The sequence below is a fragment of the Duganella sp. Leaf61 genome (assembly GCF_001421905.1).
In the GTDB taxonomy this organism is placed as follows: Bacteria; Pseudomonadota; Gammaproteobacteria; order Burkholderiales; family Burkholderiaceae_D; genus Rugamonas; species Rugamonas zoogloeoides.
The window spans coordinates 112,062-225,333 of record NZ_LMLM01000031.1 but is presented as its reverse complement, the minus strand read 5'-3'; the positions used below and the strand labels follow the sequence as shown (position 1 = coordinate 225,333).

Here is a 113,272-nt window from a genome sequence, read left to right as displayed (position 1 = left end):
TGCGCAGTTCGGCACTGAGGGTATTGCGCCAGTCGTTGAAATCGCCGGCGATGATCACCGGTTCGCCATCGGGCGCCGACGCGCGCACGGCAGAAATCAAGGCCTGGGTCTGGCGCCGGCGCCCGGCCTCGAACAAGCCCAGGTGCACGACGTAGCAGTGGACGATGCCGTGCGGGGTATTGAGTACGCAATGCAGGATGCCGCGCTGCTCGTAGGCGTGGTCGGACACATCGTGATTGGCCATATTGGCGATCGGGAAGGCACTGAGCAGCGCGTTGCCGTGGTGGCCGTGGTCGTACACCGCGTTCATGCCGTAAGCCGCGTGCAGGTGGCGCGATTCGCCGGCAAAGTATTCGTGCTGCGACGCGGCGGGCCAGTGCTTGGTGCCGAGGTGCTCGGCGCCATACTTGGCGGCCTTCAGGTCATGCTTGCCCTGCACCTCCTGCAGAAACACCACGTCGGCGTCGAACATGCCGATAGCCTGCTTGAGCGCCAGAACACGCGGCTCGGCCCGGATCGAGGACACCCCTTTATGGATGTTATATGTGGCAACACGGATTTTCATGGAAACATTGTAACCCTGAGTCCGCGAAGCTGTACGTTCGCCGCCGCACATACGAATTTTCCGGCAAACAAGGGTACCGCCTGGTTATGCTGCTGCCACTTCCGGCAACAACTCCGGGTGATTGTTCAGAAGCTTCAGCAGTTTGACGGTGGCCAGTGGCGGCCTGGTTTTGCCGAGCTCATAGCGCGAAAATGCATTGACCGCACCGCCGAAAATCTCGCCCGCCTGGCGCTGGTCGAGATTGAGTTTCTTGCGCACGCTGACGATGAATTGCGGATCGACCGCTGCAGCGTTGACTTGCTTGTTAAAGGCCAGCATCAGGTCCATCGTGCGACGGGACTCTTGCGGTCCCAGGACAGATTCGTCGCAGCTGGAACAAAAGTCCCCTTCCACCTGGGGCAGGATCGTGGTTTCGCCCTTGTACGTATAAGGCACGTCGCGCACATCGTGCGCCAGTGCGGACGCACCGCAGTTTTCGCATTTCATCGCTATAACTCCTTGAACGAGACAATCAATACGCCGATTTGTATCATCAATTTAAGATAGACAGGGTCTCCGGCCAGCGTCCTCGTATGGTCGACATCCATCCAGTGCCCCGGATTGTTGATCGACTCCATGGTCTTGTAAAACCGGCCTCGGGCTGGCAGATCCACCACGACGTCAATCAGCCCCAGAGCGACGGCGCCAACACGCGCCACGTGAGTCGTGCGGAAATGTCCCCGTTTTATCAGCGCAATCATGCGCGAGAGGTCGTGCGTCGGAATGCTGTAGCTGGTCATGGCGGTTGTCCCAAGCTGAATCGAAGATTAACCCAGTTGGTTAATTTAATGAACCAGGTTAATGCAGATTAGCTTGGGTGCACAGCCGAGGACTGCGATAGATCAATCGAACAGAGCTACTCCAAGTGTCGTGGCAGCAGCAGGATCGCCTCCGCATTCGAAGACGAAAAACACTTGTCGGCCGCCTCCAGGTAGGGCAGCCAGGCGTGGTTGATGTGCTCGCGTGGCGACAGCGTGATCGGCGTGTCGCGCGGGACTTCAACGCTGAAGATGTGCTCGGTGTTTTCGACCACGCCGGGCGCGTAGCGGTGGCGCCATTCGGGGTAGATGGTGTAGATGTTCGACAGTTGCCAGTCGCGCAGCACGATGCGTTCGCCGTCGGCCACGATGCCGGTCTCCTCGAACAACTCGCGCGCAGCGGCCTCGATGAACGGCTCGCCAAGCACGTCGATCGAGCCGGTGACAGATTGCCAGAAACCGGGACGGTCGGCGCGCTCAATGAGCAGTACTTGCAGGTCGGCGGTGTGAATGACCACCAGTACGGATTCGGGGATCTTGTAGCCGGCTGGTTTATTTTCTGTCATGAAGTTCAAGTAATCGATGAATGCAACGATGTAAGCTGTCCGATTGCAGCCGCGCGGCATCGTGGTTCCAGTTTAGCCGCACAAAGCGGGCGACTTCGGAAGAATACAACGGGCCCTCCATCGCTGTATAGCCCGTTCGCGGCACCAGTGCTTCCCTGATCACTCTCGACCGTGAACTACGGGCTAGGTTGACCAGCGCCTGCTTCGGATCGGCCAGCGCTTCGACATCGCGTGGAATTTTTACCAACGGCACGTCGAGGAAGCGGGCAACACCTTTTCTGTCCGCAAGTATCCATGACTCGATCTCGCGCACGGCGACGCGAAACAGGTGCGTGGCTGCCCGTTGCGGCAACCAGTCGTGCACCACCGCTGGTGGACAGCTTTTGCCAGTATCCATGAAATCAACCAGGGTCAGTAGCCCGTGCACGCCGGCGGCCCGGTCAAACGACCCAATTCTCTGCTGGATGTAGTTCCAGCCTTTTTTACCGTAGGTGACGCCTGACTCGTGGCCGCAATCTTGCAGCAGTCGCTGGGCGACGGCTTCGTCAACATAGCCTTCGACCAGCAGGTTGAAATACATTACAGCTCCACTGCCAGCTGTGCCATACGCGGCGGTGCCGATTTGGGCAACATGACTTCGGCTACCGACATGCCCTCGCGCATCAGCTGCCGATCGTAATCGTCTGCACTTGCCACGATGCTGCCGCCTTTGACGGGAACCAGTCGCAAGACTTCCTCAGCTGCGATGCCACCGTCGCGTAACAAGTCTTCAGAGTGAGTGCTGATCAAAATTTGCCGCTGAATCCGCTTCTGCCGGTTCATCTGACCCAAGATTTGCGCCAGCTGCGCAACGACGTCGTGGTGCAACGCACTTTCGGGCTCCTCCAGCAGAAGAGGACCTTCGCCATCAAACATCCCCCATAGCAAAGCCACTATGCGCAAGGTGCCGTCGGACAAATCGCGCTCGTCGTGTACCGTGTGCCGGCGCCAATCGCTATAAGCGACGTTTAAATGCGGATTACCCGCTTCGTCGGCAACAATGTCCAGCTTGCTGAGTTGCGGTAGTGCGATCTGCAAAACCCGCTCGATTTTCTTTAACCGCGCAATGCGTGTGCGTTCCGCTGTCTGCCACATTCGGGGCAGGAAACCGGAGCCGGGCAAATGGTCGTGCACGAGCAGTGGCGACGAGATGGTTTTAAAAAATTGTGCACACGGCCCGAACTGATCGTGAACGTTCAGACCTTCGAGCAGGGTTTGATAGGTTGGTCCCGAAGTCGCTAAGCCGCCCTCTTGGCTGATCGTCTCGCCCAAGCCAGACAGCATCTCCTGCACCACGCAGCCGCGCATAGCGCTGTCGTGGTTGAGTACTAGCCGGTATGTCCAGGTTTCGCTGTCGTCGGTTACTGCGATGGCAGTCTCGATGTCGGCATCCGGCGAGGCAGCAAAATTGCGCAACATATGGACTCCTCTGCGCGCGGCCACAGCCGCCTGCAAACCATCATGCGCGACATCGCGCAGAAAACGCAAGGCATCGAGCAAATTGGTCTTGCCCGAGGCGTTAGGACCGATGAGAAAAGCGCGCGGTGGCAGATCGACATCGGCCGTCCGAAAATTGCGCCAGTTGCGAAGCATGAGATGTTCGATCCGCATCGCCAGCTCCTCCAAATCGATAGGACTTTCGACAGGATAGACCAAGCGGCACCCGCTGTCAGCCGCCGTTTCAATGGCGCGAAATAAGAAAAAGGCGCTACGAGAGCGCCTTTTTCGTTCAACTATTCGCTAAAGCGAACACAGCTAAAATCAGCTAGCGACCTTCGGCTCAGCCGCGCGCAGGCGGATGTGCAGTTCCTTGAGTTGCTTCTCGTCGACTTCCGACGGTGCCTGGGTCAGCAGATCCTGGGCGCGCTGGGTTTTCGGGAAGGCGATCACGTCGCGGATCGAATCGGACTTGGTCATCAGCGTGACGATACGGTCCAGGCCGAAGGCCAGGCCGCCGTGCGGTGGCGCGCCGTATTGCAGTGCGTCGAGCAGGAAGCCGAACTTCAGACGGGCTTCGTCAGCATCGATTTTCAGCGCGCGGAAGACTTTCGACTGCACTTCTTCGCGGTGGATACGGATCGAACCGCCGCCCAGTTCCCAGCCGTTCAGGACCATGTCGTAGGCCTTGGCGATGCAGGCGCCCGGGTTGGTTTCCAGCCAGTCTTCGTGGCCGTCTTTTGGCGCGGTGAATGGGTGGTGGGTGGCGGTCCAGCGGTCCGATTCTTCGTCGTATTCGAACATCGGGAAATCGATCACCCACAGCGGCGACCAGACGTCGTCGAACAGGCCGGCGTTCTTGCCGAATTCCGAGTGGCCGATTTTCACGCGCAGCGCGCCGATGGCGTCGTTGACGACCTTGGCCTTGTCGGCGCCGAAGAAGATCAGGTCGCCGTCTTGCGCACCGGTCAGTTCCAGGATCTTGGCCAGGGTTTCGTCGTCGATGCTCTTGACGATCGGCGACTGCAGACCTTCGCGGCCCTTGGCTTTTTCGTTGACCTTGATGTACGCCAGGCCACGCGCGCCATAGATGGCGACGAACTGGGTGTACGCGTCGATTTCCGAACGCGGCATCGAACCGCCTTGCGGCACGCGCATGCCGACCACGCGGCCGTTAGGCAGGTTGGCGGCGCTGTTGAAGATCTTGAATTCGACGTTTTTAACCACGTCGGTCAGTTCGGTGAATTCCAGTTTGACGCGCATGTCCGGCTTGTCCGAACCGTATTTGCCCATCGCTTCGGAGAAGTTCATCACCGGGAACGGATTAGGCAGTTCAACGCCCATGGTGTTGGTGAACACCTTGCGGATCATGTCCTCGAACAGGTCGCGGATTTCCTGCTCGGTCAGGAACGAGGTTTCGCAATCGATCTGGGTGAATTCCGGCTGGCGGTCGGCGCGCAGGTCTTCGTCGCGGAAGCACTTGGTGATCTGGTAGTAACGGTCGAAGTTGGCGACCATCAGCAACTGTTTGAACAGTTGCGGCGACTGCGGCAGCGCGAAGAAGCTGCCGGCGTTAACACGCGATGGCACCAGGTAGTCGCGTGCGCCTTCAGGCGTGGACTTGGTCAGCATCGGGGTTTCGATGTCGATGAAGCCCAGTTCGTCCAGGTACTTGCGCACTTCCATCGTTACCTTGTAACGCAGACGCAGGTTGTTTTGCATTTGCGGGCGACGCAGGTCCAGCACGCGGTGGGTCAGGCGGGTGGTTTCCGACAGGTTGTCGTCGTCGAGCTGGAACGGCACGGCCACGGACGGGTTCAGCACTTCCAGTTGCGAGCAAACGACTTCGATCTTGCCCGATTTCAGGTTGTTGTTGACGGTGCCGGCCAGGCGGTCCTTGACCACGCCGGTCACGCGCAGGCAGAACTCGTTACGTACGGCTTCGGCGGCCTTGAACACTTCGGCTTGCTCCGGATTACAGACGATCTGCACCAGGCCTTCGCGGTCGCGCAGGTCGATGAAGATCACGCCGCCGTGGTCGCGGCGACGGTGTACCCAGCCGCACAGGCTGACGGTTTGGCCAAGCAGCGCTTCAGTGGTGAGGCCGCAGTAGTGAGTACGCATTGAGGACATGATTATTTCTCGGTTCAGGTTAAATTACTCAGAGAGTTCGGCTGTATTGTTTACTTGGTGATGCGGTCCGGCAGGGCGATGGCTTGCGGAACATCTTCCGGCGCCACCACGCCCATCGAGACGATGTATTTCAGGGCAGCATCGACGGTCATGTCGAGCTCGACCACGTCCTTGCGCGCCATCATCAGGAAAAATCCCGATGTCGGGTTCGGCGTGGTGGGCACGTACACGCTCACGTAGTCGCCCACCAGGTGGTTTTTCACGTCGCCACCGGGCGTGCCGGTGAGGAAAGCGATGGTGTAAGAATTCTGGTGCGGATACGGAATCATCACCGCCTTGCGGAACGCGTTGCCGGACGACGACAGCAAGGTATCGGATACCTGCTTGACGCTCGAATACAGCGAGTTCACCAGCGGGATACGCTTGAGCAGCTTTTCCCACACGCGCAATACGTAGTTGCCGACCAGGTTGTTAGTCAGCAGGCCGGTCAGGAAAATGATCACCACGGTGAGCAAGGTGCCCAGGCCCGGGATGTTGAAGCCGAACAGCGTGCGCGGCTGCCAGCGCTCGGGCACGAACAGCAGCGACTGGTCCATGGTGCTGATCACCAGGTTCAGCACCCAGGCTGTAATCGCCAGCGGCACCAGGATCAGCAGGCCAGTAATGAAATATTTACGCATCGGTTGCTCTGCTCATCAGATCAATCCCCTTTGGTGGTGCTGGATGGCGCAGCAGCCGCCGGTGCTGCAGCAGGCGCCTCCGACTTGGCCGGCGCCGACGAGGCGATCGCGCCCGACGGGCTGGACACGCCGGTGGCCGGCGGGGTGCCGCCACGGAAATCGGTAACATACCAACCCGAGCCCTTCAGCTGGAAGCCGGCGGCGGTCAGTTGTTTCTTGAACGAGTCCTTGCCACATTCTGGGCAAACAGTCAGCTGCGGGTCGGAAATCTTCTGCAAGACATCCTTGGCAAAACCACATGCCTCGCAGCGGTAAGCGTAGATCGGCATCTATTACTCCGCAAAAATCATCAAAACCCTGAATTATAAAGCCTTTTGGGCGCCCTATTCCTGTTTCCTGTGCCCAAGGCCAGTCGGCGGCGCATAGTTAATCGCTTTCATTGAAAAAAGCTATTCGCCAGCGGTTTAAATTCATGGTCTAATCCACCCTTATGCGCTGATTTCCCAATCCCTGAATCATTGCGCGCCTTGCCGTCCAGTCGTCGACGCTGACATCTCCTGATTGGGAAATACATGAAAAAGTACGTCTTTGCCGGCCTGTTGGCCACTACCCTGTTCTCTCCTGCCTTTGCACAGAGCAAGTTCGTTGCAGAGTCCCCCAGCGAACCGTTGCACCGCCGTTCGATCGTCTTGTGCGCACTGGCGCTGGTCGCGGTGCATGCCTGCGCCAGTCGCCGTAAGCTGCCCGGCAAGCGTTCGATGCTCAACGCCGGCGCCACACCATCCAGCGCTCCCTGCCTGCAAACACAGCGATAGAATCACTGACAGCCTCGTCCACTTCGCAGGCGAAATCGGCCTGCAACAGCGCATCCAGCGCAGTGCGGCCAATGCCGAATGGCGGACCTTTCGGGCGGTCGTCAAAAAAGAAGTACCCAGCCAGCAGTGCCCCCGCCGGTAACAACTGCGCCCAGCGCGCGGCCACTTGCGGCCACATGGCCGGCGGCATCGCACACAAAAAAGCCTGCTCGTAAATCAGTTGCAGTGGCTGTAGTGGCTGCCACGTGAAAAAGTCTGCCTGCACCACGTGTTGTCCATGGCTGCCTGCCACCACCTTGGCGGCAGCGACGGCGGCCGGCGAGAAATCGATGGCGGTGGCGTTCCAGCCGGCGTCGCGCAGCAGTACCAGCTCGTGGCCGGCGCCGCAGCCGGGAATCACCGTGGCCATCGGAGCGTTGGCAACAACAAAATCGCGCAGCGCTTGCGGTGCGGCGCCCCGGTCCCAGGGCGTGAAGCGGCGCTCGAAGCGCTCATCCCAGAACGCCGGTGACAGGGGATCGCGCTGGGCAAAGTCCGTCATGCTGATTGCAGCACCTTATTGCGGCATGAAATGGGGCCAGAACTCGTACGACACCAGCGCCAGCACCACCAGGGTGACGGTCCAGGCTGCGCCACTGAGCAGGCGGTTGGTGCGCTGCTGTTCATGGATCAGCACCTTGAGCAGCTCGGTATTGTCGCCGGGACGCTCGCCCTGCTGTTCCAGCGCCCGGTGCAGCAGGCGCGGCAGTTGCGGGAAGATCTGGGCATAGCGCGGCGCCTCGGCCTTGAGCTTCTGATACAGGCCCTGCCAGCCGACTTGCTCGGCCATCCAGTTTTCCAGGTACGGCTTGGCGGTTTTCCACAGGTCGAGGTCGGGGTCGAGCTGGCGGCCGAGCCCCTCGATATTGAGCAGCGTCTTTTGCAGCAGCACCAGTTGCGGCTGCACTTCCACGTTGAAGCGGCGCGACGTCTGAAACAGGCGCAGCAGGATCTGGCCGAACGAGATATCTTTCAGCGGGCGGTCGAAGATTGGCTCGCAGCAGGCGCGCACGGCCGCTTCGAGCTCGTCGACGCGGGTTTCCCTGGGCGCCCAGCCCGATTCGATGTGCGCCTCGGCAACGCGCTTGTAGTCGCGGCGGAAGAAGGCCAGGAAGTTTTGCGACAGATAATCCTTGTCGTAGTCGGTCAGCGTGCCGACGATGCCGAAGTCGAGCGCGATGTAGCGGCCGAACGTTTCCGGCTCAATCGACACCAGGATGTTACCGGGGTGCATATCGGCATGGAAGAAACCGTCGCGGAACACCTGGGTGAAGAAAATCTCCACGCCGTCGCTCGACAGCTTTTTCAGGTCCACGCCGGCAGCGGCCAGGCGGTCGATCTGCGAGACCGGGATGCCGTGCATGCGCTCCATCACGATCACATTGCTCGAGCAATAGTCCCAGTGCATTTCCGGCACCAGCAGCAGGTTGGAATCGGCGAAGTTGCGGCGCAGCTGGCTGGCGTTGGCGGCCTCGCGCATCAGGTCCAGCTCGTCATGCAGGTATTTGTCGAACTCGGCCACCACCTCTTTCGGTTTCAGGCGCTTGCTGTCGGCCCACAGCCGGCTGGCCAGGTCGGCGGCGATCTGCATCAGCGCCACGTCCTCGTCGATGGTCTTTTTCATGCCCGGGCGCAGCACCTTGACTGCAACCTGCTTGCCATCCTTGAGCGTCGCAAAGTGTACCTGGGCAATCGAGGCCGACGCCACCGGCGTGCGCTCGAACGAGGCGAACAACTGGTCGGGGTGGGCGCCGAGCGACTTGTGGATTTGCGCAATGGCGATATCGGAATCGAACGGCGGCACCCGGTCTTGCAGGCGCGCCAGTTCGACGGCGATATCGGGGGGAATCAGGTCGCTGCGGGTGGAGAGCACCTGGCCGAACTTGATGAAGATCGGTCCCAGGTCTTCCAGCGCCAGGCGCAGGCGCACGCCGCGCGGGGAAGACAGGTCGCGCCAGAAAATCACGGTGTCGATGAACCGCGCCGTGCGCGGCACCTTGAAGCCGGAAATCGCTATTTCGTCGAGGCCGTACTTGATCGCCACCCGCATGATCTTCAGGAAGCGGAGTAATTTCAAAATCATTGGGTTCCCAGTTTCTGTTCCAGTTTGGCCAGGCGCTTGGCAGCGCGCTCGACGTCGTCGCGCAGGCGCGTGACGTCGGCCGATAATTCTTCCACCGCGTGCGGGCGCACCAGCAGTTGTTTTTCGTCGAGCAGGTACTCGGCGACGTTTTCAGCCAGTTTCTGGTGGCCGTTTTTCACCGCCTTGAGCGCGTCGCGCGCCCCTGCCGCCAGGCGGTTGGCCGCCAGCGGCCCCACCAGCTTTTCCAGGTCCACCTCGGCCTCCCAGCGCAGCGACTGGCTCAGGCTCGACAGCGCATTGGCAAACTCGGCATCCCCCTCGATGCGCACATAGGAAAATGCCCGCGCGCGGTCCTGCACGATCAGCGGCAGGTCGGTGGGTTTCACGCGGATGGTCACGCTGGCCACTGCTTCGGCCGGGGCCGCTTCGAGCAGGCCGTCGGTGGTCACGCGCAGGCGCAGGCTTGCCACGCCGGCGTCGATGGCGGCCACCTTGCCGGCATGGCGCTGCAACTCGCGGCGCGCCCACGGCTCCTGGGCTAGCAGGTGATTGATCACGGCGCTGGCGGGCACGGCGGCAGAAAGAACACTGGGATTGGGGATCGTCATTCGGTACGCTATCAAAACAGGGCCACAAAACAAAACCGCCCATCTACGGGCGGTTTTGATCTTACCATTTTGCGGGGAAACCCACGGTTCAGGCCACCTGTTGAATACCTGCCAGCAGCCAGCCGGCCGAACCCGACACGGGCTTGCTGAGGTTCCACACTTCGTTGAGCGGCTCGGCCAGTGCATCGCGGGCCGGCTTGACCATGCCCGTGAAACGTACACTGGCCAGGTAGTCGGTGGCGGTGGTTTCAATGCCCAGCAGTTCGGCTTCGAGGCTGACCACGTCGGTGTAGTCGGCCTGGGTGCGCTCTGACAGCTGCAAACGCATTTCGGCAAACACTTCCGGCGTGGTGAATTCGCGGATATCGTTGGTATCGCCCTTGTCCCAGGCTGCTTGCAGGCGGATGAAGTTGCCTTTTGCGACACGCAGGAACGACGCTTCGTCGAAGTCCGCCGGCACGCCCCATTTCTGGTGAGCAGGCACGGCAGCCGGCTGGTACTGGTAGTTCTGTCCGGATGACAGGCCCGAACCGATTTCCGGCGTGGTGTTGCCGCTATTGAATTGCGCAGGCTGCTGGGCTGGCGTGAACGGCTTGACGTTGTCGTTATAGCCACTGTTACCGCCATTGCCGCTGAAGCCGCCACCGTTACCGCCAAACGCCGAAGGCGCCGGTTGCGGCTGCGATTTACGGCGGATCATGCGCACGATGAAGAATACCGCGCCGGCCAGCAGAGCCAGCATCAGGATGGTACCGATGGCGCTACCCAGCGCGCCACTCAAGCCCAGGTGCGAGAACAGTGCGCCCAGGCCCAGGCCCAGCAGCGCGCCGCCCAGGATACCTTTCCATGGGCTGGCCGGTTTTGGCGGTGTGGCGGCGTTAGGCGTGGCGGCAGGCGCCTGGCGCTGCGCACCTTGCGGAGCCTGCTGAGGAGCTGCGGCCGGCGGCATGCGCTGGACATTTTGCGACTGGCGACCGATCGAACGGCCACCGCCGGCAGGGCGGGCGATGGCTTCGGACACCATCGAGAAGACGGAGACGGCCAGCACGGCGGTCATCAGGAATTTTTTAACAGTCATGGTCTCTACCCTACAAAGTAATTGCTCGTTGCGGGGACCCGGAGCCTGTTGTGGTGCGCGTCGTTTTGTGCGCGACGCGCGGGCGGCCCGGTGTCCTTCGAGCCGCCAGCTTACCTGCAAAGGGGCTGGACAGGCTTAGTTACAGCTTAATGCCGGTGTGCAACGCGGCCACGCCGGCCGTCAGGTTGTAATACTTGACGCTCTCCAGGCCCGCCGTTTCCATCATGGTCTTCAGGGTTTCCTGGTCGGGATGCATGCGGATCGATTCGGCCAGGTAGCGATAGCTTTCGGCATCGCCGGCGATCTTCTGGCCCATCCAAGGCAGCACCTTGAACGAATACAGGTCGTACGGCTTTTGCAGCGGCTCGATCACTTTCGAGAATTCCAGCACCAGCAACTTGCCGCCCGGTTTCAGCACGCGGCGCATTTCCGCCAGCGCCTGGTCCTTGTGCGTCATGTTGCGCAGGCCAAAGGCCACGCTCACGCGGTCGAAATAGTTATCGGGGAACGGCAGCTTCTCCGCATCGCACAACAAGGTGGGGGTCAGCAGGCCGCGGTTCAAGAGGCGATCGCGCCCCACGCGCAGCATCGATTCATTGATGTCGGTGAGCCAGACTTCGCCGGTGGGGCCGGCCTGTCTGGCAAACGCCTTGGCCAGGTCGCCCGTGCCGCCGGCGATATCGAGGCATTTGAAGCCCGGACGTACGCCGGCGTTGGCGATCGTGAAGATCTTCCAGATACGATGCAGGCCACCGGACATGACGTCGTTCATGATGTCGTACTTGGCGGCGACAGAATGGAAAACCTTGGCGACTTCGCGGACTTTGTCGTCTTCCGCGACGGTTTTGTAACCGAAGTGAGTGGTATTGGTCATGGTGGCAGGCCTGTTAGTTTGCCTGCATTATACAAGGTAGGCAAACTTGTGAGCGCTGGGGAAACGTGGCAAACTTGGCAACCACCACCTGACCGGATGCTCCCGGATAAATCACCATGAAAACAATCATTGCCGCCCTGCTGCTGTGCGCATCGGGCGCCGCGTTTGCCAATTCCGCCTGCGACAAGCCAAAAAGCGATTTCGATGGCCTCTACTGCTTGAACAAGGTCTACCAGGAAGCGGACAAGGAACTCAACACCAATTACCAGGCCTTGAGCCCCAAGCTCGATGCCGAGGGCAAGAAAGCATTGAAGAGCGGCCAACTGGCCTGGATCCAGGAACGCAACGACAACTGCTCGCGCCGCGAAGCCCGGGGGTTCTTCGTCAACCTCCAGTGCGCGACCGACACCACCATCAAGCGCTCGCAGTTCCTGCAGGACCGGGTGCGCGAGTGCAACAGCTCGGGGTGCCAGAACAGCAAGCTGAAAGAGTAGTCACGTTCTTCTGATCATCGCGCCGGCAAATGCCGCCACTCCAGCCCCAGCGCAGCGCGCTTGGGGAAGCCTTGCCACAGGCCGGGGTCGGGCTTGATGGTGCCGTCGGCGGCCTGTGGCGGCAGGTCGAGGTAGCCTTGCAGCGGCTGCTGCTTGAGCTGGACGCCGAGGAAGGCGGTGACGAAATGCTGGTTGATGTTGTTGATGCGGCGGCTGTCCCACACCGGCTCGGCGTACGACTGGAAGTCGTCGGGATTGCTCCACATGGCCGGTGACGGCGGGTTCGGTGCGCTGTTGTGGCGCCCGCCCACGTAGGTCAGCAGGTAGCGGTCAGCGTTCACTGTGCCTTCGAACAGGCGCTTCACGCCATCCTGGTAGCCGGCCACGTCGTCCTGGTCGCCGCTGATGAACAGTACCGGCGTGCGTACGCCGGCCAGGCCGTCGGCATCCCATACCTTGTGCGCGCCGCCCCATGGCGCGAATGCCACCACCGCCTTGATGCGGGCATCGCGCTGCTGCGCATATTGGGTATTGCCCTGCTGGTTGACGGCCAGCTTGCCGCCAGGGACGAACGCCACCGCCGCCGCGCTCACGCCCGCCCCCACCGTGTTCAGGGCGCCGTAACCGCCCATCGAGTAGCCGACCAGCGCGGTGCGATCCACGTCCACCAGGCCGGCCAGGAAGTTGCCGCTGCCCGGCTTGGCCCACGCGGCGACGGTGTCGAGCACGAACAGGTCATCAAACCGGCGGTTGAGCAGGGTACTGGCAAAGCCGGCCTTGTCGGCGCGGGTCGATTCGGGATGGTCGATGGCGACCACCACGTAGCCTTTCGAGGCCAGGTTCTCGGTCAGGTAGCTCATTTGCAGACGTGAGCCGGGGTAGCCGTGGGAGACGATCACCAGTGGATAGCTTGTGCCCTGGACGGGCGCAGCATCACGCGCTGCGCGGCCATTGAACTGGAACGGCGTGTTGGGGCGCTTGGGATCGTTGGGGCCGGAGCCCAGGACATCGGTATAAACGGTATGCTCGACCTGACCGTTGGCCAGGGCGGCCGGGTACCAGACTTCGAGCGTGAGCTTGCGCGTGGTGCGCGGGTTCGGCGCCTGTTCGGTCACGCGCAGCACGTCGAGCTGGTCGCGGTGTTCGGCCACCAGCGTGCGCACGCCCACCTTGGCCGGGCCGCGCGCGGCCAGTTCCGGCGCATCGGGCCGGGCATCGCCGAAGTACTCCTGGGCGTGCGGAGCGCCCATCATCATCAACAACGCTACCGCCACTACCCTGCTCACTGCCTTCATCAATACTCCTGTAATCCCAAGTGGTCGCGCAAGGTTGTGCCCGTGTACGCGGTGCGGAACAAGCCGCGCCGCTGCAGCTCCTGCACCACCAGCGCCAGAAAATCATCAAGGCCGCCCGGCAAAGCCGGCGCCATGAAGTTGAAACCGTCTGCCGCCCCGCCCTCGAACCAGGCTTCGATCTGGTCGGCCACCGTCTGCGCCGTGCCGATCACGGTGAAGTGACCGCGTCCGCCGGCGATGCGTTCGTACAACTGGCGGATCGACAGGTTCTCGCCCTGGGCCAGGTTGGTCAGCAACTGCTGGCGGCTGCGCTGGCCGTCCTGGGTTTCCGGCAGATCGGGCAGCGGGCCGTCGAGCGGATAGCCGGACAGGTCGAAATTGCCGATCATGCGGCCCAGCAGCGCCAGTCCCGCCTTCGGCTCGATCAAGCTTTGCAGCTCACCGAACTTGTCGTCCGCCTCCGCTTGCGATGCGCCCACCACCGCGAACAGGCCGGGCATGATCTTGAGCGCATCGGGATGCCGGCCCTTGTCCGCCACGCGGCGCTTGATGTCGCGGTAAAAATCCTGTGCGCCTGCCAGCGTAGGCTGAGCGGTGAACACTACTTCGGCGGTGGCCGCCGCCAGGTCCCGGCCCGCTTCCGAGCCGCCCGCCTGCACCACCACGGGCCGGCCCTGCGGGCTGCGCGTGACGTTCAGGGGGCCGGCCACCGCGAAGTGCTCGCCGCGATGATCGAGCTTGCGGATGCGGGATGGATCGGCCAGCACGCCGCCCGCCTTGTCGTTGACCAGCGCGCCCTCCTGCCAACTATCCCACAGTCCTGTGACAACCTGATGAAATTCGCGGGCGCGCGCATAGCGCTCGGCGTGGGCCACGTGCTGGTCGCGGCCGAAGTTGGCCGCCTCCGCCGCGTTGTCGGACGTGACCAGGTTCCACCCTGCCCGGCCGTCCGACAGCTGGTCGAGCGAGGCGAACTGGCGCGCCACCGTGTACGGCTCGTTGTACGTCGTGGTGGCGGTGCCGATCAGGCCTATCCTCTCGGTCGATGCGGCCAGCGCCGACAGCAAGGTCAATGGTTCGAGCGACGGGATGTTGCCGGTCAGCGCCAGGCTGTCGGCAAAGAACACTGCGTCCAGGCACGCCGCTTCGGCGTTACGCACCTGCTGGCGGAACACCTTGAACGGATTGCTTTCCAGGTCCGTTTGCGGGTGACGCCACGCGGCCACGTGGTGGCCATGGCGCATCATGAAGGCGGCGATGCTCAGTTGTCGGCGGGTGGCTGGTGCAGTCATCAGAACTCCTTGCGCGCGGTCAGGCCGAAGTAGCGTTCGTCGTCGCGCGGCACGGCGCGGGTGACGTAGCCGGTGGACGTGACCAGGTTGGTGGCGTACGACTTGTTGGCCAGGTTTTTGCCGACCAGCGCGATGCGCCAACCCGCCACCGGAGACGACAGCGCGATGCTCGCGTTGACGATGCCATAGGCGCCCTGGATTGCATCGGGCGACTGGAACAGGTCGAACTGGGTCTTCGACTGGTAGGCGTAATCGGCCGAGAAGTGGGCGAACAGGCCGTTTTGCAGCGCCAGCGCGTAATTGGCGCGGGTGAACGCCTTCCACTTCGGCGAGAACGGCAGCGGCTGGCCATTGAGGTTGCACGACGCGGTGGCCGCCGGCGGGCAGTTGAAACTGTCGATCCTGGCGTCGGTGTAGGCCAGCGCGCCGGACAGCGTGAATGCGCGCGTGGGGCGGGCGGTGACATCGAGTTCCACGCCACGGGTGGAGACCTTGCCGGCGTTGATCAGGCGCGTGATCACGGTGCCGCCCACGGTGTCGAAGAAATTGGCCTGGTAGTTGTCATACCTGGTGTGGAACACGGCCAGGTTGGCGGTCAGGCGGCGGTCGAGGGCGCTGGTTTTCAGACCCAGTTCGAACGAGTCGGAGGTCTCGGGCTTCAACGCCAGCGTGTCGCGCGCCAGCATGTTGAAGAACACGTTGTAGGCCGGGCCCTTGTAGCCGCGCGAGTAGGTGGCATAGGTGTTGACGTTGTTCGAGACATCGTGTTGCAAACCCAGGCGGCCCGAGTAGCCGTCCTCGCTGGTCGAGCCGCTGTTTTGCACGCCGGGCTGCACGCCGGGGAAGGCGGCCGTGGACGTCGAGGTGCGCACGTGGTCGTACGACAGTTCATCGCGGGTGGCGCGCGCGCCGACGATGGCGCGCCAGTCGGCGGCAAAGTTGATCGTGCTCTCGCCGAACAGCGAGTAGCTGTCGTTCTTGACGCCATAGTCGGCGCGGCCGGCATTGAACACATTGGTGGTAACCAGGCGCTGGTAGGTTTCGCGGTCCTTGCCGTGCAGGTAGTAGGCGCCCACCACGTAATCGACGAACTGGTCTTTGGGCGACGCCAGGCGCAGTTCCTGCGACACCTGGCGGAAGTCCACCGTGCCGATATCGCGCGTGGCCGGATACGCGGCCGTGATGCGCGACGCTTCGGCAGCGTTGCCGATGGCCGAGGTGCTGGTGTACTGGGCGTTGTCCCAGTCGCGCACCGCCGTGATCGAGGTCAGCGTGTGGCCGCCCAGGCGCCAGTCCACTTGCGCGGACAGGCCACGGTTGGTGTCGCGGATGTCGCTCGGGATGTCGGTGAAGACCTGGCGGTTTTCCGCACTGGCCACCACCGGTGCGATGCCCGCCACGAACGGGGCGCTGGTGGCAGCGGTTCCGGTGAGCTTGTACGGCGTGAAAGTGGGCGACGCGTTGGAGCGCAGGTAGTCGGCAATCAGCACGATATCGACATCTTTATTGGGCGTGATATCGACGCGGGCGCGGGCGCCCTTGCGGTCGTACCCATTCACTTTGCCACCGCCGGCGTGGATGTTGTCGACATTGCCGTCGTAGTCGGCATACAGCGCGGTGAACGAACCGCGCACCACGCCCGGCTGGATCGCACCCGAGACGCCGGCGCGCACGCGCTTCTCGTTGCCTTCGTACCAGGATGCATCGACGTAACCGCTGGCCTGCTCGCCCGGCTTGCGGCCGATGACGTTCAACACGCCCGACGACGCATTCTTGCCGAACAGCGTGCCTTGCGGACCGCGCAGGATTTCGATGCGGTCGATATCGAGCAGGTCGAGCGTGGCCTGGCCCGGGCGCGCGAACACCACGCCATCGACCACGGTGGACACAGTGGGTTCCACGCCGGGCGACGTCGAGATGGTACCGATACCGCGCACGAAAATGGTGGAGTCCTTGTTGCCGCCCTGCTGGCGGAAGGTGGCGCTCGGCACTTCCTGGATGATGGTGTCGATGCTGTTGCGGTTGGACTGGGCCAGTTGCTCGCCGTCGATCACCGACACGGCCACCGGTACCGATTGCAGCGACGCGCTGCGGCGCGTGGCGCTCACCGTCACGGTGGGAATCGATGCGGTTTCGCTGCGGTCAGCTATCGGCGCGGCATCCTCCGCAGGGGTTGCCCATGCGCTGCTGACCAGCAAAGCGCCCGTCGCCAACACGCCGATTTTTTTAGTCTTGTTCTTCATTGCAGAGTCCTTGATTGAGAAGCGCGCCTTGCGCCATATGCATAAATTGACTTTTGATCGGTGAAGAACCAACTTAGCGAGGCAGCTGCTGTTTGCTACACTTTGGCTACACTTCGATGGTACCGATACCCTTTTTTTAGTGTCGTGGCATGCAGTTTTGAAGTCAAAGAATTAAAAAAATCATCGATATGTCTTTTTGGAATATGCCTTTATGAGCGCCATCCATGACTGAACCTGCAGCACCAAGAAAGCGCCGCGGCTCCGGCCGCGCCACCATTCACGACGTGGCGCGGCTGGCCGAAGTGGGCTCGATCACGGCCTCGCGCTACTTCAGCGAACCGACCCGCGTGGGCGCCAAGCTCAGTGCGCGCATCGCCGCCGCCGTCAAGCAGCTCGGCTATGTGCCCAACCTGGTGGCCGGCGGCCTGGCTTCGTCGCACGGACGCATGGTGGGCATGGTGATCCCGAATATCTCGGGGCCGATCTTTGCCAACACCATCCAGAGTTTCAGCGACACCCTCACCCGCCACGGCTACCAGCTGCTGCTGGCGTCGAGCTATTTTTCGGCCAAGCAGGAAGAGAGCGCGGTGCGCACCTTCCTGGGCTGGAAGCCGGCAGCGCTGGTGGTCACGGGCCGCTTCCACAACCGCGCCACCGACAAGCTGCTGGCCACCGCCGGCGTACCGGTGGTGGAAACCTGGGACTACCAGCCGCGCCGCCAGCATATCCAGGTGGGCTATTCGAACCACGCAGTGGGCGAACAGGCCGCACGCTACCTGTATGCCAAGGGTTATCGCCGCATCGCCTTCGTGCAAAACAGCGTGGCCGGCGACTTGAGCGCGGTCGATCGCAGCGACGGCTACGCGGCGGTGATGCGCGAGCATGGCCTGGAACCGGTGATCTACGTGCCCACCATGGAAGCGCCGTTCGACGCCGGCAAGCAGGCCATCGAAGCGCTGGCGCTGGCGCCGGCTAAAAAGAGCCGTGCGGTGGAAGCAATCATTTTCGCCAACGACAACCTGGCTGCCGGCGCGCTGCTGGCCGGCCAGCGCGCCGGCCTTGCCATCCCCGGCAAATGCGCGATCGTCGGCTTCGGCGACTATGCGTTTTCGTCGCTGCTGCTGCCGAGCCTGACCACGATACGGCCGCCGGCGCGCGAGATCGGCGAGATCGCCGCACTGCGCATCCTCGAACAACTGGGCGTGCTGCCCGCGTCCCATGCCGATTCGCGCTTGAATCTGCTGGCCTGTGAACTGATAGAGCGCGAAAGCGCATGAGGAACAACATGAAGAAATGGACCGTTGCGATAGTTGCGGTAGCAGCCCTGCCCCTGGCTGCCCAGGGTGCCGAAATAAAAATCGGCTTTCAAAAGGGCAGCGGCCTGCTCAGCATGATCAAGGCGCAAGGCTCGATGGAGAAGGCCCTGGTGGGCCACCAGATCAAGTGGATCGAGTTCCCGGCCGGGCCGCAAATGCTCGAAGCGCTCAACGCCGGCAGCATCGATTTCGGCAGCACCGGCGCACCGCCGCCCGTGTTTGCGCAAGCCGGCGGCGTCGATCTGCTGTACGTGGGCGCCGAGCCGGCGCCCGTCAACAGCGAGGCGATTTTCGTGCCCAAGGATTCGCCGCTGCGCAGCGTGGCTGCGCTCAAAGGCAAGCGGGTGGCATTTCAAAAGGGTTCCGGCTCGCACTTCCTGCTGGCCTCGGCATTGAACAAGGCCGGCTTGAAGATCGCCGATATCGTGCCCGTGTACCTGTCGCCGTCGGACGCGCGCGCGGCCTTCGTTTCGGGCAGCATCGATGCGTGGGTGGTCTGGGATCCGTATTTCGCCTCCGCGCAAAAGGCTTACCAGGTGCGGGTGCTGGCCGACTACACCGGCCTGCCGCTGGCCAACGGCTTTTATCTCGCCTCGCGGCGCTTCGCGCAGCAGTCGCCGCAACTGGTGGGCACCTTGCTGGAACAGGTGTCGGCGTCGGGCAAATTGGCCAATGCGCATCCGCAGGAAACCGGCGCCAGCCTGGCGCAGCTGACCGGCCTGCCGGCCGATATAGTGGCCACGTGGCTGGCGCGCTCGCGCTTTGGCGCCACGCCGGTCACGCCCGAAATCGTTGCCAACCAGCAGCGCGTGGCGGACCTGTTTTATGAGCAGAAACTGATCCCCAAGCAAGTCAATATTGCCAGCCGCGTGTGGGCCTGGCAACCGAGGGCTGGCGTGCGGCCCGATTGATGTAGCCGAAACTATCTGATGAGTTCGGTGCTACGCTCGTCAATGCCGCCGGTTGCGCGGCATGCCAGAGCGAGGGCGACTCCATGCTCCAAAAGGTCTACATCGACACGTCAGTGATCCGCTTCCTGACCGCTCCGTTAAGCCGTGATCCGTTCGTGCGCGGATGCCAGAAACTCACGCGGCAGTGGTGGGACCGCCGCGACCCATTGATGACCTACATCTCCGACGCTGTGCTCGACGAGATCAAGGCTGGCGATCCCAGGCGGATCGCCGCGCGGATGGCCATCGCGGAAAAGCTCATCTATTTCCGCCCCGATCCGGAGGTGCCGATCTTCGCTGAACTTTTGATATTGGGCGGCGGTCTAAACGCCAAGGCCAGAATCCCGGCGCAACATATCGCCAGCGCGGCGTTCCACGATATGGATGTCCTGTTGTCGTGGAACTGTGTCGACATCATCAATGCACGCAACTGTGCGGTGCTCCGCAAGCTGATGATGTTGAAAGACCTCGAACTGCCGGAGCTGGTCACACCGTTCGCGCTGATGGAGAACAGTTATGAAGATCTACAATATTGAGATGCCGCCCGACTTCACTTTCCCCGACCTCGACAGCGACACCAGGGCAGAAATCGATGCCTTGCACGCCGCCATGCTGCGCGATAAAGCCGAGGCCGACGCGCTGGTCGAGCGGCGGCGCGCCGAAGGCTATGCCATCCCCACCCACGAGGAAACCATAGCCCGCATGCGCTGCGACAACCGGCCGCTGCGCCCGCCCGCCCTCAATGTCGCCGCGCTGCGCGAACTGCCTCCACGCATGCAAGCGATTTTTGCCTACCTATACCGGCACGATATTACCTATTAACTTTTGCAACCGCAGCTACCGCTCCCGCAACCACCACCCTGCTTGGCAGCCGACGGCCCGGTCAGCGAGATACCGCTGTCGCGGCCACTGTTGCCGTCGAAGCCGGACGCGTGCAGGCGATCCATATAGGTTGCCCACAACGCATCCTGCTCGTTGCCGAGCTTGTACAGGTAATCCCAGGTAAAGATGCCGGTGTTGTGGCCGTCCGAAAAGGTCGGCTGTACCGCGTAGTTGCCCACTGGTTCCACGCCAGCGATACCCACGTCGCGCTTGCCGGTTTGCAGCACTTCCTGGCCGGGGCCGTGGCCCATCACCTCGGCCGACGGCGAGTACACGCGCAGCAGCTCGAAAGGAATCGAGAATTTGGCGCCGTCGTCAAAAGCGATGTCGAGTACCTTCGACAGGTTGTGAACGGTCAGTTCGGTGGGATTCCTGGTCATGATGATGCTTTCAGATTTTCAACAATAGCCGCGTGCAGGGCCGGCAACAAGGCGCGCCGCGTCGCCAATACCTCGGGCGTCGACGCGCGTGCTGCCGGCGCCCAGGTGGGGTTCGGGAAATGCGCGTCGTCGCGGTAGCGCGGGATCACGTGCCAATGCACGTGCGGCGTCATATTACCAAAGCTGGCCAGGTTGATCTTTTCCGGCGCCATGATGGCGCGCTGGGCCGCTTCCACCGCCCACACCACGTCCATCACGCGCGTGCGTTCGAGCGGCGTCAGGTCGGTCATTTCCTTGACGTGGGCGTTCCACACCACGCGCGTAAAGCCCGGGTATTCAGCCTCATCGACGGCCACCACCGACAGCTGGTGATCGGCCCAGACCAGGGCCGCGCCTGGCGCCTCAAGCAACTTGCACAGATCGCAGGCCATTACACCAGCACCCGTTCGATGCCGCCGTCGTTGGCGCGCTTGACGTAGTCGGGCATCCAATTCTCGCCCAGCAGGTGCTTGGCGATCTCGACCACGATGTAGTCGGCCGTGGTGCCGGCGTCGTCGCTGTAGCGCGATACGCCACCGAGGCACGACGGGCAGGACGTCAGAATCTTGACTTCGCCATCGAAACCGTCGGCGCGCAGCTTCTCGGCGCCCTTGATCATTTCCTCTTCCTTGCGGAAGCGCACTTGCGTGGAAATGTCGGGACGCGACACCTGCAAGGTGCCCGAGTCGCCGCAGCAACGGTCGTTCTTCTCGATCTTGACGTTATCGACCGTGGTGATCAGCGCGTTGATGGTCTTGCCCGACTCTTGCAGCTTCATCGGGTTGTGGCATGGCTCGTGGTACATATAACGGGTGCCGTTGACGCCTTCAAGCTTGACCTTTTTCTCCAGCAGGTACTCGTGGATGTCCATGATGCGGCAGCCGGGGAATATCTTGTCGAACTCGTACGTGGCCAGCTGGTCGTAGCAGGTGCCGCACGAGACCAGCACGGTCTTGATGTCGAGGTAATTGAGCGTGTTGGCCATGCGGTGGAACAGCACACGGTTGTCCGTCATCATCTTCTCGGCTTTGTCGAACTCGCCGTTGCCGCGTTGCGGATAGCCGCAGCACAGGTAGCCTGGCGGCAAGACCGTCTGCACGCCCACTTCCCACAACATCGCCTGCGTGGCCAGGCCCACCTGCGAGAACAGGCGCTCCGAACCGCAGCCGGGGAAGTAGAACACCGCTTCCGTATCGGCATTGGTGGTCTTGGGGTTGCGGATGATCGGGATGACTTTATCGTCTTCGATATCGAGCAGCGCCCGCGCCGATTTCTTCGGCAGGTTGCCCGGCATCTTCTTGTTGATGAAGTGGATCACCTGCTCGCGCACTTTCGGCTTGCCCACGGTCGGTGGCGGCGCCTTGGTCTGCTTCCTGGCGAATTTCTTCAGCACGTCGTGACCGAGGCGCTGGGCCTTGAACCCCCAGTTGGACATCACCTGGCGCGTGGCGTTGATGGTGGTCGGATCGCTGGCGTTGAGGAAGAACATGGTGGCGGCCAGGGCCGGCTTGAAGCTCTTCTTCTCCATCTTGCGCAGCAGGTTGCGCATATTCATCGACACGTCGCCGAAGTCGATATTGACCGGGCATGGCGTCACGCACTTGTGACAGACGGTGCAATGGTCGGCCACGTCTTCGAACTCTTCCCAGTGCTTGATCGAAATACCGCGCCGGGTTTGCTCTTCGTACAGGAACGCTTCGATCAGCGACGAGGTCGCCAGGATCTTGTCGCGCGGCGAGTACAGCAAATTCGCACGCGGCACGTGGGTCGAGCACACCGGTTTGCACTTGCCGCAGCGCAGGCAGTCCTTGACGCTGTTGGCAATCGCGCCGATATCGCTTTGCTGCATGATCAGCGATTCGTGGCCCATCAGGCCGAACGATGGCGTGTACGCGTTGGACAGGTCCGCTTCCATGCCGGGCAGGTTCAGCAGCTTGCCCTTGTTGAAGCGGCCTTCCGGATCGACGCGCATCTTGTAGTCGCGGAACGGGCCGATTTCGTCCTCGGTCAGGAACTCGAGCTTGGTGATGCCGATGCCGTGCTCGCCCGAGATCACGCCGTTGAGCGAACGGGCCAGGACCATGATGCGCGCCACGGCCTGGTGCGCCAGTTGCAGCATCTCGTAGTGGTCGGAGTTGACCGGCAAATTGGTGTGGACGTTGCCATCGCCGGCGTGCATGTGCAGCGCCACGAACACGCGACCGCGCAGCACGCGCTTGTGGATCGCGGTCGCTTCATCGAGGATCAGCTTGTAGGCGGCGCCGTTGAAGATCTGGCGCAGCTGGGCGCGGATTTCCTGCTTCCACGTCACGCGGATGGTGCGGTCCTGGACGATGTCGAACAGGGTGGCGTCCGGCTGGGTTTTCAGGCGTTCTTCGAACACCGGCAGCAGGCGCTCCATGCCGTGGGTGGCCAGCGCATCGGTGATGCCGGCCAGTGGCAGGTCGAGATTGGCCAGCAGGTAGGTCCAGCGCGCGTGCACTTGCGTGAGCAAGGCGTCGGTTTGCTCGGCGCGGTCACCGAGCATTTCGGCGTCGCCCACCGCATCTTCGGCATCGTCGCTCTTGCCGATCGGCAGGTTGCCGGCGGCGAAGAAGGTCTGCAGTTCATCGACCAGTTGCAGCTTGTTCTTGATCGACAGTTCGATGTTGATGCGCTCGATGCCGTCGGTGTACTCGCCCATGCGGTTGAGCGGAATCACCACGTCTTCGTTGATCTTGAAGGCGTTGGTGTGCTTGGCAATCGCGGCCGTACGGGCGCGGTCGAGCCAGAATTTCTTGCGCGCTTCGGGGCTGACAGCAACAAAACCTTCACCGACGCGGGTATTGGCCAGGCGCACGACTTCCGAAGCGGCAATCGCCACCGCGTTTTCATCGTCGCCGACGATGTCGCCGAACAGCGCCATTTTTGGTAGCACGCCGCGCTTGGACTTGGTGGCGTAGCCAACTGCGCGCAGGTAGCGCTCGTCCAGGTGCTCGAGGCCCGCTAGGCGCAGGGTTTTGAATTGTTCGCCGGTGGCCGGCAGGCCGTCGAGGTAGTCCTTGATTTCGACGATCGACGGAATCGCATCGCGGGCCTGGCCGAAGAACTCCAGGCAGACCGTGCGCGCGAACTTCGGCATCTTGTGCAGGATCCAGCGGCCCGACGTGATCAGGCCATCGGTACCCTCTTTCTGGATGCCGGGCAGGCCCGACAGGAACTTGTCGGTAACGTCCTTGCCCAGGCCTTCCTTGCGGAATTTACGGCCTTCGATTTCCAGGATCTCGGTCTTGAACGGCGCGCCCTTGGCTTCGCCCAGGCGGTTCGGATGGGTCCACTCGAGCTGGAAACGGGCCAGCGGCGTATCGTGGATTTTCGACAGGTTGTGGTCGAGCCGCGTGACCTCCAGCCAGTCACCGTTCGGATCGACCATGCGCCACGAGGCCAGGTTGTCGAGCGCGGTGCCCCACAACACGGCCTTCTTGCCGCCCGCGTTCATGGCGATATTGCCGCCGATGCACGACGCGTGCGCCGAGGTCGGATCGACCGCGAACACGAAACCTGCCTTCTCGGCCGCTTCCGACACTTTATTGGTGATCACGCCGGCGCCGGTGTAAATCGTGGCGTATTCCTTGTCCAGGCCCGGCAGCACCTTCATTTCCACCGCGCCCATGTTGAGCAGTTTCTCGGTGTTGATGACGGCGGACATCGGCGTCAGGGGAATTGCGCCGCCGGTATAACCGGTGCCGCCGCCGCGCGGGATGATGGTCAGCCCCAGTTCGATACAGCCCTTGACCAGGCCGGCCATTTCATCTTCGGTATCGGGCGTCAACACCACGAACGGGTACTCGACGCGCCAGTCGGTGGCGTCGGTCACGTGCGAGATGCGCTTCATGCCGTCGAAGCAGACGTTGTGCTTTTCGGTGTAGCGACCCAGCACCTTGGTGGTGCGCTTGCGCAGGTCGTACACTTGCTTGAATTCTTCGCCAAAGTCGGCCACGGCCTTGCTGGCCGCGCGCAGCAGCTTGACCACGTTGTCGCTGCGCTGGCGCGCGTGCGCATCGTTCTCTGCGCCGTCGTCTTCAACGGTCATGCGCCGTTTATCGACCTCGGCCAAACGATGGTGCAAGGCGTCGATCAGTTCCTGGCGGCGCTTGGGGTTGTCCAGCATGTCGTCCTGCAGGTACGGATTGCGCCGCACGGCCCAGATATCGCCAAGGACTTCGTACAGCATGCGCGCCGAGCGGCCGGTCTGGCGGGCGCCGCGCAGTGCATCCAGCAAACTCCACGATTCCTCGCCCAGCAGCCGGATGACGATCTCGCGATCGGAAAACGACGTGTAGTTATAAGGGATTTCGCGCAGGCGCGTGGCCTCCGGACCGTGGGGCGTTTCCGCCAGTAATGCTTGGATTTGTGCAGGGGCATTCATTGTGCGATTGGACTAGTCTACTGAACCCGGGACTGCCATTTTAGCGTATTGCGGTGCACCACGCGGGAACAGCCTTGGTTTACCAAGGGACACTCACCGCGCAATCAATCCGATATTTCTACGTAAAAACCGCCGTTTATTGGCAATAAAATTCAACTTTGCAATTTAGTCAGAATTTAATTCAGCATCCAGGCTCTGCGGCAATAGGATCGGTTGCACCGTTTTAGCCCAGCAACTGTCCAACCCGGTGCCAGAAGCCGTCCGGCACATACAACAGCAGCGTGGTCATGGTCAGATACCGCAGGCACTTGCCCACCGCCATGTAGGCCAGGCTGGGCCAGAATGGCAGTTTGAGCCAGCCGCCCAATGTGCACAGCGGATCGCCAACCACCGGCAGCCAAGCCAGCAACATGGTCTTGGCGCCGTAGCGCTCGAGCCAGTGGAACCAGCGGCTTTTGCGCTCCTTGGCGAAGGTCTGCTTGGCCTGGTAACCCATCCAGTAATCGACCGCACCGCCCAGGGTATTGCCCACGGTGGCCACGGCAATCGCGCTCCAGAACAGTTCGGGATTGGCCTTGATCACCGCAAACACGGCCGGCTCCGACCCCAGCGGCACCAGCGTGGCCGAAATGAAACTGATGATGAACACCGACGTCAGGCCCACTTCCGGCGCAGCGATCACGTTCAGCAGCCAGGCGATTGCAGATTCGATCATCGGTTTCTTTGAGGTCTGATAAGGGTGTCCATTATAATGATCCGCACACCGCACGATTGAACAGTTCGGTCCATGCCCATCCGCGCGGACCTGCGCCCCTGCTCCACCCGGTCACCCGCCGGATAGTTAGCATCGACCACTGCGGGGCTACCCAGGTAGCCTCACCGCTTTTTCTCTTGTTTGCAGACCATGACTATCGACTATCTGAAGAAAGTACTGACCGCGCGCGTTTACGACGTTGCCCAGGAAACCCCGCTGGAACTGGCGCCGACCTTGTCGCAGCGCTATGACAACCGCATTTATTTCAAGCGCGAGGACATGCAGAGCGTGTTCAGCTTCAAGATTCGTGGCGCCTACAACAAGATGGCCCACCTGAGCGAAGCGCAGCGCAAGCGCGGCGTGATTTGCGCCTCGGCCGGCAACCACGCCCAGGGCGTGGCGCTGTCCGCCGCCAAGCTCGGCTGCCGGGCGCTGATCGTCATGCCCACCACCACCCCGCAAGTGAAAATCGACGCGGTCAAGGCGCGCGGCGGTTCCGACGTGGAAGTGGTGCTGCACGGCGAGTCGTACACCGACGCCTACAACCACGCCCTCACGCTCGAGAAAGAACAGAAGCTGACCTTCGTGCACCCGTTCGACGATCCGGACGTGATCGCCGGCCAGGGCACGATCGGCATGGAAATCCTGCGCCAGCACTCGGGCCCGATCCACGCGATTTTCGTGGCCATCGGCGGCGGCGGCCTGATCTCGGGCGTGGCCGCGTACGTCAAGGCGATCCGCCCCGACATCAAGATCATCGGCGTGCAGACCATGGATTCGGACGCGATGGCGCGCAGCATCAAGGCTGGCGAACGCATCACGCTCGCCGACGTGGGCCTGTTCTCGGACGGCACCGCCGTGCGCCTGGTGGGTGAAGAAACCTTCCGCCTCACGCAGCAGTACGTCGATGACATCATCATCGTCGATACCGACGCCATCAGCGCCGCCATCAAGGACGTGTTTACCGACACCCGCAGCATCCTGGAGCCGGCCGGCGCACTGGCGATTGCCGGCGCCAAGGCCTACGTGGAACGCGCGGCGCTGTCGAAAAATCCGGTCAAGAACGAAACCCTGATCACGATCGCCTGCGGCGCCAACATGAACTTCGACCGCCTGCGTTTTGTCGCCGAACGGGCCGAACTGGGCGAAGCGCGCGAAGCGCTGTTTGCCGTCACCCTGCCCGAGCAGCGCGGCAGCTTCAAGCGCTTCTGCGCGCTGGTCGGTCCGCGCAATGTCACCGAGTTCAACTACCGCATCAGCGACAAGGACGAAGCGCACGTATTCGTCGGCGTACAGATTGCCGACCGCGGCGAATCGAGCGCGCTGGCGCGCACGTTCGAGACGAACGACTTCCGCACCCTGGACCTCACGCATGACGAACTGGCCAAGGCCCACGTGCGCCACCTGGTGGGCGGCAAGAGCGCGCTGGCCAACAGCGAGCTGCTGTACCGCTTCGAGTTCCCCGAGCGCCCGGGCGCGCTGATGCGCTTCCTGAACAGCATGGCGCCAAACTGGAATATCTCGCTGTGCCACTACCGCAGCCAGGGCGGCGACGTCGGCCGCATCCTGATCGGCTTGCAGGTGCCGCCGGGCGAGATGGACCAGTTCGGCCAGTTCCTGACCACGCTCGGTTACCGCTACTGGGATGAGACGGCCAATCCGGTGTACAAGCTGTTCCTGGGCTGATTGATGCGGCTGCAAGATGGCATGGATTACGCTACCATGCCGTCTTGACCGCTACGAAGCCTGCCATGACCAATACCGTCGACTTGTCCCCGCTGGGAAAAACCTCCGCCTACCGCACCGATTACGCGCCGGAACTGCTGTTCCCGATCCCGCGCCAGGGCAAGCGCGACGAGCTGGGCTTGTCCGGCACACTACCCTTTTTCGGCGTCGATATCTGGAACGCCTACGAAATCTCGTGGCTCAACAGCCGTGGCAAACCGCAGGTGGCAATTGCCCGCATCACGGTGCCGGCCGATTCGCCCAACATCATCGAATCGAAGTCGTTCAAGCTCTACCTGAACTCGTTCAACCAGACGCGCCTGGACAGCGTCGATGCGCTGCAGGCGCTTCTGCAACAGGATTTATCGAAGGCTGTGGGCGCATCCATCCACATCGTGCTGACCCAGCCCAACGGTTTCGACAAGGTCGCCATGGGCGAGCTGGACGGCCTGCTGCTCGACCGCCTCGACATCGAGATCGACCACTACAGCCCGGCCCCGGAACTGCTGAAGGCGGCGCTGGACGAGGAGCCGGTCGAGGAAAAATTCGTGTCGCACCTGCTCAAGTCGAATTGCCTGGTCACCGGCCAGCCGGACTGGGCCAGTGTGCAAATCCACTACAGCGGTCCGCAAATCGACCAGGAAAGCTTGCTGAAATACCTGATCGGCTTCCGTGAGCACAACGAATTCCACGAGCAATGCGTCGAACGCATCTTTGTCGATATCCTGCGCCAGTGCGCGCCGCAGCAACTGGCCGTCTATGCCCGCTACACGCGGCGCGGCGGCCTGGACATCAACCCGTGGCGCAGCAACTTCAGCACCGGCCGCAATCCGCCCAACCTGCGCGGCGCCCGGCAATAAATATTTACCACGGCAGGCAAGCCGCACCGCCTCGCTGCGATGGTAGCTTCTGCATAAATCAGGCGTATGATGACGGGTCGGCCCGAGGTTTCGGTCCGTTGATTGAAATACAACTCGGACGCGAGCGATTTCATGTTACACGGCGCACAAACAAGCCTATAATTCGGGCCGTGCGCCGCAACACTATTGTCGTCATATGAACAACCTGAGCAAAATTCTCTCTCTCGAAAACGTCTTGCTGGACTTGGAAGTGTCCAGCAAAAAACGTGCTTTTGAGCAAGCTGGCCTGATTTTCGAAAACAACTGCGGCATCGCCCGCTCGACCGTGTCGGACAATCTGTTCGCGCGCGAACGGCTGGGCTCCACCGGTCTCGGCCACGGCGTGGCCGTGCCGCACGGGCGCATCAAGGGCATGAAAAGCCTGAAGTCGCCGCTGGCTGCGTTTGTCCGCCTGTCCGAGCCGATTCCGTTCGAGTCGCCCGATGGCAAGCCGGTCAACCTGTTGTTTTTCCTCTTGATCCCCGATCACGTGACCCAGCAACACCTGGAAATCCTGTCCGAGATCGCGGAAATGTTTTCCGATGATGCGTTCCGCACCGCGCTGACCGAGGATCCCGATCCGAAATCGGTGCACTCGCGCATCATCAACTGGCTGCCCAGTCTGCAAGCTGCGGGTTGATCCGCCGCCAGCAACTTGCAGTACACTAGGCTCTCCCTCTTTCGATTCGGACCACGATGCCCATGCTGCAAACCCCGCTGACGATACAACGCCTGTACGACGACAATCGCGAAAGTTTGCAGCTCGGCTGGTTTGCCGGCTTTCCCGGCGGCGAGCGCCTGATTTCCGGCGATGTCGCTTCGGCCGCCGACCAGGTGGGCCACCTGAACATGATCCACCCGGGCCGCATCCAGGTCTTCGGCCACCAGGAAATCAATTATTACCAGCGCCTGAAGTCGCTCACGCGCGCCCATCTGATAGGCGAACTGATCGGCGGTAATCCGCCGGCGCTGATCGTCGCGCAAGGGCTGGAAACGCCGCCCGACATCCTCGCCATTTGCGACGAAAAAAATATCCCGCTGTTCTCCACGCCACTGCCGGCCGCGCAGGTGATCGACTTCCTGCGCGTGTATCTGTCGAAGAAACTGGCGCAGCGCATCATCATGCACGGCGTGTTCATGGACGTGCTGGGCGTGGGCGTGCTGATCACCGGCGACTCGGGCCTCGGCAAAAGCGAACTGGGCCTGGAGCTGATTTCTCGTTCGCACGGCCTGGTGGCCGACGATGCCGTGGAATTTTCGCGCATCGCCCCCAATATGATCGAAGGCCGCTGCCCGGCACTGCTGCAAAACCTGCTGGAAGTACGCGGCCTGGGCCTGCTCGACATCAAGGCCATTTTTGGCGAGACCGCCGTGCGGCGCAAGATGCGCCTGAAACTGATCGTGCACCTGGTCAAGCGCGGCGGCCAGGAAGAGGAAGTCGAACGGCTGCCGTTCCAGTTCCCCACCGAAGACGTGCTGGGCCTGCCGATCCGCAAGGTCGTGATTCCCGTGGCGGCCGGCCGCAACATCGCCGTGCTGCTGGAAGCGGCCGTGCGCAACACTATTTTGCAACTGCGCGGGATCGACACCCTGCAAGAGTTCATGGAGCGGCAACGCCTCGCCATGAGCGGAGACTGAGTTATGCGTATCGTCCTCATCACCGGGATTTCCGGTTCCGGCAAATCGGTGGCCCTCAATGTCCTGGAAGATCTCGGCTACTACTGCGTCGACAATCTGCCCCCGGCCCTGCTGCCGCACCTGGTCTCCACGCTGGTGGGTGAAGGCTTGCGCTCGCTGGCGGTGGCGGTCGATGCGCGCAGCGCCGAATCGCTGGCCACGCTGCCCGCCGATGTGGCGCACCTGCGCGAGGAAGGCCACGACGTGCGCGTGATGTTCCTCACTGCCAATACCCACTCGCTGGTGGCGCGTTTTTCCGAAACCCGGCGCAGCCACCCGCTGTCGCACGAACTGCGCCCGGGCCAAAACCCCGCCGCACGCCGCACCCTGATCGAATGCATCCTGGAAGAACGCGAACGGCTGTCGGCCATCGAGCAGCTGGGCCACGTGGTCGATACGTCCGAGCTCAGCGCCAACAAGCTGCGCGCCTGGGTCAAAGACCTGGTCGAGCTCGAGCACGCGCCGCTGACCCTGTTCTTCGAATCGTTCGCCTTCAAGCTGGGCGTGCCGATGGATGCCGATTTCGTGTTCGACGTGCGGGCGCTGCCCAACCCGTATTACGACCTGTCGCTGCGCCCGCTGACCGGGCGCGACGCACCGGTGATCGAATTCCTCGACGCCCAGCCCAGCGCCGGCGACATGCTGGAAGACATCCGCGCCTTCGTGGAAAAATGGCTGCCGTCGTTCAAGACCGACAACCGCAGCTACCTGACCGTGGCCCTGGGCTGCACCGGCGGCCAGCACCGCTCGGTCTATATCGCCGAAAAACTGGCCGCCTACTTCCACGCCAGCGAGCGCGTGGTGATACGGCATCGCGAGCAGTAATTCATGTCAGCGGTCTTGATCAAGGCCGCCGACCCCGCGCACATTGCGGCGGCGCGCGAGGTCGTGCGGCGGGCCCGGGCGCATGCTGTCAGGCAGCGCCGTGAAAATGGCGCAGCGGATGCGCGTGGTCCGGCCACGCGGGTGCCAAAATCTGCCTGACCATGTCATCGGTCACATCGGCCAGCGCCGGTGGCGTCCAGCGCGGGGCGTGGTCCTTGTCGATCACCAGCGCGCGGATGCCTTCGATGACCTGGCCGTTTTCCAGTGTGCGGCGCACCGCCGCGCGTTCCATGCGCAGGCAGTCGGCCATGCTCATTGCCGCCCCCTGTTGCTGCAAGGCGTGCGCCACGCACATCATCAGCGGTGAGCGCGTGGCCATGAGCGCCAGCGTCGCCCTGGCAAACTCACTGTCGTCGTTTTGCAACGACGCGACGATGGCCGGCACCGATCCCGCACCAAAATGACGGTCGATGGCGGCACGGTCGCGCTCAAGTGAACCTGGCCCGGCAGCGGCCTTGAACGGGGCTGCAAAGGCCGCAATCGCCGCCGGCAGGCCAGCACCGCCACCTGCACTCAAAACCGCTCCCAGCGCCGTTAAATCGGCCGCCGGCACGTAATGGTCGGCCAGTCCCGCATACAGCGCATCGGCTGCACGGATGTTGGCGCCGGTAATGCCCAGGTACAGTCCCAGCCGGCCCGGCAAGCGGGACAGGAAATAGCTGGCACCGACGTCCGGGAACAGGCCGATATTGGTCTCCGGCATTGCCATCTTCGTGCGATCGGTGACGATGCGTGTGCGGCTGTGCGGACCGGCCTGCGCCACGCCCATGCCGCCGCCCATCACCACGCCGTCCATCACCGCAATATACGGTTTCGGGTAATGGTGGACCAGGTGGTTGAGCGCGTATTCCTCGGTGAAGAAATCCTCGACCAGCGCACTGCCCTGCTGCGGCGTAGCGCGGCCCAGGTCGTGGAAGAAGCGGATGTCGCCACCGGCGCAAAACGCCTTGTCGCTGCTGCTGCGCACGACCACCGCCTGCACGGCGTCGTCGTCGCGCCAGGCCAGCAAGGTGTGCGTGATGGCGCGTACCATGTCGAGCGACAGCGAGTTGAGCGCGCGCGGACGATCGAGCGTGATGACGCCGGTGCCGTCACTGACGGCAGTTAATACATGTTCGCTCATGGCTGTCCTGTGGATTTGTTCGACGACGCTAAATGTTCCAGCGGGTTGGGCAAGGTTAAATCGCCGCCCAGGCGGGCCTGGAATTTTGCAGCGGCTGCCGGCGGGTGCCCCATGTGGCGCGCGTAGATCACGGCAAACGGCAGGTCGTTCACTTCTTCCTGCTTGAAGCCGGTGGCCTGCTGCATGGCCGCCGGATCGCGCGCAGCGGCCAGCGTAAACGTCACCAGCCGGTCCAGCGTCGACGACTGCAGGTTGAGGATGGACGCCATCATGGTCAGCGGCGCGGCAGCGAATGCGTGGTAGTGCAGTGCCTTGGCGCCGCGCGCCATCTCGGCCGGCAGCGCGCCGTCGGGTGCCACCTGGGCCATGGCGTTGTCGAACACGCCGTGGCCCCATGTTAATAAGCGCTGGTCGTGGGTGACGGCGCCGACGGCAGTCACGGCCAGCCCTTCCCAATAATAATGGTTGTTGCGCTTGCCCTTGCGGGTGTCGGCGTGGACCAGTGTGGCGTCGGCCAGCGTGGACAGCCACGCCTCGATCGCTTTCTTTTGCGCGGGCGTGGCAGCTGCCTGCACGCGCGCATAGCTGAGCGCCAGTCCGCCCAGGGTCCACTTGCGCACGAAATACGCCTGCTCGCTCGACATCTTGCCCAGCATGGCCTGCTGGCCAGCCCAGCTGTCCAGCCAGTTCAAGGCGCAGGCGGCGTCTTGCGGCTTGCCGTTGGCCTGGTAGCGGCTGGCGTTGCGGGCGACACCAGACAAGAATTGTTCAACCGGCTCGGTGCTGGCGATGTTTTTGGCGCGCCGCGCCGGGTCGATCACGGAATGGTTGGCGTCGTTGTAGTAGCTGTTGGCGTCGATGTCGATGACGGCGGCCGGCGCCGGCTGGCAGGGGGCGGCGACGGCGGGAGCAGCGGAGGCGGAAAGGAGAACGGTATAAACCAGATAAACAATTTTCATGTAGCTCCAAAAACAAGAAAGGGCGCTCGTTCAGCGCCCTTAGTTGGTGTGTCGCGCCGTTGTTAAAGGGCGGCGGCAGCTGGTTCGAAGTTATCCGGGAGATGCTTGATCGCATCGTGGCCGTGCTGTTGGACTTTGCCTTTGTACTTCATGACCTGGCGGTCCAGCTTGTCGATCAGGGTGTCGATCGCAGCGTACAGGTCTTGCGACAGGCTTTCCACGTAGACCGTTTTACCGGACAGGCGCAGATTGATTTCAGCCTTTTGGCGCTTGGTTTTCTCTTTAAGGTTATCTACGGTCAGAATGACAGCAATATCAATCACTTGATCAAAGTGCCGTGTCACGCGTTCGAGCTTGCTTTGCACGTATTCACGAATGGCGGCGGTCACTTCGAGATGATGTCCACTGATGGTGAGATTCATACACACTCCTAAAGATAAATGTCGCTGACGGTTAGTGCTTTACCCATTGTTGCTGAGTAAGCAGGAACCAGTGCACTACAAAGACTTGCGGAGACTGACTGGAGGGATTTTGAGGGCTTCGCGATATTTGGCAACAGTGCGTCGCGCAATCACCATGCCCTGTTCTCCCAGCATGTCCGCAATCTTACTGTCGGATAAAGGATTTTTAGGGTCTTCAGCTCCTGTCAGTTGCACGATCAGTGCCCGTATCGCCGTCGAACTGGCTTCACCTCCCGCTTCGGTGGCGACGTGGCTACCAAAAAAATATTTCAGCTCAAACATGCCGTGCGGAGTCAGCATGTATTTCTGAGTTGTTACCCGAGAAATGGTGCTCTCGTGTAAACCCAGTGTATCAGCAATTTCGCGAAGCACAAGGGGGCGCATGGCAACCGCGCCGTGCGAGAAAAAGTTCTTTTGTCGTTCTACTATCGCTTGTGCCACCCGCAGGATGGTGTCGAACCGCTGGCGCATATTCTTGATCAGCCACTTCGCCTCCTGCAGCTGCGCGCCCATGGCGCCCTCACCTTTGCCCTGCTTGAGCAGGTTGGCATACATGGCGTTCACACGCAGGCGCGGCATGACGTCGTTGTTCAGGCTGACCTGCCAGCCGGTGCGCGATTTTTTCACGATCACGTCCGGCACCACGTAATCGGAGACGTCGGATGCGAACGCCGCACCGGGGTGCGGATTGCACTGGCGGATCACGGTCTGCGCTTCGCGCAGGTCTTCGTCGTCGCACAGCAGCGCTTTTTTCAGCTTGTTGAAATCGCGCTGGGCAAACCAGGTCAGGTGCTTTTCGACGATGGCCACGGCCATCCGTCGCGTCACCATTGGAATGCCGGGCAAGCGCTTGATTTGCAGCGCCAGGCACTCGGCCGCATTGCGCGCCCCCACGCCGGCAGGGTCGAAACTTTGCAGCAGCGACAACGCCGTTTGCAGCTCGTCGAGTTCGACTTCCAGTTCCTCGGGCAGGCGCGCATGGATCTCGTCGAGCGCTTCTTCGAGGTAGCCGTTTTCGTCCAGCGCATCGATGATCAGTTCGACCAGCGCGCGGTCGCGCAGCTCGAGCACGGTCACCCGCATCTGCTCCATCAGGTGCTCGCGCAGGGTGCAGTGGTGCGCTTCGATTTGCGGACGCGCGTCTTCGTCGTCGGGCGCCTTGCTGCGGCCGGCGTCGCTCCAGTCCATGTCCGCTTCGGCGGTGGTACTTTCGGTATCGGCAGCAGGACCGTCGTAGGCGTCGGCCTCGCCGGCGGGCGCCGCTTCCTGCGGACCCGATTCGGACGGTGCTTCGCCGGACGGCGCCTGCTGGCTGATGGCGCCGTCGGACAACAGCCGCAGAGAATGGTCGAGCGGATCGTCGAGCCGCTCGAGCAAGGGATTGTCGGTCAGGAGTTGTTCGAGTTCCTGGTGCAGCTCCAGCGTGGAGAGCTGCAGCAAGCGGATCGATTGCTGCAGTTGGGGCGTCAGCGCGAGATGCTGCGAGGTCCGCAGTTGCAACGACTGTTTCATGGATTACATTCGGAAGTGTTCACCCAGGTAGACGCGGCGCACCGACTCGTCGGCGATGATGTCGTCCGGACGGCCCGACGCCAGCACCGAGCCCTGGTTGATGATATATGCGCGGTCGCAGATGCCCAGCGTCTCGCGCACATTGTGATCGGTAATGAGGACGCCGATTTGTCGCTCCTTGAGAAAGCGCACGATGCGCTGGATCTCGATCACGGCAATCGGGTCGACCCCGGCGAATGGTTCGTCGAGCAGCACGAAGCGCGGGTTGGTGGCCAGCGCACGGGCGATCTCCACCCGGCGGCGTTCGCCGCCGGAGAGCGAGAGCGCGGGGTTGTCGCGCAGCTTCTCGATTTGCAAATCGGCCAGCAGGGTATTGAGCCGTTCAGTAATGTCAGCCTTGGATAAAGGCTTGCCGTCCACTTTTTGAATTTCGAGGACAGCGCGAATATTTTCTTCCACCGTCAGCTTGCGGAACACCGACGCTTCCTGCGGCAGGTACGACAGGCCGAGCGAGGCGCGGCGGTGGATCGGCAGTGACGAGACGTCGACGCCGCCGATATCGATGGTGCCGGCGTCGGACGGTACCAGGCCGACGATCATGTAAAACGACGTGGTCTTGCCGGCGCCGTTGGGGCCGAGCAAACCCACCACTTCGCCGCAATCGACTTGCAGCGAGACGTCGTGCACGACCTGGCGCTTGCCATAGCTTTTTTGCAGGCCGCGAACGATCAGGGTGCTACCGCAACTAGGCTCCATGTCATTTCCCCGCAGGCTGGGTGGCAGGCACCGGCTGCGCCGGCGCGATCGGCGGGCGCTTGGACGACGGCTGGATCACCATGGTGCCGCGGCCGGCGCCCGGTTTGCTCTCGCCGCTGCTGCTGTTCTTGACCGCGAACACTTCGCGGCGGCTGTCGTAAGAGATGAACTCGCCATCGACCTGGCTGGTGACCTTGCCCGACTCGAGCTGCTTGATGCGGCCCTTGGAAATCAGCTTGACCAGCTCGGTCTTGTCGTCGTATTCGATGCGGTCGGCCTGGCCTTCCACCCATTTGTCGGTGTCGCCGTCAAGCTTCTGGCGAAACGTTGCCTGCACGCCGGGCGTGCCGGTGAGCACCACGAACTGGTAGCCCTCGGGATCTTGCGTGACCACCGCCTTGGGCGAGGTCATGCGGATGGTGCCGCGCGTGAGGATGACGTTGCCGGTGAAGGTCTTGATCTGCTTGACGTCGTCGGAGTCGGCCTGGTCGAACGACACTTCGATCGGCTTGTTGGAGTCGGCTTTTTCGGCGTGCGCCGGGATGGCCAGTGCTGCCAGCAGCAGTGCCGCCGACCAGAAGGTTTGCTTGGTGATTGCTCTCATAATCTTCCTTTAGCGTGCCGCATGCGGCGGCACGGTGATCTTGCCGCGTCCACCCAGTTGGGTTTGCAGCGTTGCATTGTTGGCGGTCATGCCCACGCCCGTGGCCACCGTCTTGCCCAGGTGCAGTTCGACCGGTGCGACGGTTTCCATCCGTTGTTCGTCCGGGAACACGGTGAGCGTGGACGTGGTCAGGCTCATGGCCTGGCTCTTGCCACTGGCCGGGCGCACCACGCTGACGTTGCCGTCGAGCTTGACGCGCGAGTTGTCCTGATCGACGCGGGCGGTGTCGCCGCGCACCGTCATCGGCGGATGCTCGGCCGACAAGGTGTTGATATAGGGCTTGATGATGTCGGACGCCTCTTCCGCCGGCAGGTGGGTGAGCTTGTCGCCGGAAATGATATAAGCCGGCTTGCCGTCCTTGGTCATGCGCACCACGCTGAACCGGTCGATGATGTAATCGGGCTCGTTGCGGAACTTGTCCTGCGCCGTATCCTGGTTCGATTCGTTAATCAACTGCACCATCCAGCCGGTACCGACGGCCACGAATACGCCGATCACGACCATCCAGGTGAGCGACCAGCGGTGGGCGGTTCTTTTACGTACGTTAGGCATCAGATCACCTTGGCGCGTGTGAGGTCGTGGATGTGCAGCGCACCGACCAGCTTGCCATCGGCATCGGCCACCAGCACCTGGTTGATGCGGAACTGTTCCATGATTGCGACCGCATCGACCGCCAGCTGTTCCGGCGCGATGCTGCGCGGGTTGGCGTGCATGACGTCGCGGATCAGGACCTGGGTGAAGTCCTGCACCTTGTCGATCATGCGGCGCAGGTCGCCGTCGGTAAACACGCCGATCGGCTGGTCGTCGGCATCGACCACGGCAGTCATGCCCATGCCCTTTTTGGTCATTTCCAGCAGCGCGTCGGTGAGCTTGACGTCGGCGCGCACCTTCGGTACATCGGCGCCGCTGCGCATGACGTCGCGCACGTGCGTCAGCAGGCGCCGACCCAGCGCGCCGCCCGGGTGCGACCGGGCGAAATCTTCTTCCCTGAAACCGCGCAGATCGAGCAAGGCCACTGCCAGCGCGTCGCCCAGCGCCAGCGTGACGGTGGTGGACGTGGTGGGCGCCAGGTTCATCGGGCACGCCTCCTTGGCCACCGCAACATTGAGGTGGACATCGGCGATGCTGGCCAGGCTGGAGCCCGGCTTGCCGGTAATGGCAATGACCTTGCTGCCCATGCGCTTGACCACCGGCAGGATGGTCATCAGCTCGGTACTTTCACCCGAGTACGAAATGGCAATGAAAGCGTCGTCAGCGGTGACCATGCCGAGGTCGCCGTGCGCAGCCTCGGCCGGGTGCACGAACATGGCGGGGGTGCCAGTGGAGGCGAACGTGGCCGCCATCTTGCGGGCGATGTGACCGGACTTGCCGATACCGGATACCACCACCCTACCCTTGCAATTAAACAACAGTTCAATCGCTTTGACGACGGTATCGTCGTCACCCAGGCGCAGCTCCAGCGCAGTAATGGCGGCGGCCTCGTTTTGCAACGTTTCACGGGCGAGCCGCAGCGCATGCGCCGCCATTTTTGCGTCAAAAGCTTTCAGCATTGTTTTTTCATGGGTTACACTCATACCCAAGTATAGCCGAATTAAGAAAGCAAAAAACTTGCCAGTCGAAACAATGCGCCTGTGTGGTGCGCAACCACTGAATAAAAAACTGACGGCTACGGCAACATGACGTTTTCCCCGCTCGAACTGACCCTGGTCTTGTTAGGCAGCGCCGTGCTGGGCGTGGTGGCCTTCCGCATGATGCATCTGCCGCCCATGCTCGGCTACCTGGCCGTCGGCATCCTGATCGGCCCCCACGCGCTCGGCTGGGCCATGGAGAGCGAAGCTACCCACGGCCTGGCCGAGTTCGGCGTGGTATTCCTGATGTTCTCGATCGGGCTCGAATTCTCGCTGCCCAAGCTGCTGGCGATGCGCGGCATCGTGTTCGGCCTCGGGCTGGCGCAGGTGGCGTTTACCATCATCGCCACCCTGCTGTTCGGCTGGCTCATCGCCAGCCAGCTACCCGCCCATTTACAGATCAGCTGGCAAGGCGCGTTTGCGCTCGGTGGCGCGCTGGCCATGTCGTCCACCGCCATCGTGGTCAAGATGCTGACCGAGCGGCTCGAGCTCGAGAGCGAGCATGGCCGCAAGATCATCGGCATCCTGCTGTTCCAGGATCTGGCCGTGGTGCCGCTGCTGATCATGATCCCGTCGCTGGGCCAGCGTCCCGATGCGCTGGCGGAAACCCTGGCCTGGGCGGGCGTAAAGGCCGTGATCGTATTGACCTTGCTGCTGTTCGTCGGCCACCGCCTGATGCGCGGCTGGTTCACCATCGTGGTCAAGCGCCGCTCGCAGGAGCTGTTCATGCTCAACCTGCTCCTGATCACGCTGGGCGCCGCGTGGATTACCGAACAGGCCGGGCTGTCCCTGGCGCTCGGGGCGTTTGTCGCCGGCATGCTGATTTCCGAAACCGAGTACAAGCACCAGGTGGAAGAAGACATCAAGCCGTTCCGCGACGTGCTGCTGGGACTGTTCTTCATCACGGTGGGCATGCTGCTCAACGTGCGCATGGTGATCGACAACTGGTGGCTGGTGCTGATCCTGCTGATCGCGCCGGTACTGGTGAAGTTTGCCCTGATCGCCGCGCTGGCCAAGCTGTTCGGCTCGAGCGATGGCGTGTCGATCCGCACCGGCCTGGCGCTGGCGCAGGCCGGCGAATTCGGCTTCGTGCTGCTCAACCTGGCCAGCGGCAACAAGCTGATCGATCCCTTCATCACCCAGGTGGTGCTGGCGTCGATGGTGCTGTCGATGCTGGTGGCGCCGCTGATCATCGCCAAGTCCGACCAGATCGTCATGAAGCTGGCCAGCAACGACTGGATGATGCAGTCGCTGGCGCTGACCAAGATCGCCAGCCGCACCATGTCCACCAACAAGCACGTGATCCTGGCCGGGTTCGGCCGCAGCGGCCAGAGCCTGGCCACCCTGCTGTCCGAAGAAAAAATCGACTACCACGCGCTCGACCTCGATCCCGAGCGGGTACAGGTGGCGCAGGCGGCCGGCCTGCAAGTGTCGTACGGCGACGCCGCGCGGCGCGAAAGCCTGGTCGCGGCCGGCATCTACCGCGCCAGCGCGGTGGTGATCACCTACGCCAGCACGCCGTCGGCCTTGAAGGTGCTGCACCAGGTACATTTGCTGGCGCCGAATTTGCCGGTACTGGTGCGTTCGCACGACGACACCGACCTCGACGCCCTGAAAGCGGCCGGCGCGGCCGAAGTGGTGCCGGAACTGATGGAAGGCAGCCTGATGCTGGCCTCGCACACCTTGGTGATGCTCGGCGTACCGCTGCGCAAGGTCGTGCACCGCGTGCAGGCCGCGCGCGAGGCCCGTTACGCGTCGCTGCGCGGCTTCTTCCACGGCTTTTCGGATGTCGGCGAAGACGCCGACCTCGACCGCCTGCACCCGGTCACCCTGGCCGACAACACGCCCAGTGTGGGCAAGCAGCTGGGCCAGTGCCTGCTGGCCGACAGCGGCGCCGTGGTTGCCAGCCTGCGTCGCGGCAAGCAGGTCATCGACTTCGGTCCCGACACCGTGCTGGCAGCCGGCGACGTGGTCGTGCTGCGCGGCGCGGCCGACGCCGTGGCGCGCGCCGAGAATTTGCTGCTGCGCTGATCCGGCGCGGCAGTTGGACCAACTTAGCAAGGCAGTCATGTCCGCAGGTTTTACCCAGCAAGAAATCGATACCGTCTATCGCGTCATCCAGGAGCGGCGCGACGTGCGCCACTTCGTCCCCGGCGCGGTGGACGAAGCGGTGATCGCGCGCCTGCTGCACGCGGCGCACCAGGCGCCCAGCGTGGGCTATATGCAGCCGTGGCGCTTCATCCGCATCGCCAGCGCGTCCGTGCGCAGCGCCATCATCGAGCTGGTGGAGGCCGAACGGCTCAACACGGCCGCAGCGCTGGGCGAGCGCGGCGCCGAGTTCATGCGGCTAAAGGTGGAAGGCATCCGCGAGTGCGGCGCGCTGTTTGTCGTCGCCCTGGCCGACGGCCGCGAAGCGCACGTGTTCGGCCGCCGCACGCTGCCCGAAATGGACCTGGCGTCGGTGGCCTGCGCGATCCAGAACATGTGGCTCGCTTCGCGCGCCGAGGGACTGGGCATGGGCTGGGTATCGCTGTTCGACCCGGAACAACTGGCGCAACTGCTGGCGATGCCCGACGGCGCGCGGCCGGTGGCCGTGCTGTGCCTGGGGCACGTGGAACAATTCTATCCACGGCCGATGCTGGAGATGGAGGGGTGGGATACGCGCCGTGAGCTGGCGCAGTTAGTCGCGGTGGATCGCTGGTCCAACACTGCCGGGTAACAAGCTTGTAGAGGACTAGGCCGCCGGTGCGGTGCTGACTACGCGGTTGCGCCCGGCTTCTTTGGCGGCGTACAGGCGCAGGTCGGCGGCGGCAACCCAGGCGCGGGCAATGGCGACCGGGTCGCCTTCGGCGTCGCCCGGGTGCAGTGAGGCCACGCCAATCGACACCGTGACCGACACTTGCAGCTCGGGCGTAAGGGCGATCATGGTGGCAGCCACGCCAGCGCGGATGCGCTCGGCAACGAAGGCGGCGCTGTCGAGCGGCGCATCGATCAGCAGCACCACGAATTCCTCGCCGCCGAAACGCGCCAGCGCATCCGAGGCGCGCAGCTCGTTCTTGATGCGGCTGGCCACCTCGCGCAGCACTTCGTCGCCGCCGCCGTGGCCCACGGTGTCGTTGACGCGCTTGAAGTGATCGACGTCGATGTACATGAACGAGATCGGATACGCCTGGCGCCGGGCGCGGGCGATTTCTTCCAGCAGGCGCCGGTCGATGTAGCGGCGGTTGTAGACGCCGGTGAGCGAATCGGTCAGCCCGATGTACTTGAGCATCTCGTTGCTGATGACGTTTTCCAGGCAGATCGCGACGATCGACGCCATGTGCTCGACGAAATCGGTGCCCAGGCTGGGCGTGAACCGGGTGGGGTCGCGGCTGGCCAGGTTGAGGCTGCCGATGATGCGCTTGTTGCGCAGCAGCGGCACCAGCGCCAGACTTTGCAGTCCCACTGTCGCGTTGGGAAAGGCGGCGCCGTGACGGTGCGCATCGAACATGCCCAGCAGCGGCTTGGGCGGCGGCGAGGTCGCGGTGCGCTCGGACAAGTCGAAACCGAGCGCGTCAAGCTGCTCCACGAAAATCAGGTCGGGAAAATCTTCGAACACCACGTCGAGCTTGAGCATGACGGTGCGGATATCTTCCCCCTCGTCCAGCAGCGTGAGGGTAACCGCGTCGAGCTCGGAAATGACCGGCAACACGCTGAGGATGGTGCCGACCAGGTCGGGGAAGTTGCCGGCGCTGACAATGTCCAGGTCGAACGCCTGGTGGCGCGTCATGATCGAGTGATTGCGTTCAGCCTGCTCCAGCAGATAGGCCATGCGGGCGCGGAGAGCCTGGTTTTCGGCGGCCAGTTTGTTGACCAGTTCAGCGTCGTGCGCTGCGTGGTCCGTATCCGTGCTCGGCGCCAACTTGCCGGTTGCAGTCTGCGTCATAAATAATTCCTTGCTCTTCACCCAATATCTGGTCTTGCATAACCTTACGCCAAGTTATGCCGCTTGGGAATGCCCCACTGGCCGGAAGTGCATTAAAACGCCAGCGCAACCTCGATTTCCTGGCCAACCCGCACGATACGGCCATCACCGACGGTAACGATGGCGTTCATACCGAAACACAACGCACCATCGAGTTCGGGTTTCGCGCGGTAGCTTTGCAGGATTTCCAGCGGATCGGGACCGAACTCGCCGGTGGCCTGGTCCACCGATGGCATCGGGCAGCGCGGGCACGGCTTGACCGGTTTTAATTCGACCTCGCCGATCTGGAAGGTGTCGGTGTAGTCCTCCTCGAACGCTTCGATGCCGGCGATCACCACGTTCGGCCGAAAGCGGTTCATCGGCAGCGCGGCGCGGCCGGCGCCGCGCAGTTTGTCGTTGAGGTCGTCCAGCGAGCCCTGGCCGATGACCAGGATCGGGAAACCGTCGGAAAACAGCGTGGTGGCGGCAACGTCGCCAGTCCACTTCTGGCTGACCACCCGCACGGCGTCGGCGTGAAACCGTACCAGCCGGCAAGGCACGCCCAGCGCTGCACTGAACCAGGTGGCGGTAGCGTCGTCGCAGTCATAGGCGCGCAAGCTGTCATCCCAGATGTGCACGCGGCGCGTGGGCGCCGACTGCGCATCGGGCCGCGCCAGCGCCAATTCCAGCGCCGGCATGCCGGGGAAGGCCAGCGCCAGCGTGTCAGCGTGCAAGGTGGGGGTGATCAGCGCCATGCGCGGGAAATCACGCTGGGTCATGTAGCCGCCGTTGGCATCGACCACCATCCATTCGCGGTCAAGGACTTTTTCATCGGCAGTGCCCAGGCCGGCCGTGGTCAGCAACGCTTGCGGCAGCGACAGGCCGGCGCAGGATTTGATCGGGTAGAGGATGAGTTCGGACAGGATGCTATCCCGGTAGGGAGGAGGCAGCGGATTGCGATGCCTCGGTAGCGGGGGCAAGGCGCGAGGAAGAAGCATGGCGGGCCATGCGATGACGAGCAACGCTGGCCCCGCTGCCGAGGCGCGCAAGCAGCGCCTCATTCCCTACCGGGATAGGTTCTTAGTATATTGATTTACAACGGGGCGCGTGGCAGCGCCCCCGGGGTATTACTCTTCCGTGGCTGGCGCCTTGGAAGCCTTCGGCGCCCGTGGTGCCTTGGGCGCCCGTGGTTGCTTCGGCGCCTTGGCAGCCGGAGTTGCGTTGCCGGCTGCTGCTTCGGCAGCTGCTTCGGCTGCAATTGCGGCCGGTTGGGCAACCGTTGCTGCGGCGCCAGGCGCGCGGTCGGCGGCCGGCTTGGCTTTCGGCTTGGCCTTTGGCTTTGCCGGACGGGCCGGCTTGGCGTTGGCGTTGGCGCTGGTATCGCTGGCACCGTTGGTAGCAGCTGTCTCGGTAGCCGGCGCAACTGGCGTAACGACCTTGGTGGCGACCGGTGCAAATTCCTGCACCGCTGGCGTGACCACCGGGGCGGCAACCGGCGCGGCTTTCTGCACAGCTGGCGCGACCACCGGGGCAGCGGCCGGCGCGGATGCGACCGCCGCGGATGCGACCGCCGCGGCATCCTGCGCCGCTGGCACGCTCGTTACTGCCTGATCGACCTGCGCTGCCGGTGCCTTGGCCGCAGCTTTTACCTTGCGTGCCGGTGGTTTGGCGCCGCTTTTCTTTTTGGCTGGGGCCTGTGGCTGAACCTGGCCTGGGCCTTCGCCGCTAACGACGGGCGCATCCTGCACCACTGGCAACGCCACTGCTGCTTCCAGCACGACCGGCGCGGCGGCTTGCACTTCCACCTCGGCGGCCTGGTGACGCGGCTGGCCGGGCTGGTTGCGTTGGCCACCGCCATTGCGGTCATTGCGGTCGCCTCGTTCATTGCGATTGTTGCGATCGCGGCCGCCACGGTTGCGATTGCGGTTGCCATCGCGGTCGTTATTGGCTGCCGGTGTAGCAGCGGTGCCGGCATTGGCAGCCGCTTGCGCAGCGTCGGCCAGCTCTGCCAGTGGATCGGCAGGCACGACGGCGTCGGTTTCCGGCGTGGTGTCGATGGCAATCGCGCCCGGGTTGTCGTCAGCCTGGCCGGGACGGGCCTGGCCCTGGCGGCCATGGCGCTCGGCCTGGCGTTCGGCAAAGCGTTCGGCGGCCGTGCGGCCACGGTTGCGGCTGCGGCGCGATTCGTTGCCCTGCTCCGGCGCGTCGTTGCCGCCGTTCTCGTTCTGGCCGTTGTGGCTGTTCTCGCCGGACTGGCCTTCCGCACGCGCCTGGGCCGAGCTGTTTTGCGCGCCGCTGCTGCGATAGACGTAGGCGCCCGACTTTTCGTCGCGGCCGAATTCCAGCAGGCCGCGCGCCTTGCATTCCTCGATCAGGTTGCCGAAGGTGCGGAAGCCGTAGTACGACTCGCTGAAGTCCGGCTTGCGGCGCTTGATCGCTTCCTTCAGTACCGAGGCCCAGATCTTGCCGCTGTCACCACGCTCGAGCACCAGGGCTTCGAAGGTGTTGACGGCGATTTCCACGGCCTGGTCGCGGCGTTTTTCCATTTCGTCGCGGCGGGCGTTTTCTTCTTCGGGCGAGCGCTTGACGGCCGGCTTGGCCTCGCCTGCATCGCGGCGGGCACGGCGGCTCTCGCGCACCAGGTCGTCATAGAAAATGAATTCGTCGCAGTTAGCCACCAGCAGGTCGGATGTCGATTGCTTGACGCCCACGCCGATCACCTTCTTGGCGTTCTCGCGCAGCTTGGACACCAGCGGCGAAAAGTCGGAGTCGCCCGAGATGATCACAAAAGTATCCACGTGCGACTTGGTGTAGCACAGGTCGAGCGCATCGACCACCATGCGGATGTCGGCCGAGTTTTTGCCCGACTGGCGCACGTGCGGGATTTCGATCAGCTCGAAGTTGGCCTCGTGCATGGGCGCCTTGAAGCCCTTGTAGCGATCCCAGTCGCAATACGCTTTCTTGACCACGATGCTGCCCTTGAGCAGCAGACGTTCCAGCACCGGCTTGATGTCGAACTTGTCGTAGTTGGCGTCGCGTACACCGAGCGCGACGTTTTCAAAATCGCAGAACAGCGCCATGCTGACGTTATCGTTGGAAGATGCCATGAGGAATATTTTCTAGTGAAGAGTGATGCGGGGGAACAAACGCGTGGTCCGGCGGTCGGCTAATCCGACGATTATACCCAACAACGCCGTGCCCTCCATGTACTGATCCATGCCCTGCTCTATAATGAGCGCTCTTCCCAATCACCGAGGTACTCGTCCGATGCGCCATTGATGCCGCCGTCTTCTTGACGGCCAGTCTCCATTGCTCCCCTTTCCACCGGGAGTTCCTGGCATCTATTGGAGTGACGTATGACGCAACCTTCGACCCCGCACATCACGCTCGATGGCGTGACGTACAGCCTGCCCGACGGCAGCCTGGTGTTTTCCGATCTGCATCAACAATTCGACCAGCGCCCCACCGGCCTGGTCGGGCGCAACGGCGCCGGCAAGACCGTGCTCGCGCGCATCCTGGCCGGCCAGCTGGCGCCCTCTTCCGGGCGCTGCGTGCGCCACGGTTCCGTGTATTACCTGGCCCAGCAGGTGGCGCCCGCGCCCGGCGCCATCATCGCCGACCTGGCTGGCATGCGCAACGAACTCGACGCTCTGGCCCGCATCGAGGCCGGCAGCGTGGCGGTGCAAGATTTCGACCTGGTAGGCGACCGCTGGGATTTGCCGCAATTGCTGCAACAGGAACTCGACCGCAGCGACCTGGGTCGCCACGACGCCCACACCCCGGCAAGCGCTCTGAGCGGCGGTGAAGCGATGCGCGTGGCCCTGGCCGGCGCCATGATTTCCGGCGCCGATTTCCTGATCCTCGACGAACCGAGCAACCATCTCGACCGTCACCATCGGCAAGCGCTGATCGCCCAATTGCAGCGCTGGCCGCACGGCCTGCTGGTGGTCAGCCACGACCGCCAGTTGCTCGATACCATGGCGCGCATCGTCGAGCTGTCGCCGCAGGGCTTGCGCAGCTATGGCGGCAACTACAGTTTTTATGCTGCCGCCCGCGCGCAGGAGCACCAAAGCGCACTCGACCTGCTCGATCAACGCAAGCTCGAACGCCAGCGCGAGGAACAAGCGATGCGCACCCAGCGCGAACGCCAGGACCAGCGCCAGGCCAGGGGCGCGCGCCAGGGCAAGGAAGCCAACCAGGCCAGGATCCTGCTGGGCCGGCAGAAGGAACGCAGCGAAAGCTCGGCCGGTAAATTGCGCCAACAACAGGATGCCGCGCGTGAACATCTATCGGAACGGGTGCGCGCTGCTGCGCAGCAGGTGCGGGACGAGGCGGAGATCGTGCTGCACGCGCTGCCCGCAGTGCGTGGGACGCGACGGCGCGTGGTGCAGCTCGACGCGGTGGCGCTGCCATTCGTGCCGATGGCCACGCGCCATATCACGCTCGGCTTGAGCGCCGGGCAGCGCGTGGGCGTGATCGGCCCCAACGGCTGCGGCAAGTCAACCCTGCTGCAAGTGATGGCCGGCCGCATCGCGCCGCTGGCAGGAAGTTGCCAGGTGGCCGATACGTGCGTGTACCTCGATCAGCGCCTGGCCGATCTGGATCCGGCGCGCACCGTGCTCGAACACCTGATGGCAGCCAACCGCGTTGTAGCGGAAGGCACCTTGCGCACCTGGCTGGCACAGCTGGGGCTCGGTGCGCAAAATATCATCGCTCCCAGCGGCATGCTCAGCGGCGGCGAACGCTTGAAGGCGGCGCTCGCCTGCGTGCTGTACGCCGATCCCCCGGCGCAACTGCTGCTGCTCGACGAACCCGGCAACCACCTCGACCTGCCGTCGCTGCAGGCGCTGGAAACCATGCTGCGCAGCTACCGGGGCGCGCTGGTGGTGGTGTCGCACGACGATGCTTTCCTGGACAACCTGGCGCTGACCGACCGGCTATCGGCTGACGAAAACGGTTGGCGGCTCGATCCATGGTGAGCGCTTGACTTGGAGTGCGCTCGAAGTATTAGCCTGTGCTTGAGAACTTTCTCATCGACCAACCAGGAGCATACCAATGGCACTCATGACCACGCTGTTTCCGAAAACCCTGCTGCTGGCCGGCATCGTCTCCACGACTGCTGCCAGCGCCCAGGAGCAACGCGATGAACGCCGCACGCGGGGCGAAAACACCATCGCCGCCATCACCGGCAGCGCAGGGACGACAGTGGTGGACTCGTTGCGCGACCTGTCGCCCGAGCTGGGTCACTGGATCGTCGATTTTGCCTATGGCGACGTGTTCTCGCGCCCTGCCCTGTCGCTGCGCACGCGCGAACTTGCCACCATTTCCGCCCTGACCGCGCTGGGCAATGCGCAGCCGCAATTGAAGGTCCATATCGAAGGCGCACTCAACGTCGGCTGCACGCCGGAAGAGATCATCGAAGTCATCATCCAGATGGCCGTGTATGCAGGATTCCCCAGTGCCCTGAATGGCATCAGCGCCGCACGCGAAGTATTCGACAGGCGCGGGGTTAAAATCACTGCAACAAAATGACATCCACCAGGAGCGGCCCATGGCATCCCACCTCAGCATCGACGAAGTCGCCAGGCGCACCGGGCTGACCGCCCACACGCTGCGCTATTACGAACGCATCGGACTGATCGCTCCGGTGGGCCGCGCCGAGGGGGGCCAGCGGCGCTATGCGGCGGCAGACCTGGCATGGATCGACTTCCTGCTGCGCCTGCGCACCACGCGCATGCCGATCAGCCGCATGAGAGCGTTCGCCACCCTGCGCGCAGCAGGCGACAACACGGTGCCGGACCGGCGGCGGATGCTGGAAACGCACCTGCAGGACGTGCTGGCGGAAATGGACGCGATGCGCCTGTCGGTGCAGGCGTTGGAGGAGAAGATCGGGTATTACCGGGCAGTGGAGCGTTCGAAATAGCAATGACAGATACAAAAAAGCCCCGCGTCAGCAGGGCTCCTCGGTTCCGTTCGATCAGACGTTGAACAGGAAGTTCAACACATCGCCATCCTTGACCACGTATTCCTTGCCCTCGGCGCGCATCTTGCCTGCTTCCTTGGCGCCGGCTTCACCCTTGTACTGGATGTAGTCGTCGTAGGCGATGGTTTGCGCGCGGATGAAGCCGCGTTCGAAGTCGGTGTGGATCACGCCGGCCGCTTGCGGGGCGGTGTCGCCCACGCGGATGGTCCAGGCGCGCACTTCCTTCACACCGGCGGTGAAGTAGGTTTGCAGGCCCAGCAGGTTGTAGGCGGCGCGGATCAGGCGGTCGAGGCCCGGCTCTTGCATGCCCATGTCGGCCAGGAATTCGGTCTTGTCGGCGTCGTCGAGGTCGGCGATTTCCGCTTCGATCGAGGCGCAGATGGCGACGATCGGGGCGTTCTGGGTTTTCGCGTAGGCGGTCAGCTGGTCGAGCAGCGGGTTGTTGGTGAAGCCGCTGTCGGACACGTTGGCCACGTACATGGCCGGCTTGGCGGTGATCAGGCACAGCGGCTTGATCAGGGCCATTTCGTCCGCATCGAGGCCCATGGCGCGCACCGGCTTGGCTTCGTTCAGGTGCGGCACGATGCGCTCCATGATGGCCAGCAGCTTGGCGGCGTCCTTGTCGCCCGAACGCGATTTCTTGTTTTCGCGGTGGATGGCTTTTTCCACGGTGCCCAGGTCGGCCAGCGCCAGCTCGGTCTGGATGACTTCGATATCGTCGAGCGGGCTGACCTTGCCGGAAACGTGGATCACGTTGTCGTCCTCGAAGCAGCGCACCACGTTGACGATGGCGTCGGTTTCGCGGATGTGCGACAGGAACTGGTTGCCCAGTCCCTCGCCCTGCGAGGCACCGGCAACCAGGCCGGCGATGTCGACGAATTCGACGATGGCGTTGACCATGCGTTCCGGCTTGACGATCTCGGCCAGCGCAGCCATGCGCGGATCGGGAACTTCCACCACGCCGACGTTCGGCTCGATGGTGCAGAACGGGTAGTTTTCGGCCGGGATGCCCGCTTTGGTCAGGGCGTTGAACAGGGTGGACTTGCCGACGTTAGGCAGGCCGACGATGCCGCATTGGAGACTCATGGAAAACCTTTAATAATCATAGCGCCGGCAAGCGGCTGGTGAAAAACGACCTGAATGGCGTTTTTTAAGTTCAAGGGGTCTATTGTACCTCCCCCGCCTCCGAGGTTCAAAAAAACCGCGCCCGGCGCACGGTCGAACTCGTGCTTTTTGGGAACAATTGCTTACATTTGATACGAAATCCGGGTCATACCAATGGCGCCGGTGCGCGTTAGTTGTGTGTACAGTGTCTATGTCAGGCAATCACTCAGGAAAGGTCTTACCATGAATAACAATACCAACAAATCCTCGCTGCACCCAATGGTTCTCGCCGCCGCCGGCGCAGTCGTCCTGGTCAGCGGTGTCGGCGTGGCCGCCATGATGGGCTGGCTGCCCTCCTCCAACAGCCAGACCCCCGAGGTGCCGCTGGCCGCCAATGTTCCCCCTGTCATCGAGCAACAGGCAGCCTCGACGCCGCCCGTACCGGCCCCGATCGCGGCGCCGGTAGTGGCGCCAGCGCGTGAAACCGTGCGCGAACCGGTCCGTGAACCAGTGCGCCAGGCCCAGCGCGAACCCGTGCGCGAAAAACCACCGGTAGTCAAGCATACCCCTGCTCCCGAGAAAGCCGCTCCGGCCGTCTGCAACAGCTGCGGCGTGATCGAATCGATCACCTCGGTGGACCAGCGCGCCGAAGGCAGCGGCGTGGGCGCGGTCGGCGGCGCCCTGCTGGGCGGCTTGCTGGGCAACCAGGTGGGCGACGGCAACGGCCGCAAGCTCGCGACCGTGGCTGGCGCCATCGGTGGCGCGGTGGCCGGCAACCAGGTCGAAGGCCGGGTGAAAGGCACCCGTACCTATACCATCGCGGTACGCCTCGAGAACGGCAAGACGCAGAACATCATCCAGACCGAGCAACCGAATTGGCGTGAAGGCGACCGCGTACGCATCGTCAACGGCAATCTGCGCGCTGACGGCTAAGCGACCAGGACGTTTTGTCGCAGCAAACAATACTTTGATTCTTTCCGCATGGACAGTCTTGCATTTGTGATATTTTGCAAGGCTATCCTGCGGAGGCTTCATGGAATTTGTGCTGCTTGTTTTTGGCCTGGTGACGTTCAACATCGCCTGGCGCGCGCGTGGCGAAGCGCGCTATTTGCGCAAGCTGATCGATGAATTGCGCGCGGAAGTCGTTGCTTTGCGCGGTAGCCACGTCCCGGCTCAGCAGCCGGCCACGGCGCTGCCGGAGGCGGTGCTAGCGCCACCGGCGCCACGCCAGCCGCAAACCTCTGCGGTGCCAGTGCCAGTGCCAGTGCCAGTGCCAGTGCCAGTGCCAGCCTCGGTGCCGGCAATTGCGCCAGCGTCGGCTACAGCGCCGGTATCACCAGCACCCACTTCAACGCCGGCCACAGAGCCTGTACCAATACCGGCGCCGGTTGCAGCACAGGCCGCAATACCGTTACCGATACCTGTGCCGGCATCAACGGCACGCCCCGTACCAGCCCCGGCTGCAGCCGAGCGGCCCGCCATCACTCCGACTGCGCCCCCTCCCGTCTTCGTCCCACCTGCTGCGCGCGCCCCGCAGCAGCCACCGCAATGGCTGGTCACGGCCAAAGCCTGGCTGTTCGGCGGCAACTTCGTGGCCAAGCTCGGCCTGCTGATCCTGTTCATCGGCGTCAGCTTCCTGCTCAAATACACGGCAGCGCGCGTCACGCTGCCGATCGAACTGCGCCTGGCGGCCATCGTGCTGGCCGACCTGGCAGTGCTGGCCTGGGGCTGGCGCATCCGCATCAAACGGCCGGCGATCAGCCTGCCGGTCCAGGGCGCGGCGCTGGCGGTGCTGATGCTGGTCACGTTTGGCGCCTTCCGCGTCTACCACCTGATTCCCGGTGGATTGGCCTTTGCACTGCTGCTGGTATTGACCGTGCTCACCTGCCTGCTGGCGGCACTGCAAAACGCCATGTGGCTGGCCATCTTCGGTATTGCCGGCGGCTTTGCCACGCCGATCCTGGCGTCCAGCGGCGGCGGCAGCCATATCGGCCTGTTTTCGTACTATGCGCTGCTTAATGGCGGCGTGCTGGCCCTGGCGCTGCTGCGGTCGTGGCGGCCGCTCAACCTGCTGGGCTTTGCCTTCACCTTCAGCATCGCCACTGCCTGGGGCGTGCTGCGCTACGCGCCAGAGAACTACCTGTCGGTGCAGTTGTTCCTGTTGCTGTTCTTTGCCTTTTACGTGTCGATCCCGCTGGCGTATGCGCGCCAGCAGTCGGTGCGGCTCAAGCACTACGTGGACGGCACACTGGTGTTCGGCACGCCGATGCTGGCCTTTGGCTTGCAGTTCAGCCTGGTAAGCGGCTTCGACTTCGGCGTCGCCTATTCCGCCCTGGCGCTGGGCTTGTTCTACGTGGCGCTGGCGACCGTGCTGCGCCGCCAGCAGCACGCGCAGCGCTATGCCTTGCTGGCCGATTCCTTCCTGGCGCTAGGCATCGTGTTTGGCACGCTGGCCATCCCGTTCGCGCTCGACGGCCGCTGGACGTCGGCCGCCTGGGCGCTGGAAGGCGCCGGCATCGTCTGGATCGGCTTGCGCCAGCAACAAAGGCTGGCGTGGACGTTCGGGCTGCTGGTGCAGGCCGGCGCCTGGGTCTCGTTCATCGGCTCGGCCACCGGCCTGTCGCCGGTTGGCGCGCTCGACGCCAATCTGTGGCTGGGTTTCCTGCTGCTGGCTGCGACCGCCTTCCTGATGGCCATGCGCTTTCGCGCCCACATGGCCGCCGAGGACAACGACAGTTTGGCCTTGCTGGCCGGGATGTTCCTGGTGTTTGCCACAGTATGGCTGGTGGCGGGCGCCTGGACCGAAATCCTGCTGCGAGTGACGGAAAACCGCCAGGGCACGCTGCTGGTCGGCAGCGCCATGATCGCTGTAGTTGTCCTGTACCTGGTTGCCTGCAAGATGGCCTGGCCGCTGGCCGGCGGTATCGCGCTGGCGGTGCAGGCAGTGGCGGGGTTCAAGCTGCTGCAACTGATGGTTTCCGGCTGGTATGGCCCCGGCGCCGCGCCATCGCTGCTGGAGCGCCCCCTGCCTGGCGCCATGATGATCGTCGGCGCGGCGCTGTTCAGCAGCTGGGCGCTGTGGCGCCGCCGCGAGGCAAGCACCAGCACGACCGACCTCACCGCGATTTACCGGCTGACGCTGACCTGGTCGGCCCTGTGGTGGTTCTGCCTGGCGGCGCCGAACCTGGCGAGCTGGCTGGCCGGCCACTATGCCGGCCTGTTCGCGCAAAGATATCCGACCGAATACGGGCTCGATGCCAGTGTGCAGTGTTGCGCCTACAGCTTGCTGCTGGCGGCCACTGCTTTGGCGGCAGTCCGGTTTGCGCACCGCCTGCGCTGGCCGTCCCTGCGGTGGTTTGCCGCGATCGTGTGGCCGGCGCTCACCGGCGCCACGTTGCTGATGCTGGTGGACCTGTACGACAACGCATCACGCCTGCCTCGCGTCGAAGCCTGGATCGCCTTTGCCGCGCTGTGGCTAACCGGCGAATGGCTGCTGGCGGCGTGGCCGCGCCAAGGCTGGGCGCTGCGCCCGTTCGTGCTGCGCGTGCTCCACACCGTGCGCACCGCAGGTCCGTGGCTGATGATCTGGCCGGTTGTTGCCTACCTGATTGGCCGGTGGTTGGCTGGCGCCGGCCACGAGGCCTTGATTGCCGACTGGGGCACCAGCGCCAGCTGGGCGCGCTTCGTGCCGTCGTGGCTGATGATGGCGGCCATCGCCTGGCTGATGCAACGCAGCCGCCAGGACGCCTGGCCGGTGGCGCCGATCGCGCCCTGGTACCGCAGCCGCCTGATCCCGGCCGGGTGCGCCTGGTCGGCGTTGCTGGTCGGCGCATGGAACCTGACGCAGGATGGCGCCATGGCGCCGCTGCCCTATCTGCCGCTGTTCAATCCGCTCGACCTCAGTACCTGCTTCGCCTTGCTGTTGCTGCTGGCTTGCCACCGCCTGCAAGCGCCGCCGGCGCGTGGCCCGGCGGGCTGGCCGGCCGGCTGGATGGCGCCGCTGCCGCTGGCCATTGCCCTGCTTGGCTACATGTGCTTCAACCTGGCGCTGCTGCGCACTGTCTCGCACTACCTGGCGGTGCCGTACGAGTTCGCCAGCATGTTCGCGTCGCAGTTCGTGCAGGCGATGCTGTCGCTGGTATGGAGCGTGACCGCGCTGCTGCTGATGCGCTACGCGGCGCGGCGCGCCATGCGCCCCGTCTGGATCATTGGCGCAGCGCTACTGGGGCTGGTGGTGGCCAAGCTGTTCCTGGTGGACTTGTCCAATATCGGCGGCGTGGAGCGCATCGTCTCGTTCCTTGGCGTGGGTGCGCTGATGGTGGGCATCGGCTACCTGGCGCCCTTCCCCCAGTCCGAACCAACCGAACCACAGGCGGATACGGCATGAAAACATCCCTGATCGGCGCCGCCTGCCTGGCCAGCGCCCTTGCCATGGCCGCCAGTGAACCCGCAAGCGACACGCCCGGCGACTACACGCATCTGCTGCCGCTGGCCTCCGATGCACAACAGGGCGTGCTGCAACTGCGCCTGCCGCGCGATGTGTATCTGCACGCGCGCTCGCCCCTGCTCGACGATGTCCGCGTGTTCGACGCCGGGGGGGTGCCGCAACCGTTCGCGTTGCAGCAGCCGGTGGCGGCAGACAACATCAGCCACAAGGACTTACCGCTGACGATCTTTCCGCTGATGGCGGCGGCAGGTAACCAGTCTTCGCCGCTCGACCTGGACGTGAGCACCGCGCCCGATGGCCGGCTGCTGTCGGTCAAGGTGCGCCCCGAGCAAGGCGGCCAGGACGCTGCGGCCGGGTCCACGCGCCTGACGGGGTTGATACTCGATCTCGGCAAGCCGCCCACATCACAAACAACTGCGTCGCCGGCAGTTGACGCGCTGCGCTTCACCCTGCCGCCGGACCAGCGCGACTACAGCGCCCAGGTCTGGCTGGAAACAAGCAACGACTTGAAGCGCTGGGATGCCGTTGGCGCAGCCGAGCTGAACTGGCTGGTCAACCAGGATCAGCAAACCCTGGCCAACGACCGGCTGACCTTTGAAGCCAGATCATTCCGCTACGCGCGCCTGACCTGGCGCAGCGGCACGCCGTTGCTCTTTTCCGCCATCGTGGCCGAACAACCGGTGCGCACCAGCACAGCCCTGCCGAATGAGCAATTGCTGCTGCAACCCGGCACCGGCGACCGGCCGCAAGACCTGGTGTACGCCATGCCGCCGGCCATCGCTCCCGCCACCATCGGCGTGCAGTTCAGCGAGACCAATGTCGTGCTGCCCGCGCAACTGGGCGTGTACGACACCGTGCCCGCGCGCCAGGCCGGCGCAGCCACCCGCCGCTTCGAGCCCATCGTCAATACCACTTTTTATCGCATTACGCAGGATGGCCAGGCGCGCAGCTCGGGCGATCTGGCCGTGACGCCACTGCACGCGCCGCACTGGGTGCTGCGCACCGAGGCGGCAGTGACAGTCAAGCCGGTATTGAACGTGGGCTGGCAACCGGCCACGCTGGTATTCCTGGCCAGTGGCAACGCACCGTACACGGTGGCGGTGGGACGCGAGCGCGCGCCTGCCACCAGCCGTCCTGTGGCACAGGTGGCGCCGGGTTTCAGTGACGTGGAATTGCGCCAGCTTGGCCAAGCCACCGCCGGGCCGGCCATCGCGCAGCAAGGCGCGGGGGCGGCGCCGCACGACGACGATGCCGGCTCACGCAACCGGCTGCTGGTGTTGTGGGGGACGTTGTTGCTGGGGACTGGCGTGCTGGCATTGATGGTCTGGCGCCTGCTGCGCCAGAAACCTCAAGCCTGAAAAACCTCCATAGCGGCGTTGCAGCGCCTTGCCGTACTGGAGTACTGTCTTCGCCGCTGCGCCTTGCTCTGGAGGTTTTTGCCAAACGCAGTAGCGGCGTTGCAGCGCCTCGCCGTACTGGCGTACTGTCTTCGTCGCTGCGCCTTGCTCTGGAGGTTTTTAAGCTTACTTCGCCATCACGTTGATGACGGCGAGCGTCATGGCGCGGGCGGCGGTCTTGATCGACGGCTCCGGTACCGGCGCGTAGTACGGCGAATGGTTGAAGGCGATCGGCTTGCCGCCCGGCTTTTCGGCTTCGGCCACCGCTTCCGGCGAATATACGCCGGTGAAGAAGAACATGGCGGGAATGCCGGCGTTGGCGAACTGCGAGAAATCTTCGCTGGCGGTCATGGCGGGCATGCGCCATACCTTGTCGTCGCCGAACGCCTGTTTCAGCACGCCCTCGGTCCGCGCCACCAGTTTTTCATCGTTGATGATGGCCGCGCCGCCGGGGATCAGCTCCACCTCCGGTGCGGGTGCGTCGGCCATGGCGGCCGAGGCAATCGCCGTGCGGCGCACGCCGGCCAGGATTTTCTCGCGCACTTGCGGGGTGTAACTGCGAATGGTGCCGCGCACCTTGACGCTGTCGGGAATGATGTTGCCCACACTGCCGCCGTTGATGGCGCCGATGGTCACCACGCCGAATTCCTTGGGATCTTTTTCGCGGCTGATCACGGTCTGCACATCGACCACGAAGCGCGCGGCGATCATTACCGGATCGACCGCCTTGTCCGGCGCCGAGCCATGGCCGCCCCGGCCTTTAAAAGTGATTTCGATGGCGTCCGAGTTCGATGACACCGGCCCGCTGTTATAGCCGATGGTGCCGTAGGCGTGCGGCCACGAGTGCAGCGCGAACGCGTAGTCCGGCTTGCCGAAACGGGTAAACAGGCCGTCATTGATCATGGCCTTGGCGCCCGAGACGATTTCCTCGGCCGGCTGGCCGATGAACATCAAGGTACCCTTCCACCGGGATTTGAGCGCCACCAGCGTGCGCGCCGTGGCCAGCCACGCCGTCATGTGGACGTCGTGGCCGCAGCTGTGGGCCACCATGGTGTCCTTGCCGTCGAGCTGGGCGTGGGCCTTGCTGGAATAATCGAAGCCCGATTTTTCTTCCATCGGCAAGCCGTCCATCTCGGTGCGTACCAGCACGGTCGGGCCGGGGCCATTCTTGTAAATGGCGACGATGCCGGTCTTGCCCACTTTTTCCGTGACCTCGAAGCCGATCGCGCGCATCTCGGCCGCCAGCTTGCCTGCCGTGCGCACTTCCTGGAAAGCCAGTTCGGGATGGGCGTGCAAGTCCTTGTAGATCGCATCGAGCTTGGCATACATGGCGTCGATGTTGGCGGCGACCGCGCCGTTATCCTGGGCGAAGGCTGGCAATACCAGCATGGAAGCGAACAAGGCGGCAAGCGGGCGGAGCGTCATCGATGGTGTCCTCATCTGGAGAAAGATTCCTCCAGCATACCATCGCAGCTTAGGCCGTATGCAACTTCATGGTGGCCGCTTCAAACTTGCCCTCGATAATGGACGGCATGACCAGCAACGATTTATCGATGGCCTGCTCGATCAGGTCCTGGTCTTCGCGGCGCGGGCGGTGCAGCACGAAGTCGGCCACCTGCTGTTGCAGGCTCAAGGTGCGCGGGTGGCCGATGCCGAGGCGCAAACGCCAGTAATCCTGGGTGCCGAGCGCGGCGGTGATGTCTTTCAAACCATTGTGGCCGCCGGCCGAACCGCCTTTTTTCAGGCGCGCGATGCCGGGCATCAGGTCCAGCTCGTCGTGCACGACCAGCACTTCGTCGGGGTTGATCTTGAAGAAGCGGCACAGTCCGCCCACCGACTGGCCAGAGCGGTTCATATAGGTCTGCGGTTCGAGCAGGTACACTTCCTGGCCCGAGATCGAGGTCTTGGCCATCAGCGCGTTGTACTTGGTCTCGCGCTGCAGGCGGGCGCCGCTGCTGTTGGCGAGGTTGTCCACCAGCCAGAAGCCGGCGTTGTGGCGGGTTTGTTCGTATTCGGCGCCGGGATTGCCGAGGCCGACGATAAGGCGGATGGGCATAATGTTCAGTCAAATAAACGGGATTATCGCGCAAACGAAAAAAAACCCCGCCAGCACGAACGCTGGCAGGGTTTCCATGACGCGTAAAGCGTCAAGAATTACTTCTTAGGCTCTTCAGCAGCAGCTTCAGCAGCAACTTGGCCAGCTGGTACCGATGCGGTAGCAACGGTCAGGTCGTTACCGTGGGTAACTGCGGTCACGCCTTTTGGCAGGGCCAGGTCAGCCACGTGGACCGAGGTACCAACGTCAACGTTGGTCAGGTCAACGGTGATGAATTCTGGCAGGTCTGCTGGCAGGCATTCGATTTCGATTTCGTTCAGCACGTGGCTGATGGTCGCGCCGTGCAGTTTGACTGCTGGCGAGATTTCAGCGTTCTCGAAGTGGAGCGCAACTTTCACGTGCAGTTTTTCCGAAGCGGTCACGCGCTGGAAGTCAGCGTGCAGAACCAGTTGCTTGAATGCGTGGACTTGGAAGTCGCGCAGCAGCACTTTTTGTACTTTACCGTCGATTTCCAGATCCAGGATCGACGAGTGGAACGCTTCTTTTTTCAGCGCGTGGTACAGGGCATTGTGATCCAGCGAGATGGTCACTGGGGCTTCGGTGCCACCGTAGATGATGCCAGGGGTTTGGCCCGAATTACGCAGGCGGCGGCTCGCTCCGGAACCTTGCAATTCGCGTTTGAATGCAACAACTTTCATGTGATACTCCAAAAATTACAGGGCTTGCGCCCCGTGTTATGAAGCCCCCGCGACCAGGGTGCTTCGAAAATGAGCGTGATACGCTCATGAAACCGGGAAAACTGTATAAACCAGCGCGGCGCAACCGGTAAAACCGGGTGCGCCGCGTGCTAAAACTGATGTAAAGGTCGATCAGTCGATGAACAGGGAGATCACCGAGTCGCCCTTGATAATACGTTTGAACGTCTCGGCCAGCAGCGGCGCGCACGTCAGTTGACGGATCTTGCCGCAAGCCTTGGCTGCGTCGGACAGGGGAATCGTGTCGGTCACGACCAGCTCGTCCAGCGACGAATTGGTGATGCGCTCGATTGCCGGGCCAGACAGCACAGCGTGGGTGCAATACGCCACGACTTTCTTGGCGCCGCGCTCTTTCAATACTTCGGCAGCTTTGACCAGGGTGCCGGCGGTATCGACCATGTCATCCATGATCACGCAGTTGCGGCCTTCGACTTCACCGATGATGTTCATCACTTCGGAGACGTTGGCTTTCGGGCGACGCTTGTCGATGATGGCCAGGTCGCAACCGAGGCGCTTGGCAAGCGCGCGGGCACGGACCACGCCGCCGACGTCCGGGGACACCACCAGCAAGTCTTCGTTGTTCTTTTTCTGCAGGTCGCCCAGCAGGATCGGCGACGCGTAGATATTGTCGACCGGGATATCAAAGAAGCCCTGGATTTGATCGGCGTGCAAGTCCATGATCAGGACGCGCTCGACACCGGCTTTTTCCAGCATGTTGGCAATCACCTTGGCCGAGATCGCAACGCGCGCCGAACGGGGGCGGCGATCCTGGCGGGCATAACCAAAGTAAGGAATGGCGGCGGTGATACGGCCAGCGGACGCGCGCTTGAGCGCATCGACCATCAGGATCAGTTCCATCAGGTTGTCGTTGGTCGGTTGGCAAGTCGACTGCAGCACGAAGACGTCTTTACCACGCACGTTTTCGTTAATCTCGACCATGACTTCGCCGTCCGAGAATTTCGAAACATTGGCTTTGCCGAGGGGAATACCGAGATTTTTAGCGACTCCTTCTGCCAACGCAGGATTAGCGTTGCCGGTAAAAACCATCAGGTTTTCGTAAGCCATTGGGAGTCCCAGAGATAGTAGAAGAAATTTTTGATGATCGCCAGCGGAAGCCGCGTGACGCTGTATTAGTTGAATGCGACGCGCTGGGCGCCGGCATTTTTGCTTGACCTGGCCGGAGACTAATGCCTCGACGGTTCCAGATAAAACGAATGGCAGGGGAACAAGGATTCGAACCTTGGTATGCTGGAATCAAAATCCAGTGCCTTAACCAGCTTGGCGATTCCCCTACGCAACTTGCTACTTGTCGCTACAGGCCGATATTATACAGCCATTTTCACGAGAAGCAAAATCTTTTTTCTCACTCACAACATGTCGATGATCGGATGCTGTTTCAGCGACTGGGCTTTCCAGACTTTCCACTTCGCTGGCGCTTTCGCAAGCACCGCATCGGCTTCTGATTCTGTTGCCACCGCGCCAAACACACAAGCACCGGAGCCAGTCATCCTGGCATCACCGTAAGCACTGAGCCATTCTACCGCTTCTGCCACCGGCGGGAACAACTCCATTGCCACTTGTTGTAAATCGTTTCTGCCAAATCCCTGTAAATCGTTTTGATTTTCAAGGTGTCTGGAAAAGTCCGTTATCTTAATGACCGGCGTGTCTCTTGTCAAACGTTCTGACGAAAAAATTGCCGGGGTCGGCACTTGCACGCCTGGCTCGATGACGATGTACCAACACTGCGGCGCCTCCACCGCCTGCAATTGTTCGCCCACGCCTTCAGCAAACGCGGTCTGGCCAAAGATGAAAAACGGGATGTCGGCGCCCAGCGGCAAGCCCAGCGCCATCAGTTCCTGCTGGCTCAATCCGGCATGCCACAGGGCGTTCAGGGCCATGAGCGTGGTGGCCGCGTCGGACGAGCCGCCACCGAGGCCGCCGCCCATCGGCAGCACCTTGTCGATGGCGATATCGACACCGGGCGGCAAGGCGCCGGTGCGGCGCTGTACTTCGGCCTGCAACAGCCTGGCGGCGCGGATGACCAGGTCGCTCTCCTCCGGCACGCCGGCCAGTTCCGTCACGCGGCGCAGCGCGGTGTCGCCCCTCAGGGTGAAGTGCAGGGTGTCGCCGTAATCGACCAGCTGGAACACGGTTTGCAGCAAGTGGTAGCCATCGGCGCGGCGGCCGTTTACGTGCAGGAACAGGTTGAGCTTGGCGGGAGCCGGGCAATTGAGCAGACGGCTCATGACGCTGGCGCATCAAGCACGATGCGGAACGACAGCTCATCGACCTGCTGGCCCAGCGTCAGGCGGGTGACGTCGATGCGGCGCGGCTTGGGCACGCTTGCTGCTTCGTCATGCCAGCCCAGGTAGTCGATTTTCCAGCCGTCGCGCGTGACCACGCTGTCGTTGGCCGGCGAGGCGGTGAAGCGCTTGCCATCGGCGTCGGTGGCATGGCCTTGCAGCCAGTCGCGCAGGCCGCCCACGGGCAGGGTCCAGCCCAGTGCCTGGCGCGTGAGGCTGTCGAGGTCGGGCGCGGTGCGCAGCGGCTGGCCGCTTTGCTGCAGAGTGGCGGCCTGGTCGGTCACGCTGATGCGGGCCACGGTCTGGCCGGTGGGCGAGTTCAGGCTGACATCGGTACGGGACGGAGTTTGCTGCCAGTTGAAGTTGCCGTTCATGGCTTCCTTCTTGCCATCGCGCACAAAGCTGATGGCAATGCGGCCGTTGAGTTCGATCGCGTCCTGGTAAGCGGCCACTGTAGCGGCCGAGCGCGGCACGGAGGCGCAGCCAGCCAGCACCGACAGTGCGGCAGCGAAGGCCAGCACCGGTGCGGCGCGGCGAGAAAGGGTAAAAGTCATCGTTGAAGTGGTTTCTAGTTGGCCTGATCGGTCTTCAGACTCTGGTTGAGGCGCGCCAGCGTGCTTTTGAGCGCGTCGTTTTTCGGATCCTTGCCATGGGCTTCCTGCCACAGTTTCTGGGCGCCGGCCACATCGCCCCTGGCGAACAGGACTTCACCGAGGTGCACGGCAATCTCGGGATCGCTGCGCACGGCGTAGGCGCGGCGCAGGTAGTTTTCCGCTTCGTCCAGGTTGCCCATGCGGAATTGTACCCAACCCATGCTGTCCATGATGAACGGATCGCCAGGCGCCATTTTCAGGGCTTGCTCGACCAGCGCGTACGCTTCAGGCAGGCGCTCGTTGCGCTCGGCCAGCGAGTAGCCAAGCGCGTTGTAGGCGTGCTGGTTATCGGGCGCGGCAATCATCACCTGGCGCAGTGCGGTTTCCATCAGCTCCACCTGCCCCACTTTCTCGGCGCCGAGCGCAAAATCGTACAGCAGGTCGGGATTGTCGGGATAGCGCTTGATGGCGTTTTGCAGCACCATGAAGGCGGTGGTGGTGTCGCCGGCGTCGCGCAGCACCTGGGCGTCGGTCTGGAAGATTTGCGCCTGCTCGTCGGCGCCGTTGGCGGTCAGTTGTGCCAGTTCCTTGCGCGCTTCCTCTAACTTGCCCTGGCGCGCGGTCAGCACCGCCCACTTCAGGCGCGCGGCAAAGTACAGTTTTTCGTCGCTGCGATCGACCTTGTCGAGCCACTTGATGGCGGTGTCGGCGTCGCCGCGCTGCTCGGCCAGTTGCGCCAGGATCATCAGCACCTTGCTCGGGTCGCGCTCGTCGTCGGGTTGCTGCTCGAGCACGCCCACGAAGCGGGTAAAGTAGGTTTCAGCGCCGGCCAGGTCGTTGTTCTGCATGCCCATCACACCCAGCGCGTACAGCGTGGCCAGGTTGTCGGGCTGGTCCTTGAGCAAGACCAGGAATTGCTGGCGCGCCGCCTCGGGCTGCTTGGCGTCGATCAGCACGCGGGCGAACGCCGCCCGCGCTTCACGCGCTTTCGGGTACTTGTCGAGGAAGTTGTTGAGCACCTTGAGCGCCACGTCGATGTCGCCGGACACCTGGGCCTGGGTCATGGCAGCCAGCTCGGACGATGGTTCGATGGCGGCGGCCTTGTCGGCCTCGGCGCGGGCGCGGGCGGCGTCATTGAGGGCAAACGCGCCCTGCGCCAGGATCAGATGGCTTTCCACCAGGTTGTCGTACGGCGCCAGCACGCGTTCCTGCAAGGCGAACGCGGCAGCCTTATCCTGGGCGCGCAGCAACAGCTGCTGCATCTGGAACATGGCCACCACCCGCGCGGGCCCCTGGGCCTGCGCCAGGCGCCTGGAAAAAATCGGTTCAACCTCGGTGAGATCGTTGCCGACAATGGCAAAGCCGAGGAAATACTGTGCTGCTTCGTCCCAGTCCGGTGCCAGGGCGCGCCACAGGCGGATGGCGGCCACCGCCTCGCTACCCTGCTTGGCCACCAGCGCCATGTCGGCCGCGCGCTTGGCCAGGCGCGGATCGCGGGTTTGCTGGGCCAGCGACATCATGGTGACGAACGGTCCCTGCCACTCGCCCTGCTTGAATTCCAGCTCGGCCTTGGTGATGCGGTACAGGATGTCGCCGGTGAGCGCGTTGTTGGGCAGCGTGGCGTCCGCTGCCGTCGTGTCTTCTTGCTTGTCGGAATTGTCTGTAGCGGCGGACTGCGGCGCCGGAGTGGCGGCAGGCGCTGGCGCAGCGTCGGCCTGCGCTGGCGGCTGCGTGGCGCACGCCGACAGCAAGGCGGAGAGGGTTACAATGGCGAAAGCGTTTTTCAAGGGAACATCCTGGCTGGTGTACGGGGTCGCTTCGATTTTACGCGCAAGCCGGGGCTTGCGTCTTTTGACTAGTGTAACCAAATATTGGACGTACCCAGTTTCCTCCCCCATTCATGAGAGGTTTGCCCAGCAGATGCCAGAATTACCAGAAGTGGAAGTCACCCGGCGCGGCGTCGCGCCCCATCTTGAAGGCCGTGCCGTGCAGGACGTGGTGCTGCGCCGCGCCGGCCTGCGCTGGCCGTTTCCCGAGCAACTCCAGCAACTGCTGGCCGGCCGCACCGTATTGAGCACCGGCCGGCGTGGAAAATACCTGCTCGTGCATTTCGAGCACGGCACCCTGATCATCCACCTGGGCATGTCCGGCCATTTGCGGGTGATGGCGGCCGGCATCGAACCGGAAAAGCACGACCATTTCGACCTGGTGGTTGCCAGCCCGGACGGTCCGCAAGTGCTGCGCATGAAGGATCCGCGCCGCTTCGGCGCCGTGCTGTGGCATGACGATGCCGACGGCGCGCTGGACAGCCATATCCTGCTGCGTGCGCTGGGCGTGGAGCCGCTGGAAGCCGGTTTTTCCGGCAAGCTGCTGTACGACCGTACGCGCGGCCGCAGCGCGCCGGTCAAGCAGGTGCTGCTGGCCGGCGATATCGTGGTGGGCGTGGGCAATATCTACGCGTCGGAAAGCCTGTTCCGGGCCGGTATCAATCCGAAAACCCCGGCCGGGCGCATCAGCGTGGCGCGTTATGAAAAGCTGGCGCAGGCGATCCGCGAGATCCTGGCCGAGGCCATCATCCAGGGCGGCAGCACCTTGCGCGACTTTATCAGCGTCAATGGCCAGTCCGGCTACTTCCAGCAGACATATTTCGTCTATGATCGGGCAGGCGTACCGTGCAAGGTGTGCGCGGCGCCGGTGCGCCAGATCAAGCAGGGCCAGCGTTCCACTTTCTATTGCGTGAACTGCCAAAAGTAACTGTCAACAACGAGGCACAGCCGATGATGGTCAGCGATTTCGAGCACTACAGCGCCTGGCGCCAGGGCGTGGTCACCGCGCTGGAGCACTACCAGGCGTGGGTGGCCGAGGCCGCCCTGCTCGACGCCGCCACGGCCCAGCGCATTGTCCGCGCCCTGGCCCGGCTCGCCGACGACAAGCTGTCGGTGGCGTTCGTGGCGGAGTTTTCGCGCGGTAAGTCCGAGCTGATCAACGCCATCTTTTTTGCCGACTACGGCCAGCGCATCCTGCCGTCCTCGGCCGGGCGCACCACCATGTGCCCGACCGAGCTGATGTACGATGCCGCGCTGGCGCCGTCGCTGCGCCTGCTACCGATTGAAACCCGCGCCGACAACCTTTCCACCGGCGATTACCGCGACCAGCCCGCCGCCTGGACCGTGCTGCCGCTCAACCTCGACGCCGGCGCCCACATGCACGAAGTGTTCAAGCAGGTGAGCATGACACGCCGCGCACCGGTCGAGGAAGCACGGCGTTACGGCCTGTACGATGACGAAGATCCCGACCTGCGCGATGCGGTGGACGAGCACGGCACGGTGGAGATTTCGCTGTGGCGCCACGCCATCATCAATTTTCCCCACCCGCTGTTGAAACAGGGCCTGGTGATCCTCGACACGCCCGGCCTGAACGCCATCGGTACCGAGCCGGAACTCACGCTCAACCTGATTCCCAACGCCCATGCCGTGCTGTTCATCCTGGCCGCCGACACCGGCGTGACGCGCAGCGACATCGAAGTGTGGCGCAACCATATCGGCGCCGGTGCCGGCCGCATGGTGGTACTGAACAAGATCGACAGCATGTGGGACGAGCTGCGCAGCGAAACCGAGGTCAGCGAAGAAATCGCGCGCCAGCAGGCCAGCGTGGCACAGGTACTGGCGCTCGAACCGCGCCAGGTATTCCCGGTCTCGGCGCAAAAGGCGCTGGTGGCCAAGATTAACGGCGATGGCGCCCTGCTCGCGCGCAGCCGCTTGCCGGCGCTGGAAGCGGCCCTGTTCGACGAGCTGATCCCAGCCAAGCAGGACATCGTGCGGCGCCAGCTGCGCGACGATCTGCAGGCGCTCAGTACCGCGCAATCGTCGATGCTTGCCGCCCGCGCGCGCGGCATCGTCGAGCAGTTGCACGAACTGCGCAGCCTGCGCGGCAAGAACCGCACCGTGATCGAGCACATGATGCGCCGTATCGACGTGGAAAAGCGCGAGTTCGACGCCAGCCTGTTCAAGCTGCAAGCCACGCGCGCCGTGTTTACCCGCCTGTCCACCGAGCTGTACACCAGCATCGGCATGGACATCGTGCGCGACGATATCGACCTGGTGCGCGAGCAAATGCAGCGCAGCCGCTTTTTCCTCGGCGTGCGCGAAGCCGTGCGCCAGTACTTCGAGCGCATCCGCGCCCGCCTGGATGCAGCCGAACATAAAACCGCCGAAGTGAGCGAAATGATGGGCGTGATGGTGCGCCGCTTCGCCAGCGAACACGGCATGAGCCTGGCGCTGCCGCTGCCGTTTTCCCTGGCGCCCTACCGCGACGAAATCGCCAATATCGAGGCGATCTATTACAAGCAATTCGGCACCGCCACCCTGATCACCACCAGCCGCGTGGTGCTGATGGAAAAATTTTTCGATACCATCGCTTCGCGCGTGCGCGGCTGCTTCAAGTCGGCCAACGTCGATGCCGAAGCGTGGCTCAAGGTGGTGATGGCGCCGCTGGAGGCGCAGATCCGCCAGCACAAGGATCAGCTGAAACACCGGCAGGCTTCGATCCAGCGCATCCACGACGCCACCGACAGCCTGGAACAGAAAATCGATGCACACGAACGCGACCAGCACACGCTCGACGCCCAGAAAGTGCATCTGCAACAATTGGCGGCGGCCATCGCCTGCGCCATCGAGGCCGGTCTTGAGGAAGACCCGGCGCTCGAAGCCGCCTGAGACTTTTACACCCAAGGACACAATGAAGTACACCGCAGTAGAGCATTACGCCGACCCCAGCTTTTCCGATGCACTGATCGCCTGGCAACAACAACACGGCCGCCACGCGCTGCCGTGGCAAAACACCCGCGACGCCTACCTGATCTGGCTGTCCGAAATCATGTTGCAGCAAACCCAGGTCTCAGCCGTGCTCGGCTATTACGCGCGTTTCCTGGAACGCTTTCCCACCTTGCGCGACCTGGCGGCGGCGCCGGTCGAAGACGTGATGGCGCAGTGGAGCGGCCTGGGCTACTACACCCGCGCGCGCAACCTGCACAAGTGCGCGCAGCGCGTCGTCAGCGAGTACGACGGTGTGTTTCCGTCCGACCCGGCGCTGCTGGCCGACTTGCCCGGCATCGGCCGTTCGACGGCTGCGGCAATTTCCGCCTTTTCCAGCGGCACCCGCGCGGCCATCATGGATGGCAACGTCAAGCGCGTATTTGCCCGCGTGTTCGGCATCGACACCTTTCCCGGCGAGCGCAAGACCGAGGAAATGATGTGGCTGCGCGCAGTCGCCCTGCTGCCCGAGCAAGGCATCGAATCTTACACGCAAGGGCTGATGGACCTGGGTGCCACCGTCTGCACCCGCAGCAGCCCCGCGTGCGAACGCTGCCCGATGCAAACCCGCTGCGTGGCCTACGCCACCGGCCGCACCCGCGAACTGCCGGTGCGCAAGCCGAAAAAAATCTCGCCGGAAAAACACGCGGTGATGCTGGCGATTATCGACGGCGGCCAGGTACTGCTCGAACAGCGTCCGCCCACCGGCATCTGGGGCGGCCTGCTGTCGCTGCCGGAACTCGATGGCCACCTGCTGGCCGAGGACGACGACGCGCCGGCGGCAGACGACACGCTGCTGTTACAGGCAGTAGGGAAGTTCGGCGAAATGGAGTCGGCCGAGCGGTTGACGACCGTGACGCATGTCTTCACGCACTACAAGCTGCACATCGCACCGTACCGGATCACGCTGGCCCGGCGGCTGGACATGGTGGCCGAAGGCGGTTACGTGTGGCTCGATGCTGCCAAATTAGCGGACGCAGCGCTGCCAGCGCCGATCAAGAAACTGTTGCTGGAATTGTTAGGGGATGGCAAGGCGGCGCAACAGCGCATGGATTTTTAATGCACGTAGCGTGCGATGGCAAAGGTGATACCGACCAACGTGAACGAGGTGGCGACGAACCATTTGATGATGGTCGATTCGAGTAGTGTCATCTTTGATTCCATCTTCGACTCCAGTTCGGCGAATTTCACATGGACTTGACCGAACTGGACAGCAATTTCCTCACGCAATATCGCGATATCCAGCTTGCTCGCGTAATGGTCAGCGACATGTTGTTTCAATTCCTTGAACCGGTCGGCAACTTCGGCTTCCATGATCGCTCCTGCAGATAAAGGTGAAGGTGGACCTTGATGATCTGCCGCACACCCTTGCCTGTCAAGCGGCGCCAGCTTGCGCCAGATCAGAGCTCATCAAGTGAAAACAGGCGCCGGTGTTCGCGGATCGCGTAGCGGTCGGTCATGCCGGCGATGTAGTCGGCAATCTTGCGCGCCTGCCTGCCGGCATCGCCGTCCTTGTCGTGGTAATCGGGCGGCAGCAGCACCGGCTCGGCCATGAAGGCATCGAACAGCTCGCGCACGATGCGGCTGGCCTTGACGCGCATGCGGTTGACCTTGTAATGACGATACAGGTTTTCGCGCAGGAAGCGTTTCAGTTCGGTCGCATCCTTGCGGATCGGGTCGGAAAAACGGATCAGCGGCGGCGCCTGCCTTACGTCGCCCAGCGAGCGCGGCGCCACGTCGGCGATCAGGGCGCTGGACGTGGTAATCAGGTCGTCCGCCAGCGCCGTGATCAGGCGCCGCAAGGTTTCGTAAATGGCGCGCCGGCCGGTCAGGCCCGGGAACGCCTGCTGCACGTCGCGGTATAGCCGGGCAAAGAAATCAACCTGCTGCAATTGCTCGATGGTAATCAGGCCCGAGCGCAGGCCGTCGTCGATATCGTGGCTGTTGTAGGCAATCTCGTCGGCCAGGTTGGTCAGCTGCGCTTCCAGCGACGGCTGGGTGCGTTCAATGAAACGGATCGCTACCGGCCCCAGCAGGCGGGCATTGTGCAGCGAGCAGTGCTTGAGGATGCCCTCGCGGGTTTCGAACATCAGGTTCAGGCCGTTGTACGCGCCGTAGTGTTCTTCGAGTTCATCGACCACGCGCAGGCTTTGCAGGTTGTGCTCGAAGCCGCCGTGGTCCTTCATGCTCTCGTTGAGCACGTCCTGGCCCACGTGGCCGAACGGCGTGTGGCCCAGATCATGCGCCAGCGAAATCGCTTCCACCAGGTCTTCGTTCAGGCGCAGGTTGCGTGCGATCGAGCGGCCCACCTGCGCCACTTCCAGGCTGTGCGTGAGGCGCGTGCGGAACAGATCTCCCTCGTGGTTGAGAAAGACCTGGGTTTTGTATTCGAGCCGGCGGAACGCCGACGAATGGATGATGCGGTCGCGGTCGCGCTGGAACTGGCTGCGCGACGAATGCGCAGCCTCCGGGTAACGCCGCCCGCCGCCGGCCGAAGCAGTCGCCGCCGAGGAATGGGCGGCATAGGGAGCCAGGTACTCTTCGGGCAGCATTGATGGCTCCTTAATCGCACGCCACGTGGGCCGCCAGCGTGGCCAGCAGCAATTCCTGCGGCACGTTGGTGATGCTGGGCGCGCCCAGCGGCTTGAGCAGGATGAACTTGATGGCGCCGCCCTCGTTCTTCTTGTCCACTTCCATCAGTTCCAGCCAGCGCGCGGTGCCCAGGTCGGGCGCCTTGACCGGCAGACCGGCAGCCGCGACCAGCGCGCGCACGCGGGCGACGGTCGCGGCATCGACCAGGCCCAGGCGCTGCGACAAGTCGGCCGCCATCACCATGCCGCAGCCGACGGCTTCGCCATGCAACCATTCACCGTAGCCGAGGCCGGCTTCGATGGCGTGGCCGAACGTGTGGCCGAAATTGAGGATGGCGCGCAGGCCGCCCTCGCGCTCGTCCTGGCGCACCACGTCGGCCTTGATTTCGCACGAGCGGGCAATCGCATAGGCGAGTGCGCCCTTGTCGCGCGCCATCAGCAGGCCGATATTGGCTTCGATCCAGTCGAAGAACGCGGCGTCGATGATGGCGCCGTGCTTGATCACCTCGGCCAGGCCGGCCGACAGTTCGCGGTCAGGCAAGGTTTCCAGGGTGGACGTGTCGGCAATCACCGCGCGCGGCTGATAGAACGCGCCGATCATGTTCTTGCCCAGCGGGTGGTTGATGCCGGTCTTGCCGCCGACCGACGAATCGACTTGCGAGAGCAAGGTGGTCGGCACCTGGATAAAATCCACGCCGCGCATATAGCTGGCAGCTGCGTAGCCGGTCAGGTCGCCGATCACGCCGCCGCCGAGAGCGATCAGCGTGGTCTTGCGGTCGGCCTTGTTGGCCAACAGGGTGTCGAAGATCTGCATCAGGCTGGCCCAGTTCTTGAACTCCTCGCCGTCGGGCAGGATCACCGACATCACCTGCTTGCCGGCCGCGCGCAGCGCCGGCTCCACGCGCTCGAGGTACAGCGGTGCGACGGTGGTATTGGTGACGATGGCGACCTTGCCGCCATTGACATGGCGCGCCAGCAGCGACGGGTCGGTCAAGAGCGACGGACCGATGGAAATCGGGTAGCTGCGCTCGCCCAGGTCAACATTTAACAGGATGGTGGATTCTTCGTTCATCGATGGTTGGGCTCGGGTGGAACAGTTGGGCGCGGCTTCGCAGGCCAGCTTTTCCAGTTGATTCAGGATGGTCAGGACCATCGATTGTACGTTAGGACGGCCGGTATCGATGACGATATCGGCGATTTCCATGTACAGCGGATCGCGCACCGCCATCAGCTCCTCGAGCTTCTTGCGCGGATCGGCGGTTTGCAGCAGGGGCCGGTTCTTGTCGTGGGCGGTGCGCTGGAGGATGCTGTTGACGGTCGTGCGCAGGTAAATCACCATGCCGCGCGCCTTGAGGTGGGCGCGGTTGTCGGGATCGAGCACGGCGCCGCCGCCGGTGGCCAGCACCAGGTCCTGCTGGCCGGTCAGCTCGCGGATCACCTCGGCTTCGCGGCGGCGAAAGCTCGGCTCGCCCTCGATCTCGAAGATCCACGGGATCGACGCGCCGGTGCGCGCCTCGATCTCGTGATCGGAGTCGACAAAGCGCAGCCCCAGCTTGCGGGCCAGGATGCGGCCGATGGTGGTCTTTCCAGCACCCATCAAACCGACTAGAAACACATTTTGCATGCAAAATCCAACTAAGTGCGGGCGGCTCCGACGCCCGCATGCGCCAGTCACTGAGCGCTTATTGCGGGTTGCTGCACGTCGTCGCCACCCCGTATGGGCTGACCGCGCCCGGCGGCGCGACATTCTGGTTTGTGTAATCGCTACTCAAACCTAGCAAGTGTACCAGAGAGGTGTACGTCGATTCGCTGCCATTTGCCTGTCCGCGCACGGTCAGGTTCACGTCGAGCCAGTTGGCGCGGTCGCGCGGATACACGAGCGACACCGTGGCCCGTCCGGTGGCGTCGGTGGTCACGGCCGGCGTCACGGTCACCGGAATGCCCGGCTCGAGCCTGCCATTGCCGTTGAGATCCTCGCCGGCGTCGAGGATGCCGTTGCGGTTCAGGTCCTCGTTATCGCACGGTATCCGCTGCACCGGCAGCCACGGTCCCGGATCGCTGTAACCGAGCAGGCCCTTGAAATAACTCACCGGCAGCACCGACGTGGTCAGGCGTACGCCGGATACCGCATTGCCGGCCGCATCGGTCACGAACACCGCGAAGTCCTGCTGGTAGGTGGAACTGTCGGGCGTGCTGATCAAGTTGCCGGTGCCGGCGCTGATGAATAGCGAGCGCTGCGCCACGGTCAGCATGGCGGTGGCGCTGTTGTTGACCACGCCCCCGCCGACGATGCGCGCCCGGATCTGCACACCGTTGGTGGCAGTGGGCGTGGCGCCGGCAATGAAGCTCACCGTGGCCGATCCATCGGCGGCGGTGGTCACGTCGGACGGCTGGGTGAGCGAACCACCGCTGGCGTCCGACTGTATCGAGAACGACACCAGCGCATTCTTGACCGGGTTGTTCTGCGCCGGACCGTCGCGCACCACGGCGCGCAGCGTGACCTGCTGGGTGATGCTGCCAGCCGTGTTGACGCCGATTACGGCCGGGTCGGCCTGCACGGTGATGGTCGAGGCGGTGGTGAGCGGCGCGACGAATTCCAGGTCGGACTGGGTGCCCAGGATACCGGCGCGAGCCGTCAGCGTGGCCACGCCCGGGCTGTTGGCGTCGATGTAGGCGGTGGCGGCGCCACTGGCCAGCGTCAGCGCGCCGTTCAATGGCACGGTGCAGCCGGCATTGGCATACACGGTGCCGCGCGAACTGCTGATGGTCACGTCACCGGCGCCGCCGCCGGTCACCGCCACCTGGCGGCAACTGCCGATATTGGTACTGGTCACCACGTTGCCGCCGCCGTCGAGCACGCGCACGGCAAAACTCGACGTGTTGATCGCAATTGCCGTCGATGCCGTCTCGCCCAGCGAGCGCACGGTGATCACGTCGGCGCTGCCGCCGCTGGCCGCGTACGTGAGGATCAACTGGCCGGCGGCGTTGGTCACGGCCGTGCCGCCGCCCTTGACGGTCAGCGCATTGGCGTTCGACGCGAACGTCACCGCTTTGCCGACCAGCGCATTGCCGGCCGAATCGACCAGCTTGACCGCAACGTCGGCAGCCGCCCCCGCGTTGATGGTGGACGGCGCATTGACGGTGAGCCGGTTGCCGGCCACGTTGACCACGGTGGCGACCGGTGCGGCGCCCGCCGCGCTGGCAGTGATGCGGATCGCGCGCGAGGCGGGGTCGCCGCCGGTGCTCAGTTTTTCGGAAACGATGCCCTGGGCGTTGGTGGTGCGCGAGGTCAGCGTCAGGCTGCCCGAATCGGCTTTCAGGTCCACCACTACGCCGGGCAGCGCGGTATTGTTGGCGTCGCGCACCAGCGCCACCACGGTCACTTCGCTGCCGGCCGCGCCGGCCGAGGCCAGGGTGCCGCTGTCAGTAGTGAGCGAGAGCGACGGCACGGCCGTGACCACCGCCACCTGCACCGGTGCGGACGTCCGCCCGCCGGCGCTGGCCGTCACGGTGATGACGCGCAGCGACGCGTCGCCGGCCACGCTGAGTTTTTCCGCGACCTGGCCCGCCGTGTCGGTCACGCGGTTGGTGCTGCTGACGGTGCCGGAACTGGCGTTAAAACTGACCGTCTCGCCGACCAGCGCATTGCCGCCGCTGTCCTTGACGATGGCCGTCAGCGTCACCTCGGTGCCGGCCAGTCCCGACGAGGCGATGGTGCTCGCACTGGCCTGCACCGCCACGCTGGCTACTTTTGACGTCGTGGGCGGCGTGACGGTGCCACCGCCGACCGTGCCGGGCGAACCGCCACCGCCGCCGCAACCGGCCAGCAAGCTTGCAAAGATGGTCGCTGCCAGCCAGCCGATGAGGCCCTTCATACGAATCATGCGTTCCATGCGCTATCCCTCGATGTGTAGCCTGGCGGCCCGGTTACTTGACTTTGTCGGTGACGATTTTCGGCGTGATAAATACCAGCAATTCGGTCTTGTCGTTGGTGCGGCCCGTGGTGCGGAACAGGTAGCCGAGTACCGGCACGTCGCCCAGCAGCGGGACCTTGCTGGTCGAGTTGCGCTCGGTCTGCTGGTAGATCCCCCCCAGCACCACCGTGCCGCCGTTTTCCACCATCACCTGGGTCTTGATGTGCTTGGTGTCGATGGCAAAGCCGGACCGGGTTTCCTGGCCCACGCTGTCCTTGTTCACATCGACTTCGATCACCACGTTGCCGTCGGGCGTGATCTGCGGCGTCACTTCCAGCCGTAAATTCGCCTTGCGGAACTGGATCGACGTGGCGCCGCTGCTGGTGGCCACCTGGTACGGCAGCTCGATGCCCTGCTCGATCAGCGCCATCGCCTTGTCGGCCGTGATCACGCGCGGGCTCGAGACGATCTTGCCGGTACCGTCTTCTTCCAGCGCCGACAATTCCAGGTTGAGGAAACGGTTGTCGGCTGCCGAGAACAGGCTCAGCGCCAGGCTGGCGGCGTCGATGCCGTTGATGCCGGCGGCCGGCAAGTTGACGAACTGGGTATTGTTGTAGCTGGTGGCGGTGGGCGCGATCTGCCCCGTCACCTCGCCCACGCCGGTGATGTTGCCGCCGATGCCCACGCGGGTGTTGCCGCTGCCCACCTGGTAGCCGGAGTTACCGCCGCGCACGGTACGCATGTCGGAAAAGCCCAGCTTGGCGCCAAGATTGCGCGTAAAGGTGTCGCTGGCCTCGACGATGCGCGCCTCGATCAGCACCTGCTTGGTAGCCACGTCGGTCTTGGCGATCAGGCGCCGCACGTCCTCGATCTTGGCCGCCGTATCGGTGACGAACAGCTGGTTGGTGCGCGGCTCGATGATGGCGCTGCCGCGCCGCGACAGCACGCGGTTGCCGGCGCCAGCGGCGGCATCGAGGCCGAACACGGTGCGGAACGCCTCGGCCTTCTGGTAATTCAATTGGAAGATTTCGGACTTCAACGGCTCGAGGTCGGCGATCTGGGCCCGCTGTTCGAGTTCAAGCTTTTCCTTGGTCAGCAGCTCTTCTTTTGGCGCGATCCACAGCACCGAGCCGTTCTTGCGCATGTCCAGACCCTTGGCCTGCAGGATCACTTCCAGCGCCTGGTCCCACGGCACGTCTTTCAGGCGCAGGGTCAGATTGCCGGTCACGCTGTCGCTGGTGATGATGTTCAGGCCCGACACATCGGCAATTATCTGCAGCGCTGCGCGCACTTCCAGGTTCTGGAAATTGAACGACAACTTGTCGCCGCGATAGCCTTGCGAACCCTGCACGATGCGGCGCGGATCTTCCTTGATCGGCCGCACGTCCACCACCAGTTGCGCATCGTTCTGGTACACGCTCTGCTCCCACAGGCCGCGCGCCTCGATGGTCATGCGCGCATGGTCGCCCTGCTGCACCGTGGTGACAAAGCTGACCGGCGTGCCGAAGTCGCCGACGTCGAGCCGGCGCCGCAGCGACTCCGGCGCACCGGTGCCGATGAAATCGACCACCACGCCGATGGGCGTTTGCCGCACATCGGCCGCCGCGCCGCGCGGCAGTTCCACCACTACCCGCCCCTCGCCGTTGTCGCCACGCCGGAAATCGATGGCTTTCAACAGCGGCTTCTCGGTGGCCTGGGTAGTGGCCGTGGCTGCGGGGGCGGCAGCACCAGCGCTGGTATCGATGGTCAGCACCACGGCCTTGCCGTCGATGGCCATGGTGTAGCCGAGGCTGCGATTCAGGTTGAACAGCAGCCGCGCGCGGTCGCCCGCCTGCACCACTTGCACGTTGCGCAAGTCGCCCAGGCCGAAGTCGTGCTCGGTCTTGCCGGTGCGGTTGCTGATCGCGCCGAAATCGAGCGCGATGCGCGGCGGATTGCTGATGGCAAACGCGGCAGGCAACGCGGCGGGCGGTTGCGCCAGCCCGATCCGCACCACCAGGCTGGCGCCCTGCTGGCTGGCGGTAATCGTGTCGATGGCGTTGCTGTCCTGGGCGCGGGACGCGCCGCCGGCAAACAGTAACAAGAGCAACAAAAACAGTCGAGCCATCATTTGGCGGTCTCCTTGCTTTCCTGTAGTTCCAGCGTGGCCAGGTGTTCTACCCAGTCGCCGGTGGCGTCCTGCACGACTTCGCGGATGGACACGGTGTTGTCGGAGATGGCGGTGACGACGCCATGGTTCTGGCCCAGGTACTGCCCCTTGACCACCTTGTACACATTGCGCTCGATTTGCAGCACGGCGTACATGGTGCCTTTCATTTCCATGGTGCCCACCATTTTCACGGTATCGAGCGGATAGTTTTCCAGCAGTTCCTTGCGCCGCCTGGGGTCCGGCGCCAGCCCGCCGCCGCCCGCGCCAGCGTCGGCCCCCTGCCGCGCCAGCTCGCCCAGCAGCTTGCCGGGGTTGAACGGATCGAGCACCTCCTTTTGCTGGTAGGCGAACGGAATGAACGTCTTCGGCTCGGCCAGCGGCGGCACGCCCACCCTGGTTTCGGCATCGACCTGTTTCATCCAGGCGCGCACTTCCTGCACGTCGCTGTCGCCGCAGCCGGCCAGCAATACCATTAACAGGCATGGGAGAAGGCGCAGGTTCATGATCGCTTGGCCGCTTTCTTTTTCGCGTCAGCCGCCTTGCGCTGGGCCTGCACTTCGTCGGGATCGAGGTAGCGGAAAGTCTTGGCCACGGCTTCGAGCGTCAGTACGCCGTCCTTGCCGGTGCTGAGCGTCATGTTGTTGAGGGTGACGATGCGCGGCAGGTTGGCCATGTCGGCGGCAAACGCGCCGATGTCGTGGTAGGTGCCGGTAACCTTGATGTCGATCGGAAGCTCGGCGTAGTAGTCGCGCAGCACCACCTGCGCCGGTTTGAACAGCTCGAACTGCAGGCCGCGCCCGGAGCCGGCCTGGTTGATATCGGTCAGCAGCGCGGCCATCTCGGCCTTGCTCGGCAACTGCTTCTGCAGGCGGTCGACATAGCGATCCACTTGCAGCTTTTGCGCCTGCAACGCTTCCAGGTTGATGGCCTTGGCAGTCTTGAGGCGGTATTCCGCGCGCAGCCGCACCTCGGCCTGGGCGCCCGCCTCCTCCACCTCGAACTGGCCGCTCCAGTACGCGAAATAGCCGGCCACGATCATCGCCACCGCCACCCCGGCCGCGCACAGCACGCGCGGCGCCAGCGGCCACTGGCCCGGCTGGCGGCGGTTGAGGTTGCGGAACTGGGCGGTGAACCGCGCGGCCAGTTCGCCCAGATCGGGGCCGGTGCGGCGCTTGGGTTTGCTCTTCATCCCGCCTGCCCTCCCGCCGCTGAAGGTGTTGGCGCCGGGCCTGGCGGCTGCGTGAGCGGTGCCACGTCCTTGTCGCGCGGCCGGCGGATGTTGACGATCAAATTGAATTCCACCACCTTGCGCACCGCGCGCCCCTGCGTCAGCGCCGCCGCCTTCACTTCGATCAATTCCGGTTTTTCCAGCCACGGCGACGCGCCGGCCAGGTTGCGCAGCAGTTCCGATACCCGCTCCTGCGATTGCGCATAACCGTCGACAGTCACCTTCTGCCCCTCCTGGCGAAAGCCCTTCAAATACACGCCGGCCGGGGTTTGCTTGACGAGCTCATCGAGCAGGTACACCGGCTGGTTGCGGTCGCCCTGCAAGTCTTCGACCGCCTGCTGGCGCGCCTTCAGTGCTTCGATTTCCTGTTTCAGGGTGGCGATGCGGGTGATCTTTTTGTCCAGTTCTCCGATGGCAGACGTGAGCGCGCCGTTGCGCTCTTCCTGGATCGAAATCGCCCGTGCGTTGTACGCCCCCACCATCAGCACCACCGCCACGCCCACCACGCCGCCCAGCGCCAGCAGCGCCACGAACGCAGCCTGCTTCTGCTTGCGTTTTTCTTCGCGGTGGGGCAGCAGGTTGATACGTATCATCAGCCAAACCTCCGCAACGCCAGCCCGCAGGCCACGAGATACGCCGGACCGTCAACGCGCAATTGCGATTCGCGCACTGTCGGTCCCAGTTGCATGCCCTTGAAGGGCGCGGCCACCGCGCAGGCGATGCGGGTGCGGCTGGCGATCAGGTCCAGCAAACCCGGCAGCAAGGCGCAGCCGCCGGCCAGGAACAGCCGGTCGATGCGCGTGTAAGGCGTGGACGTATAAAAGAACTGGATCGCACGCGTCACTTCCATCACCGCGCTTTCCAGGAACGGCGTGAGCAGCTCCGGCACGTAGGTGTCGGGCAGGTCGTTGGCTTTCTTGCGTGCCTCGGCCTCCTCGAAGGCTATGCCGTAGGCGCGCACGATGTCGTGGGTAAGCGAGTTGCCGCCGAACGGCTGCTCGCGCTCATAGACGGTGGCGCCGTCGAGCATGACGGAAATGTGCGTGACCTGGGCGCCCACCTGGAACAGCGCCACCACGCGGCCGGCGCCAGCCTCGGGCATCAGCGCGGTCACGCGGTCGAGCGCGGCGCGGGCGGCGTACGATTCGATGTCCATCACCGTCGCTTTCAAACCGGATGCCTCGGCGATCGCCACCCGGTCCTCGATTTTTTCGCGGCGCGACGCGGCCAGCATCACCTCCACGTCCTCGGGCGAATTGGCGGGGCCGATGATGTCGAAATCCAGGCTCACTTCGTCTAGCGCAAACGGAATGTACTGGCTGGCTTCGGACTCGACCTGCATTTCCAGTTGTTCTTCCGACAGGCCGGCGGCCAGGATGATTTTCTTGGTGATCACCGAGGCCGGCGGCATGCCCAGCGCCACCAGCTTGGCGCGGGTGCCGCTTTTCTTGCATACGCGGCGCACGGTTTCCACCACCTGGTCCATGTTCTCGATGGCGCCATCGACCACGGCGCCGCGCGGCAGCGCCTCGGCCGCATAACGTTCGAGGCGTAACTCGTCCTTGGCGCCCTGCGCCAGCTCCACCAAACGTACGCAAGATGTACTGATGTCAATACCAATCAACGGCGGATTACGAGGGCCGAACAGGGCCTGGAATGCGTTCATGCGCCTCCCGAGAGTGAACTCCTACAGTAAGTCGAGCCTGTATCGGTGTAAAGATATTTCTGTCGCGCACGATTCGGTTTCACCACACTTGTTAAGGCCGATCATGCAAGCTGTGCCAAAACCGGGCCGCCACAGGCGCGCCGCTGGTTCGGCACTCGCTTATAATGGCCCGGATTATTTTCAGAAAGATCGAACTGCATGGCTTCTTCCAAATCGGCTCCTCCCACCGGCGACGGCGGTACTCCGCGTAAAACCAGATCCGCCTCGCGTTTCTTCCTGATGGCCGGCCTGTCCGTACTGGGCCTGGGCGTGGGCGGCGTGCTGCTGGTGGTCTTCGGGCTGGCGATGGCCTACCCCAACCTGCCCGAGCTCGACACCCTGACCGACTATCGCCCCAAGATGCCGCTGCGGATCTTCTCGGCCGATAATGTCCTGATCGGCGAGTTCGGCGAGGAACGCCGCAACCTGGTGCGCATCAAGGACATTCCCGATGTGATGAAGAAGGCCGTGCTGGCCATCGAGGATGACCGCTTTTACGAACATGGCGGTGTCGATTACACCGGCATCCTGCGTGCGGCCGTGCACAATGCCACCGGCGGCGCCAAGCAGGGCGCATCGACCATCACCCAACAAGTCGCGCGCAACTTTTTCCTTTCTAGCGAGCAGACCATCAAGCGCAAGGTCTACGAAATGCTGCTGGCCTGGAAAATCGAGAAAAACCTCAGCAAGGACCAGATTCTCGAGGTCTATATGAACCAGATTTACCTGGGCCAGCGCGCCTATGGTTTCTCATCGGCCGCGCAAATTTATTTTGGCAAGAATATCCGCGACATCACCGTCGCCGAAGCGGCCATGCTGGCCGGCTTGCCGAAGGCGCCATCGGCCTACAACCCAGTCGTCAATCCCAAGCGCGCGCGTACGCGCCAGCAGTACATTCTTACCCGCATGCACGCGCTCGGCTATATCAGCGACCTGCAATACGAGGAAGCGCGCGCCGAGCAGCTCAAGGTCAAGACCGACAGCAGCGAGTTCGGCGTGCACGCCGAATACGTGGCCGAAATGGCACGCCAGCTGGTCTATGAACAGTTCAAGGAAGACACGTATACGCGTGGCCTGAACGTCTTCACCACCATCACCAAGGCCGACCAGGACGCTGCCTACCTGGCGCTGCGCAAGGGCGTCATGGACTACGAGCGCCGCCATCCGTACCGCGGTCCGGAAGCGTACATCGACATTCCAGCGAAAAAGGAAGACGCCGACGACGCCATCGAGACCGAGCTGGCCGACCATCCGGACAGCGACGACATCATCGCTGCCATCGTGCTGCAAGCCACGCCGCAGCTGATCGTGGCGGTCACCGCCTCCGGCGAGGAAATCCGCATCAGCGGCGCCGGCCTGGCCATGGGCCGCCAGTGGCTGTCGGACAAGGCCGCGCCCAACAAGCGCATCCGCCGGGGCGCCGTGGTGCGCGTGATGCGCGAAGAAAAGGACTGGGAACTGACGCAAATGCCGCAGATCGAATCGGCCTTTGTGGCAGCGAGCACCGAGGACGGCGCCATCAAGGCCATGGTGGGCGGCTTCGACTACAACCGCAACAAGTTCAACCACGTGACGCAGGCGTGGCGCCAGCCCGGCTCGTCGTTCAAGCCGTTCATCTACTCGGCATCGCTCGAGCGCGGCCTGTCGCCGGCCACCATCATCAACGATGCGCCGATCTCGTTCGACGCCGGCCAGACCGGCGGCCAGGCGTGGGAACCGAAGAACTACGACGGCAAGTACGATGGCCCGATGACCATGCGCCGCGGCCTGACGAAATCGAAAAACATGATTTCGATCCGCATCCTGCACAAGATCGGCGCCAAGTATGGCCAGGAATACACCACGCGTTTCGGTTTCGATGCCGACAAGAACCCACCATACCTGACCCTGGCGCTGGGCGCGGGCAATGTCACGCCGCTGCAAATGGCCGGCGCCTACGCCGTGTTTGCCAACGGCGGCTACAAGGTGAGCCCGTACCTGATTGCCAAGGTCACCGATGCCGACGGCAAGATCCTGTCGCAAGCCACGCCCGACAAGGCCGGCGACGAAAAGAACCGCGTGATCGACGAACGCAATGCCTTCCTGATGGACAGCATGCTCAAGGACGTGGTGCGCTTCGGCACGGCTGCCAAGGCGCTGGCGCTCAAGCGTCCGGACATTTCGGGCAAGACCGGCACCACCAACGATTCGATCGACGCCTGGTTCGCCGGCTATCAGCCGAAGCTGGTCGGCGTGGCCTGGATCGGCTACGACCAGCCGCGCAACCTGGGCAACCGCGAAACCGGCGGCGGCCTGGCGCTGCCGATCTGGATCAACTACATGCAAAAGGCGCTGAAAAACATTCCGATCGAGGAACGCGCGGTACCGGAAGGCGTGATGCTGGTCGGCGACGAGTACTATTACGCCGAGAACCCGCCGGGCACCGGCGTCCACAATATCGACGGCGCCAACCAGGGTACCCCGGCCGAAGAAAAGGCCAAGGACGCGGTCAAGAACGAGCTGTTCTGATAGCGGAATGAAAAACGGCAGCCTGAGGCTGCCGTTTTTGTATCTGCACGCAGTTTTTAATTTGCCGTGATCACCACAGGTGCGCCACCCTGCGCGCTGACCATTTCCGACAGCGAGGCTAGCATCTCCGAGCCGTCGCGGGTGTTGATCCATTGGCCTTCGACCTGGCGGTAGTGGTAGCCGCCCGAGCGCGACGCTACCCACAGTTCCTTCATCGCCGCCTGGCTGTTGACGATGATCTTGGAACCGTTGTGGAGGAATTCGATTTCGAGCACGTTGCCGCTGCGGCTGCATTCGACGTCGATCATGTCTTCGTCGTTCAATTTGTCCAACGCCGCCTCGATGGCGTCGAGGGTGGCCTCGGCCTGCGCCAGGAATTCTGAATCGCCCATGCTAAACTCCAGTATCTATAGTCAATCCGTGATTCTATCGTGAAGTCTGCCCCGACATCCCCTATTCGTTATGCTGTCTCTCCGATTATCGGCGCCGCCACCCTGGCGCTGACGGTCATGCTCGGCGGTTGCGGCCAACCCGGCCCGCTCTACCTGCCCAAGCCGCCAGTGACAAAACCTGCCAAGAGCAGCACGGTCCCGGTATCCCCGGCCGCCGAGCCGCCGGCGCCCATCGTGCCAACGCCGGCCGAGCCACTGGCTCCGCCGTCCATGCAGTCCCCCACCACCGTACCGTCCACTAAATAATTCTATGTCGCAATTTTCGTATCAAGACGGCGTGCTGCACGCCGAAGGCGTGTCGCTGGCCGCCATCGCCGCCGAGCATGGCACCCCGACCTACGTTTACTCCAAGGCCGCGCTGCTGGGCAATTTCGCCGCGTACGCCGACGCCTGCCAGGGCCGCGACGCGCTGGTGTGCTACGCCATGAAGGCCAACTCCAACCTGGCCATCCTCGACCTGCTGGCCCGCCAGGGCGCCGGCTTCGACATTGTCTCCGGCGGCGAGCTGCAACGCGTGCTGGCCGCCGGCGGCGACCCGGGCAAGGTGATTTTCTCGGGCGTAGGCAAAAGCGTCGATGAAATGCGCCTGGCGCTGTCGCACGACATCCTGTGCTTCAACGTCGAATCGATCCCCGAGCTGCACCGCCTGAACGACGTGGCGGGCTCCATGGGCAAGACTGCGCGCATCTCGCTGCGCGTCAACCCCAACGTCGATCCGAAAACCCACCCGTACATCGCCACCGGCCTCAAAGCCAGCAAATTCGGCGTGGCCTTTGACGATGCACTGGACACCTACCGCGCCGCTGCCGCGCTGCCGCACATCGACGTGGCCGGCATCGACTGCCACATCGGCTCGCAACTGCTGGACGACCAGCCGCTGCTCGAAGCATTGGACCGCCTGATCGAACTGATCGACCGCCTCGGCGACGAAGGCATCACCTTGCATCACCTCGACATGGGCGGCGGCATCGGCATCGACTACCGCGAAGCGGGCGAAGCCGCACCGGTGCCGGTGGGCGACTACCTGGGCCGCGTATTCGCCCGCATCGACGCCTGGCGCGCCGAGCGTTACGACGGTCAACCAATTAAAGTGATTTTTGAGCCGGGCCGCTCGATCGTGGGCGACACCGGCGTGCTGCTGACCCGCGTGGAATTCATCAAGCACGGCGAAGAAAAGAACTTCTGCATCGTCGATGCCGCCATGAACGACATGGCCCGCCCGGCCCTGTACCAGGCCTGGATGGACATGCAGCCGGTGGTGCAAGGCCAAGCCGAAAGCAAGACCTACGACATCGTCGGCCCGATCTGCGAATCGGGCGACTGGCTGGCCCGCGACCGCGCGCTGGCGGTGGCAGCCGGCGACTTGCTGGTGATGCACTCGGCAGGCGCCTACGGCATGACCATGGCCTCGAATTACAACACCCGTGGCCGCGCCGCCGAAATCATCGTTGACGGCGCCACCGCCCACGTGGTGCGCCGCCGCGAAACGCCGGCCGAGCTGTATGCGCTGGAGTCGCTGCTGAAATAAGTTGTAGCATCTCCCGCCGGCGCAATGCCGCGCGGGGGACCATGTTCAAACTTTGGCCTGCTTGCGCACCGCCCAGAACACCCTCAATCCCAGCAACACCGCCAGGATCGAGCCGTAAATAATCGGCTCGGTAAAGTTGTGCTTGCCCGCCTTCATCCACCAGAAGTGCAGGATCGCCAGCGGCGCGATCACGTAGATCAGCCGGTGCAGCCATTGCCAGCGCTTGCCGCCCAGGCGGCGGATCATGGCGTTGGTACTGGTGGCCGCCAGCGGGATCAGCAGCAAGAAGGCGATGAAACCGACCGTGATGAACGGCCGCCGCAGCACGTCTTTCCACATTTCCGCCAGGTCGAAGAAATGGTCGAACCATAAAAACGTCATGAAGTGCAGCACGCCGTAGAAGAACATGAACAGGCCCAGCATGCGGCGCAGCTTGACCAGCCAGTTCCATTTGGTAAAACGCCGCAAGGGCGTGACTGCCAGCGTGATGCACAGGAAATACAAGGTCCAGTCGCCGGTGGAGCGCGTGATGAATTCGAGCGGTTCCACCAGTTGCCCGGTTACCGTCAGATAGACCATGCGCGCCAGCGGGATCAGGGCGGCCAGGAACACGATCGCCTTGATCAGGCTGGTCTGGCGCGCGGTGGGATTGAAAGCCATGCTGCGTAGCGCCTCAATAGAATTTTTTCAGGTCCATGCCGGCGTACAGCGGCGCCACGTCGCTGTAACCGTTGAACATCAGCGTCTTGCGTTTGCGGGCCAGGAAGCCGTCTTCGCCGATGCGGCGCTCGGACGCCTGCGACCAGCGTGGGTGATCGACCTCGGGATTCACATTGGAATAGAAGCCGTACTCGCGCGGCGCCGAAATATTCCACGACGTGCGCGGCAAGTCCTTCACAAAACGGATCTTGACGATCGACTTGGCGGATTTAAAACCATACTTCCACGGCAAGACCATGCGCACCGGCGCGCCGTTCTGGTTCGGCAGCACTTCGCCATACATGCCAAAGGTGAGCAGCGCCAGCGGGTGATTGGCTTCGTCGATACGCAGCCCTTCCGTGTACGGCCACTCGAGCACGCGGCTGTTCACGCCCGGCATCTGCTTGCGGTCGTTGAGGGTGATGAATTCCACGTACTTGGCGTTGCCGGTCGGTTCAACCTTCTTGATGATCTCGGAGAACGAGTAGCCCACCCACGGAATCACCATCGACCAGCCTTCCACGCAGCGCAGCCGGTAGATGCGCTCTTCCATTGGCGCCAGCTTGAGCAGCGCGTCGATGTCGAGCGTCATCGGCTTCTTGACTTCGCCCTCGATCTGCACCGTCCACGGCCGGGTTTTCAGGGTGCCGGCATTGGCGGCCGGATCGCTCTTGTCGGTGCCGAACTCGTAGAAATTGTTGTAGGTGGTGGCGTCCTTGTACGGCGTCTGCTTGTCGAGCGCCGAATAGGCGGGATTGAGCCTGGCCGGCAGCTTGGCCAGCCCCGCTCCTTGCGCAAACGCTTCGCGGTTGGCCATTTCCAGCAGCGCGGCGCTGCCGATGGCGCCGGCAGCGACCTGCTTGATGAAGGTGCGGCGCGACTCGTACAGCGCGCGCGGTGTGATTTCCGACGAAAACGGCAGTTCGATACCGTTGGGGCTACGCTTGATCAGCATGTTGACTCCAGAAAAGGTACAAGGCAATGTCGCAACCTTACACCAATCCCGGAAAACAGATATTACGGCTCAGTTAACCTTGAAAAATGTTTTATAGCTTGCCATACGAGTGCAGGCCCGACAGGAACATGTTCACACCGAGGAAGGCAAACGTGGTGACCAGCAGGCCCACCAGCGCCCACCAGGCCGCCGGACGGCCGCGCAAGCCCGTCATCAGGCGCATGTGCAACCAGGCCGCGTAGTTGAGCCAGACGATCAGCGCCCAGGTCTCTTTCGGATCCCACGACCAGTAGCCGCCCCACGCTTCCGCCGCCCACAGCGCGCCGAGGATGGTGGCAATGGTGAAGAAGGCGAAACCGGCCGAGATGGCCTTGTACATGACGTCGTCCAGGACCTCGAGCGACGGCAGGCGGTCCACCAGCCGGTTCGACGATTTGAGCAGGTAGGCCACCGCCACCATCGCCGCCAGCGCGAAGTTACCGTAGCCAATGAAGTTGGCCGGCACGTGGATCTTCATCCACCAGCTTTGCAGGGCCGGCAGCAGCGGCTGAATTTCGGCGGCATCGCGCGAGGTGGTGTACCAGAACAGGAAGCCGATGGCGGCAGTAATGATCAACAGCACGAACGGCCCCATTTGACGGGTCTTGTAACGGTCCTCGAAGTACAGGTAGAACATCGAGGTGATCAGCGCGAACAGGATGAACACTTCGTACAGGTTGGAGACGGGAATGTGGCCCACGTCCGCACCGATCAGGTACGACTCGTACCAGCGCACCATCATGCCGGTCCAGCCCAGCACCACGGCAGCCCAGCTGAGCTTGGTACCGAGGCTGCTCCACGCGTCCGACTTGCCGGCAAAGCCGATCCAGTAGAACAGCGTGGACAAGCAGAACATCACGCTCATCCATAAAATTGCCGACTGGCTCGAGATCATGTACCGCAGCCAGAATTTTTGCGTCCCCATGTCGAGCTGGCCCGCGTACATCGAGATCGCCCACAAGGACAGCACCGCGACCAGCGCCATCACCCAGCGCACCGGTTTCCAGTGCCAGCCCAGCGCCGCGAACACGGGCGCGCACAGCAGCATGATCGCTTCCTCGTACACGTCCATGAAGTGGCCGTAGCGGTTGAAGGCGAACACGGCGCCCGCCAGCAGCGCCGTGGCAAACAGCCAGTCCACGACGGTCAGGCGCTTGAAGTAGCCGGGCGCCTGCACATAGGTGCCGCCGGCGGCCTGGGTGGGGGTGGTCCGGGTTGATTTTTCAGTCAGTTCCATTATTTCTCCATGCTGCGCTGGTCATACGCTCGGCGTACGCTGATCGTACATTAAGCCGATTGCGGCAACTTTTCCTTCAATGTTACAAATTCACGTTCGAAATCGAGCGTCTTGCGTTGCGTGCTCATGGCCATTAATGCCTCGGTGCCGCCGGAATGTTCAACATCGTCCTTGATCCACACCCACAGGCGGCGCTCGCGGATATAAAACATCGAAAACACGCCCAGCACCAGCAGCGCGCAGCCGAAGTACACGATGTTCTTGCCTGGCGAGCGCGTGACCTGGAACACCGAGGCCTTCACTTCCACGAACTCATCGAGCTGCAAATACACGGGGGCGCCGTAGAAAAACGCGTCCGACAGCGCATTGGTGGCCAGCAGCAGGTAGCGGCCATGGGCCTCGTCGGCGGTGACCGGCGCCAGGCCGTCTTTTGCACGCGCCACCTGCCATAGCTCCCACAGGCTGCCGTTCAAGATTTTCATGAATACTTCGGCGGTCTTTTCCTGCCCTTCAACCGGCACTTTTTCCAGGAATTGCGAAATCGACACGAAACCACCCACCTTGCCATCACCGGCAAACAGGCCCAGGCTTTTTTCGGACGACGCTTCGATTTGCGCACGCACGGCAGCGACATCGCCAGTTTGCGGCGCGGCGCGCTCGCCGTACCGCTTGGCGGCAGCGGCACGCAGGGACGGGTCGGCCAGGGCGGCGCGCAGGCGCATCCAGTCGCGCACCGAGTGTTCGTCGTCGGCGGGGATGCGCAGGTAGCTGAACGGATCGGACGGGTTGGCGCGCACGCCGGCCAGGAATACGGACGCGCCGTCGAGCGTCATCGGCTGCATGTAGTTCTGGTATTCGCGCGCCTGGCCGGTCTTGTCGCGCAGCTTGTACTGCACGCTGGGGCCGACGTTTTTCAGTTCGTTGGACAGGCTGCCCCGTCCGGCCGAACCGGTGTGCTTGTCGAGGCTGGCCGACAAGGCTTCGCGCAGGCTTTTATCCTGCTTGACCGCGCGCGCGTCGTTGTTCATGTTTTCCACGTTGAACGGCCGGAAGCCCGACCATTCGATGGTGTAGGCGTCGCTGAACGGCGTGGTGCCGCCCACTTCGCCATTGAGTTCGAAACTCTGGGTGCCAGTGCCCAGCATCGGGTAGCCCTTGAGCTTGAGCTTGCTGCCGCCGTCTTCAAAGCTGGACTGGTAAATCGCCAGGCCCTTGAAGATCAAAGGCTTGTTGACCTCGATGACGGCGTTGACCTTCTCGCCGGTGGCGTGATCGACCACCTCGACATCGCTGGCAAACAGCTTGGGCATGCCGGTGCTGTAAAAATCGATGGTGAATTTTTTCAGGTTGATGGTAATCGGCAGATCCTGGATCAGCACGCCGTCGGGACGCTGCAGCAGCGCGCTCGAACTGTTCGAGCCTTCGGGGATCAGGGTGTTGCCACGGAAGGTGGGATTGGCTGTGCTCAGCCGGTGCTTGGCCGGCACTTCGGCGATCAGGCCGCTGCCGGCAAACGGCGTCTTGCCCAGTACCCATTCCTGGAAGCGGATCGGCAAGTCGGAATCGAACAGCGCGCCCACGCAAATGACCACGATCGACGCGTGGGCGAAAATGTAGCCGAACTTGTTGGCGCCGCCCTGCTTGGCAGCGAGCAAGGTGCCGTTATCGCGCTCGACAATCTTCACTCGGTAGCCGTTGTCGGCCAGGCGGGCGGCGGTTTGCTGCGCCAGCGCGGCACGCGCGAGCGGCGCGCGCCAGTGCATGCGGTGCGGGAAATTGAGCAGCGACTGCTCGCGCACGTTTTCGCGCCAGCTGCGCATGTCGCGCACCATTTTCGGCGCGTTGCGCGCGATGCACAGGCTGGTCGATGACACCAGCAGCGTCATCAGGAGCATGAACCACCACGACGAGTACACGGCATACAGGCCGGCCTTGTCGAACACCTCGAACCAGAATGGCCCGAACTGGTTGATGTAGTTGGAAGTGGCCTCGCTCTGCTTCATCACCGTGCCGATCACGGCGGCAATGGCGATCATTGCCAGCATGGCAATCGCAAAGCGCATCGAGGACATCAGCTCGATCATCTCGCCGATGAGGGGGCGGCGGGTCTTGATTTGGATACCGGTGGTGCTAGTCATGCATGGCGATCTAAATAATGGGGCAACCGCGCAGCATACCAATAAAAAGGGCGGCCCGCTCACGCCGCCGCCCTCCCAATTGGTATAAAAACGCTCTAGTCAGCGATTTATAAGGCAGCGCTATTTCAGCCCTGCGACATAATCCGCTACCGCTTTCATTTCCTCATCGGACATGCGGGCGGCGATGGTGGCCATTTCCGGGCTGTTCTTGCGGCCGTGGTCCTTGAACAGGCCCAGCTGGGCAACCGTGTAATCCTGGTGCTGACCGGCCAGGCGCGGGTACAGCGCGGGGATGCCACCACCGGTGGCGCCATGACAGCTGGCACAGGCCGGCACGTTTTTCTCGGCAATGCCACCGCGATAAATTTTCTTGCCCAGGTCGATGCTGTCGCGGTTTTTCGCCGCGCCCGGTTTCGACGGCTGGGTGGCCAGCCAGGCCGCCACGTTGTGCTTGTCGGCGTCGGTCAGCATTTTCGAATACAGCGACATCACCGGCTGGTTGCGGGCGTCGGTGGTGAAGTTGACCAGTTGCTTGTACAGGTAGCTCTGGCTTTGCGCGGACAGCTTGGGATTGATCGAAATGGTCGAATTGCCATTGGCGCCGTGGCACGACACGCAAGCAGGCAGGCCGCGCGCGGCGTCGCCTTCCGCGTACAGCGTACCGCCTTTGGCGGGATCGACTTTGGGAGCAGTGCTTGCGGCGGGCGCCTTATCTTCGGCGTGGCCGCTGAGAGCGGTAAAGGCGATGGCGGCGATGAGCAGGGGTTTCAGCAAAGGAGAAAACGCACGTTTCATTCAAGCACCTTGGAAGGAGTCTATAAAGTTTTACGTCCGAATGAAGGCGTGGCATTCTCGAATGCCTGGCAACATTCCGTGACTAAGTAAGTACGAAGAAATTATTGTGAAATAATGACGAACAGCACCGGATGCGCTGCAAGGCGCCCGCTGCGACGCAGTGCGAGCACTGCTAGCAGTGGGTAACGCCGCAGAGCGCCGGTGATGGTAGTCAGTATTCACAAGAATTTATGAGTACTTACTTGGGCATTGTACAATAGCTTACCTGCCTAACCGCCCCACTTTGTTGCATTTTCCCCCATCTTACGTTATCTCATGTCTAAACTCTGGCAAGCCCGCTTCTTTACGACCGTTAACCAACTGCGCGACCTGCCCGACACCACGGTGCCGGAGATCGCCTTTGCAGGTCGTTCCAACGCCGGTAAATCGACCGCCATCAATATCCTGTGCAACCAGAAGGGTCTGGCGTTCGCGTCCAAGACCCCTGGCCGTACCCAGCACATCAATTATTTCTCGATCGGCGGCGCCCACGTGGCCCAGCACCGCAAGGATCCGACCATCGTCGAAGAGATCGAATGCCTGCTGGTGGACTTGCCCGGCTACGGCTACGCCGAAGTGTCGGGCTCGGCCAAACTGCACTGGCAGCGCCTGCTGGGCGACTACGTCCAGCGCCGCGAGCAGCTCGCCGCCCTGATCCTGATCATGGACTCGCGCCGCCCGTTCACCGACCTCGACATCCAGATGCTCGAATGGTTCGCCCCGACCGGCAAGCCGATCCACTGCATCCTGACCAAGGTCGATAAGCTCAACCGTAATGAGTCGGTCAACGTGCTGCGCCAGGCCAAGGCTAGGCTCGACAGCTATGTCGATGAAGACGGTGAAGGTTTCCCGTTCACCGTGCAATTGTTCTCCGCCCTCAAGCGGGTCGGCATCGACGAAGCCAACGACAAGATCCTCGAACTGGCCGGCGTGACCGACGATGACGCAGCCGCTGCGCAGATCGCCGCCCAGGTCGAGCAGATCGACGCGATCGACGGCGCCGATGACGAAGTAAAAGATGCCAAGTAACACACACTAAGGAAGTCATACGATGCACACGCCTCACGCCCCCTCCTCGTTCCCCGCCCTGCGCATGCGCCGCATGCGCCGCGATCCGTTTTCGCGCGCGCTGATGCGCGAAAACGTGATCACCGCCGCCGACCTGATCTACCCGGTGTTCATCCTCGAAGGCACGCAGCAACGCCAGACCGTGGCGTCGATGCCGGGCGTGGAGCGGGTGTCGGTGGACTTGCTGCTGAAAGTGGCGCAGGACTGCGTGGCGCTGGGCATCCCGGTGCTGGCGCTGTTCCCGGTCATCGAAGCGGATGGCAAGTCGCTCGACGGCGCCGAGGCGTACAACCCGGACGGCCTGGTACCACGGGCGATCCGTGCCCTCAAGCAGGCCTTCCCTGAGCTGGGCATCCTGACCGACGTAGCGCTCGACCCGTACACCGTGCACGGCCAGGACGGCATCATCGACGAGCACGGCTACGTGATCAACGACATCACCACCGACGTGCTGGTCAAACAGGCGCTGTGCCACGCGGACGCCGGCGCCGACGTGCTGGCGCCATCGGACATGATGGACGGCCGCATCGCCGCCATCCGCGCCGCGCTCGAAGACAAGGGCCACATCCACACCCGCATCATGGCCTACTCGGCCAAGTACGCGTCGGCCTTTTACGGCCCGTTCCGCGACGCCGTGGGCTCGGCCGCCAACCTGGGCAAGGGCGACAAGAACCAGTACCAGATGGACCCCGCCAACAGCGACGAAGCGCTGCGCGAAGTGGCGCTGGATCTCGCCGAAGGCGCCGACATGGTGATGGTCAAACCCGGCATGCCCTACCTCGACATCGTGCGCCGCGTGAAAGACGAATTCAAGGTGCCGACGTTTGCCTACCAGGTCAGCGGCGAATACGCGATGATCAAGGCCGCCGCCCAGAACGGCTGGCTCGACCACGACAAGGTCATGATGGAGTCGATGATGGCGTTCAAACGCGCCGGCGCCGATGCCGTGCTGACCTACTTTGCGCTCGACATCGCGCGGCTGCTCAACGCGGCGAAATAAATTTGACCGTTGAAGAAAGCCGCCGGTGCCCAGCACCGCGGGCGGCTTTTTTTATGGACGCAGCGCCATCATTGCGCCCGCATGAAGTCGCGCATCGCCGGCGTGACGAAACCGTCGTCGGCCAACCCCGGCTCGTTGACCAGCGCCTGCCGCACCTTCTAGCGGCAGGTCCGGTCTGTCCAGGGAAGCACCGATGTCGGCCAGCGACAAGCCGAACTTGCGCAGCGCCTGGATGTGATGCAGCCGGGCGATGTCGGTTCGGTTGTAGAGCCGGTAACCGGCATCGGTGCGCGCGGAGGGCTGGAGCAGGCCGATGGCGTCGTAATGGTGGAGCGTACGCACCGTCAACCCCGTGCGTTTGGCCAGTTCACCGATCTTTAATAACATCGTCAAGCTCCCGCCTTGGTGCGTGCAGACAGGTTGGCGCCTGACGTTGCGTGAGGGTCAAGGACTTATTTGCGCTTATGCGGCCTCGGCGCAACCGGCCGGTTTGAACACGCGCTCGGTGGAAGCGGGATTGTTGGCCAGCTTGGCCAGCGGGCGCCGTGGCCGCGCCACCAGTTCGCCGCCGCAGTTCGGGCACTTGCCCGCCAGTTTCGACGTGGCACACGGTGCGCAGAACGTGCATTCGAACGAGCAGATGCGCGCCTCGGTGGAGTCGGGCGGCAGGTCGATGTCGCAGCATTCGCAGTTGGGGCGCAGTTGCAGCATGGTGTTTCCCTTCAAGGTCAGTGATGCAGTACCGCATCGGTATCGACGATACCCACATCATGCATCTGGTTCAGATACGCTTCAAGATAAAACTTGTGGGAGGCGCCCACGATCACCAGCATGCGCATGCCGGGCGGGCTCATCGCCTCGCGGATAGTGGACGCCATGCGCAGGTTGCGCGTCTCCCAATAGGTCACGTAGCCACGGCCGTAGTGCTGCGGCGACGGCTCTTCCAGTGCCGCGCCGAAATCGCTTCTGAAGGTCAGCGCGGCCTGGCCCGGATCGTTATAGGCCCGGTACATCGCCAGCACCCCGGTAGCCGTGGTGATCTCGCTTTGCAAAGCCTTGTCGCTGTCGGTACGCTGCGCTGTCGCCGGGTTGTCCCACGCTTTCATGATGGCCGCGCCGGCCGCCTTTTGCTCTGCTTCCGACGGCTCGGGTTTGTCGGCCGTGTGGTCGTCCATCGCGTACACGCGCTCCAGTCCGACCCGGGCGGCGACTTGCGCGGCAATCAGGTAGCCTTCGTCGGGCCGGACCATCAGCTTGTCCAGGGTTTCCACCAGCGCGGTATCGAGGCCATCGCCCGCGCGCCGCTCCGGCGCCGGCAAGCGCAGCCACTGTACCAGTGCCGAAGCCGGTTCGCCGGCCGCCAGGAACAGCGATGCCAGTGCACGCCGCTGGGCGGCGGTGGGCTTGGCCGGCCAGGCCGCCAGCAGCAACTCGGCGCGGTCGGTGGCCTCGAACACGTCGAGACCGGTTGCGGCCTGGGCGGCCGAGGTGTCGCGGCAATAGCTCTTGACGGTATCGGCGTAACGCTGCGGGTAGCGCCGCAGATTGGCGCACTGTACGCCCGACAGATTCTCGATGGCGATCGCCTGCGGCCGCCACGCCACCAGCCGCTCGTTGAGCAACTGTAAGGTCGTCGCATCGAACGGCTTGGGCAGTTGCGACAAGTGCGGCGAGCCCAGCACCATCACCTGGTTGATCTGCCCCCGCACCAGCTTGAGCGTGGAAGGATCAAACGACTGCTGGTGTGGTGCGGCCGCCACCGCAGCAGCCTGGCACACCGCCGCTGCGACCAGTCCGGCCAGCAACTTCGATACGACAGCCTTACTCATTGCCCACCTCCTTGCGATTGTCGCCGGGCACCCGGTCGATCATCTTGTTATACGGGTCCACGCCCACCTCGAACGGCTGGTCCTTGACCGTCACGGTCAGCACCGGGTCGCTGCCGCGCAGCAGGCGTTTTTCTAGGTACAGCACTTTTTCGTCGGCCTCCTTGGCGCCCGGAGCGCGCGCGAAGATGCCGATCTCTACCGGCTCGTCGTAGTCGCGCGCGGTTTCCTTGCCCTTGCCGTCCGCTTCGAGCTTGGCCAGGTGCAGCTTCATGGTGACGTCCCACTGGCCGTCGGGACGTTTTTTGGCGGTTGCCTCGGTCACACGGTTATCGTAGAGGACAATCTTTTCGAACAGGTCGGTGATCAGGGCCTGCTTGTCCTGCGGCGCTTCCGCGCGCAGGTACTCGAGCAGCTCGCGGCTGGTCGTGTACGGCGCCTGCTGGTAGCCCTTGTCCTGCAGGAAGCGCTTGAGCGCGCGGTTGACCGCTTCTTCGCCGATCTCGTCGCGCAGGCGGTAGAACACCAGGCTGCCCTTGCGGTAGTGGATGTACGACTGGTTCTCCACGCGGTACAGCGGCAGTTCCTCGATCACTTCGCCGCCCCGGCCGCGCAGGTAGGAGTCGAGCTCGAAGCGCAGGAAGCGGCGCAGCTTGTTGCGGCCGTATTCCTTCTCCATCACCATCAGCGCCGAGTATTGCGCCAGCGATTCGACCAGCATGGTCGAGCCCTGCACATTCGCGCCCACCACCTGGTGGCCCCACCACTGGTGCGCCATCTCGTGCGCGGTCACGTAGAACACGTAGTCGATATCGTTCTTGTCACGCAGGTCGGCAATGAAACCGATGCTCTCCGAATACGGGATGGTGTTGGCAAACGACTGGGCAAAGCTCTGGTACCTCGGGAACTCGAGGATGCGTACCTGGCGGAACTGGTACGGCGTGAAGTTGGCGACAAAGTAGTCGAGCGACTTTTGCGTCGAGGTGATCATGCGATCGACGTTGTAGCCGTGCCTGGCATCGTAATACACCTCGATCGGCAAGCCGCGCCATTCGCCTTTTTTGACGTTCCAGCGCGCCGACAGGTAGGCAAAGAAGCCCACCATCGGCCGGTCCATCTTGTAATGGAAATAGCGGCGACCGTCCTTTTCCCAGCTGTCTTGCAGGTAGCCGGGCGCCATCGCGATCTGGTCGGCGGAGGTGGAAACGGTGGTCTCGAAATTGATCCAGTCGGTGTCGCCAAAGACGTTGTTGGCGCGCGCCGGTTCATCTTCGAGCTTGGCCATGCGCTGCGGCTCGCCCAGTCCGCGCTTGCGGCGCTCGTTGCGGTCCTGCAGCTCCAGCGACGACTGGTAGCCGAAGCGCGGGAAGAAGGCGGTGTTGTTGAAGAAGGTGCCATTCAGGTTGAGCTGGTCCGGATCGCCCTTGTTGGTAAAGCCTTGCGGGTGCACGTCCACCGTGAAATCGAGATCGAGCTGCGCCCCGGGCGCGATCGGCTGCGCCAGCCGCAGCACGCGGAAACCGAGGTCCTGGTCGTCGATGGCGACAGTGTGCGCAGGCAGGTTGGCAAAGCGCGTGGTTACGTCCCGGTTCAGTTGCAGGCGCAGTTCGGCCAGCGGCACGCCGCTCCTGTTTTCCATCCGGTAGTGGCCGCGCACGGTCACGCGGCGCTGCTCGGGATAGATATCGACGTCGGCGCGCACGTCGGTCACGCGCGGCTGCGGCAAGTCCTTGTACTTGCGATACGATTTTTCGTAGCGCGCCTGCTCGTCCATCGCCACGTTGCCCGGCTGGTAGCGGTTGAGTTGATTGGTGTTGTGGAAGATCCAGGCGCCGGTACCGGCAAAGCCGGCCACGCACAGCGCCAGCAGCACGCCCGATGGCCCGCGCAGGCGGCTACCGGCGGCACGCACGCGGCGGCGCCACGGCAGCGCCAGGCCGCGCACCCGGAACGCCTGCGCCACCACCAGCAGCGCCAGCGTGGCGCAACCCCAGTACACGGCAAACCACGACCAGCCCCGGATGAAGTGGCCGTAGCCATTCATGTCCGAGTATTTGATTTGGGGCAGCGAAGCGAAGTTGTACAGGTTGTGGTCGAAATGCACGGCACTGAGCACCAGCTGCGCCACCATGTAGACGACGATCGCCAGGTAGCCGACAAACTTGTTATTGACCAGCACCTGCAATACCAGCGCCAGCAAACCAAGCATGACGAAGCTGGCCGAGTCGAGCAGGAGCGCCTTCAGGTACAGGCCCGGCTCCACCGGCGCGCCGCCCTTGATCAGCTGGATGCACATCGCCGTCAGCGCGCCCACCAGCAGGAAACCGAATACCACGCCCGCCAGCGCCAGGCTCTTGGCCACCAGCGGCGCCCAGTCGGGCACCGGCAGCGCGTCGCTCACATCGGCGACCTTGAACTGGCGGTCGCGGAAAATCAGTTCGCCAGCATAGAACGTCAGCACGATCAGCAGCAGGAAGTTGAAGCTGCCGGCCATGGTCTCGAGCATCATGTACGTGACCGGATACACGGTGGTACCGAACATCGTGCTGGCCTGGCTGGCGGCGCCGATAAAGTTGGCCATGCCGAAGAACAGCATCACCAGGAACGGCACGCCCTTGAACACGGCAGCGGCATCGAAACGCAGGATGTCCCAGCATTGCAGCCAGGCGGTGCCGCGTCCGAAGCGCGGCGCGATGGCAGGCAGGACGCTGGCAGCCGGCACGACCAGCTCCGGCACTGCGGCGTTAGTACGCTTGCGGCCCAGCCAGCGGCGGCCGGTGCCGGCGCGCTGCGGCTTGAACAGCACCAGCGTGGCGGCAAAACAGGCCAGCGCCACGCCCAGCCACACGGCGCGGTTGGCCAGCAAATAACCGGCGACCGGCGGCACGATGGTGTTCGATTCGGCGGACGTGAAGTAGCGGGTGGCGCGGCCAAAGGCGCGCACGCCGAACGGATCGATCAGCACCGGCAACCATTCATTGCTGACGTCGCGCGTAAACACGCCGGCCACGCCCCACAGCACAAAGAAGGCCAGCACGCCCAGGTACACCATCATCATCGAGCGGGTGGTCGCCGCCAGCAGCATCAGGAGCGCACCGATGAAGACCAGGTTGGGAATCACCAGCCAGGCAAAGGCCCACAGGTAGGCGTCCACCGGTACCGGACCGACGCGCGCCGCGTCCACCCACGGCATCAGCGGGCCGATCACCGTGCCCAGCGCGATCACCACGAACATCGCCAGGCACGCTGCCAGGCCGGCCAGGAAGCGCCCGGCCAGGTACTGGTATTTGCGCATCGGCGTGGCAAACAACATGTCGGAAATGCCAACTTCCGCGTCGCGCAGCACGGCGCCGGCGATGAAGATGGTGACGGTGAGCATTGAGAACACGGTGAAAGCACCGAGCAGCTGCGCCACCACCACTGGCGCATTGCGGTGCACATTGCCGATCGCGCCCCCCACCACCACGGCGTCGCTGGTGGTGGCGCCAAACGCCATCAGGCCCAGCACGAAGGCGGTGACCCACAACAGGGGCTGGCGCAACTGGTAGCGCAGGTCGAACTTGAAGAATTCCATCAGCATGGCGTGCTCCTCACACTGCCGCAGCAGCGCGGTTGGCCGCGCGCACGTGCAGGAAGTACACGTCCTCGAGATTCGGCTCAACCGCGATGAAGCCGTCGTCGGGCTGGCTGTCGGCATACACGTGGATTTGCGGCTTGCCGCCCACCAGGCGGGTGCGCAGCACGTTCAGGCGCTCTTGGTAGCCGGGCAGCGCCTCGGCGCTCACGGTGCGGCGCCAGACCTTGTCGCGCAGGGTGTCGATGGCGGCCTGCGGCTCGCCCTGCACCAGCACCTGTCCCTTGACGATCACCGCCATCTGCGGACACAGGTCGGTGACGTCTTCAACGATGTGGGTGGAGAGGATGACCACCACCTGCTCGCCGATGCGGGCCAGCAGGTTGTGGAAGCGGTTGCGTTCCTCGGGGTCGAGGCCGGCGGTCGGTTCGTCAACGATCACCAGCTTGGGCGCACCGAGCAGCGCCTGGGCGATGCCGAAGCGCTGGCGCATGCCGCCCGAATACGTACCCAGGTTGCGCTTGCGCGCCTCCCACAGATTGGTTTGCTGCAGCAGCGCCTCGACCGCCTCCTTGCGTTCGCCGCGCGCGGTCAGGCCCTTGAGCACGGCAAAGTGATTGAGCAGCACCTCGGCCGTGACCTTGGGATAGACGCCGAAGTCCTGCGGCAGGTAGCCAAGCTGGCGGCGCAGCGCCTGCGGCTGAGCCAGTACGTCGAGGCCATCGAAGTGGATGGAACCGCTGTCGGGGTCTTGCAGGGTGGCAATGGTGCGCATCAGCGACGACTTGCCGGCGCCGTTCGGGCCCAGCAGGCCGAACATGCCGTGGCCGATCTCCAGCGTGACATTGTTGATGGCTTTGACGCCGTTGTCGTAGGTCTTGTTGAGCTGTTTGATCGAAAGCATGACGCCAGGTCTCCTGATAAGCCGGAGCAACAGGCTCCGAAGCAACCTTACTATAGAGCAAAGTTGCAAACTTATCAGTGTCTTTCGATTAACTGCTGGTTGGTGCGACAGACTGCATAAAACGCGGTATGGAATGCGCGTTGAGCACTATGGGCGGTATTCCGGGAACATTTCCTTGAGCAGGAACGCCTGCAATTCCGCCTCGTCTTCCTTGCGCGCACTCATCTTGACGGTGCGGCCCAGGCGGCGCGATTCCCATTCGAAATCGCCCGGCTTTTCCTTGCGGATAATCTTGATCATTTCCTTGGCGACAGCGGTCTCGATATCCTTCTCGCTGCCCTGCTCCACGTGGATCTGCTGCAACCACTTGCGCTTGAAGTTGGTGTTCCAGCCACGGAATTTCACATCGGCGCTGTTCGAGCGTTTATCGACCGAGAACACGCCGCCGGTATCGTCGGCATCGGCGCCGCCACGGGCATTGGCGCCGGCAATATTGGCCTTGGCGCGCGCCAGCGAACGCTCGGCGGCCGACTGGGCCGGTTCGGACGGCTGCGGCGACGGGTTGGCCGCCTCGCGCTCGGCGCGGCGCTTGGCCAGCATTTCGGACATGTCCTGTTCCTGCGGCGGCGGCGGTGGCGGCGTCATGGTTGCCTGCACCGGCGGCACAAAGGTTTCCAGCTTGGGCTGGGTCGGCGTCGGCTTGCTGCGCACGGTGCTCGGCTTGCTTGGTGGCGTAGGCTTGGTCGGCTTAGGCTCGGTCTTCTTGGGCGTGGGCTTGACGGTGGGCTTTTGCGGCGTGATCGGCATTGGCGAGATATACACCATCTCGCCGCCTTTTTTGGCGGACGTGGTCTTCGGTGGCGGCGGCGACGGCGAAAACAGGTAATACAGCACGAACGCCAGGTGCAAGGCGATCGTAAACGCCAGGCCATAGCGGCGGGTAATCGATTTCTTCTCTTCCCACAAGGCGTACGAGTCCCCTGGCACCGGCAAAGGCTGGCCGCAGGTTTCGCAATAACCATTGGCGGAAAGGATGTGGGAGTCGTGGTGCAAGATACGGAACCTTGTGGAACGAAGTCTTCAAAATGCGGTCATAGTGCCAGACTCCCGTAATTTTGGGAATCTTTCGGACATCTGAACCCGGCCATCATAGCGCGCCGCAGGAAACGACGCGCGTGCACCAGGTAGCTACTTTACAAGTAAGGGCTCTTGACGGGTGTTACCTTATGTATCCAAAGCAACCAATTTGCATTACGGATGCGTAAGAATGCCTCACGATACGCGGCTGGGGGATGGATTTTAGTGTGGGATGGCACATAAAACGTCAATACGGTGCGACGGTTGCAAAAGCCTGTCGTCGGTGGCATTCTGATTTCTCACTCAGGAGGGCCTCGCTATGTCTGTCGCATTGAAACTGTCAGCTGATCTGGTAGAGATGGCGAAGCCCCATGCCGCTGCAGAGCACCGCTCGATTCCCATGCAAATCGAATACTGGGCACGGCTCGGCAAAGCTGTCGACGAAAATCCCGAGCTGCCATTGCAGTTCATCAAAGATACCCTGCTGGCGGCACAGGAGGCAAAAGCCGGCATGCTTGAGCCTTACCAGTTCGGGAGTTAGCCGTGCTGGACATCTTTGTCACGCCCACCTTTGCAAAGGCCGTCAAAAAGCTGCATGCCAAGGATAAAGCGGTCGTTGACAAGGCTGTCCAGGCTATTGCCAACCAGCCCACAATAGGCGAGGAGAAAAAAGGCGACTTAGCCGGCATATTTGTCTATAAATTCAAGGTGAATAAGCAGGAAGTTCTGCTGGCCTACCAATTACACCCCGACAAATTTTCCCCACGCTCGGTGCGACTATTCAGCTTGGGCTCTCACGAAAATTTTTATACCGAACTAAAACGTCTTACGTAACCACAGCCCCAGCGACCGCTTCGTCGCTGAGCGGTCCCGTCCCGCTATACCGGTCCAGGTACAGGTAGATCACTGGCGTGATGTACAGCGTGATCGCTTGCGAAAAGATCAACCCTCCTACTACGGCCAGGCCCAGCGGTTGGCGCAGTTCGGCGCCGGCGCCCAGGCCCAGGGCAATCGGCAGCGCGCCCATGATCGCTGCCAGCGTGGTCATCATGATTGGCCGGAAGCGCAGGATGCACGCCTCGCGGATGGCGTCCGCCGGCGCCCTGCCCTCGGTACGCTGCACGTGCAAGGCAAAGTCGATCATCATGATGGCATTTTTCTTGACGATGCCGATCAGCATCAGGATGCCGATGATGGCGATCATGGTCAGGTCGAGGTTGAAGATCCACAGCGTGATCAACGCCCCCACCGCTGCCGACGGCAAACCGGCCAAAATGGTCAGCGGGTGGATATAACTCTCGTACAGCACGCCCAGCAGCACGTAGATCACGCCCAGCGCCGCCAGGATCAGCACCATCTGGCTGCCCTGCGAATTCTGGAACACGGCCGCGTCGCCGCCGTAGTTGGTGATGATAGCCGGCGGCAGGCGCATGTCGATGCCCATCTGGTCGATCTTGGCGGTGGCCTTGCCCAGCGGCACGTCCGGCGCCAGGTTGAATGACAGGGTAATCGCCTGCAACTGGCCCTGGTGGTTGACCGCCGTCGGTCCCACGGTGCGCTCCACGCTGGCAAAGCTCGACAGTTTGACCAGTTGGCCGGCCTTGTTGCGCACCGAGATTTTCGTGAGCGCATTGTCGAACTGGCGGTCGGCGTCGGCCGCTTCCAGGATCACGTAATAGCTGGCCGCCGGCGAATAAATGGTCGAGACCTGCCGCTCGCCAAACGCCAGGTACAGCGCGGTGCGCACGTCGCCAAGCGCCACGCCCAGGTTGTTGGCCTTGTCGCGGTCGATCTTGAGCGAGGCCTGCAGACCGCGATTTTGCGTATCGCTGGTGACATCGCGGAAATCGGGATCGGCACGCAATTGCTCCAGGTATTTTTGCGCCCACTCGCCCAGCGCGCCGGGGCTGACCGACTGCAAGGTGTACTGGTACCGGCTTTTAGATTGCCGCCCGCCCAGCTGCAAGTTCTGCACCGGGCTCAGATACACGGCAATGCCGGGGATCGACCTGGTGGCCTTGCGCAGGCTGTCGAGCACCTGCGGCATCTTGTCGCGCTGCCCCCGGGGCTTTAATACCAGGAACATCCGGCCCGTGTTGCCGCCGCCGGTAAAGGACGTTACGTCCTGCACATTGGGATCGGCGCGGATCACATCGACCACCCGGTCCTGCAGCGCAAGCATGGCCGAGGTCGAGATATCTTCCGAGGCCTCGGTGTTGACGCGGATTTGCCCCAGGTCTTCCTCAGGGAAAAAGCCTTTCGGGATCGCCATGTACAGCACCACCGTCAGCGCGAAGGTACCGAACGCCAGCATCAGCACCGGAAAGCGGTGGCGCAGCGCGATGTCGAGCGTGCTGGCATAGCCGTTGCGCAGTTTGGTAAAGCCCGCCTCGAACCAGCGTCCCAGCCAGTTGCCCTGGTCGTGTTCGGGGTCGATGGTATCGGCCGGCAGCAGGCGGCTGGCCAGCATCGGCACCAGCATCAGCGACACGGCGGCCGACACCAGCACCGCCAACGCCACCACCACCGCGAATTCGTGGAACATCAGCCCGATCACGCCCGGCATGAAGAAGATCGGGATGAACACGGCCACCAGCGAGACCGAGATCGAGATAATGGTAAACCCCATCTCCTTCGAGCCGATCAGCGCCGCCTGCAACGGCTTTTTACCGAGCTCGATATGGCGCACGATGTTTTCCAGCACCACGATGGCGTCATCGACCACCAGGCCCACGGCCAGGGTGATCCCCAGCAGCGAAATATTGTCGAGGCTGTAGCCGAACGCGTACAGCAGCGCCAGCGCACCCAGCAAGGATATCGGCATGGTGATCGCCGGAATGAAGGTGGCAGCCGCGCGGCGCAGGAACAGGAAAATCACCAGCACCACCAGCACGATGGTCAGCAGCAAGGTCAGGTTGACGTCGTGGATCGCTTCGCGGATCGACACCGACCGGTCGTTGACCAGGTTGATGTTGACCGACGCCGGCAACTGCGACTGGAAGCGCGGCAGCAATGCACGCACGCCATCGACCACCTGCACCGTGTTGGCATCGGGCTGGCGTTGCACCAGCAGCACGATCGAGCGCTCGCCGTTGTAGCTTCCGGCCGCCTTGACCGATTGAAAACTGTCCTCGACGGTCGCCACGTCCTTCAACCGCACCGGCTCGCCGTTGCGCACGGCCACGATCAGGTCGGCAAATTCGGACGCCTTCATCAGTTGCGGATTGCCCTGGATGGTCAATGTCTGGCTCGGGCCGTCGAGGATGCCGAGCGGGGTGTTGGCATTGGCCGACTTGATCGCCTGCTGCAATTCTTCCAGCGTTAAATCACGGGCGTTGAGCAGGTCGGACCGGGCACGGATGCGTACCGCGTAACGTTTCTGGCCATTGACGCTCACCTGCGCCACGCCGGGCAAGGTGGACAGGCTGGGCGCCACCAGGTTTTCGGCGTAATCGTTGAGCTCGGCCAGGCTCAGCGACGGCGAATTCATGGTCATGAACAGCACCGGCGCGTCGGCCGGGTTGACCTTGCGGTACGACGGCAAGTCGGTCATCTCGATCGGCAACTGGCGCTGGGCACGCAGCAAGGCCGCCTGCACATCGACCGCCGCTTCGTTGACGTTGATGCTGGTATCGAACTCAAGTGTGAGCGACGAATTGCCCAGCGTGTTGGACGACGTAATCAGGGTCAGGCCGGCAATCGTGGAAAACTGCTTTTCCAGCGGCAGCGCCACCGACGACGCCATGGTCTCGGGCGACGCTCCCGGCAAGTCGGCCGAGACGTTGATCACCGGGGTGTTGTAGCTCGGCAGCGCCGCCACCGGGATATAAAAATACGACAGCACGCCGGCCAGCACCAGCGTGACCGACAGCAGCACCACCATCACCGGACGGCGGATGCACAACTCGGAAATGTTCATGCTCAGCCCTTGGTGACGGTGGCGTCAAGCGCCTTGTCGGCGGCAGCAATGCGCACCTTGCCGCCGGGCCGCAGGTTCTGCTTGCCATCGACGATCACTTTCTCGTTGCCCTTGAGGCCAGAGACGGCAGCAAACTCACCGAACGCGTGCAGGCGCTTGATATGCACCACCTGCGCCGACTGGTCGCCATCGACCGCATACACGAAGGTGCCCTGGGTATTGCTGATGATGGCGTTTTGCGGAATCACCGTGGCGTTGGGCAACACGTGCGACACCAGTTGCGCGTTGACGTACTGGCCCGGCCACAGGCTGGTGACCTTGTTGTCGAACTCGGCTTTTACACGGATCACGCCGGCCACCGGGTCCACCGTACTGTCGATGAAGCTCAGCGCGCCAGTCAGTTCCTTGTCCGAGGTGGGTTGCGTGACGCGCACCGGCACCGCGCCGCGCCGCTGGGCTTCGAGCAGGCCGCCCAGCGCCGATTCCGGCAGGGTGAAGGCGACGTTGATCGGGTCGAGCTGGGTGACGGTCGTCAGCGACGTGCTCATCTGCACCAGGCTGCCCGCATATACGTTGATCGCGCCCACCCGGCCCGACATCGGCGCGCGGATGGTGTTGTAGCTGGCGTCCACGCCCACCGCGCTGGCGGCGGCCAGGTCGGCGGCCAGCACGGCGCGCGCCGCTTCGACCTGGCTTTTGAGGGTATCGACCGCGCCTTGCGCCACGTATTTTTGCGCCAGTAAATCTTCGGCGCGCTGGTACTGGCGCTCGACATCGGCCAGCGCGGCGCGGTCGCGCGCCACCTGGGCGGCTGCCTTTTCCACGTTGGCGCGGGCGCTGCGGTCGTCGAGCGAGAACATCAGATCACCGGCCTTGACGAACTGCCCTTCCTTGATATGCACGCGCACGATGGTGCTGGTGGTTTGCGGATGCAGGTCCACGGTGCTGATCGGGGTGACGGTGCCGTTGGCCTGCAACACCACCGGCACGTCGCGCCGCTGCGGTGCCACCACGCTCACCGTGGTCGGGCCTTGCGGGCCGTTGGCCTGTTTGCCGGCAGGCGCGGCGTGGTGGCCGCCATTTTGCATGTACCAGCCACTGAAGCCAAGGATGGCGGCGGTAGCCACCAGGGTAACAATCGTCGATTTTTTCATTATTGGGAACAGTCTTTATGTTTTTGGTATGGCTGTTGTGTCTCGTACTACGGTGTCTCCACTACAGGCGGCTGGCGTACGACTCCGGCAAGATCAGTGTCACTTCCAGGCCGCCGGCGGGGTGGTTGTTGAGCGCGACGGTGGCGCCGTGCTGCTCGGCGATATTGCGGGCGATGGTGAGCCCCAGGCCGGTGCCGCCCGACTCGCGCGAACGCGACGATTCGATCCGGTAAAACGGCTCGAAGACACGCGCCATCTGGTCCTTGGCAATGCCGGGGCCGCCGTCGCGGATGATCACGCGCGCCGCGCCGGTCATGCGCTCGACGGTCACGTTGGCGTAGTGGCCATACTTGACGGCGTTGTCGATCAGGTTGACCAGGCAGCGGCGCATGTCGAGCGGGCGGCCCATCAGCGCCATGTTGGCGCGCCCGCGCAGCTCCACCGGCTGGCCGCTGTCGGAGGCGTCGCTGCACACGCTGTCGAGCAGCGAATCGAGGTCGAGCGCCTGCATGGTTTCGGACGCGTCCATGCTGCGCGCCAGGTCCAGGCCCTCGCGCACCATTTGCTGCATGGCCGACAGGTCGTCGATCAGGCGCTGCTGCAACTCGTCGTCGCGCACTTTTTCCAGCCGCAGGCGCAGGCGCGTGAGCGGCGTTTGCAGGTCGTGGGTAATCGCAGCGAGCATCTGCGTGCGCTGCATGATGTGCTGGCGGATGCGCGCCTGCATGGCGTTGAAGGCCGCACTGGCCTGGCGGATCTCGGCGGCGCCGCTGAGCACCACGGGAGGGTGGTTGATGTCGTTGCCCAGGTCCTTGGCAGCCTTGGCCAGCCGCTTGAGCGGACGCACGGCCATGCGCGTGACCAGGTAGGCCAGCGCCGCCACCGACAGCAGGAACGGCAGCAACGCCACGTATTCGCTCAGCGCCGTCGCTGGCACTTCGGGCGGCGGCAGGATCGACAGCTTGAGCCTGGCGCCGTCGCGCAGCGTCACGTACATCGCCTCGCAAGCGCCACCCCACTGGCTCGGTGCGAAGATGGAACGCTGGCGCGGCTGGGCGCACTCGGCCGGCTGCTCGGCCAGCGGCAGCAATTGCACCCCCTTGGCCAGGCGCTGCTGCAAGGCGCTGGAAAATGCGGTTGCAGCCCTGGTCGCCGCCGGCGCTTCGGCCATGCGTTCGAGCTTGATGGTGCCGCGCTCGGCCATGCGCAAATAGGTCGGACGCGATTCACTGGCCAGGGCATCGGCCGTGGTAATGAGTTGCTCGGCGCGCTCCATGGCGTGGAAGTCGCGGTAGCGCTCGAACGACCGGGTGCGCTCGCCCACCGACAGCCACTGCGTGAGCGCCGCCGAGGCTATCATCCCCAGCAACAGCACCAGGAAGACGCGGCCGGTCATCGAGCCGAAAAAATCTTTCACGCGTGCGGCTCCACCGTGACCTGGCCGGCCAGCACGTAGCCGCCATTGCGCACGGTCTTGATGATCTGCGGGACGCGGGCATCCTCGCCGAGCTTCTGGCGCAGGCGGCTGATCTGGATGTCGATCGACCGGTCGAACGGATCGGCGTCGCGCCCTTGCGTGAGGTTGAGCAGCTGGTCGCGGTTGAGCACGCGGTTCGGATGCTCGAGGAACACTTTCAGCAAGCGGAACTCGGCGCCCGACAACATGATCACCAGGCCGTCCGGGTTAAGCAGGTGGCGCGCGGTCAGGTCCAGGGTCCAGTTGGAAAAGCGCATTTGCTGCGCCTTCTCGGCGCCGCTGCCGCTGGGCATGGCGTTACTGCGGCGCAGGACGCTGCGGATGCGCGCCAGCAGCTCGCGCGGCTCGAACGGCTTGGGGAGGTAATCGTCGGCGCCCATTTCCAGACCAAGGATGCGGTCGAGCGGCTCGGCGCGCGCGGTCAGCATGATCACCGGCAGCGTCGATTGCGCGCGCAGCTTGCGACACAGGGTCAGGCCGTCGTCGCCGGGCAAATTCAGGTCGAGCACCACCAGGTCGGGCTTGGACTCGTCGAGCAGCTTCCACATGGCGGTACCGTCGGCAGCGCACAGCGCCCGGTAACTGTTCGACTCGAGGTAGTCGGCCAGCAGGGTGCGGATGTCGCGATCGTCGTCAACGATCAAAATAGTCGATGTAGGTTCCATGGACGCCATTATCCCCAGTTCATGCGCGCGCTACCAATGACCAATTGTATCGGCTTGTATATGTGCTAAAGAGCGCCTAACAAAGCCTTCAGAGCAAGGCGCAGCGACGAAGACAGTACGAATGTACGGCGAGGAGCTGCAACGCGGCTATGGAGGTTTTGTTAGGCGCTCTGGGTCACATCTGGATACAAATGCGGTGGTGAGAGAAACGTCCTGGCAATCTTTGGGGGCGAAGATGGTCTCAAGCGCAGAAACAACGCTGCGCTACTCCCCACCAAGACGAAAGGAACGACCATGAACATCATTCGCAAAAGCATCCTCATCGGTTTTACGGTACTGGGCATGGCAGCCGCACAAGCACAGGACGTCGCGCCGCAGAACAAGCCTCAGCATAGCCAGAAAGCCACGCCGGAGCAGCGCCAGGCCAAGATGGAAGAAATGTACGCCAAGCGCCAGGCCCGCCTGCACGATCAGCTGAAACTGACGGCGCAACAGGAGTCGGCCTGGGCCGCGTACCAGTCGGCGGTCAAGCCGGCGCCACGTACCGGCGAGCGTCCGCCGCGCGGCGAATTCGCCAAGCTGTCCTCGCCTGAACGTTTGAGCAAGATGATCGAAAAGACCAAGCTGCGTGAAGGCCAGATGCAGCAGCGGCTGACCGCGCTGACGGCGTTCTACAACCAGCTGACGCCGGAACAGAAAGCCGCGTTCGACCAGCACAGCATGCGCGGCAAGCATGGCGGCTGGGGCGGTCATCGCGGCCAGCGCGGTCACGGTGGCCAGCATGGCCCGGACATGAAGCGCGGCTAAGCGCGTCGGTCAGCATTGCCAAGGTTCCCCGCGCTGGCGGGGAACCGCTTATTTCAAGCGCTCCAGCGACTGCGAAAACTTCGCTGCGTTCTGGTAGCCGATCACGCGCGAACCGGCAATCTCCTGCCCCTGCGCATCGAACAGGATAATCCCCGGCGGCCCGAACAGGCCGAAGCGCTTGAGCATGGCCTTGTCGTCGGCATCATTGGCCGTCACATCGACCTGCAGCAACAAGGTATTGGCCAGCCTGGCCTGCACCGCTGGATCGACAAAGGTCAGCTTTTCCATCTCCTTGCACGACACGCACCAGTCCGCATAAAAATCGAGCATCACGGTCTTGCCACCGGTCTGCGCCAGGATGGCGTCGAGCTGGGCCACGGTCTTGATGCGCTGGAAGGTCAAATGCCGATCCTGCGCGCCGGTCACGTGCGCCAGCGGCGCCAGCGGATCGCGCCCGCCGGTCACCATGCCGCCCAGTTGCACCAGGCCCAGCGCCACGGCCACCACGCCCAGCGCCTTGGCCGGCCACTTGCCGCTATTGAGAAGCAAGTACATGCCGTATCCAACGAATAACGCCGCCCAGCCCATCATCTGCACCACCGGCGGCAACACCGGCGACACCAGCCACAAGGCCATCGCCAGCATCAGCACGCCGAAGAAGCGCTTGACCGCATCCATCCACTTGCCCGCCTTGGGCAGCAGCGCGCCGGCCGAGGCGCCGACCAGGATCAGCGGCACACTCATGCCCACCGCCATCGCAAACAGCGCGCTGCCGCCGATGAAGACGTCGCGCGTCTGGCTGATGTACACCAGCGCGGCAGCCAGCGGCGCGGCCACGCACGGCCCGACGATCAGCGCCGAAATCGCGCCCATCACGAACACGCCGGCCAGCTTGCCCGACGATTGCTGGTTGGACACGGAACTGAGTTTCGATTGCAGCGCCGCCGGCACCTGCAGCTCGTAGTAGCCGAACATCGACAGCGACAGCAGCACCATCAGCACACCGAAGCTGCCCAGCACCCACGGATTTTGCAGCGCGGCCGACAGGCCCTCGCCGGCCAGGCCAGCCGCCACGCCCAGCGCGGTATAGACGATGGCCATGCCGAGCGCATACGTGACCGACAACAGCAGGCCGCGCTTGCGATTGCTGCGGTCGCCCTCGCCCACGATGATCGACGACAGAATCGGGACCATCGGCAACACGCACGGCGTAAACGACAGGCCCAGGCCCAGCAGCGCGAACAGCGGCAGGATCACCAGCAGGCTGCCGGTCTTGAGCGCCGCTTCCAGGCGGCCGCTATCGCTCGCTGGCGCGGCCGGTGCGGTGGCGGTCGCTGCGGCGGGCGCCGGTGGCGGCACAATGTCTTCCGCAGTCGGTGGTGCAATCGGATAAATGGTCACACCCGGGCTGACGGCAGCGGGCTTGCCTTCGCCGATGACGGGTGCTTTGGACGCTGCGGGCGATGCCGATGCCAGGGTAGCGGCTGCGGCAGCGGTTGCTGCGGGCGCGGCAGCCTTGCCGGCGGCGCCCGGCAGCGGTACCGAACCGCTGCCCGTCAATTGCGCAGTGTAATCCTGCGGCGAATAGCACAACCCTTTTTCCGAGCAGCCCTGGCCGCTCACCTGCAAGGTGAACGGGCCGTTCACGTCCACCGGGATCGTGATGGTCACGCTCTTGCGATAGGTTTCGACGTCTTTCTCGAACGTCGGGTCGTAATGCACCTTGCCGGCCGGGATGGCCGGCGTACCCAGCCTGGCGCCGATGGCGCTGAACTTGAACGGCTCGCGGTACATATAGTAGCCATCGGCGATCTGGAAGCTGACCGCGACGGTATGGCCATCGACCATGCTGGCGGAAAACCGGAACGCCTTGGCCGGTTCGAGGAAATCCTGGGCGCGGACGGAGCCGCAGAACAATAACAACGCCAGCGGCAACAGCGCGGCAAAAAATCGGACGAGACGTGACATGAATACTTTCTCTGAAGACGGAAGTCAAAGCACAGGCATAGTACACCGAGCATGCAATGTCCGCCCGTGCCACGGCAGGCCAACACCGGGCACAGCGGTGGATTTTTAAGCGACACTCGGCTTTTACCTTCCGGGAGTTTGCACGATGTCATCACCACGTCCCCTGCTGTTTTCAGCTGCCGCCGTTACCCTGGCCTTCGCCACCATCCCGGCGTCCGCCCAAGCACCCGCCCGGGACCAGGCACCAGCGGCGGCGCTGGCCACCATCTCGGCCGACGACCTGGTGCGCCACATCAAGGTACTGGCTTCGGACGAGTTCGAAGGCCGCGCGCCCGGCTCCAATGGCGAAACCAAGACCGTTGCCTACCTGACGCAGGAATTCAAAAAGCTCGGACTCAAGCCGGGCAATCCCGACGGGACCTGGGTGCAGGCAGTGCCGCTGCGCGGCCAGATGCCGAAGCCGACGTTGACCTACACCATCGCCGGCAAAACCGTGGCGCTCGACTTTCCCGAGCAATTCGTCGCCCATTCCACCAGCGCGCCCGACCAGGTGACCGTGGACAACTCCGACCTGGTCTTCGTGGGCTACGGCGTGCAAGCGCCCGAGTTCGGTTGGGACGACTACAAGGGCATGGACGTCCGCGGCAAAACGCTGCTGATGCTGATTAACGACCCGGCCGTGCCCGACCCGAACAATCCGGCCGAGCTCGATCCAGCCATGTTCCGCGGCAAGGCCATGACCTATTACGGCCGCTGGACCTACAAGTACGAGATTGCCGCCAAGCTCGGCGCCAAGGCCGCGCTGATCATCCACGAAACCAGGCCGGCAGCTTACCCGTGGGACGTGGTACGCAGCGGCGGCAACGGCGAGCAGTTCAGCCTGATGCGTACAGGTAATGACCCGGATGCGCCGACCGTACCCGGCTGGATCCAGCTCGACCAGGCCAAGGCCATGCTGGCCGCCGCCGGCTACGACTTCGACGCCCTCAAAAAGCAGGCAGTCACAAAAGACTTCCGCCCGGTCAGCCTGAAGGGCACGGCCAGCTTCAAGGTGGCCAACACTTCGCGCACCATCGCCTCGCAAAACGTGGTGGCGCTGATCGAAGGCAGCGATCCCAAGCTGAAAGATGAACTGGTGGTGTACAGCGCCCACTGGGACCACCTGGGCATCGACGAACGCCTGCCGGGCCCGCGCAGCAAGCAGATCTACCACGGCGCGCTCGACAATGCTTCCGGCACCGCTGCCCTGCTGTCGCTGGCCAAGGCCTACCAGGCACTGCCAACGCCACCGAAGCGCTCGATCCTGTTCCTGGCCACCACGGCCGAGGAACGCGGCCTGCTCGGCGCCAAGTACTACGCCAGCCACCCGCTGTACCCGCTCAAGAAAACCGTTGCCAACATCAACATCGACGGCATCAATGCCTGGGGCAAGACCGCGCAGATCGAAAACGTCACGTCGGGCCATTCGAGCATCGACGCGCTGCTGCTCAAACATGCGCAATCCCAGGGCAGGAACATGGCCAACGACTCGCGCCCCGAACTGGGCAGCTTCTACCGCGCCGACCAGCTGGAATTCGCCCGCGTGGGCGTACCGGTGCTCTACACCAAGGCGCGCAGCGGCTACCTGAACAAGCCGGACGGCTACGCTGCAAAAGTCGTCGATCACTATTTCGGCAAGGACTACCACCAGGTTACCGACGACGTGCGCACCGACTGGGACTTCAGCGGCGGCGTGCAGGACATCGGTCTGCTGTTCCAGGTCGGCCTCGACATCGCCCAGGGCGTTACCCCCACCTGGAACGCCACGTCCGAATTCAAACCGAAATAACGGACGAAAAAAAAGCCAGGCAGAGCCTGGCTTTTTCGTAACGCGGTACTAACCGGGAAGATTACTCTTCGGCGGTTGGTGCTGCATCGATGTCGGTCGCTTCTGGACGGTCCAGCAGCTCAACGTAAGCCATTGGAGCGTTGTCGCCAACGCGGAAACCCATTTTCAGGATGCGCAGGTAGCCGCCGTTGCGGTTAGCGTAACGTGGGCCCAGTTCCGAGAACAGTTTGCCAACGATTTCGCGGTCGCGCAGACGGGAGAATGCCAGACGCTTGTTGGCCAGGGTGTCTACCTTGCCCAGGGTCAGGATAGGCTCGACAACGCGGCGCAGTTCCTTGGCTTTTGGCAGGGTGGTTTTGATGGCTTCATGACGCAGCAGGGAAACGGTCATGTTGCGCAGCATTGCCAGACGGTGGGACGAGGTACGATTGAGCTTACGGAGGCCGTGACGGTGACGCATGGTACTTCCTTTCAGGTGTTTAAATCCGAGTTCTTCGATCGCTCAACATGAGCGCGGACCGGTTCAAGTGATTGACGCCGCGAACAACGCGTTCGCGGCGGGTACTACGGGTACAACAAAAGCGATTACTTTTCCAGGCCGGCAGGCGGCCAGTTTTCCAGCTTCATACCCAGGGTCAGGCCGCGCGAGGCAAGAACTTCCTTGATCTCGTTGAGCGACTTGCGGCCCAGGTTTGGCGTCTTCAGCAGCTCGTTTTCCGAACGCTGGATCAGGTCGCCAATGTAGTAGATGTTTTCTGCTTTCAGGCAGTTGGCCGAACGCACGGTCAGTTCCAGATCGTCCACTGGACGCAGCAGGATCGGATCGACCAGCGGTGCGCGCGATGGAGCTTCGGCAGCAGCTTCGGTGCCTTCCAGGGCAGCGAACACGTTCAGTTGATCGACCAGCACGCGGGCCGATTGACGGATCGCTTCTTCCGGCGAAATCACGCCGTTGGTTTCGATGTTGATGATCAGCTTGTCCAGGTCGGTACGCTGTTCAACGCGAGCGGACTCGACGAAGTACGATACGCGACGCACTGGCGAAAACGATGCATCGAGAATGATGCGACCGATGGTCTTGTTGGTGTCTTCCGACAGGCGACGGACGTTACCTGGAACATAGCCACGGCCTTTTTCGACCTTGATCTGCATGTCCAGCTTGCCGCCGGCGGTCAGATGGGCAATCACGTGGTCCGGGTTGATCAGTTCCACGTCGTGTGGCAGATCGATATCCGAAGCCAGAACGGCGCCTTCGCCTTCTTTCTTCAGGGTCAGGGTAACGGAGTCACGGTTGTGCACCTTGAAGACAACACCCTTCAGGTTCAGCAACAGGTCTACAACGTCTTCCTGTACGCCGTCGAGCGACGAGTACTCGTGCACGACGCCGGCGATCGTTACTTCGGTTGGCGCGTAGCCAACCATCGACGACAGCAGTACGCGACGCAGCGCATTACCCAACGTATGGCCATAGCCGCGTTCGAACGGCTCCATCACGACTTTCGCGTGGCCGGCGCCGAGCGCCTCTACATCGATAATACGTGGCTTCAACAAACTGTTTTGCATGTACATGTCCTTTTCAATACCCTCGGCGCGTTAGGCCGATAAGGCTGATGGCATCAGTGAAAACGCCCACTCGAGTGAGTGGGCGGGTTTTGGTACTACTTTGACGAGCTATTAACGCGAGTACAGCTCGACGATCAGCGATTCGTTGACGTCGTTAGCGATTTCGTTACGCTCTGGCAGGGACTTGAAGGTGCCTTCCATTTTTTTCGAGTCAACCGAAACCCAGGCTGGCATGCCGACTTGTTCAGCCAGCGACAGCGCTTCAACGATACGTACTTGCTTTTTCGATTTTTCACGAACAGCGATGACGTCGCCCACTTTCACAGCGTACGAAGCGATGTTCACTACTTGGCCGTTCACGGTGAACGCTTTGTGCGATACCAGCTGACGTGCTTCAGCGCGGGTCGAGCCGAAGCCCATGCGGTATGCAACGTTGTCCAGGCGGGTTTCCAGCAGCTTCAGCAGGGTTTCACCGGTGTTGCCTTTGCGGCGGTCGGCTTCTGCGAAGTAGCGACGGAACTGACGTTCCAGCACGCCGTACATACGTTTGACTTTTTGCTTTTCGCGCAGTTGGTTACCGTAGTCCGAGGTGCGGGCACCCGACTTGACACCGTGCTGGCCTGGCTTGACGTCCAGTTTGCACTTGCTGTCCAGCGAGCGACGTGCGCTCTTCAGGAACAGGTCAGTACCTTCACGGCGGGAGAGTTTTGCTTTTGGTCCGATATAACGTGCCACGATGCTTCCTTTGTTTTAAATAATGACGCCCCAGCCACGCAGCAAAAGGGCTGCCTGGTTAGGCGCTAGTCTGTGCCGCGAGGGGCCAGACGTGGCTAAAGTCTGCCAGCCTTGCGACATGACAGACGACAATAGCCGGGCAGTATAACCGTTTCCGGTCATCTGCTCCAGCGATTTTTGACAGCTAACTGCCAGGAACTCGCAAAACCGTAGCGAGCGGTTCGCTATCGTCTAGAGTAGCGGAAGCGTACGGAGGTACGCTGAGCAACGGAGAGGCGATAGCGGATCGCGCAGTAGGTTTTCCGGGATTCCTTAGATACGACGACGCTTTGGAGGACGGCAGCCGTTGTGTGGCACTGGGGTAACGTCCTGGATCTCGGTGATCTTGATGCCCAGGTTGTTCAGTGCGCGCACTGCGGACTCGCGACCAGGACCTGGGCCCTTGATACGCACTTCCAGGTTCTTCACGCCGCATTCCACTGCCACTTTACCAGCCGCTTCAGCCGCAACCTGCGCTGCGAACGGGGTCGATTTACGCGAACCCTTGAAGCCAGCGCCACCGGAGGTAGCCCACGACAGAGCATTGCCCTGACGGTCGGTAATGGTGATGATGGTGTTGTTGAAGGAAGCGTGAACGTGTGCGATACCTTCTGCAACGTTCTTCTTGACCTTCTTGCGCACGCGGGCTGCTGCTGCGCTGCTTTGTTGCTTAGCCATGTGATTTCCCTAGATTATTTCTTGAGCGATTGAGCGGCTTTGCGCGGGCCCTTGCGGGTACGTGCATTGGTGCGGGTACGCTGACCGCGGACCGGCAGGCCCTTACGGTGACGCATACCGCGGTAGCAACCCAGATCCATCAAACGCTTGATGTTCATGGACAGTTCGCGACGCAGATCGCCTTCGACGATGAATTTTGCTACTTCATCGCGCAGCTTTTCCAGTTCGCTGTCGTCCAGGTCTTTGACCTTTTTGTCGGTCGCAATACCCGTCGCGGCGCAGATGAACTTTGCGCGCGGGCGGCCAACACCGTAGATGGCCGTCAGGCCGATAACGGTGTGCTGATGATTTGGGATATTAACCCCTGCAATACGTGCCATTCGTTATTCCTCGATAAATAACGGTTATTAACCTTGACGCTGCTTGTGACGTGGTTCGACGCAGATTACGCGAACAACGCCCTTGCGCTTGATGATCTTGCAGTTGCGGCAGATCCGCTTAACTGAGGCGTTAACTTTCATTATGAACTCTCTTCTAAAAGGTCCGATTAAATTTACTTGGTCCGGAACACGATGCGGGCACGGGACAGGTCGTAAGGTGTCAGCTCTACCGTCACCTTGTCGCCAGGGAGGATGCGGATATAGTTCATCCGCATTTTACCCGAAATATGTCCGAGCACCACGTGTCCGTTTTCCAGTTTCACTCGAAATGTTGCATTCGGGAGATTCTCAAGAATCTCGCCTTGCATCTGTATGACGTCGTCTTTTGCCATTCGGTATGTTTACCGCGCTTATCGCGTCGGAATTCCGCCCTTGAAGTTTGCTTTGCGCAGCAGCGATTCATATTGCTGCGACATCACGTAGTTTTGTACTTGCGCCATGAAATCCATGGTAACAACCACAATAATCAACAGAGAAGTACCGCCAAAATAGAAAGGTACTTTCCACTCAGCGACCATGAATTCCGGCAGCAAGCACACCAAAGTGATGTAAATGGCGCCAGCCAGTGTCAGTCGTGTCAGGATCTTGTCGATGTAACGGGCAGTCTGCTCACCGGGACGAATCCCTGGCACAAAGGCCCCGCTCTTCTTCAAGTTATCTGCTGTTTCCTTGCTGTTGAAAACCAGCGCGGTGTAAAAGAAGCAGAAGAACACGATGGCCACCGCGTACAACAGTGCGTGGATGGGCTCGCCTGGCCCCATCGATGCAGCCAAATCTTTCAGGAACCGGACCACCGGGTTGGTGGTGTCAGCGCCTGTCGTGAACCAGCCCACGATCGTTGCCGGGAACAAGATAATCGACGAAGCGAAGATCGGTGGGATCACGCCGGCCATGTTCAACTTCAATGGCAGGTGCGACGTTTGTCCACCGTAAATCTTGTTACCCACCTGGCGTTTCGCATAGTTCACCAGAATCTTGCGTTGGCCACGTTCCACAAATACCACGAAGAACGTTACCGCCACTACCAGGATCATGATGATGATCGCCGAGAAAGCACCAATCGATCCGTTCGACACCGAGGAGCCCAAGCCACCCAGCGCGCCCGGCAAACCGGCTGCGATACCT

103 protein-coding genes, 1 tRNA gene and 1 pseudogene (2 of these 105 only partly in view) are annotated in these 113,272 nt (G+C 63.0%); 30 read left to right on the top strand and 75 right to left on the bottom strand.

Annotated elements, in window-relative coordinates:
* The 14 genes from ASF04_RS22830 to ubiE form a co-directional block, all read right to left on the bottom strand.
* On the bottom strand, positions 1 to 565 hold the 5' portion of the coding sequence (locus ASF04_RS22830; RefSeq protein WP_026637556.1) for an endonuclease/exonuclease/phosphatase family protein. 254 nt of this gene lie to the left of the window's left edge; 565 of the gene's 819 nt are visible here — the first part of the coding sequence; the start codon lies at positions 563 to 565; its stop codon lies beyond the left edge, outside the window.
* An 84-nt stretch (positions 566 to 649) separates the two neighbouring features.
* On the bottom strand, positions 650 to 1,051 hold the full coding sequence (locus ASF04_RS22825; RefSeq protein ID WP_056146924.1) for a type II toxin-antitoxin system MqsA family antitoxin: 402 nt from the start codon (positions 1,049 to 1,051) through the stop codon (positions 650 to 652).
* A 2-nt stretch (positions 1,052 to 1,053) separates the two neighbouring features.
* A complete protein-coding gene (locus ASF04_RS22820; protein WP_056146921.1) occupies positions 1,054 to 1,344 on the bottom strand; it encodes a type II toxin-antitoxin system MqsR family toxin in 291 nt (96 codons plus the stop codon).
* A gap of 116 nt (positions 1,345 to 1,460) precedes the next feature.
* Positions 1,461 to 1,928, bottom strand: a complete 468-nt coding sequence (gene nudB / locus ASF04_RS22815) for a dihydroneopterin triphosphate diphosphatase (RefSeq protein ID WP_056146919.1) — start codon at positions 1,926 to 1,928, stop codon at positions 1,461 to 1,463.
* Positions 1,915 to 2,508 (bottom strand): hypothetical protein, encoded by a 594-nt coding sequence (locus tag ASF04_RS22810; RefSeq protein WP_056146918.1) that lies wholly within the window; start codon positions 2,506 to 2,508, stop codon positions 1,915 to 1,917. Before ASF04_RS22810 ends, nudB begins: the two co-directional genes overlap by 14 nt.
* A complete protein-coding gene (locus tag ASF04_RS22805; RefSeq protein ID WP_156368739.1) occupies positions 2,508 to 3,578 on the bottom strand; it encodes an AAA family ATPase in 1,071 nt (356 codons plus the stop codon). Before ASF04_RS22805 ends, ASF04_RS22810 begins: the two co-directional genes overlap by 1 nt.
* A 150-nt stretch (positions 3,579 to 3,728) precedes the next feature.
* Positions 3,729 to 5,528 carry an aspartate--tRNA ligase gene (gene aspS, locus ASF04_RS22795; RefSeq protein ID WP_200931137.1) on the bottom strand — a complete coding sequence of 600 codons (1,800 nt, stop codon included), beginning with the start codon at positions 5,526 to 5,528 and terminating at the stop codon, positions 3,729 to 3,731.
* A 59-nt stretch (positions 5,529 to 5,587) separates the two neighbouring features.
* Positions 5,588 to 6,217: a DUF502 domain-containing protein gene (locus ASF04_RS22790; RefSeq protein ID WP_056146912.1), complete on the bottom strand. Its 630-nt coding sequence runs from the start codon at positions 6,215 to 6,217 to the stop codon at positions 5,588 to 5,590.
* Positions 6,218 to 6,237: 20 nt separating this feature from the next.
* Complete coding sequence (locus ASF04_RS22785) at positions 6,238 to 6,546, bottom strand: FmdB family zinc ribbon protein (RefSeq protein WP_056146910.1); 309 nt, start codon at positions 6,544 to 6,546, stop codon at positions 6,238 to 6,240.
* Between the two features lie 433 nt (positions 6,547 to 6,979).
* Positions 6,980 to 7,573, bottom strand: a complete 594-nt coding sequence (locus ASF04_RS22780; RefSeq protein WP_056146908.1) for a methyltransferase — start codon at positions 7,571 to 7,573, stop codon at positions 6,980 to 6,982.
* 15 nt (positions 7,574 to 7,588) lie between these two features.
* Positions 7,589 to 9,154 (bottom strand): ubiquinone biosynthesis regulatory protein kinase UbiB, encoded by a 1,566-nt coding sequence (gene ubiB / locus ASF04_RS22775; protein ID WP_056146906.1) that lies wholly within the window; start codon positions 9,152 to 9,154, stop codon positions 7,589 to 7,591.
* Positions 9,151 to 9,762 carry an SCP2 domain-containing protein gene (locus tag ASF04_RS22770; RefSeq protein WP_056146904.1) on the bottom strand — a complete coding sequence of 204 codons (612 nt, stop codon included), beginning with the start codon at positions 9,760 to 9,762 and terminating at the stop codon, positions 9,151 to 9,153. The genes ubiB and ASF04_RS22770 overlap by 4 nt, the downstream gene beginning before the upstream one ends.
* Positions 9,763 to 9,850: 88 nt before the next feature.
* Positions 9,851 to 10,840, bottom strand: a complete 990-nt coding sequence (locus tag ASF04_RS22765) for a Tim44 domain-containing protein (RefSeq protein WP_056146902.1) — start codon at positions 10,838 to 10,840, stop codon at positions 9,851 to 9,853.
* Positions 10,841 to 10,979: 139 nt separating this feature from the next.
* Positions 10,980 to 11,714, bottom strand: coding sequence for a bifunctional demethylmenaquinone methyltransferase/2-methoxy-6-polyprenyl-1,4-benzoquinol methylase UbiE (gene ubiE, locus ASF04_RS22760; RefSeq protein ID WP_056146900.1), 735 nt, complete (start codon positions 11,712 to 11,714; stop codon positions 10,980 to 10,982).
* Between the two features lie 116 nt (positions 11,715 to 11,830).
* Between ubiE and ASF04_RS22755 the strand changes: the two genes are divergently transcribed.
* Complete coding sequence (locus tag ASF04_RS22755; RefSeq protein ID WP_056146898.1) at positions 11,831 to 12,208, top strand: lysozyme inhibitor LprI family protein; 378 nt, start codon at positions 11,831 to 11,833, stop codon at positions 12,206 to 12,208.
* A 14-nt stretch (positions 12,209 to 12,222) separates the two neighbouring features.
* Here ASF04_RS22755 and ASF04_RS22750 read toward each other — a convergent pair whose 3' ends face one another.
* From ASF04_RS22750 to ASF04_RS22740, 3 genes are read right to left on the bottom strand one after another with little or no spacing between them, the layout of a single operon-like run.
* Positions 12,223 to 13,503: an alpha/beta fold hydrolase gene (locus ASF04_RS22750; protein ID WP_056146895.1), complete on the bottom strand. Its 1,281-nt coding sequence runs from the start codon at positions 13,501 to 13,503 to the stop codon at positions 12,223 to 12,225.
* Complete coding sequence (locus tag ASF04_RS22745; RefSeq protein ID WP_056146894.1) at positions 13,503 to 14,795, bottom strand: LLM class flavin-dependent oxidoreductase; 1,293 nt, start codon at positions 14,793 to 14,795, stop codon at positions 13,503 to 13,505. The genes ASF04_RS22750 and ASF04_RS22745 overlap by 1 nt, the downstream gene beginning before the upstream one ends.
* Entirely contained in the window at positions 14,795 to 17,038 is a 2,244-nt protein-coding gene (locus tag ASF04_RS22740; RefSeq protein ID WP_056146891.1) for a TonB-dependent receptor, read from the bottom strand. The genes ASF04_RS22745 and ASF04_RS22740 overlap by 1 nt, the downstream gene beginning before the upstream one ends.
* Before the next feature lie 224 nt (positions 17,039 to 17,262).
* Between ASF04_RS22740 and ASF04_RS22735 the strand changes: the two genes are divergently transcribed.
* From ASF04_RS22735 to ASF04_RS22720, 4 genes are all read left to right on the top strand, one after another.
* Entirely contained in the window at positions 17,263 to 18,315 is a 1,053-nt protein-coding gene (locus tag ASF04_RS22735; protein ID WP_056146889.1) for a LacI family DNA-binding transcriptional regulator, read from the top strand.
* 8 nt (positions 18,316 to 18,323) lie between these two features.
* Positions 18,324 to 19,265, top strand: coding sequence for a sulfonate ABC transporter substrate-binding protein (locus ASF04_RS22730; RefSeq protein ID WP_056146887.1), 942 nt, complete (start codon positions 18,324 to 18,326; stop codon positions 19,263 to 19,265).
* A gap of 83 nt (positions 19,266 to 19,348) precedes the next feature.
* On the top strand, positions 19,349 to 19,840 hold the full coding sequence (locus tag ASF04_RS22725) for a hypothetical protein (RefSeq protein WP_056146886.1): 492 nt from the start codon (positions 19,349 to 19,351) through the stop codon (positions 19,838 to 19,840).
* The gene (locus ASF04_RS22720) at positions 19,821 to 20,126 is read left to right on the top strand and encodes a hypothetical protein (protein ID WP_156368738.1); all 306 of its coding nucleotides are present in this window, start codon (positions 19,821 to 19,823) and stop codon (positions 20,124 to 20,126) included. The genes ASF04_RS22725 and ASF04_RS22720 overlap by 20 nt, the downstream gene beginning before the upstream one ends.
* Here the strand turns inward: ASF04_RS22720 and ASF04_RS22715 are convergent.
* The 4 genes from ASF04_RS22715 to ASF04_RS22700 form a co-directional block, all read right to left on the bottom strand.
* A complete protein-coding gene (locus tag ASF04_RS22715) occupies positions 20,123 to 20,566 on the bottom strand; it encodes a gamma-butyrobetaine hydroxylase-like domain-containing protein (RefSeq protein ID WP_056146884.1) in 444 nt (147 codons plus the stop codon). The genes ASF04_RS22720 and ASF04_RS22715 overlap by 4 nt on opposite strands.
* Positions 20,563 to 20,997 (bottom strand): HIT family protein, encoded by a 435-nt coding sequence (locus ASF04_RS22710; protein WP_056146883.1) that lies wholly within the window; start codon positions 20,995 to 20,997, stop codon positions 20,563 to 20,565. The genes ASF04_RS22715 and ASF04_RS22710 overlap by 4 nt, the downstream gene beginning before the upstream one ends.
* Positions 20,997 to 25,013 carry an FAD/FMN-binding oxidoreductase gene (locus ASF04_RS22705; protein ID WP_056146881.1) on the bottom strand — a complete coding sequence of 1,339 codons (4,017 nt, stop codon included), beginning with the start codon at positions 25,011 to 25,013 and terminating at the stop codon, positions 20,997 to 20,999. Before ASF04_RS22705 ends, ASF04_RS22710 begins: the two co-directional genes overlap by 1 nt.
* A gap of 223 nt (positions 25,014 to 25,236) precedes the next feature.
* Positions 25,237 to 25,728, bottom strand: coding sequence for a YqaA family protein (locus tag ASF04_RS22700; protein ID WP_056146879.1), 492 nt, complete (start codon positions 25,726 to 25,728; stop codon positions 25,237 to 25,239).
* Between the two features lie 189 nt (positions 25,729 to 25,917).
* Here ASF04_RS22700 and ilvA point away from each other — a divergent pair, with 189 nt between their 5' ends.
* The 5 genes from ilvA (at position 25,918) to rapZ (ending at position 30,893) form a co-directional block, all read left to right on the top strand.
* A complete protein-coding gene (gene ilvA / locus ASF04_RS22695) occupies positions 25,918 to 27,453 on the top strand; it encodes a threonine ammonia-lyase, biosynthetic (protein ID WP_056146877.1) in 1,536 nt (511 codons plus the stop codon).
* Between the two features lie 65 nt (positions 27,454 to 27,518).
* Positions 27,519 to 28,352 carry an NADPH-dependent 7-cyano-7-deazaguanine reductase QueF gene (gene queF, locus ASF04_RS22690; protein WP_056146875.1) on the top strand — a complete coding sequence of 278 codons (834 nt, stop codon included), beginning with the start codon at positions 27,519 to 27,521 and terminating at the stop codon, positions 28,350 to 28,352.
* Positions 28,353 to 28,548: 196 nt separating this feature from the next.
* A complete protein-coding gene (locus ASF04_RS22685) occupies positions 28,549 to 29,031 on the top strand; it encodes a PTS sugar transporter subunit IIA (RefSeq protein WP_056146873.1) in 483 nt (160 codons plus the stop codon).
* A gap of 62 nt (positions 29,032 to 29,093) precedes the next feature.
* Positions 29,094 to 30,029: an HPr(Ser) kinase/phosphatase gene (gene hprK, locus ASF04_RS22680; protein ID WP_040378044.1), complete on the top strand. Its 936-nt coding sequence runs from the start codon at positions 29,094 to 29,096 to the stop codon at positions 30,027 to 30,029.
* 3 nt (positions 30,030 to 30,032) lie between these two features.
* Positions 30,033 to 30,893, top strand: coding sequence for an RNase adapter RapZ (gene rapZ / locus ASF04_RS22675; protein WP_056146871.1), 861 nt, complete (start codon positions 30,033 to 30,035; stop codon positions 30,891 to 30,893).
* An 88-nt stretch (positions 30,894 to 30,981) separates the two neighbouring features.
* Here rapZ and ASF04_RS22670 read toward each other — a convergent pair whose 3' ends face one another.
* The 8 genes from ASF04_RS22670 to ASF04_RS22635 form a co-directional block, all read right to left on the bottom strand.
* A complete protein-coding gene (locus ASF04_RS22670; protein WP_056146869.1) occupies positions 30,982 to 32,076 on the bottom strand; it encodes an enoyl-CoA hydratase/isomerase family protein in 1,095 nt (364 codons plus the stop codon).
* On the bottom strand, positions 32,073 to 33,035 hold the full coding sequence (locus ASF04_RS22665; RefSeq protein WP_056146867.1) for an alginate lyase family protein: 963 nt from the start codon (positions 33,033 to 33,035) through the stop codon (positions 32,073 to 32,075). Before ASF04_RS22665 ends, ASF04_RS22670 begins: the two co-directional genes overlap by 4 nt.
* Before the next feature lie 62 nt (positions 33,036 to 33,097).
* Entirely contained in the window at positions 33,098 to 33,457 is a 360-nt protein-coding gene (gene hpf, locus ASF04_RS22660; RefSeq protein WP_019923404.1) for a ribosome hibernation-promoting factor, HPF/YfiA family, read from the bottom strand.
* A gap of 75 nt (positions 33,458 to 33,532) precedes the next feature.
* Entirely contained in the window at positions 33,533 to 35,008 is a 1,476-nt protein-coding gene (locus ASF04_RS22655) for an RNA polymerase factor sigma-54 (RefSeq protein WP_056146865.1), read from the bottom strand.
* Positions 35,009 to 35,011: 3 nt separating this feature from the next.
* Positions 35,012 to 35,764, bottom strand: a complete 753-nt coding sequence (lptB, locus tag ASF04_RS22650) for an LPS export ABC transporter ATP-binding protein (RefSeq protein ID WP_056146863.1) — start codon at positions 35,762 to 35,764, stop codon at positions 35,012 to 35,014.
* Between the two features lies 1 nt (position 35,765).
* Positions 35,766 to 36,368, bottom strand: coding sequence for a lipopolysaccharide transport periplasmic protein LptA (gene lptA, locus ASF04_RS22645; protein WP_056146862.1), 603 nt, complete (start codon positions 36,366 to 36,368; stop codon positions 35,766 to 35,768).
* Positions 36,369 to 36,377: 9 nt separating this feature from the next.
* Positions 36,378 to 36,980 (bottom strand): LPS export ABC transporter periplasmic protein LptC, encoded by a 603-nt coding sequence (lptC, locus tag ASF04_RS22640; RefSeq protein ID WP_026637565.1) that lies wholly within the window; start codon positions 36,978 to 36,980, stop codon positions 36,378 to 36,380.
* Positions 36,980 to 37,978 carry an SIS domain-containing protein gene (locus ASF04_RS22635; RefSeq protein ID WP_082488957.1) on the bottom strand — a complete coding sequence of 333 codons (999 nt, stop codon included), beginning with the start codon at positions 37,976 to 37,978 and terminating at the stop codon, positions 36,980 to 36,982. The genes lptC and ASF04_RS22635 overlap by 1 nt, the downstream gene beginning before the upstream one ends.
* A 126-nt stretch (positions 37,979 to 38,104) precedes the next feature.
* Here ASF04_RS22635 and ASF04_RS22630 point away from each other — a divergent pair, with 126 nt between their 5' ends.
* Together ASF04_RS22630 and bluB are read left to right on the top strand one after the other, a co-directional pair.
* Positions 38,105 to 40,087 carry a monovalent cation:proton antiporter family protein gene (locus ASF04_RS22630; RefSeq protein WP_056146858.1) on the top strand — a complete coding sequence of 661 codons (1,983 nt, stop codon included), beginning with the start codon at positions 38,105 to 38,107 and terminating at the stop codon, positions 40,085 to 40,087.
* 37 nt (positions 40,088 to 40,124) lie between these two features.
* Entirely contained in the window at positions 40,125 to 40,775 is a 651-nt protein-coding gene (bluB, locus tag ASF04_RS22625; protein ID WP_056146856.1) for a 5,6-dimethylbenzimidazole synthase, read from the top strand.
* A gap of 15 nt (positions 40,776 to 40,790) precedes the next feature.
* Here the strand turns inward: bluB and ASF04_RS22620 are convergent, their stop codons facing one another.
* The 3 genes from ASF04_RS22620 to ASF04_RS22610 all read right to left on the bottom strand — a co-directional run bounded on the left by ASF04_RS22620 (position 40,791) and on the right by ASF04_RS22610 (position 45,106).
* Entirely contained in the window at positions 40,791 to 41,981 is a 1,191-nt protein-coding gene (locus ASF04_RS22620) for a diguanylate cyclase (RefSeq protein WP_056146854.1), read from the bottom strand.
* Between the two features lie 92 nt (positions 41,982 to 42,073).
* On the bottom strand, positions 42,074 to 42,997 hold the full coding sequence (locus tag ASF04_RS22615) for an MOSC domain-containing protein (RefSeq protein WP_229205165.1): 924 nt from the start codon (positions 42,995 to 42,997) through the stop codon (positions 42,074 to 42,076).
* 129 nt (positions 42,998 to 43,126) lie between these two features.
* Entirely contained in the window at positions 43,127 to 45,106 is a 1,980-nt protein-coding gene (locus ASF04_RS22610) for an NYN domain-containing protein (protein ID WP_056146853.1), read from the bottom strand.
* A gap of 249 nt (positions 45,107 to 45,355) precedes the next feature.
* Here ASF04_RS22610 and ASF04_RS22605 point away from each other — a divergent pair, with 249 nt between their 5' ends.
* From ASF04_RS22605 to ASF04_RS22595, 3 genes are all read left to right on the top strand, one after another.
* A complete protein-coding gene (locus ASF04_RS22605) occupies positions 45,356 to 46,978 on the top strand; it encodes an ABC-F family ATP-binding cassette domain-containing protein (protein WP_056146850.1) in 1,623 nt (540 codons plus the stop codon).
* Positions 46,979 to 47,054: 76 nt separating this feature from the next.
* A complete protein-coding gene (locus ASF04_RS22600) occupies positions 47,055 to 47,531 on the top strand; it encodes a carboxymuconolactone decarboxylase family protein (protein ID WP_229205164.1) in 477 nt (158 codons plus the stop codon).
* Positions 47,532 to 47,550: 19 nt separating this feature from the next.
* Positions 47,551 to 47,922 carry a MerR family transcriptional regulator gene (locus ASF04_RS22595; RefSeq protein WP_056146848.1) on the top strand — a complete coding sequence of 124 codons (372 nt, stop codon included), beginning with the start codon at positions 47,551 to 47,553 and terminating at the stop codon, positions 47,920 to 47,922.
* Positions 47,923 to 47,976: 54 nt separating this feature from the next.
* Here the strand turns inward: ASF04_RS22595 and ychF are convergent, their stop codons facing one another.
* A complete protein-coding gene (gene ychF, locus ASF04_RS22590; protein WP_056146846.1) occupies positions 47,977 to 49,068 on the bottom strand; it encodes a redox-regulated ATPase YchF in 1,092 nt (363 codons plus the stop codon).
* A 261-nt stretch (positions 49,069 to 49,329) separates the two neighbouring features.
* Here ychF and ASF04_RS22585 point away from each other — a divergent pair, with 261 nt between their 5' ends.
* The 3 genes from ASF04_RS22585 (at position 49,330) to ASF04_RS22575 (ending at position 54,891) form a co-directional block, all read left to right on the top strand.
* The gene (locus ASF04_RS22585) at positions 49,330 to 50,019 is read left to right on the top strand and encodes a glycine zipper 2TM domain-containing protein (RefSeq protein WP_056146844.1); all 690 of its coding nucleotides are present in this window, start codon (positions 49,330 to 49,332) and stop codon (positions 50,017 to 50,019) included.
* A gap of 100 nt (positions 50,020 to 50,119) precedes the next feature.
* Positions 50,120 to 53,473, top strand: a complete 3,354-nt coding sequence (locus ASF04_RS22580) for a DUF2339 domain-containing protein (protein WP_056146842.1) — start codon at positions 50,120 to 50,122, stop codon at positions 53,471 to 53,473.
* Positions 53,470 to 54,891 carry a DUF3999 family protein gene (locus ASF04_RS22575; RefSeq protein ID WP_056146840.1) on the top strand — a complete coding sequence of 474 codons (1,422 nt, stop codon included), beginning with the start codon at positions 53,470 to 53,472 and terminating at the stop codon, positions 54,889 to 54,891. The genes ASF04_RS22580 and ASF04_RS22575 overlap by 4 nt, the downstream gene beginning before the upstream one ends.
* A gap of 165 nt (positions 54,892 to 55,056) precedes the next feature.
* Here ASF04_RS22575 and ASF04_RS22570 read toward each other — a convergent pair whose 3' ends face one another.
* From ASF04_RS22570 to ASF04_RS22535, 8 genes are all read right to left on the bottom strand, one after another.
* Positions 55,057 to 56,355 (bottom strand): amidohydrolase, encoded by a 1,299-nt coding sequence (locus tag ASF04_RS22570; RefSeq protein ID WP_056146838.1) that lies wholly within the window; start codon positions 56,353 to 56,355, stop codon positions 55,057 to 55,059.
* 49 nt (positions 56,356 to 56,404) lie between these two features.
* Positions 56,405 to 56,986, bottom strand: a complete 582-nt coding sequence (pth, locus tag ASF04_RS22565) for an aminoacyl-tRNA hydrolase (RefSeq protein WP_019923426.1) — start codon at positions 56,984 to 56,986, stop codon at positions 56,405 to 56,407.
* A gap of 98 nt (positions 56,987 to 57,084) precedes the next feature.
* Positions 57,085 to 57,684, bottom strand: a complete 600-nt coding sequence (locus tag ASF04_RS22560) for a 50S ribosomal protein L25/general stress protein Ctc (protein ID WP_056146836.1) — start codon at positions 57,682 to 57,684, stop codon at positions 57,085 to 57,087.
* A 171-nt stretch (positions 57,685 to 57,855) separates the two neighbouring features.
* Entirely contained in the window at positions 57,856 to 58,806 is a 951-nt protein-coding gene (locus ASF04_RS22555) for a ribose-phosphate pyrophosphokinase (protein WP_019923428.1), read from the bottom strand.
* A gap of 150 nt (positions 58,807 to 58,956) precedes the next feature.
* Positions 58,957 to 59,033 (bottom strand) — tRNA-Gln (locus ASF04_RS22550).
* A gap of 75 nt (positions 59,034 to 59,108) precedes the next feature.
* Positions 59,109 to 59,987, bottom strand: coding sequence for a 4-(cytidine 5'-diphospho)-2-C-methyl-D-erythritol kinase (gene ispE, locus ASF04_RS22545; protein ID WP_056146834.1), 879 nt, complete (start codon positions 59,985 to 59,987; stop codon positions 59,109 to 59,111).
* A complete protein-coding gene (gene lolB, locus ASF04_RS22540; protein WP_056146832.1) occupies positions 59,984 to 60,598 on the bottom strand; it encodes a lipoprotein insertase outer membrane protein LolB in 615 nt (204 codons plus the stop codon). The genes ispE and lolB overlap by 4 nt, the downstream gene beginning before the upstream one ends.
* A 14-nt stretch (positions 60,599 to 60,612) precedes the next feature.
* Entirely contained in the window at positions 60,613 to 62,424 is a 1,812-nt protein-coding gene (locus ASF04_RS22535) for a tetratricopeptide repeat protein (protein ID WP_056146830.1), read from the bottom strand.
* 133 nt (positions 62,425 to 62,557) lie between these two features.
* Between ASF04_RS22535 and mutM the strand changes: the two genes are divergently transcribed.
* Genes mutM through mutY form a run of 3 tightly spaced genes read left to right on the top strand, consistent with a single transcriptional unit; the run spans position 62,558 to position 66,508 of the window.
* Entirely contained in the window at positions 62,558 to 63,391 is an 834-nt protein-coding gene (mutM, locus tag ASF04_RS22530) for a bifunctional DNA-formamidopyrimidine glycosylase/DNA-(apurinic or apyrimidinic site) lyase (protein ID WP_056146828.1), read from the top strand.
* Between the two features lie 26 nt (positions 63,392 to 63,417).
* Positions 63,418 to 65,352 (top strand): dynamin family protein, encoded by a 1,935-nt coding sequence (locus ASF04_RS22525; RefSeq protein ID WP_056147231.1) that lies wholly within the window; start codon positions 63,418 to 63,420, stop codon positions 65,350 to 65,352.
* A gap of 22 nt (positions 65,353 to 65,374) precedes the next feature.
* Complete coding sequence (gene mutY / locus ASF04_RS22520; RefSeq protein WP_056146827.1) at positions 65,375 to 66,508, top strand: A/G-specific adenine glycosylase; 1,134 nt, start codon at positions 65,375 to 65,377, stop codon at positions 66,506 to 66,508.
* On the opposite strand, the gene ASF04_RS22515 is transcribed toward mutY, so the two are convergent.
* The 9 genes from ASF04_RS22515 to ASF04_RS22475 form a co-directional block, all read right to left on the bottom strand.
* Positions 66,505 to 66,762: a hypothetical protein gene (locus tag ASF04_RS22515; RefSeq protein ID WP_056146825.1), complete on the bottom strand. Its 258-nt coding sequence runs from the start codon at positions 66,760 to 66,762 to the stop codon at positions 66,505 to 66,507. The genes mutY and ASF04_RS22515 overlap by 4 nt on opposite strands.
* Positions 66,763 to 66,848: 86 nt before the next feature.
* A complete protein-coding gene (locus ASF04_RS22510) occupies positions 66,849 to 68,000 on the bottom strand; it encodes a deoxyguanosinetriphosphate triphosphohydrolase (RefSeq protein ID WP_056146823.1) in 1,152 nt (383 codons plus the stop codon).
* A 10-nt stretch (positions 68,001 to 68,010) separates the two neighbouring features.
* Positions 68,011 to 69,663, bottom strand: coding sequence for a bifunctional shikimate kinase/3-dehydroquinate synthase AroKB (gene aroKB / locus ASF04_RS22505; RefSeq protein ID WP_082488954.1), 1,653 nt, complete (start codon positions 69,661 to 69,663; stop codon positions 68,011 to 68,013).
* A gap of 58 nt (positions 69,664 to 69,721) precedes the next feature.
* Positions 69,722 to 71,932 (bottom strand): Ig-like domain-containing protein, encoded by a 2,211-nt coding sequence (locus tag ASF04_RS22500; protein WP_229205163.1) that lies wholly within the window; start codon positions 71,930 to 71,932, stop codon positions 69,722 to 69,724.
* 34 nt (positions 71,933 to 71,966) lie between these two features.
* On the bottom strand, positions 71,967 to 74,063 hold the full coding sequence (locus ASF04_RS22495) for a type IV pilus secretin PilQ (protein WP_056146817.1): 2,097 nt from the start codon (positions 74,061 to 74,063) through the stop codon (positions 71,967 to 71,969).
* Positions 74,060 to 74,605 carry a pilus assembly protein PilP gene (locus ASF04_RS22490; protein WP_056146815.1) on the bottom strand — a complete coding sequence of 182 codons (546 nt, stop codon included), beginning with the start codon at positions 74,603 to 74,605 and terminating at the stop codon, positions 74,060 to 74,062. The genes ASF04_RS22495 and ASF04_RS22490 overlap by 4 nt, the downstream gene beginning before the upstream one ends.
* A complete protein-coding gene (locus tag ASF04_RS22485; RefSeq protein WP_056146813.1) occupies positions 74,602 to 75,291 on the bottom strand; it encodes a type 4a pilus biogenesis protein PilO in 690 nt (229 codons plus the stop codon). The genes ASF04_RS22490 and ASF04_RS22485 overlap by 4 nt, the downstream gene beginning before the upstream one ends.
* A complete protein-coding gene (locus ASF04_RS22480) occupies positions 75,288 to 75,923 on the bottom strand; it encodes a PilN domain-containing protein (protein WP_056146812.1) in 636 nt (211 codons plus the stop codon). The genes ASF04_RS22485 and ASF04_RS22480 overlap by 4 nt, the downstream gene beginning before the upstream one ends.
* Positions 75,923 to 76,996, bottom strand: coding sequence for a pilus assembly protein PilM (locus tag ASF04_RS22475; RefSeq protein WP_056146811.1), 1,074 nt, complete (start codon positions 76,994 to 76,996; stop codon positions 75,923 to 75,925). The genes ASF04_RS22480 and ASF04_RS22475 overlap by 1 nt, the downstream gene beginning before the upstream one ends.
* Positions 76,997 to 77,194: 198 nt before the next feature.
* On the opposite strand from ASF04_RS22475, the gene ASF04_RS22470 reads away from it, so the two are divergent.
* Positions 77,195 to 79,543, top strand: coding sequence for a penicillin-binding protein 1A (locus ASF04_RS22470; protein ID WP_056146810.1), 2,349 nt, complete (start codon positions 77,195 to 77,197; stop codon positions 79,541 to 79,543).
* 56 nt (positions 79,544 to 79,599) lie between these two features.
* Here the strand turns inward: ASF04_RS22470 and cyaY are convergent, their stop codons facing one another.
* Positions 79,600 to 79,935 (bottom strand): iron donor protein CyaY, encoded by a 336-nt coding sequence (gene cyaY / locus ASF04_RS22465; protein ID WP_056146809.1) that lies wholly within the window; start codon positions 79,933 to 79,935, stop codon positions 79,600 to 79,602.
* Between the two features lie 117 nt (positions 79,936 to 80,052).
* Between cyaY and ASF04_RS28845 the strand changes: the two genes are divergently transcribed.
* Together ASF04_RS28845 and lysA are read left to right on the top strand one after the other, a co-directional pair.
* Positions 80,053 to 80,241, top strand: a complete 189-nt coding sequence (locus ASF04_RS28845) for a hypothetical protein (RefSeq protein WP_227012354.1) — start codon at positions 80,053 to 80,055, stop codon at positions 80,239 to 80,241.
* Positions 80,242 to 80,245: 4 nt separating this feature from the next.
* A complete protein-coding gene (gene lysA, locus ASF04_RS22460; RefSeq protein ID WP_056146807.1) occupies positions 80,246 to 81,523 on the top strand; it encodes a diaminopimelate decarboxylase in 1,278 nt (425 codons plus the stop codon).
* Positions 81,524 to 81,568: 45 nt separating this feature from the next.
* On the opposite strand, the gene ASF04_RS22455 is transcribed toward lysA, so the two are convergent.
* The 5 genes from ASF04_RS22455 to ASF04_RS22435 all read right to left on the bottom strand — a co-directional run bounded on the left by ASF04_RS22455 (position 81,569) and on the right by ASF04_RS22435 (position 87,386).
* Complete coding sequence (locus tag ASF04_RS22455) at positions 81,569 to 82,183, bottom strand: sulfite oxidase heme-binding subunit YedZ (protein WP_056146806.1); 615 nt, start codon at positions 82,181 to 82,183, stop codon at positions 81,569 to 81,571.
* A 13-nt stretch (positions 82,184 to 82,196) separates the two neighbouring features.
* Positions 82,197 to 83,177, bottom strand: coding sequence for a protein-methionine-sulfoxide reductase catalytic subunit MsrP (gene msrP, locus ASF04_RS22450; protein ID WP_019923449.1), 981 nt, complete (start codon positions 83,175 to 83,177; stop codon positions 82,197 to 82,199).
* 91 nt (positions 83,178 to 83,268) lie between these two features.
* Complete coding sequence (ccsB, locus tag ASF04_RS22445) at positions 83,269 to 84,453, bottom strand: c-type cytochrome biogenesis protein CcsB (protein ID WP_056146804.1); 1,185 nt, start codon at positions 84,451 to 84,453, stop codon at positions 83,269 to 83,271.
* A gap of 50 nt (positions 84,454 to 84,503) precedes the next feature.
* On the bottom strand, positions 84,504 to 86,591 hold the full coding sequence (locus tag ASF04_RS22440; RefSeq protein ID WP_056146801.1) for a cytochrome c biogenesis protein ResB: 2,088 nt from the start codon (positions 86,589 to 86,591) through the stop codon (positions 84,504 to 84,506).
* Between the two features lie 120 nt (positions 86,592 to 86,711).
* On the bottom strand, positions 86,712 to 87,386 hold the full coding sequence (locus ASF04_RS22435; protein ID WP_056146799.1) for a cytochrome c: 675 nt from the start codon (positions 87,384 to 87,386) through the stop codon (positions 86,712 to 86,714).
* Between the two features lie 315 nt (positions 87,387 to 87,701).
* Between ASF04_RS22435 and yihA the strand changes: the two genes are divergently transcribed.
* Both yihA and hemB read left to right on the top strand, forming a co-directional pair.
* On the top strand, positions 87,702 to 88,454 hold the full coding sequence (gene yihA / locus ASF04_RS22430; RefSeq protein ID WP_056146798.1) for a ribosome biogenesis GTP-binding protein YihA/YsxC: 753 nt from the start codon (positions 87,702 to 87,704) through the stop codon (positions 88,452 to 88,454).
* A 22-nt stretch (positions 88,455 to 88,476) separates the two neighbouring features.
* The gene (hemB, locus tag ASF04_RS22425; RefSeq protein ID WP_056146796.1) at positions 88,477 to 89,493 is read left to right on the top strand and encodes a porphobilinogen synthase; all 1,017 of its coding nucleotides are present in this window, start codon (positions 88,477 to 88,479) and stop codon (positions 89,491 to 89,493) included.
* Between the two features lie 159 nt (positions 89,494 to 89,652).
* Here the strand turns inward: hemB and ASF04_RS22420 are convergent.
* From ASF04_RS22420 to ASF04_RS22395, 6 genes and pseudogenes are all read right to left on the bottom strand, one after another.
* A pseudogene (locus ASF04_RS22420) lies at positions 89,653 to 89,880 on the bottom strand (MerR family transcriptional regulator); the annotation flags it as partial.
* A 75-nt stretch (positions 89,881 to 89,955) separates the two neighbouring features.
* Entirely contained in the window at positions 89,956 to 90,204 is a 249-nt protein-coding gene (locus ASF04_RS22415; protein ID WP_056146792.1) for a DUF1272 domain-containing protein, read from the bottom strand.
* 17 nt (positions 90,205 to 90,221) lie between these two features.
* The gene (locus tag ASF04_RS22410) at positions 90,222 to 91,322 is read right to left on the bottom strand and encodes a DUF5694 domain-containing protein (protein WP_056146791.1); all 1,101 of its coding nucleotides are present in this window, start codon (positions 91,320 to 91,322) and stop codon (positions 90,222 to 90,224) included.
* On the bottom strand, positions 91,315 to 94,899 hold the full coding sequence (locus ASF04_RS22405; protein WP_056146789.1) for a M1 family aminopeptidase: 3,585 nt from the start codon (positions 94,897 to 94,899) through the stop codon (positions 91,315 to 91,317). The genes ASF04_RS22410 and ASF04_RS22405 overlap by 8 nt, the downstream gene beginning before the upstream one ends.
* Positions 94,900 to 94,909: 10 nt before the next feature.
* Positions 94,910 to 95,797 (bottom strand): ABC transporter ATP-binding protein, encoded by an 888-nt coding sequence (locus ASF04_RS22400; protein ID WP_056146788.1) that lies wholly within the window; start codon positions 95,795 to 95,797, stop codon positions 94,910 to 94,912.
* 147 nt (positions 95,798 to 95,944) lie between these two features.
* Entirely contained in the window at positions 95,945 to 96,850 is a 906-nt protein-coding gene (locus tag ASF04_RS22395) for a hypothetical protein (protein WP_056146787.1), read from the bottom strand.
* Between the two features lie 343 nt (positions 96,851 to 97,193).
* Between ASF04_RS22395 and ASF04_RS22390 the strand changes: the two genes are divergently transcribed.
* On the top strand, positions 97,194 to 97,415 hold the full coding sequence (locus ASF04_RS22390) for a hypothetical protein (RefSeq protein ID WP_056146785.1): 222 nt from the start codon (positions 97,194 to 97,196) through the stop codon (positions 97,413 to 97,415).
* Positions 97,416 to 97,417: 2 nt separating this feature from the next.
* A complete protein-coding gene (locus tag ASF04_RS22385; protein ID WP_307141366.1) occupies positions 97,418 to 97,708 on the top strand; it encodes a type II toxin-antitoxin system RelE/ParE family toxin in 291 nt (96 codons plus the stop codon).
* On the opposite strand, the gene ASF04_RS22380 is transcribed toward ASF04_RS22385, so the two are convergent.
* The 4 genes from ASF04_RS22380 to ASF04_RS22365 form a co-directional block, all read right to left on the bottom strand.
* Positions 97,701 to 100,793: an efflux RND transporter permease subunit gene (locus tag ASF04_RS22380; RefSeq protein WP_056146783.1), complete on the bottom strand. Its 3,093-nt coding sequence runs from the start codon at positions 100,791 to 100,793 to the stop codon at positions 97,701 to 97,703. The genes ASF04_RS22385 and ASF04_RS22380 overlap by 8 nt on opposite strands.
* A 2-nt stretch (positions 100,794 to 100,795) precedes the next feature.
* On the bottom strand, positions 100,796 to 101,947 hold the full coding sequence (locus ASF04_RS22375) for an efflux RND transporter periplasmic adaptor subunit (RefSeq protein ID WP_056146780.1): 1,152 nt from the start codon (positions 101,945 to 101,947) through the stop codon (positions 100,796 to 100,798).
* 61 nt (positions 101,948 to 102,008) lie between these two features.
* Positions 102,009 to 103,364 (bottom strand): ATP-binding protein, encoded by a 1,356-nt coding sequence (locus ASF04_RS22370; RefSeq protein WP_056146778.1) that lies wholly within the window; start codon positions 103,362 to 103,364, stop codon positions 102,009 to 102,011.
* Positions 103,361 to 104,089, bottom strand: a complete 729-nt coding sequence (locus tag ASF04_RS22365; protein WP_026637578.1) for a response regulator — start codon at positions 104,087 to 104,089, stop codon at positions 103,361 to 103,363. Before ASF04_RS22365 ends, ASF04_RS22370 begins: the two co-directional genes overlap by 4 nt.
* Positions 104,090 to 104,383: 294 nt before the next feature.
* Here ASF04_RS22365 and ASF04_RS22360 point away from each other — a divergent pair, with 294 nt between their 5' ends.
* Positions 104,384 to 104,896, top strand: a complete 513-nt coding sequence (locus ASF04_RS22360; RefSeq protein ID WP_056146776.1) for a Spy/CpxP family protein refolding chaperone — start codon at positions 104,384 to 104,386, stop codon at positions 104,894 to 104,896.
* 48 nt (positions 104,897 to 104,944) lie between these two features.
* Here the strand turns inward: ASF04_RS22360 and dsbD are convergent, their stop codons facing one another.
* Positions 104,945 to 106,864, bottom strand: coding sequence for a protein-disulfide reductase DsbD (gene dsbD / locus ASF04_RS22355; protein WP_056146775.1), 1,920 nt, complete (start codon positions 106,862 to 106,864; stop codon positions 104,945 to 104,947).
* 145 nt (positions 106,865 to 107,009) lie between these two features.
* On the opposite strand from dsbD, the gene ASF04_RS22350 reads away from it, so the two are divergent.
* Positions 107,010 to 108,692: a M28 family peptidase gene (locus ASF04_RS22350; protein ID WP_056146774.1), complete on the top strand. Its 1,683-nt coding sequence runs from the start codon at positions 107,010 to 107,012 to the stop codon at positions 108,690 to 108,692.
* Positions 108,693 to 108,753: 61 nt separating this feature from the next.
* Here ASF04_RS22350 and rplQ read toward each other — a convergent pair whose 3' ends face one another.
* From rplQ to secY, 8 genes are all read right to left on the bottom strand, one after another.
* Positions 108,754 to 109,152, bottom strand: coding sequence for a 50S ribosomal protein L17 (gene rplQ, locus ASF04_RS22345; protein ID WP_026637580.1), 399 nt, complete (start codon positions 109,150 to 109,152; stop codon positions 108,754 to 108,756).
* 125 nt (positions 109,153 to 109,277) lie between these two features.
* Positions 109,278 to 110,255 (bottom strand): DNA-directed RNA polymerase subunit alpha, encoded by a 978-nt coding sequence (locus ASF04_RS22340; RefSeq protein WP_026637581.1) that lies wholly within the window; start codon positions 110,253 to 110,255, stop codon positions 109,278 to 109,280.
* Between the two features lie 111 nt (positions 110,256 to 110,366).
* On the bottom strand, positions 110,367 to 110,990 hold the full coding sequence (rpsD, locus tag ASF04_RS22335; RefSeq protein WP_019923474.1) for a 30S ribosomal protein S4: 624 nt from the start codon (positions 110,988 to 110,990) through the stop codon (positions 110,367 to 110,369).
* A gap of 312 nt (positions 110,991 to 111,302) precedes the next feature.
* Complete coding sequence (gene rpsK, locus ASF04_RS22330) at positions 111,303 to 111,707, bottom strand: 30S ribosomal protein S11 (protein ID WP_008444339.1); 405 nt, start codon at positions 111,705 to 111,707, stop codon at positions 111,303 to 111,305.
* 14 nt (positions 111,708 to 111,721) lie between these two features.
* Positions 111,722 to 112,087 carry a 30S ribosomal protein S13 gene (rpsM, locus tag ASF04_RS22325; protein WP_019923475.1) on the bottom strand — a complete coding sequence of 122 codons (366 nt, stop codon included), beginning with the start codon at positions 112,085 to 112,087 and terminating at the stop codon, positions 111,722 to 111,724.
* A 27-nt stretch (positions 112,088 to 112,114) separates the two neighbouring features.
* Positions 112,115 to 112,228 carry a 50S ribosomal protein L36 gene (gene rpmJ / locus ASF04_RS27075; RefSeq protein ID WP_005663407.1) on the bottom strand — a complete coding sequence of 38 codons (114 nt, stop codon included), beginning with the start codon at positions 112,226 to 112,228 and terminating at the stop codon, positions 112,115 to 112,117.
* Positions 112,229 to 112,260: 32 nt separating this feature from the next.
* Positions 112,261 to 112,479 (bottom strand): translation initiation factor IF-1, encoded by a 219-nt coding sequence (gene infA / locus ASF04_RS22320; RefSeq protein ID WP_005663428.1) that lies wholly within the window; start codon positions 112,477 to 112,479, stop codon positions 112,261 to 112,263.
* A gap of 18 nt (positions 112,480 to 112,497) precedes the next feature.
* On the bottom strand, positions 112,498 to 113,272 hold the 3' portion of the coding sequence (gene secY, locus ASF04_RS22315; protein ID WP_026637582.1) for a preprotein translocase subunit SecY. It continues 560 nt past the right edge of the window; 775 of the gene's 1,335 nt are visible here — the last part of the coding sequence; its start codon lies beyond the right edge, outside the window; the stop codon is at positions 112,498 to 112,500.

Bases quoted from the DNA above. Each gene is read 5' to 3' on its own strand.
- ASF04_RS22825 (WP_056146924.1), bottom strand. From the start codon at position 1,051: ATGAAATGCGAAAACTGCGGTGCGTCCGCACTGGCGCACGATGTGCGC.
- ASF04_RS22820 (WP_056146921.1), bottom strand. From the start codon at position 1,344: ATGACCAGCTACAGCATTCCGACGCACGACCTCTCGCGCATGATTGCG.
- nudB (WP_056146919.1), bottom strand. From the start codon at position 1,928: ATGACAGAAAATAAACCAGCCGGCTACAAGATCCCCGAATCCGTACTG.
- ASF04_RS22810 (WP_056146918.1), bottom strand. From the start codon at position 2,508: ATGTATTTCAACCTGCTGGTCGAAGGCTATGTTGACGAAGCCGTCGCC.
- ASF04_RS22805 (WP_156368739.1), bottom strand. From the start codon at position 3,578: ATGCGGATCGAACATCTCATGCTTCGCAACTGGCGCAATTTTCGGACG.
- aspS (WP_200931137.1), bottom strand. From the start codon at position 5,528: ATGCGTACTCACTACTGCGGCCTCACCACTGAAGCGCTGCTTGGCCAA.
- ASF04_RS22790 (WP_056146912.1), bottom strand. From the start codon at position 6,217: ATGCGTAAATATTTCATTACTGGCCTGCTGATCCTGGTGCCGCTGGCG.
- ASF04_RS22785 (WP_056146910.1), bottom strand. From the start codon at position 6,546: ATGCCGATCTACGCTTACCGCTGCGAGGCATGTGGTTTTGCCAAGGAT.
- ASF04_RS22780 (WP_056146908.1), bottom strand. From the start codon at position 7,573: ATGACGGACTTTGCCCAGCGCGATCCCCTGTCACCGGCGTTCTGGGAT.
- ubiB (WP_056146906.1), bottom strand. From the start codon at position 9,154: ATGATTTTGAAATTACTCCGCTTCCTGAAGATCATGCGGGTGGCGATC.
- ASF04_RS22770 (WP_056146904.1), bottom strand. From the start codon at position 9,762: ATGACGATCCCCAATCCCAGTGTTCTTTCTGCCGCCGTGCCCGCCAGC.
- ASF04_RS22765 (WP_056146902.1), bottom strand. From the start codon at position 10,840: ATGACTGTTAAAAAATTCCTGATGACCGCCGTGCTGGCCGTCTCCGTC.
- ubiE (WP_056146900.1), bottom strand. From the start codon at position 11,714: ATGACCAATACCACTCACTTCGGTTACAAAACCGTCGCGGAAGACGAC.
- ASF04_RS22755 (WP_056146898.1), top strand. From the start codon at position 11,831: ATGAAAACAATCATTGCCGCCCTGCTGCTGTGCGCATCGGGCGCCGCG.
- ASF04_RS22750 (WP_056146895.1), bottom strand. From the start codon at position 13,503: ATGAAGGCAGTGAGCAGGGTAGTGGCGGTAGCGTTGTTGATGATGATG.
- ASF04_RS22745 (WP_056146894.1), bottom strand. From the start codon at position 14,795: ATGACTGCACCAGCCACCCGCCGACAACTGAGCATCGCCGCCTTCATG.
- ASF04_RS22740 (WP_056146891.1), bottom strand. From the start codon at position 17,038: ATGAAGAACAAGACTAAAAAAATCGGCGTGTTGGCGACGGGCGCTTTG.
- ASF04_RS22735 (WP_056146889.1), top strand. From the start codon at position 17,263: ATGACTGAACCTGCAGCACCAAGAAAGCGCCGCGGCTCCGGCCGCGCC.
- ASF04_RS22730 (WP_056146887.1), top strand. From the start codon at position 18,324: ATGAAGAAATGGACCGTTGCGATAGTTGCGGTAGCAGCCCTGCCCCTG.
- ASF04_RS22725 (WP_056146886.1), top strand. From the start codon at position 19,349: ATGCTCCAAAAGGTCTACATCGACACGTCAGTGATCCGCTTCCTGACC.
- ASF04_RS22720 (WP_156368738.1), top strand. From the start codon at position 19,821: ATGAAGATCTACAATATTGAGATGCCGCCCGACTTCACTTTCCCCGAC.
- ASF04_RS22715 (WP_056146884.1), bottom strand. From the start codon at position 20,566: ATGACCAGGAATCCCACCGAACTGACCGTTCACAACCTGTCGAAGGTA.
- ASF04_RS22710 (WP_056146883.1), bottom strand. From the start codon at position 20,997: ATGGCCTGCGATCTGTGCAAGTTGCTTGAGGCGCCAGGCGCGGCCCTG.
- ASF04_RS22705 (WP_056146881.1), bottom strand. From the start codon at position 25,013: ATGAATGCCCCTGCACAAATCCAAGCATTACTGGCGGAAACGCCCCAC.
- ASF04_RS22700 (WP_056146879.1), bottom strand. From the start codon at position 25,728: ATGATCGAATCTGCAATCGCCTGGCTGCTGAACGTGATCGCTGCGCCG.
- ilvA (WP_056146877.1), top strand. From the start codon at position 25,918: ATGACTATCGACTATCTGAAGAAAGTACTGACCGCGCGCGTTTACGAC.
- queF (WP_056146875.1), top strand. From the start codon at position 27,519: ATGACCAATACCGTCGACTTGTCCCCGCTGGGAAAAACCTCCGCCTAC.
- ASF04_RS22685 (WP_056146873.1), top strand. From the start codon at position 28,549: ATGAACAACCTGAGCAAAATTCTCTCTCTCGAAAACGTCTTGCTGGAC.
- hprK (WP_040378044.1), top strand. From the start codon at position 29,094: ATGCTGCAAACCCCGCTGACGATACAACGCCTGTACGACGACAATCGC.
- rapZ (WP_056146871.1), top strand. From the start codon at position 30,033: ATGCGTATCGTCCTCATCACCGGGATTTCCGGTTCCGGCAAATCGGTG.
- ASF04_RS22670 (WP_056146869.1), bottom strand. From the start codon at position 32,076: ATGAGCGAACATGTATTAACTGCCGTCAGTGACGGCACCGGCGTCATC.
- ASF04_RS22665 (WP_056146867.1), bottom strand. From the start codon at position 33,035: ATGAAAATTGTTTATCTGGTTTATACCGTTCTCCTTTCCGCCTCCGCT.
- hpf (WP_019923404.1), bottom strand. From the start codon at position 33,457: ATGAATCTCACCATCAGTGGACATCATCTCGAAGTGACCGCCGCCATT.
- ASF04_RS22655 (WP_056146865.1), bottom strand. From the start codon at position 35,008: ATGAAACAGTCGTTGCAACTGCGGACCTCGCAGCATCTCGCGCTGACG.
- lptB (WP_056146863.1), bottom strand. From the start codon at position 35,764: ATGGAGCCTAGTTGCGGTAGCACCCTGATCGTTCGCGGCCTGCAAAAA.
- lptA (WP_056146862.1), bottom strand. From the start codon at position 36,368: ATGAGAGCAATCACCAAGCAAACCTTCTGGTCGGCGGCACTGCTGCTG.
- lptC (WP_026637565.1), bottom strand. From the start codon at position 36,980: ATGCCTAACGTACGTAAAAGAACCGCCCACCGCTGGTCGCTCACCTGG.
- ASF04_RS22635 (WP_082488957.1), bottom strand. From the start codon at position 37,978: ATGCTGAAAGCTTTTGACGCAAAAATGGCGGCGCATGCGCTGCGGCTC.
- ASF04_RS22630 (WP_056146858.1), top strand. From the start codon at position 38,105: ATGACGTTTTCCCCGCTCGAACTGACCCTGGTCTTGTTAGGCAGCGCC.
- bluB (WP_056146856.1), top strand. From the start codon at position 40,125: ATGTCCGCAGGTTTTACCCAGCAAGAAATCGATACCGTCTATCGCGTC.
- ASF04_RS22620 (WP_056146854.1), bottom strand. From the start codon at position 41,981: ATGACGCAGACTGCAACCGGCAAGTTGGCGCCGAGCACGGATACGGAC.
- ASF04_RS22615 (WP_229205165.1), bottom strand. From the start codon at position 42,997: ATGCTTCTTCCTCGCGCCTTGCCCCCGCTACCGAGGCATCGCAATCCG.
- ASF04_RS22610 (WP_056146853.1), bottom strand. From the start codon at position 45,106: ATGGCATCTTCCAACGATAACGTCAGCATGGCGCTGTTCTGCGATTTT.
- ASF04_RS22605 (WP_056146850.1), top strand. From the start codon at position 45,356: ATGACGCAACCTTCGACCCCGCACATCACGCTCGATGGCGTGACGTAC.
- ASF04_RS22600 (WP_229205164.1), top strand. From the start codon at position 47,055: ATGGCACTCATGACCACGCTGTTTCCGAAAACCCTGCTGCTGGCCGGC.
- ASF04_RS22595 (WP_056146848.1), top strand. From the start codon at position 47,551: ATGGCATCCCACCTCAGCATCGACGAAGTCGCCAGGCGCACCGGGCTG.
- ychF (WP_056146846.1), bottom strand. From the start codon at position 49,068: ATGAGTCTCCAATGCGGCATCGTCGGCCTGCCTAACGTCGGCAAGTCC.
- ASF04_RS22585 (WP_056146844.1), top strand. From the start codon at position 49,330: ATGAATAACAATACCAACAAATCCTCGCTGCACCCAATGGTTCTCGCC.
- ASF04_RS22580 (WP_056146842.1), top strand. From the start codon at position 50,120: ATGGAATTTGTGCTGCTTGTTTTTGGCCTGGTGACGTTCAACATCGCC.
- ASF04_RS22575 (WP_056146840.1), top strand. From the start codon at position 53,470: ATGAAAACATCCCTGATCGGCGCCGCCTGCCTGGCCAGCGCCCTTGCC.
- ASF04_RS22570 (WP_056146838.1), bottom strand. From the start codon at position 56,355: ATGACGCTCCGCCCGCTTGCCGCCTTGTTCGCTTCCATGCTGGTATTG.
- pth (WP_019923426.1), bottom strand. From the start codon at position 56,986: ATGCCCATCCGCCTTATCGTCGGCCTCGGCAATCCCGGCGCCGAATAC.
- ASF04_RS22560 (WP_056146836.1), bottom strand. From the start codon at position 57,684: ATGAAAGTTGTTGCATTCAAACGCGAATTGCAAGGTTCCGGAGCGAGC.
- ASF04_RS22555 (WP_019923428.1), bottom strand. From the start codon at position 58,806: ATGGCTTACGAAAACCTGATGGTTTTTACCGGCAACGCTAATCCTGCG.
- ispE (WP_056146834.1), bottom strand. From the start codon at position 59,987: ATGAGCCGTCTGCTCAATTGCCCGGCTCCCGCCAAGCTCAACCTGTTC.
- lolB (WP_056146832.1), bottom strand. From the start codon at position 60,598: ATGACTTTTACCCTTTCTCGCCGCGCCGCACCGGTGCTGGCCTTCGCT.
- mutM (WP_056146828.1), top strand. From the start codon at position 62,558: ATGCCAGAATTACCAGAAGTGGAAGTCACCCGGCGCGGCGTCGCGCCC.
- ASF04_RS22525 (WP_056147231.1), top strand. From the start codon at position 63,418: ATGGTCAGCGATTTCGAGCACTACAGCGCCTGGCGCCAGGGCGTGGTC.
- mutY (WP_056146827.1), top strand. From the start codon at position 65,375: ATGAAGTACACCGCAGTAGAGCATTACGCCGACCCCAGCTTTTCCGAT.
- ASF04_RS22515 (WP_056146825.1), bottom strand. From the start codon at position 66,762: ATGGAAGCCGAAGTTGCCGACCGGTTCAAGGAATTGAAACAACATGTC.
- ASF04_RS22510 (WP_056146823.1), bottom strand. From the start codon at position 68,000: ATGCTGCCCGAAGAGTACCTGGCTCCCTATGCCGCCCATTCCTCGGCG.
- aroKB (WP_082488954.1), bottom strand. From the start codon at position 69,663: ATGCAAAATGTGTTTCTAGTCGGTTTGATGGGTGCTGGAAAGACCACC.
- ASF04_RS22500 (WP_229205163.1), bottom strand. From the start codon at position 71,932: ATGGAACGCATGATTCGTATGAAGGGCCTCATCGGCTGGCTGGCAGCG.
- ASF04_RS22495 (WP_056146817.1), bottom strand. From the start codon at position 74,063: ATGATGGCTCGACTGTTTTTGTTGCTCTTGTTACTGTTTGCCGGCGGC.
- ASF04_RS22490 (WP_056146815.1), bottom strand. From the start codon at position 74,605: ATGAACCTGCGCCTTCTCCCATGCCTGTTAATGGTATTGCTGGCCGGC.
- ASF04_RS22485 (WP_056146813.1), bottom strand. From the start codon at position 75,291: ATGAAGAGCAAACCCAAGCGCCGCACCGGCCCCGATCTGGGCGAACTG.
- ASF04_RS22480 (WP_056146812.1), bottom strand. From the start codon at position 75,923: ATGATACGTATCAACCTGCTGCCCCACCGCGAAGAAAAACGCAAGCAG.
- ASF04_RS22475 (WP_056146811.1), bottom strand. From the start codon at position 76,996: ATGAACGCATTCCAGGCCCTGTTCGGCCCTCGTAATCCGCCGTTGATT.
- ASF04_RS22470 (WP_056146810.1), top strand. From the start codon at position 77,195: ATGGCTTCTTCCAAATCGGCTCCTCCCACCGGCGACGGCGGTACTCCG.
- cyaY (WP_056146809.1), bottom strand. From the start codon at position 79,935: ATGGGCGATTCAGAATTCCTGGCGCAGGCCGAGGCCACCCTCGACGCC.
- ASF04_RS28845 (WP_227012354.1), top strand. From the start codon at position 80,053: ATGCTCGGCGGTTGCGGCCAACCCGGCCCGCTCTACCTGCCCAAGCCG.
- lysA (WP_056146807.1), top strand. From the start codon at position 80,246: ATGTCGCAATTTTCGTATCAAGACGGCGTGCTGCACGCCGAAGGCGTG.
- ASF04_RS22455 (WP_056146806.1), bottom strand. From the start codon at position 82,183: ATGGCTTTCAATCCCACCGCGCGCCAGACCAGCCTGATCAAGGCGATC.
- msrP (WP_019923449.1), bottom strand. From the start codon at position 83,177: ATGCTGATCAAGCGTAGCCCCAACGGTATCGAACTGCCGTTTTCGTCG.
- ccsB (WP_056146804.1), bottom strand. From the start codon at position 84,453: ATGGAACTGACTGAAAAATCAACCCGGACCACCCCCACCCAGGCCGCC.
- ASF04_RS22440 (WP_056146801.1), bottom strand. From the start codon at position 86,591: ATGACTAGCACCACCGGTATCCAAATCAAGACCCGCCGCCCCCTCATC.
- ASF04_RS22435 (WP_056146799.1), bottom strand. From the start codon at position 87,386: ATGAAACGTGCGTTTTCTCCTTTGCTGAAACCCCTGCTCATCGCCGCC.
- yihA (WP_056146798.1), top strand. From the start codon at position 87,702: ATGTCTAAACTCTGGCAAGCCCGCTTCTTTACGACCGTTAACCAACTG.
- hemB (WP_056146796.1), top strand. From the start codon at position 88,477: ATGCACACGCCTCACGCCCCCTCCTCGTTCCCCGCCCTGCGCATGCGC.
- ASF04_RS22415 (WP_056146792.1), bottom strand. From the start codon at position 90,204: ATGCTGCAACTGCGCCCCAACTGCGAATGCTGCGACATCGACCTGCCG.
- ASF04_RS22410 (WP_056146791.1), bottom strand. From the start codon at position 91,322: ATGAGTAAGGCTGTCGTATCGAAGTTGCTGGCCGGACTGGTCGCAGCG.
- ASF04_RS22405 (WP_056146789.1), bottom strand. From the start codon at position 94,899: ATGCTGATGGAATTCTTCAAGTTCGACCTGCGCTACCAGTTGCGCCAG.
- ASF04_RS22400 (WP_056146788.1), bottom strand. From the start codon at position 95,797: ATGCTTTCGATCAAACAGCTCAACAAGACCTACGACAACGGCGTCAAA.
- ASF04_RS22390 (WP_056146785.1), top strand. From the start codon at position 97,194: ATGTCTGTCGCATTGAAACTGTCAGCTGATCTGGTAGAGATGGCGAAG.
- ASF04_RS22380 (WP_056146783.1), bottom strand. From the start codon at position 100,793: ATGAACATTTCCGAGTTGTGCATCCGCCGTCCGGTGATGGTGGTGCTG.
- ASF04_RS22375 (WP_056146780.1), bottom strand. From the start codon at position 101,947: ATGAAAAAATCGACGATTGTTACCCTGGTGGCTACCGCCGCCATCCTT.
- ASF04_RS22365 (WP_026637578.1), bottom strand. From the start codon at position 104,089: ATGGAACCTACATCGACTATTTTGATCGTTGACGACGATCGCGACATC.
- ASF04_RS22360 (WP_056146776.1), top strand. From the start codon at position 104,384: ATGAACATCATTCGCAAAAGCATCCTCATCGGTTTTACGGTACTGGGC.
- dsbD (WP_056146775.1), bottom strand. From the start codon at position 106,864: ATGTCACGTCTCGTCCGATTTTTTGCCGCGCTGTTGCCGCTGGCGTTG.
- ASF04_RS22350 (WP_056146774.1), top strand. From the start codon at position 107,010: ATGTCATCACCACGTCCCCTGCTGTTTTCAGCTGCCGCCGTTACCCTG.
- rplQ (WP_026637580.1), bottom strand. From the start codon at position 109,152: ATGCGTCACCGTCACGGCCTCCGTAAGCTCAATCGTACCTCGTCCCAC.
- ASF04_RS22340 (WP_026637581.1), bottom strand. From the start codon at position 110,255: ATGCAAAACAGTTTGTTGAAGCCACGTATTATCGATGTAGAGGCGCTC.
- rpsK (WP_008444339.1), bottom strand. From the start codon at position 111,707: ATGGCTAAGCAACAAAGCAGCGCAGCAGCAGCCCGCGTGCGCAAGAAG.
- rpsM (WP_019923475.1), bottom strand. From the start codon at position 112,087: ATGGCACGTATTGCAGGGGTTAATATCCCAAATCATCAGCACACCGTT.
- rpmJ (WP_005663407.1), bottom strand. From the start codon at position 112,228: ATGAAAGTTAACGCCTCAGTTAAGCGGATCTGCCGCAACTGCAAGATC.
- infA (WP_005663428.1), bottom strand. From the start codon at position 112,479: ATGGCAAAAGACGACGTCATACAGATGCAAGGCGAGATTCTTGAGAAT.